The following is a 115,343-nucleotide window of genomic DNA, read 5'->3' as shown; positions in this document are numbered from 1 at the left end:
GATACTACGGTTAATCAATTATTGGTTTCGGAGTATACGGCAAAGCGCTTGCAGCTTAAAGTTGGTGATGGGTTCTTGATGCATTTTATTACAAATCCGCCAAAGCGGAGAAAATTTCAGGTTGTTGGGATCTATACCGTGGGGATCGAGAACATTGATAAAGGCTTTGTATTAGGCAATATTAACGTCATAAGAAGCGTAAATAACTGGGCCCCAGATCAAATGGGAGGGATGGAAGTGCGGATAAGGGATTTTACTCAATTGAAGACTGTATCGGATGATATTTATGCCAATCTGGAATTAAAACTAAGATCGCGTTCTGTTCAAGAAAGTACACCAGAGATTTTTACCTGGCTTTCTTTGCTCGATGTAAATACTAAAGTGCTGTTGGTACTGATGATGATCGTTGGAGTAATTAATATGATTACTGCTCTTCTGATTATGATATTAGAAAAAACCACAATGATTGGCCTCTTAAAATCAATGGGTATTTCTGACTTTAGTGTAATGCAGATCTTCCTGTACAATGCAGTTTACCTAGTAGGGATTGGATTGATTTTAGGTAATTTACTTGGATTAGGCGTCTACTATCTCCAAGATAAAACACATCTCCTTAAGCTAAACCAAACAAATTATTACCTCGATTATGTGCCTATGGAAGTACATTTGGTTGATGTACTGATGTTAAATATAACCACAATCATTGTTTGCCTTTTTGTACTGCTCATTCCTTCTTTATTGGTAAGTAGGATTAGTCCGCTAAAAGCGATTAGGTTCAAGTAATTAGCTAATTATTCAATAAGCTAATTAGCTAATGTTGATCATTCGATGGTAATCCAATTCGCCTGCTCTAAACCTGCAAAAGCCGTGCGTGTGGGTAAATTTAAGTAAGGATAGGTTACTTTCGAGAGGTATAATCCAGTAGGATGTGCCGGTTCTAACATTGCGGGGGTTACCCTTGAAATCAACATCGCTTCAAATTCAGCTACGCTCATGTTTCCGCTCCCTATTTTTAGCAGTTTTCCGGTAATAATTCTGATCATTTTACCTAAAAAACGATTTGATGCAATGTGGAAACGAATTTGATCGCCCTTTTTTGTGCTGTATAATTGCGCCTCCATAACATTGCAAATGGTATGCTCATTTTTATCGGGAGTGGTACAAAAAGCTCTATAATCTTTATATTTAGGCAATAAGTCTACCGCTTTTTTCATTTCGTTCAAATCAAGATCCGCAATTTCGTAATACGAGCTGAGCTGGTTCAGAAATGGATCTTTATGAGTGTGGATGTAATAATCGTACCTACGTTGCACAGCATCAAAGCGGGCATGCGGCTTTCCTTCCAAAGGGATGATATCAAAAATCGCTATGCTATGCGGCAAGAGCTTGTTAAGCCTAAATTTGAGGTCGAAATCCCAAGCATGGTCTATGTCTGCATGAAAAAAGAACTGACTTGCATTTACTCCTGCATCGGTTCTTCCACAGCCATTAATAGTTATTGGGTTTTTAAAAACCTGCGAGAGCTTACTTTCGATCACTTCCTGTACACTATAAACTTTTGGCTGTCTTTGCCAACCACTAAAGCTATGGCCATAGTAGGCGATGTGGAAGAAGTACCTCATGGGATAAAGATAGGGCTTTAACTTTAGTGTAAAAACAAGTTTCTACTTCGTGATCAAGAGCAGAGTGCTGGGGCAATCTTTATCATTATTAATGCCCACACAGCAATCAGACTTTTTTCATGATTTATTGGTTTTTGAATTTTAAAGATTGGACAAACGAAACGAAAGTTTTGCTATCCTCAGCATTATCTTTATCACCAACATAGTCTACTAGGAACATGTAATACCCACTCGGAATAATTAAAATCTTTTTTGTAACCTCTAAATTCCTATTACCACCTTTAATGGTATAATTTCCAGAAAAATAGTAGGATGGAATACTATCCACCAAAATTTGTTGTGTCTGTTCAGCTACGGTAAAGTCTGGAAAGAGCTTCCTTAACCTATCAATATATAAGCTTAGGTAATTTTTGTATTTGACAAAAGATTCCTGTTTTTTACTACTAACACCAATATTTAATGTGCTATTTACCCCATCATATGTGTTTGTTTCATATTTCTGGAGTCCAGCAATTAAAATATAAGCAAAGGTTGATTATACCATTTCTATCCACCCTTTTTTGCGTGTTAGGATCGGTTTTTATATCAAATGGTTTAAATTCTCTGGTTATCCAGCTTTGCGGACTAGTAAAACTAATTCCGTATGCCGTATCCAAATACACCTTTTGCGCCCATCCATTTGCCGAAAGCCCTACTATACAAATGATCAAAAAACTATATCTCTTCATTAATTCCCAATTTTTATAGATTGAACCAATGATTCGAAGGTCTTAAGGTCATCCACATTATCTTTCTCAGAAAGATAGTCCACTTCAAAAAGATACTTGCCATAGGGAATGTAGATCATCATTTTAGTAGCCCCAAAAATGTCATCACTGCCTTTTATGGTATAATGTCCTGAGAAATAATAAGACGTGATATTGCTCACCAGTACCTGTTGTGGATTATCTAATATGACAAAGTCGGGAAAAAGTTGTTTTAAACCATTCGTCATTTGGTACAGATCATCTTCGTATTGAATTTGTGATTTCTGGAAATTATTACTCACGCTAATCCTTATTGTTCCATTCACCCCACTGTAGGTATTTACTTCGTGTTTATAATACCAAGCAAGCAGTTTGTAGATATAGGGAGTTTTAACGCCTTTTATAATTACTTCTTCCTTACTTGGCTTGGCTTTTTTCTTATCGGGCTTAAATTGTTTCGCTATCCAATTTGGTGGCTGTATAAAACTGATGCCAAATACGGTGTCTACATAAATTTTTTGCGCATTGGCATTAATAGAAAATCCAATTAATAGACCAATGAATAAAAATCTTAACCTCTTCATTATCTATTCATTTTAGCGAGTTTCTTCAGTCCCAAGCAGCAACCATAATGCAAACCATCATGCGATACAATAAACGTTACCGCATCTTTTATACTGCTTAGTTCCAAACCGGGATAGGTAGAAATGGTGTAAGGGCTAAAATTATCAAATTTAGGGGTTTGTAAATCCAGCTCGAGCTGATCGATCGTGCTTAAAAGGTAACCTTTCATTTTAGTGATCTCTTCTTCACTAAGGTATTTTTCTGGTTTTGATCCGTTCTTATAAACGTCTACCAATTCGTCTTCAATCAAGAGCTTATTTCCCGAAAGTCTGTAGCATAAAAGCTGTTGACTAACCACGATATGACCGATCTGCCATGCCAAATTATTGTTAAAACCCGTGGGGATATGGTTCATCTCAGCGATGCTTAATTCTTGTACTAAAGTTAGTAATTTGTTTCTTGATGCCTTAATTACGGCTATTAGTTTTTCCATTGTATATACGCCTCGCGGATGATTACACCGATTTTTTAATGATTACACCGATTTGATGCAAATTGTAAACTGTTAATTTCCTAAGTTAATTACTCCACAAATCCAAACTTTAGTCTCCACGCTCCCAACTGAAAACTGATAACTGAAAATTGTCAACCGCCCTATTTCCTTCCCAACCACATCAACCCATCAATTATCATTTTATTTTGTATTTCGTTCTCAAAGGTTTGGGAGAGTGATGTAGTAAATTTATTGTATTTATGTTCATAATCCATATCGTTATGGCCCATATTCACATAGATCATTCTGTACTTTTTATTGGTCCAAACTACAGGATAATATCCGCTGTGCCAAATTTCATAGGTTTTTGGCCCAGTACCAAGAGGGAAGCTGGTAGAATCTATAGCAAGCAATACCGTGATATCGGGGTTTTTCGTGAGGTCCTTTTCCCATCTATACCATTCATTAGGCTGTGATTTGAAGGTTTCTGGAAGTTTTTTAGTTGCCGGATGATTTTTATTTACCCTTAATATGGCAGATGTTGGTCGCCATGTATTACTGCCGTATTGCCCTGAACCTAAAAACTCATCGTGGTACCAGTCCCAGTTCTGTGGAAATGCGGATGGTGATAATGCGAATGCAGCAAAATGAAAACCCATCCACGCACCTCCATTTTTCATATAAGTTTCGAATGCTGCTCTTTGTTCTGGAACTTCAGGGCGGGTATCCAAAAATAGTACCACTTGGTATTTAGCTAAAAAAGCAGCATTTAAGTTGCTCCAATTGGCAGTGGAGTCGTAGCTAAAGCCATATTTTTCAGCCATTTTTGGAAAAAATTTATTGGCTTCATGTACATAGCTCACATGTGCCTGATCATTTTTTCCGGTGTAAAAGGCGATTACCTTAAACTTCGGTGTTTTTTGAGCCATAGCACAGCTGATGCTAACTAGACTAAAAACAACTAAAATCAGAATCTTTTTTAGGGTATTCATGAAGAGATATTTTAAAGGTTAAATCAAACGCTCATCGCTTCGCGCCCACCGACAATCGCTTTGCGCTTAACGCCCAATGCTAATCGCTTTGCGCTTATTTCGCATTCTTCACATAAGTGTCCAACCAAGTATTCATTTCCCACAGCATGTGCAGCAAGTTTTCCTTTCCACGATAACCATGCGCTTCGTAGGGTAGGTATACAAACCGTGTGGTACCTCCAAAACCTTTTATGGCATTAAATAACCGTTCGCTGTTAATCGGAAAAGTGCCTGGGTTATCATCCATCTCACCATGAATTAACAATAAAGGTGTTTTAATCTTGTTGGCATAACTAAATGGGCTCATTTCATAATATAACTGAGGTGCATCCCAATAGGTGCGATCTTCGTTTTGAAACCCAAAAGGAGTTAGAGTTCTATTGTAGGCACCACTTCTGGCGATACCTGCTTTGAACAAGTTGGTATGGGCCAATAAATTAGCTGTCATAAATGCACCATAGCTATGTCCACCCACTGCCATCCGGTTTCTATCGCCAACACCCATGCTGCTCAATTTGTTTATCGCAGCTTCTGCATTTAACTGCAGCTGTTCTACAAATGTATCGTTAGGTTTTTTATCTCCAATTGCTACGATTGGCATTTCGGCATTGTCTAAAACCGCGTATCCCTGAGTTACAAAAAATAAGGGTCCACCTGAACTTATAGTGGTGAATTTATCTTGAGAGCCTCTAATTTGGGCGGCATCAGCTGCAGAGTTAAATTCGCGTGGGTACGCCCAGATCAATACGGGAAGCGAACCATCTTTTTCCTTATTATATCCTTTAGGAAGATATAGGTCGCCGGTAAGATCAATTCCATCAGCTCGTTTATAAGAGATTTTTTGTTTGCTTACCCCTTCTAACTGGGTATAAGGATTGGTGAAGTGAGTAAGCTGAACATCGGCTATCCTTAGCATCAAATTCTTAATAAAGTAGTTTGGTACAGCGGTTTGGCTTTCCCTGCGAGTTAATAAGGTTAATTTTTGCGGATCCAACACATCGGTAACCACTTCAAAACTTCCTTCTTGGCTCCTCCATAAAATTTCGGATTTTTTAGTATTGAGGTCAAATTTTGCCAAGAAAGGTAGATCGCCTTTGGCAGAAGCCCCGGTAGGATTGTTTAATAAAAGTTTAGTACCATTATCGGTTGTTAAGATTACCTGTCGACCGAATTTATTTTTTTCGGTTATCGGAAACCCTGGATTGTTGTACGCATCATTTGTACTTAATTCATAAAGTGTTTCTAATGCACCTGTAGTAGGATTGAAACGGCTTAATCTTGAGGTTTGTTTAGTTCTTGAATTTTCTCTAACCAACGCTAAAGTGGCATCGCCCCAACTGGTTCCGCTATAACGCATTTTGGTCTTGAAAAGTTCTTTCGGAGTACCATTAAAAGGGGCCGACAATTCTACTACGGCATCATGATATGGTACATTTTTTTTAATGAGACCGCTATCCAATGGGTTGGCCCAAACCAGGGTTGCCGCTTCATCATCCCGCCAATCAAAACCTCTTGGCACATTTTGCACGTTATCATTACCAGATGGCCTCACTTCGGTTGAGGGCAGGTCGGCCAACATTTTAACTACTTTTCCCGTCCTGTCGGTAATGTTTATCACCGATGGGAAACCTCCTGCTGATACCAAATAAGAGAATGGTTTTTTAATGGTACGCACCATCATATAATTTTTATCAGGCGATAAGCTTACACCGCTATAAATTGCGGGCTTCCCAATTAAAGTTTCCACTCCGTTTTTATTTTGCACTAGTTGGGATGTAGCAAAAAACTCGAACAACTGCTCATCAAATGGCGATTTGATCAAATCCTGTAATGTTGCATTGGGTGCTGCCTTCCCTAAATTTTGTTGAACAGTTGGCCCTTTGGGCATCAATGGGCGGGTAGGCGCTAAATTAGCAGCTTTTGTAATGGTTCTATAAAGAACGGTATTTTCATCAACCCATGTTGCGCCTCCATTACCCATTATGGCGTTAAGTGGCTGTTTGTTCATCTTGGTAGCCTTTCCTGTTGCAACATCGATTATATAGAGATCCACCTTGGTTTGAGAAGTATGAGTAATGGAAATTTTGGTTTCATTGGGGCTCCAATTTACATTTCCGCCATATAACGGACTAGGCAAACCGGTAACCGCAACAGTTTTGCCTGTTTTAATATTTTTTAAGCTAAAACTATTGATAAAAGTTTGGCGGCTAGGAGAATAATTGTTTGGATTTATGCGCATCCCCGCAATGCGGTATTCGGGCATCGCTAACTCTTCTACCGAAGGATACGAATTTCTTTCGCTTAGTAACATCCATTGGGCTTTACTATCGATGCTTACACTTGGCGTTGGTTTAGCAAGGAGAAGATCGGCAATCGCCTTTGGAGGCATTTGATAATTTATTGCGTCTTGGGCAAAAGTGCCAAAGCTTAAAGCAAGAAAGAATAGGTTTAGGATAATTTTTTTCATTGTAATTCTGTAAGGTTCCTTAGGGCTAACTTACGGATATTTGAAATAAATTATCACATGTATCAAAAATTTGATAGTGATTCTGCTTTATCTAATTTTAGAAACTGAGAGTACCGGCATCGGATTAACTTTAGCGGTTGGAGGTGGATTTACCTCATATATATTGTCCATGTGAATTAAGTACTGTGATCCATTTAGCTTAATTATCGCTTCCTTGTCATCGCATATTTCAAAACACAATTGAACGGTCTGTTCATTTCTTCTATCATTAAATTTAAGTTTAACATAAGAAATGCCAGATGTAATGCAGAAGAAATTAGGAGGACAGCGGTGATCTACAAATTCAATTAGCGTAACTGTGGCTCCAGTACCATTTTCAGGCATAGCTATAGTTTCGTTTAATTTAACCTTATAAATTCCTGATAAATCAGAATCGGAATCCTTTTCACAAGAGAGCAATAAAAAAGAGAATAAAAAGATTAAAATAATGGGGGCAACTTGTTTTTTCATGGCTTTATAATTTAATTTCAATTCCTATTGCTTATAGATTTTATGGCGCTAGGAGAGATAGTTTATTTTTTCACTTTTCTATTTTTTTAGTTGGATTGCCGAAACTAAACTTAAGATTTAAACCAGCAGAATTGATCTTTAAATTTTTCTCGCCCATATAGCCAATAACTGGTTTAAAATAAGGCTCGAAAATGAGGTTATTTGATTTTCCGATACGTTGATTTATGCCAATGGCGAAAATGGCGCTATTTGCAAGGTTAAATCCTTTGAATTTGCTTTTTTCTGTCTCTTCGCGATCAAATTTAGAGTTGCTCAACAAAGAAGAAGCAGTGATAATGGTATAGGTAAAGTCATACTTTTGCGCAAAGTAAGAATTTGAGTTTAGACCGGTTGAGATGTAGAGATTTTGCTTCCTTGTAGGATAGAATTTCAAAGAAATCGGTAAATCTAAACTTAATAATTGTGCATTGAGCTGAACATTGGATACCACTCCTGATTGGAGGAGATATGCCGAGCCCGGGTTAACAATGCTATAGCTGTTTGGTGCAGCAGATAGATCAGCCTGTAGCTTTTTTGAGCCCGAATTTGGCGTATAGTTTTGGTAAGAAATCTTATTTTGGCTAACTCCTGCCCCTACGCTCAGGTATAGACTCTTAGAAATTTTGACATTAGCATTTAAACCAAAGCCTGCATTTACTTTTATGTCATTATCATCATAATAATTTAAAAATGTGCCCGTAAAAACTTCGTATGAATTTTTAAAGTTCCTATTCTTTTTATCTTTTTGCTTAACCTTTGCAGCAGCTATTTTTGATTGTTCGTTTAAAAATTCTTCTGTGGTTTTTTTAGGTTGAAGAGGAACAGCTGGTTCTTTCTCTATGATTTTTGCCACCTGCACATCCTTTTCTGCACTGAGGGCAGAATCCATTTTAGTACCATCCAGCTTAACTTGGGCGGCGGGGTTAGTGATTTGCTGATTGCCAGATAACTGTTGGTTAAGCGTAGGGACTTCTATTTTTGTGATGATGCTAAGATTTGGTTTAATCTGAACCTTGTTTAACTGTGGATTAATCTTCAGACTTTCAATTTCTGTTAGAACAATGGCATTTGGAGCTTTAGTGATGGGTAGTGGGAGGGGTAGCTGACTTTCATTTTTGTTTAAGAAAAGGTTTTGGTTAGGCAATCCTTTATTTTCTAGTAGATTAAGTTTCCCGTTAACGATCAGTGGACTAGTTTGTATGATTGATTGTTCTTGAGTTTGGGCTTTTATATTTTCTGAGCTTTTTTGAGTAGCAACTTGGTGATCTATAATTACCTTGCCCTTTTTAGCTGTGCTTTCAGGCTGTACAACAGATTTTTCAATAATAGGCTTAGGCGCTTGCTGCTGCTCTACAATAGATTGGCTGATTTCTGGTTGAGGTGCAGGTTTTTCGAAGAACCATAACCCACCAATAAGCATTAAGCTTGCCGCAATTCCTATAAACCAATAAAGCGGAAACTTTCTGCTCGGTTCTTCTGGATATTTGGTACGAAGCATAGCCCATCCGATATCACTTTGCCCGTCGTCAAAATGATCGAAAACTGTTCTAATCTGTAAACTTAATTCTTCATCTAGATCCATCATCTTTTATAAATTGAATGCGTGATTAATAATTGTTGCAAAATTTGCTTCGCCCTGCTTAGATAAGTCCGAGAAGAACTTTCTGGAATATTTAGTAGGCTTGCAATTTCCTTATGTGTGTAACCGTCTATTTCGTATAGATTAAAAACCAAATGTTGAAGCTCATTTAAATTTTTCATCAGGCCCAAAATATCCTTAACCGATAGTTTCTCTATTCCAGAAACATAAGTGGTTTGAGGGTTGGTATCGGTAAGTTCAATAGCTTGATTAAATCGCATATTTTTTCGCTTATAATCGAGAGAGGTGTTAACCAGAATTTTTCTGAACCAAGCCTTAAAATCAGCATCTTGCTTAAACGTGTGTATAGCCTTGAAGACCTTAATAAACGAATCGTTTACGGCCTCCAGCGCATCATCCCTGTTAATAAGGTATCTCAAACAAACACCCATGGCATATCCATAAAACAGCTTATACAGCTGCTCTTGAGAAGGTAAGTGTGTTTTTTTGCACCTGTTGATCAGTTCGGATACTTCCGTTGTCTGTTGCGGCATCTATATAATTCGTTTTTTCATTCTTTAAGTATACGTCTTAACCTATATTGATAGGTATTTATAAAATCGCCGGGCTGTGGTACATATTTTGTTAAAATTAAACTGTCGCCTAAAGCCTCAAAAGTGTACGATCCGTTTAACAACAGTTCAGCATCAAAATTTGGCGGCCAAGTATTTTTGTCCTCGAAAGTAACAGTTTTTTTATCGTTCAGTGTAAAAACACCACTCCCTAATTTCACTCCTTTATAAACCTCGAAATTTCTGTTGTTTAGGGTGATTTCTGATCTACTGGTTTCTGTTTTGTTTTGATAAGTGGCCTTAAAAGTGCCAATGTAGGGGCCCTGGAAATCCATGGCATTGTTTGGTTTCTCGCAAGCAGCGCATAGCATAACCAGCGCTGAAATGTAAATTAGTTTCTTCATATAAGGGATTTTTAATCCTATACGTTGGCCATACCTCCAACGCTACATTAAAAATGAAAAAATATTGGTTTAAGGGAATGGCGTTGCCTATCTAGCTAGACAAAAATGTATTTTTTCTTTCCAGAACATTTATCTCAATTTTAAAATTTAAATGTGTCTATCGGTTTGACAATCTGATTGCCAATGTGTTAATTGTTCTTTCCCAGACTTTGTCGATCCCGTATTGAAAAAAATTATTTTCGGCATTTAAAGGTATTTATTTCGAGAATATCATAATAAATGTGGTAAATCACTTTGACAAACCCGTGTGGGTTAATTGCCTGTGCAGTTAACCTTTTTATTTTGTGTAAATTTGACCCATTATCCATTAACATAGATTTAAAAGTGTCTTTAGAGCAATTAAAATTAAGTAAGCCCCTAGTTTCTGCAATGACCGCTGCAGGTTATTTAAGTCCGAAAGAAATCCAGGCCAAAACCATGACCAGAATTTTAGGCGGACAAGATATTATTGCTATCGGTCCAGAAGGAAGCGGAAAAACAACAACCTATGTTTTGGGCGTGCTGATGAGGCTTAAATATGGCTTTGAAGAAGCTCCAAGAGCACTCATATTAGTGCCAACCAAAGAGAGGGTTTTAGAGGTAATTGAGCAGTTCGAATTGTTAAATAGAAATGAAACCATCCGGATTGTGGGTATCCACGCAGATGGAAGCATGGAAACACAGATAAACGAAATTACCGATGGTGTTGATATTGTTGTGGCGGTACCTTCTAGAGCTAGGGCGGTGTACCTGAAATTAGGACTTAACACAAATAAAATTCAACTTTTTGTTGTTGATGATGCTGCTGAAATGGTAAAATTAGGGATGCAATTGCCGATTGTGGAATTAGCCAACAGTATTCAAAAATGTCAACATCTAATATTTACAGATGTGCTTCATGATCGATTAAACACTATGATTGCGCCATTTATGAAGTTGCCGTTTACAATAGAAGTTGAAGATCTTGGCGAAACTGAAACTGCAACGCATACCCAACTTTTATATCACGTTCCCAATTTCAGAACCAAATTAAACTTATTAAATCTCTTACTTAAAGATACTGAAGTATTTGATAAGGTAGTGGTTTTTGTAAATACCCGTTTAACTGCTCAAACCCTTGCAAAAGACCTATTTGATGGCAAGGCCGATGATGTATTTGTATTTAAGCCCTTGTTTTTTGATGAAGCTGGGTTTGATGACATTGAGGATTTTAAAGCGATTAGCGAAGCTCGGGTATTAATTGTAGCCAATGAAGGATTAAATGCAATGAATTTGGACAACATTCCCTTTATTTTCCATTTCGAACTTCCGGTTCAAAAAGAGACCTACCTCAATAGAATAATTAAACAGGGTGATGAAGATGTTGTTGCCATTACGTTTACAACAGATCTGGAACTTCCGCAGGTGCGTAAAATTGAACAGGCAATCGGAAAGAAAATAGAAGTTGCTGATCTGCCAGAAGATTTGCTGATTGAAGAAGTTACCAAAGCATCATTGCAAAAAAGTAAACTACTTAAGGAACAGGAAGACGAAGAATCTTTCCGCGATGCTGCATTCCATAAGCGCAAGGATAGCAATTCAAAAACCTCAAATTTCGGAATAGGGCAGAAAGCGATCATGAATAAGAAAAAGAAACATTAATCAGCTAATTATTGATTAATACTGCTTTCTTTTCCATTTTTTCCGCATAGGCACTTGGGAAAATGGCATGTTTGTTTTTCGCCATTTTTTCCATAAGTTCTTTAATGTGTTCCTGAACCTTTATCGGTAAGGTGTAAAATGCAGCATCCACCTGTGTTTTTCTCAACCCATCAGTTAAACTATTTTGATGCCTTAGTGCAACTTTTTGGCCCTTATAATAAATTAATAGTTTAGCACGACCATCTTCATAGCCATTGCTGCCAAAAGTTCCGTAAACGATGATGGGATCAATTAAGCCATCATTATCTAGATCATTAAATTCGCAATATTTTGTCCAGAACCAAATCGAGCTCTCTTTCTCAACCCCTTTTTCAGTGGGTAGTCTAAAATCATTTATCTCCCATTTTTTAAGCGCAATGCCTTTATCTACTTTGAAGTTGAATGCTTTTATGGTGTAGTTAACAGTATCTTTTTCCTTGTTAATCGTATCGGCGCTTTCTGTTAATGCAACATAGTAAGTTCCGCTCTTGTCCGAATAGGTGTAGGCCCTAAAAATTGGGAAATTGATCAGGTTTTTTTTCTTGAAGGTGGACGTAAAAAATCCTTCTGTTTCTTCTTTTGTTAGCTTACTGCTACTAGATGAGCTAGTTTGTGCATTAGCGCTTATGACCATGATACCCAGCAAAAAAATAACCACGATTTTTTTCATGCCCAAATATAATAACAACGTGCAATTAATGGGTGATTTTTTTGAAAAGGTACTGGTTAAGCTATAGCAGGCTAATTCTCGTCCTTCAACGCATTGATATCTTTGATCAACTGCATAATCTCCAAATCCAAAGTCCCATTATATATTCCACGGATTCGTTTGTTTTTATCAATAAGCAAGAAATGTTCGGTATGCAAGAAATTGGTACTGTCTTTGGTAAAACCTAAATCTTCTTCGGCAAAATAAGATTGGCGGGCTAGCTTATAGATTTCGGCCCTACTTCCCGTTAATAAATGCCAATTTGGATTGGTGATTTGATATCGTTCTGCGTATTTCTTTAAAATCTCTACACTATCTAACCATGGAGTAACGCTGTAAGAGAGTAGGACTACGTTTTTATCCTCGTTAAATACGGAATCAATCTTTTTCATATTACTGGTCATTATTGGACAAATGCTGCCACAACTCGTAAAAAAGAAATCTGCCACGTGGATTTTTCCTTCTATTGTAGTTTGTGTAATGGTTTTTCCCTCCTGGTTTTTAAAAGCAAAATTTGCAATTTGGTGAGGTACCAGTTTAGGCAATTGCTGGGTATCACTTACAAATAACGGAGTAAAATTTGGCGTGTTATAATAAGGTAGTTTCTCTTGCTCAGTCTTGCCATTACAAGACAAAATCATGCTACTAATGCTTAATAAACACGCTATCCGCAACATTAATGCAGTTTTTTGTGCCCAATAATCCATATCTTCTGTTGTTTTTGATAACATAGTTTGCACGTATTTTTCCATTGATCCAATACATTTTTTGAGAGCCGCTTTCATATCCCTTTTCGTAATGAAATTCTTTAAATAAGGCGCCAGTTTCATACCATTCTTTGTTTACACCATTAAATTCATCGTTATCAAATTCATATGTAAATTTTAATTTACCATTTGGCCACCATGCTTTATGTACGCTTACTTTTTTCCCTGCACTATAATATCTTTCTTCTGCCAGGATATGGTTAGGATACCATTTTTTGATAAGGCCTTCTTCAAGTCCGGCGTAATAGGGTTTTACAACAGCAGTGTCTCCGCTCGGATACAGTAAGTATTGGTATCCAGAAAATGGTTTTTGCTGATAATAAACGGTATCCTGATGATATCGAAAATTAGCATCGTTTACATCTTTAAAAAACAAGGGCACTGTTTCTACTGTCTTTTGCTCGTGTAGAGCGAATTTATCCTTATAAAATACCACAAGGAACAACGCAAATGCTGCAATGAAATAGAGTTTAGCCGTAGTGCTCATTTAATAGCTTACTGTACCTGAAGTTCCATAAAAGCCCGCTCCATTTAAGTAAGGGGCATCGGTAGAAAAATGATAATGGTAAATCCCCGCAGGATAATCAGCTGTAACGCTGGTATGACCATGGTAAGCATCTAAGCTCGCAGTAGCAACAGTGGTGCCATTTTCTTTTGGACCGTACACAGGGAAACCATCTAAGAGAAATCCCATCAGTGCATCGGAACCTTTTGTGGCGGTTAATTTAATTGGTTCTACATGATAATGGTATCTTGAGCCTGGGTCTGGGTGGCCATAACCCTGATCAAAACTTACGATTTCGCCCCCTAGAGCAGCACCACCACCTGCATATTGATTGTATAAAGGAACCCCGTTTATTGCCACTCCGATGGGACCCATAGGCGTACTGGCATGCGTAGTGGCAACAACAGGATTTAAAGGAATTTTAAATGTATAGGCTGTTGAAACCATGCTATTAGGATTCTTCGAAAAGGTATTCCCTCCAAAAGTTATCCCATTAAATGCTTCGTACAACGCATTATTGGTTGCATAATAAGCACTTTTATGATCAGGAAGTCCGTTGCTCTTAATTGTTATATAACTTCCATCTGAGGTAATGCTCGAAGCACCGTATATTTTCTTATAAACATCAGGAACCCCGCTACCAACGCTTGTAATTATCACGGGATTGGTTACCGTTGGCTCAGTTGTAGAGCCAGATTTTTTGCAGGCTAACATAATGATTACCAGTAGCAAGGTAATGAACGAGTTTAAGCAAATAGATTTCATGATCAGCGAGTTAATTAGTGGATTTAAGTTTAAGATTGGGTTTTAATGATTAGACGATCTATCTTCTTTAAATCCTTCGCTTAACCGAAAAATAATTACGGATGTGGCTGTGGCCTTGCCTCTTGCTCATTTGGAGGTGGCGCCATCCCGGGCTCTCTACCCAAAGGTGGACGGTTAGGAGGCCCCGGACCATGATGAGGCATCGCCATCAATTCGGTTACCTGATTAATGATAGCATCAAATTTCTTTTTTTGTTCATCATTACACATTCCCCTTACCTTTTCAAAGTGATGAAGTGTAATAAGATCTAATTGCTCTGTATAGGTACTAATTACCTTTGCAGCTGCTAATTTGGAACTATCACTCAAATCGGGTTTGGATAATAAGCTAAAGAAATTATCCTTTGCATCTTTAAGCTTATCGCGTATCGGGCGGATGGCTTCTTGGTGCTGTTGTGCCAATGCCATAAACTGCTCTTCTTGAGCCTTAGTAAAATGGAGTTCGTGGATAATAAACTTAGCTGGACCGCCCATTGATTGTGGGGGGCGGCTTTTTTTGTCGACCCAAAAAACCACAATCGAAGCAAGATTGACCACTAGCAATAACGCTACTACCAGCGTAAACCATTTTTTATATGCAATCTGTTCCATTTTTTTTTAATAAGATGAAATATGTTGATCATACGCACTGGCAAAGCTTTCTATCGAAGAAGTTTCTGCCACTTTTATAGATTTGTTTTGTTGTATTAATATGAACGCGTTTGCCAGTAAAAAAAGCAATAAAGTACTGATCATCCACATTGGTTTTAGTGGGAAGTTCCAAGTAGACTGGGCCTGTTCATTTTCTAAACGAGTAATTAATCGATTATAGAAAAAGTCTTTCGGTTCAGCAGCCTTTATTCCCGCTAAGCTTTCTAGATACAGATCTATTATAGGTTCATTTTCCATTGGCTTAATCATTTTTATACTGCTGTAATTTTTTCTGTAAATTGTGTTTTGCTCTAGAGATCAGCGATTCTATGGCTTTGATACTTTGTTCCATGATATCGCAAGCCTCCTCATATTTTAATCCCTGAACTTTAATTAAAGTAAAGGCAATTTTTTGTTTCTCAGGAAGTTCATTTATTGCTTTAAAAAGTATAGCTGCTCTTTCCTTATTTTCTAGCGCGATACCCGGGTGATAAAAAGCTTCTTTCTTAGGCTTCCCATCATTTGGCATCCACCAAGGCATTATCCCTTGTAATCTTTGTCTATTTTTTCTTTGCCTTAGCTTATCCAATGCTTTTCTTACCGAAATTTTATACAACCAAGTTACCAATGAACTATCCCCTTTAAATTGGGCTATGGAATGGTAAACCTGGATAAAAACTTCTTGTGCGGTATCATCAGCTTCAGCTTCGTTCTGTAAAATGTTTATAATTGTATTGTACACACGGGTGCGATGCGAATCTACCAGATAGCGATAGGCCGTTTCACTTCTCTCCCTTAATTGATGGATTAATTCGTTTTCTTCCAATACCTAGTAATCTTTAGACGATCAGGATTCTAGAATCCTTCGCTCTTAAAGATTATTATTCTAACGAATTCTGGTATGGGTTTATCGGCGAATGGGCTAGTTGTATCGATAAACTTGTGACAGTTAGTTCACTACTGGTTGTAATTAGGCTGGATCAAATCCCATAAATTACCATATAAATCTGCAAAGACAGCAACCTTGCCGTACTTTTCTAGTCTTGGAGGTCTCACTATTTTAATCTGATTCTGAACTAAATTTTGAAAATCACGGTCAAAATCAGCGGTATATAAAAATAAAAAGACCCTTCCCCCGGTTTGGTTACCTATCCTGCTCTGCTGCTCTTTGGTTTTGGCCTTCGCCAATAGGATCTTCGTGGCATTTAAATCTTTGGAGCCAATCAATACCCAACGTTTATCCTGGTCAATTACCGTATCCTCATGGAGGATAAAATTCAGTTTTTTGGTGAAAAAATCAATTGCTTCATCGTAATCCTTAACGATCAATGAAATATGTGCGATCATTATATTAATTATTGATTAAACTTTTTTGTTAATTTTCATCTTATTTTCTATCCAATCATGAAAATAAATGATCAGCGCAATTGATAGGTGATACACAGCCAGGACTTCACTTATTAAACCATTTTTATCGATTGCATGTAAATTGGCTATTCCATTAAAAATGTGGTAGCCGGCCAAAAGAAAAAGAGCAAATTTTGATTTTCCGGAAACGAAAGCAATAACAAGCAACAGTGCTATTAATCTCGCAAGTTGATAAGGCAGTCTTTGTGCTCCAACAGCATTGAAGACTAAGGTTATTAAGATAAGCTCCACAACTAAGTTAAAAATGATAGCGATGTAGAGTACCGGTCTTTCTTTCATAGTAGTAATTTCTCCATTAGCTAATCCCCAAATCACCCAATTAGCCGATTACAATTTCTTAGCTTCATTCCAATACACATCCATCTCTGCTAGGGTCATATCCTGTAACGCTTTTCCGTTTTCTTTTGCCTTACTTTCTAAGAATTGGAAACGTTTAATGAATTTCTTATTGGTTTTTTCTAATGCATTTTCTGGATTGATATCTATAAATCGGGCATAATTAACCAACGAGAAAAGGAGGTCCCCGAATTCGTTCTCTGCTTTTTCTTTATCAATAGCTATGTTTTCTGCAATATTAAATTCGGCTTTAAACTCTTGCAATTCTTCTTCAACCTTTGCCCAAACCTGTTCTTTCTCATCCCAATCAAAACCAACACCTCTGGCTTTTTCTTGGATTCTGCTGGCTTTAACCAACGCAGGCAATGATGCTGGTACCCCACCTAAAACCGATTTATTTCCTTCCTTCAACTTCAACTGTTCCCAATTTCGCTTTACATCTTCTTCATTGTTTACCTCCACATCACCGTAAACGTGAGGGTGACGGTGGATTAGCTTGTCGCAAACACTGTTCAGCACGTCTGTAATAGTAAAATCATTGGTTTCGCTCCCAATTCTTGCATAAAAAACCAGGTGCATCATTAAATCTCCCAGTTCTTTTTTTATTTCAGGCAGATCCCCCTCCAAAATTGCGTCCGAAAGCTCATAGGTTTCTTCGATGGTGAGATGCCTTAGCGTTTCCATGGTTTGTTTTTTATCCCATGGGCATTGGGTGCGGAGCGTATCTAACACCGTTAATAATCTTAAAAACGCGGTATCGGGTGTGGTAGTTGCAGGAGGTGGAATAGTTGAAGGCATATTATTTAATGATGTTAAAAGCAATAAGCATAGTGGTAATAAAAAGAACGATAAGACCGCTTAAAAACAGTATATCCGCAATACGTTCCAATCGGAAAGCCCGATTAGTTTTGTTGCGCATAGCGAGAAAAGAAAGCAAGCAACTGCTCATAAAAATAATAATTGCAAGGGCCGCACCTTCATCAATATATGATGATTCTCTAAGGTTTGAAATTTTAACGGAGGTTAAAACAATAAAGCAAAATCCTAATAAATTAGCAGATGTATTTAAAATATGTGGTGCCCTGTTCTCTCGTTCGTTACTCATTTTATTCAGCATCTTCCAGTTGGATTTTTTTGGTAATTCTATAAATTCTCCGTTTTCTTGGTGGTTTATGTCCCTCGCCTAGTAAAATGCCCCAAGGCTCTAAACCATCAACTCTTTCGAAAATTATTTTCAACATCGCTAAATAGGGGATACATAAAAACATACCCGAGATTCCCCAGACCATTTCGCCGATAATGATACCTATAAAAGCGAAAAGTGCATTAATTTTAACTTTTGAACCAACAACTAAAGGCATTAAAATATTTCCATCGATGGTATGGATTCCCACAAAAACCAAGATTACTAAAAGAGCTTTAGCCGCACCTGCCGTGGCAAAGGTTATAAGTGTACTTAGCAACAATGCGGTAGAAATCCCCAAGTAGGGGATGATGTTAAAAATGCCAGCTATTAACCCTAATAAAATAGCATATTTAACTCCCAAAATGGATAAGGTGATCATCATCAAAAGGGAAACGATCAGCATCTGCAAAAAGAGTCCGGTAATGTATTTTTTAATGATCCGCTGAATTTCCCTGGTAATATCTGACACTCTGGCTTTGTGTTCTTCGGCAAAAACAGTAGTTAAAAAGCGATATAAAATTCTCCGATAATTGAGGATGAAAAAAGTGAATAATAAGGTGAATGCCAAAAATAACAGTGTTGATGATACCGTAAGAAAGGTACTCGCTATGAGAACAGCGCTCGTTGCCAAAGAATTCTCTAGACTATCTGAAATATATGTTTTTTGCTTATCGATATTGATATGAAAGGTAGTGGCTACCCAATTTTGAATATCATGAAAAGCGGTTGTTACCTGTTTAACTAATAGTGGCCAGTCATTCAATAATTCTGTTAATTGATTTCCCAAAAAATAAAGGATGATATAAATTACTGCTATCATGCAAACTACCGCGACAATAGACGATATACTCCGTTTAAATCTTAATTTTTGCTCTAAATAGTTGGAGAAGGGGAGCAATAAAAAAGCCATCAATAAAGAGAAGAGCAATGGGGCAAATAAGCTTTTGCCTAAAATGGCCAAATAACCTATCATGATAATGGATAATAGGACCAATGCCAACTTGGCTACAAAAGGCAAGGAAATTTCTCTCATTGTAATTTTAATTAATGGTATAGTTTAACTTATTTAAAGATAACGGATTATTAGCTAATTGGCTAATTAGCTAATTTTTGACGCCCTTAATCATTTCGCGTTTTCCCGCTGCACCTGGTAGTTTTTCTATGTTTAGTCCGCAGCTTTTAAGCGCTCTTTTTAAATTCCCGGTTATGGCATAACTTACAAAGACACCGCCAACTTTAAGGAAACTACAAGCATGCGCTATCATTTCATCAGTCCACATTTCTGGTTGATGCCTAACTGAAAAAGCATCAAAATAGAGCAGGTCAAATTGTTTATCAGTCGTAAAACTGGCCAAAGTAGTAGGCATAATTTGCAGGTTGCATTGCGCTGATAACGCTTGCTCGCTTAATAGTGACTTTTCATAGCCATCGATAAAATTTTTCCAGATAGAACGGGGTACAAAATCTTGATACCCTGTGGTTTCGATCACATCCAATGGGAGAGGAAAAGCTTCTACACCCATATAATTTATAGGAACATTTAGCTCATTGGATTTTTCGTAGCTAAGAACGAAATTTAAACCTGTACCAAATCCTATTTCTAGGATACGAACTATGCTCGTTCCATTTTTATCGATTACGTATTTTAGTCCCGCATCAACAAAAACATGCCTGCTCTCTTGTAACGCACCATTTGTTGAATGATAATATTCTCCCACAGATTGGTTAAATAAAGTGTTTGATCCATCTGCGGTTGGTGTAAGGATGTTCATTTTGTAAAAATACGAAATCTATCGCTTTAACATCCTAACTTTATCCCGAAGTGATGTCTTTGGCAACAAGTCCGGCTAGCTCCGAAGCAGTTCCTATAGGATTATCGGGTAACCTTTAAACATTACAACCTTTAAACATACACCAATGGATATAGAAACTTTTAGAGAATTTTGTTTGGCCTTGCCTGGCACCACCGAGGGCATGAAGTGGGAGCATCTCTGCTTTATGGTAGAAGAGAAAATCTTTGTAATTATCGCAATAGACGATGGAAATAGTTTTTCTACTAAATGTACCCCCGAAGAATTTGATGAGCTTATAGCGAGAGATGGAATTAAACAAGCGTCTCACATGGCCAAAAAACAATGGGTTCAGATTGATAATCTGGAGATTTTGACGGATTCTGAATTAAAGAAAAGAGTGGAAACTTCGAGGAAATTGGTTTTGTCCAAGCTTCCGAAAAAGGTACAGGAAAGGTATAATGAATAAAATTAAAAAGTTAGCCACAGATTAAAAATGATTAGTTTTTTGAAATAAATATAAAAGGGTCGTTTTTTGAAATTACATGAAATACCCTAAAATCCTTTTTAATCTGTGGCTAATAATTTAATGCAGTAGGTAAATAGTCTTGCGTTTGGCGCATGGCGTTTCCAAAAGTTTTATTAAAAAACCACAGATGCGCAGATTTTGCCACCGTGAACTGCTCAAAAGGTAATCTGTGTAGATGTGGCTAATAATTTAATGCAATCAAATTATAATAGAACTTAATTAACTTGTAGTTACGAGGCTAGCTTGATAAGCTAACAAGTCTCTTTTTGCCTCGAAGTAATGTTTCAATAAAACATCTTGAAAATTTCTTAAGCTAACGAACAATATTTCTAATGCTGCATCATTATATTCATTACTGAACTCCCAAAAATAGGTGTGTTTTTCACCTACATATTGCTGTAAATTTTTTCTCACTTCATCTGTTATTAAATTTTCATAAGTGGCATCAGTTAGCATTGCAGTGATTTTTTCTTTTAATTTAATCTCTTTAGGCTCTAGGTTTAAGAGATTTGCTTTAATCGTAGCAAAAGGTGTAGTAACATGTATAAATTCAAGGCTGGTTGCAACATCATTATAACAGTTGATGTTATCCTCGAATGCCTCGTCTAATGAGGCCAAGTATTTATATTTTTCAATCCATACCGCCTCTTTCTTGGCTTTTTTTGCGATATAATTGAAATAGTTTAAAACTTCGACGTCATTTTTTGCTATTCTATCCTTGATTTCCTTTAATTCATTATCTAATTGATCAATTAATTGCCCACATGCCTCAATCGTATATTTTTTTCCATCGTAATCAAATGTTTTAATGTTATGGCCCCCTTCAGCAAGTTGTTTAAGAATTTCGATATCATTAACTATACTCGAGGATTGATAAATTAAATCCATGATTGAATCACTAAAGAGTTTATTGATGTGCAGGTCGTCAAACACTAAGGTATTATCGATATCACTTTCGACTTTGTAAATTGGATTTTTATCGTCAAAATATCCCCTATAAACCTTTGGGAAAGAGTTTTTAGCACTCTCGGCCATAAATTCTGCCATAAACTCTTCAGTAGAAATTAACTGTTCTTCGGCCTTATATCCTGCGGTAGAAAAAATTAATTTCGTCATTGCTGATTTAATTGAGGGCAAATCATCAAACAAATCGATTGCAATTCGGTGATCAATAGATACTGTTGGTATGCTAAGTTGCTTAAGTGCTGCTACCCGATCTTTAGTGCTTGGATGTGAAGACCATTGATCCTTAATTAAAAGTTTTGATTTGTTATATTTTGACAAATGCTCAATAGGTACATGGGGCAGTTGATTTTCTATTTGTAATTCTACTTCTTTAGCGAAAAAATTCATTACACAATGTTGTTGTGGATATAGATCTGTAGTTTTAACTGCACTTTCAATTTTATTGTTGTAAAACGAGAGCACTTTATCAAGTGAGAAATTTGCCAGATCGAGCCTTAATAATGAACTTATTAAAGGTTCTGAACCAGCCACATTGGCCGCAACTTCATCTGCATGGTATTCCATTTCTCTAGATAATGCCATGTAATTAAGATTGAGAATGGCATAAATTTTCTTTAAGATCCATTGGATCCCTGAAACAATAGCCAATGCCAGGCGTACAAAAAGTGTAATGATACCATGAATATTGGCTAGTTTGCTAATAAGGTTTTCGAACGAACTGTTATCATACAATATGTTGTAAATGATCTGATTTACATTGTAAACATAACTACCGACCTTCATGGTGCGTTGAGAAAAATGACCAAATTCGTGCGCTAAAATTGCTTTAAATTCCGTTACCGATACACTGTTAACCAGACCCATTCCTATTTGAAGATTTTTTTTGATCGGTAAAAACATGCTCCAAAAATTGCTGTCATAAAATACCGACGCATTTACATCTGAAGAAAGATATACTTTTTTGGGAAAGTCGGTTTGAACTTGCAGCACAGTTTCATCAATAAAGCCAAATAACTGAGGTTGATCTTTACGTTGAATTTCCATCAGGTGAGACCGATCAATCTTATGGGAAGTAAACATAAATTTGATTAGGAAAAACAAAATGAGAAAGCCAATAGAGATGATGCCTAATCCAGCAATGAGCGTGTAAAATGATGGACGGGCCGTAATGATGAAAATGCCTACATATCCACAAAGTGCGGTTAGAGCAATGGCCAACACGAATAAGATGAAATAGATAACGATAAATAGAATAATTGCCAAAATAGATCTTTTGGCCATTTTTTTGAAATTAGGCGATACTTTAGTGAGAGCGGTAGACATAAATGAGAGTGTAACTATTGGTACTATAAAACTATTATTCTGGTTCTTGATTTCCAAATCGAAAAGCAAAAAAAAAGCGCCTAGTTAAAGGCGCTTTTTTTTACCAAAGTCTAATTCTATCCTCTGGTTTTTTATATAATTTATCCCCAGGCTTCACATCAAAGGCCTGATACCACGCATCCATGTTAACAGGTGCACCAATAGTTCTATACGGACCAGGAGAATGTGGGTCGGTTTTAATCAGCTGTGCTGCGTTTTCAGGTAAGATATTACCTCTCCATACTTGTGCCCATGACAAAAAGAAACGTTGATCTGGAGTAAATCCATCAATTTTTTCATTGCTCTGTCCCTGCTTGGTCATTTTAAACGCAGTATAAGCCGCATTTAATCCACCAAGATCTCCAATGTTTTCTCCCATGGTTAATTTGCCCAATACATGGATCGTATCTACTACGGTATATGAGCTAAACTGATCTCCCAAGGCTTTTGTTTTTTCGTTAAACTTAGCTCTGTCTTCATCTGTCCACCAGTTTTTAAGATTACCGTCTTTGTCGTACTGACTTCCTGTATCATCAAATCCATGACTCATCTCGTGTCCGATAACTGCACCAATGCCACCATAGTTTATCGCATCATCAGCATTTGGATCAAAAAACGGAAATTGTAAAATTCCTGCTGGAAACACAATTTCGTTCATTGTAGGGCTGTAAGAGGCATTTACTGTTGGAGGTGTCATTCCGAAACGGGTACGATCTACTGGTTTACCTAATCTTCCGATCATTTCTTTGTATCTCCAAACATCCGCATTGCGTAGGTTTTGGAAATAAGAGTTTCTACTAATTTCTAGACCGTTATAGGTTTGCCATTTAGTGGTATAGCCTACTTTTGGTGTAAATGCATGGAGCTTTTCTAGTGCTTTTTTCTTGGTAGCTTCACTCATCCATTCTAAACCGTTTATTCTAATTTCGAATGCTTTACGTAGGTTTACAATCATTTGATCCATGCGCTCTTTTGCTTCCGGTTTAAAATATTTTGCTACGTACAGCTGTCCTAATAATTCTCCGATAGTGCCATCAGTTAAACTGCTCATGCGTTGCCAACGAGGGGTGGCAACTTTTTGCCCGGTTTGAGCCTGTGTAAAAGCGAAACTTGCATTTACAAATGGAGAGCTTAAGCTACTAGCAGCCCCTCTTAACACATTCCATTCCAAGTAACTTTTCCAATCTGCCAAACTTACGGTGTTCAGCATTCCGTCTAACGATTTGAAAAATGAAAGAGAATTTACCAGAACGGTATCCTGTCCTACAACTCCCATTTTTGGCATTAAGGCAGTCCAATTGATATTTGGTGTTACCTGGTTAAATTCTGCAACGGTTAATTTGTTGTAAGTTTTGTATTGATCACGCATTTCGATACGGCTCATCTGGGCTTCAGCAAGTGCTTTTTCTACATCAAAAACGGTTTGCGCTTTTAGTTCAGCTTCTGCTTGGCTATATCCGATCAAGGTAAAAAGCTTAACCATATACACACTGTAAGCCGCTCTGATTTTTTTACTTTGTGGATCGTCTCTTAAATAGTAATCCCGATCGCCTAAACTTGTTCCGCCTTGCGAAATGTTAACCAGGTATTTGGTTACGTTTTTTCTATCCTGGCCAACCCCAAATCCAAACATACCCCCACCTACTCCCGAAGTGCGCATGTAAGCAATATGATCCAATAAAGCTGGAACACTGTTTATTTCTTTGATTTTTGCCAAATCGGCTTTAATAGGAATATATCCCAGTTTTTCGATAGCAAGACTATCCATTGCTGCCGCATAAAAATCGCCCACACGTCTGGTAACGGTACCTGGTGCAGCACTTTTATCGGCTGCTGATTGTTCTACTAGGCTTCTTACCGCTTGGATATTAAACTCGCGAAGTTCGTTAAATGTTCCCCATCTTGTTTCTTTAGCAGGAACCGGATTGTTTTTAACCCATGTTCCGCTGGCATAACGGTAAAAATCATCACCTGGTTTTACACTAAGATCCATGTTAGCAGGATCTATATATTTTCTAGGCACACTCTGCGCATAGCTAGAAAAACTTCCCGTTGCGAGCCCGAGAATGACAAAGTAATTTGTAAGTTGTTTCAGTTTCATACTTTAAAGAAAATTAAAGATGAAAAATAGGAATTAGCTATTAAACTAAAGCAAGGTTAATAGAAATATTACTTATTAAACCAATAATAGATTTTACTTAAGCCAATTTTGCGAAAAATATCGCCATTAAATAGTGCCAGTCTGAACGATTTCATGTTTTGCATGTTTTATAGCTATTTAACATAATTTAACACCTTTTATTGTGCAAGCATCAAAAAATGATTAGTAAATAAATTAAAAATTATGTTTTGCCTCGTTGCATCAGAACGTTAACGGTTTTCGTTTAAGCATGCAATTTAACCATCAAGAAATTTAGATAGTTAAGATTAAATGGCCTTGGCCTTAACTTCTTAATGGTTCACCTTTTATGCATGGAGAACACGAACTCCCAACTCTAACTACCAACTCACTTCGCGTTCTTGGCGCCCTTTGCGGTTATTTCGCCAACTGAAAACTACCAACGGGACTTTCTCCTTTCACCTTTATTCGCTATTTTTGTGCTTTTCCAAATCCTAAATGAGTACAGCTACAACATATAATCCTGCCGAAACCGAAGATAAATGGTACAGTTACTGGCTTAGTAAGAAATTTTTTCATTCTGAGCCCGACGAGCGCGAGCCTTACACCATTGTAATTCCGCCACCTAACGTTACTGGAGTGTTGCATATGGGGCATATGCTTAACAATACCATTCAGGATGTACTGATCCGCAAAGCTCGTATGCAAGGAAAAAATGCATGTTGGGTACCTGGTACAGACCATGCTTCTATTGCAACAGAAGCAAAGGTGGTAGCCATGTTAAAAGAACGTGGAATTAATAAAAAAGACATTTCACGCGAAGAATTCTTAAAATATGCCTGGGAGTGGAAGGAGAAATACGGAGGCATCATTCTAGAACAATTAAAAAAATTGGGGGCTAGCTGCGATTGGGACCGTACCCGATTTACCATGGAAGATGATCTATCTGAAGCGGTAATCGATAGCTTCATCCATCTATATAAAAAAGGAAATATCTACCGTGGCATTCGCATGGTAAACTGGGATCCGAGCGCAAAATCAGCGGTTTCTGATGAAGAGGTAATCCGTAAAGAGGTAAACTCTAAGTTGTACTATGTTAAATATGCTATAAAAGGCATGGAGCATGGGGCGGAGAGCCACACTCCCAACTCCCAACTCTCAACTCTCAACTCTCTTACCATCGCCACCACTCGCCCAGAAACCATCATGGCGGATAGTGCGATCTGTATTAATCCCAACGATGAACGTTACTTTCATCTGCATGGAAAGAAAGTGTATGTGCCCTTAATCAATCGTGAAATCCCTATCATCCAAGATGAATATGTAACCATGGATTTTGGTACAGGTTGCTTAAAAGTTACCCCCGCCCACGACCTCAATGATTATGAACTGGGCATCAAACACCAACTTCCGGTAATCGACATTTTAAATGATGATGGAACCTTAAACGATAAGGCAGAAATACTGATTGGTGAAGACCGTTTCATCGCGCGAAAAAAAATAGCCAAAATGCTTGAAGAGGCTGGGCATTTAGAAAAAGTGGAGGATTATAAATCGCAAGTAGGTTATTCTGAGCGTACAGATGCAGTAATCGAACCCAAACTTTCCCTTCAATGGTTTTCTAAAATGGACGAGTTAGCAAAACCAGCATTGGCTGATGTATTGAATGGAGAAGTTAAATTAATTCCAGAGAAATTTATCAATACGTATCGCCACTGGATGGAAAACGTAAAAGATTGGTGCATAAGTAGGCAATTGTGGTGGGGACAACGCATTCCGGCCTGGTATTTCCAACATGAAGAACCCGTTGTGGCTAAAACCAAAGGAGAGGCAATTGAAGAACTCATTAACCGCCACCCTGATCGAAGTAAGCTTTCAGAAGAGGAAAAAGCAGGATTTAGAGCACAATGTGGACAATTTATTACTCAGGATGAAGATGTAATGGATACGTGGTTTTCGTCGTGGTTATGGCCAATTTCTGTTTTCGATGGCTTTAAAAATCCAGATAATAAGGATATTAATTATTACTATCCAACCAATGATCTAGTTACTGCCCCAGAAATTCTATTCTTTTGGGTAGCACGAATGATCATGGCCGGACATGAATTTAGAGGACAAAAACCGTTTACCAATGTTTACCTTACCGGAATCGTACGTGATAAACTGGGAAGAAAAATGTCAAAATCTTTGGGCAACTCCCCTGATCCCATTGGGCTGATCGAAAAATATGGCGCAGACGGGGTACGTGTAGGTATGTTAATGTCTTCGCCCGCTGGAAACGATTTGATGTTTGATGAAGCGTATTGCGAGCAGGGCAGAAATTTTGCCAATAAGATTTGGAATGCTTTCCGTTTGGTTAAAGGATGGGAAGTAGATGATAATTTAGCCAACCCCAACACGCAGGCGATTACGTGGTTCGATAACAGGTTTAACGAGGCATTGGCTCAGATCGAAGCTAATTTTAAGCAATACCGATTGTCTGAGGCGTTAATGGATACCTATAAATTGGTTTGGGACGATTTCTGCGCATGGTATTTAGAAATGGTAAAACCCCAATACCAACATCCAATAGATGCCGAAACGAAAAAAATAAGCATCCAGTATTTTGAGCAGATTTTACGATTGCTACATCCATTTATGCCCTTTATTACAGAAGAACTCTATCATGATGAGCTATTTGGAGAGAGAACCGAAATGGATTGCTGTATTGTAGCTTCATACCCTACAATTGGAAAAGCCGATACCAAGCTTTTAAACGAAGCGGAACAGATCAAAAATATTGTTTCTGAGATCAGGAATGTAAGAAATACGCGTCAAATTTCTCTAAAAGACTCCTTGCCTTTAGCCATTAAAATAAATTCTGATCTGGATTTCGAAAAATGGACCAACATCATTTTTAAACTGGCAAACATCAGTGAAGTGGAATTGGTTAATGATAAAATTGCCGGTGCTGCAAGCTTTATGGTAGGTAAGGATGAATTTTTTATCCTCCTAAATGAAAATATCGATCTTGACGCCGAAAGAGAACGCTTAACCAAAGAATTAGAATACCTGCAAGGATTTTTAAAATCTGTGGATACAAAATTGAGCAACGAACGCTTTGTTCAAAACGCAAAGCCAGAAATTATTGCCAACGAAAGAAATAAAAAGGCAGATGCTGAATCCAAAATCAAGATTATTACTGAGAGCTTAGAAGTGTTGGAGGGATAATGTGTAGACGGATAAAATGAACGAATTTTTTTAAAAAAAAGCGTCAGTCTTAGTTTATGAAGATTAATATTAGCGCCTAAAGCCCATCCTGCGGCCTAAAAGCAATTGACGTATTATTCCGTCCCGATAGCTATCGGGATAGCATTCACAGCCCTGATCTTTGGTTCTTTCCATCAAGGGAAAGGACGAAGCGCTCCCCGCGCAGGGGAAAAATGAACTATCTGTTTAAGTGTTTTTGTTACGAATTATTCACTTCTATTATGATGACCACAAAAGATTAATTTTTCTACATTAGGAGTACAACTTCACATGAAAATTTCAACACTATTTTTAATTGCTATTCTGTTTTTTTCTGCCTGCCAAAGCGAGCATAAGCAAACTCCTATTGCTCCAACTACTAAGAATCCGATGTTGATTACTTGTGATGGAGTGGGCGAACTGAATATTAACGATACCTATGCTGAGGTGCTTGGCAAAGCTGGAAAATCGAATGTCACCACTGATTCTGTACTAGTTGATGGTAAATTCTATAACATGTATTGTACAACCGTTTGGAAAGGTACTCCTAGAGAAATTACGATCAATTGGCAAGAAAGCAAACAGCCGTATAAAATCATCCAGAACTTTACCATAGATAATCCACATTCAACGTATGTTTTACAAAACGGAATAAGAATAGGCAGTAAACTAGCTGCAATCAATAAGTTAAATGGTAGGCCCCTAAGCTTGTACGGATTTGGCAGTAAAGATCGGGGGACGGTAGTAAGCTTCAACGGAGGAAACTTAGATGAACAAATGCCCTGTGTAAGACCAGTTTTCGGGATGGTGATAAATGCAAACGATTTTCAGAATGCAGAGCAGGCAGCTTCCGAGACCGGAATCTTACCGTCGGACCATATGTCTTTACAAAAAGTAAACCCAATTATTGTTAAATTGATTATTAATTCAAAACGTTAACGATGAAAAAAATATTCTTATATATCTCGGTAGCTTTATTATCCTGCGGAAATGAAGAACCAAAAGGTGCTAATTCAACTATTTATACTGAAAAACAAGTAAGTGATTTCATAGCCGCCTATCCTTCGTGGACTAGTGCCAATGCTGATATTACGGAGAAATTTAAACATAGAATGATTAACTTAAGTAATGAAGCTGATTTTTTAAAAGGGATGCCATTTAAACTGAAAGAGATTAAAGATTCTGTTTTTAGTGGACAATCGGTTAAAATCGCCGTGTTTAAAACCTACATCGACCCCACACGGAACGATAAATCGCTATTAAATGATCTTGACCTTCAGATTTCTGGACTCGTTTCTGACGAGCAGATAAGTAAGTTAACAATTGATCAAAAATATTACATCTCCGGCACCATGTACAAGCAGGGCAAACGCGCCACTGTTAATTTGGTTGATGCTGAGCATACAAAAACTTACCTCTTAGGAAATTACGCTTTTCAGATCACTGGATTTACTCCATTTCATAAGTAAAAAAGTTACCCAAGCTTCTGTTATTTGTAATTAAAAAGCCTTATTATTGAGTTAGGTTAATCGTTAATAAAAAGTGCCGCGTTTGGCGTTTAGCGTCTCTAACGTTCAACGCCTATCGCCCCACGCTCAACTCAAATTGCAATATGGACAATCCAAGAAGAACATTTATCAAACAATCAGCGCTGCTTGCTGCCGCAACTTACGCCGGTACACTCAGTTCGAGTGCAAAAAGCTACAATCGTATTATCGGAGCAAATGATCGGGTAAGGGTAGGAGTTGCTGCATTTTCTGATCGTTTTAGGGAAACTTTATTGCCAAGTTTCCAAAACCATTACAAAGAATTAAACTTTGATATTGTTGCACTTTCAGATCTTTGGAGCTATCGTAGAGACTTGGGTATCGCACATTTGAAAGATAAAATGGGCCACGACATTAAGGCCTGTAGAAATAATGATGAGCTGTATGCCACCAAAGATCTAGACGCTGTTATCATAAGCACAGCTGATTTTCAGCATGCGCTACACGCGATCGATGCAGTGAAAGCAGGCTGCGATGCGTATGTAGAAAAGCCATTTGCCGAAACCATGGCTGATGCTCGGGCGGCTTTTAAAGCGATAAAAGAAAGTAAAAAAATTGTTCAGATCGGTTCTCAACGAAGAAGCGGAGAGAATTATGCCACTGCGGCAAATTATATTCAAGAAGGTAAATTCGGTGCAATAACAGCAGTTGATTTGGTTTGGAACGTAAACCAGCCCGGTAGATGGAGAAGACCCGAACTGGTTGCTAAATTGAAAGAAGCAGATATCGATTGGAAACGGTTTCTGTTAAATCGCCCTGCAGATACCTTTGATCCCAGAAAATACCTCGAGTATCGCTTATTCTGGCCTTATTCATCGGGCATGCCCGGACAATGGATGTCGCACCAGATTGATACGGTTCATTGGTTTTCCAAATTGAGCCATCCACGGAGCGTAGTGGCAAACGGAGGTATTTACACCTGGAAAGATGGTCGTAAAAATTGGGATTCTATGGTAGCCGTATTTGATTATGGGCAACCCGATATGAGCGATGGTTTTCAGGTAACCTTTACCTCAAGAATGCAAAATAGTGTGGGAGATGTAGGTGAGGTATATTATTCAAATGGTGGGGAGCTAAACTTAATTACCAATAAAGTGTCGCCAAAGGGAGGTTTAAGAGAAAAAGAAGCCTCTGCAATGGGTATGAAAGCTAATCTGCTAAAAGAATTTGATCTTTCTAAAACAGAGATAAAAGTAGCTAGCGGAGCAAGCACTGGCGGCGATCCATTAACATCAGCGCACATGCGTAACTGGATGGAATGTGTACGCAGCAGACAAACCCCCAATGCACCAGTTGAAGCAGGGTATAGCCACTCCATCGCAAATATCATGACCAACGCCGCCGTACGTACTGGCGCAAAAGCAACGTTCGACGAAAAAACCCAAGAAGTGATGGCCAACGGAAAGGTCTTCAAATATTAAAGCGTAGAGCTAGAGCATGGAGCGTTAAGTCAGCTTAAACCTTACAAAATTCATTAACTCAATCATTACCTAATTACATGTTTCTAACATTCAAAAAGCTAAGTTTCTTGGTCCTCACTTTCATCATTGCTATTTCATCGGCCTATGCCCAAAAAAAAGCATTATTTGATGGTAAAACCCTGAAAGGCTGGAAAGCAGTAGCTGGAAAAGCACCATATACCATAGAAAATGGGATGATAATTGGCACCATGACAAAGAATTCGCCAAACTCATTTCTCATTACCGAAAAAGAATACGGCAATTTTATTTTGGAGTTGGACGTAAAATTAGAAGGTGCCGAAACCAATTCTGGGATCCAGACCAGAAGCCATTATGATCCGGCAGGAAATAAGGGCAGCGGAATGGTTTACGGGAGGCAAATAGAAATAGATCCCACACCGCGAGCATGGACTGGAGGCATATATGATGAAGCAAGGCGACTATGGCTTTATCCCCTGGAATTACATCCTAGCGTAAAACCATTGTATAAAGCAGAAAAATTTAACCATTATAAAATAGAATGCATTGGCAATGAAACCAAAACTTGGGTTAACGGAATCCCGGTAGCTTATGTAATCGATACCTTGGATAAAACGGGTTTTATTGGTCTACAAGTTCATGGAATTGGTAACAAAACCGCACTTGAAGGAAAAAAAGTTTATTTTAAAAATATTATTATCCAAACCGAGAACTTAAAAGCTCAGCCTTTTCCGAAATCTATTTATGTGGTAAACCTAACACCAAATTCATTATCCGCCCAAGAAAAAGCCAATGGCTATAAGCTCTTATTTGATGGAAAAAGCACTAATGGATGGGTTGGAGCTTATAAAAACGCCTTTCCGACGAAGGGATGGGAGCTAAAAGACGGAATTCTAAGTGTTTTGCCTAGTAATGGATCAGAATCAACCAATGGAGGGGATATTGTAACCAAAGAGCAATTTGCTGCGTTCGACCTTTCTTTTGAGTTTAAATTAACTGAAGGGGCTAATAGCGGGGTCAAATATTTTGTGACTCTAACTGAGCAGAATGAAGGCTCGGCCATCGGACTTGAATATCAGGTGTTGGATGATGAAAAACACCCTGATGCAAAATTAGGTAGAGATGGAAACCGAACATTAGCCTCCCTTTATGATCTGATGACCTCCAATAAGATATTAGGTTGTTTAAGGCCGATTGGAACTTGGAATAGGGGAAGGATAATTGTTTATCCGAACAATAAAGTAGAGCATTATTTAAATGGGATCAAGGTATTGGAATATCAACGTGGAGATGAAGAATTTAGGAAATTGGTAGCAATTAGCAAATACAAGAAATGGCCTAATTTTGGAGAAGCGGCAAAAGGGCACCTTTTGTTACAAGATCATGGGAATAGTGTGAGTTATAGATCCATAAAAATCAAAACATTATAATGCACCGTCGTTCCTTTGTTAAAAAATCAGCTTTGCTCGGCACTAGCCTTTTAATGGCTGATGGCCTATTGGCAGCTACAGCTCAAAGACCTATTCAAATTGCCATGATCGGTTGTGGTGATAGAGGTAATGGGGTCTTATCCGTAATCATGAAAATGCCCGAGCAATTTACTATTGTGGCTTATTGTGATGTGCTCGACTTTAGGTTAGAAGCAACCAAAAAGTATGTTCCAGCCACTGCCACGGCACAAAAAGACTATCGCAAGGTACTGGATAACAAAAATATAGAAGCAGTATTTATCGCTACTCCCTTGAGCGAACATTTTCACATCGCAAAAGATGCAGTGCTTGCTGGCAAACATGTGTATGTAGAAAAAACCATGACCTATAACATCGCCCAAGCCTTAGCGCTGCGGAAATTGGTAACTCAATATCCAAAACAGGTGTTTCAGGTAGGGTACCAATACCGGTATTCACCTTTATACTTTAAGGTGAAAGAAATGATCCAAAGTGGTTACATTGGGAAGGTTTCTCAAATTGATTGCCGTTGGGATAGGAACGGAAATTGGCGCAGACCAGTACCTGATCCAAGTCTCGAACGCCAAATTAATTGGCGGATGTATAAAGAATATTCTGGCGGATTAGCGGCAGAACTGCTATCCCACCAGATAGATTTTATCAATTGGGCATTCGAAACCCAACCCGATGAGATTTTCGGTACAGGAGGCATCGATATCTTTAAGGATGGAAGAGAAACCTATGATAATATCCAGGCTACTTTACGCTATAAAAATGCAGGTATGATTGGCAATTTCGGCGCAACCTGTGGCAATGCCCATGATGGCTACTTGTTTAAAATTAAAGGGACAAAAGGAAGTGTAACCCTGTTGCCAGATACTGGGATTTTTTATCCAGAAAAAGAACGAGCCAAAGAACTGGGAATCGTGGATGGTGTAACTGGCGCAACCAAAATCGTAGTGAATACCGATGGAGGCATCCCGATTTTAAATCAGCCAACCCTAGATGGAACCATTTATGCACTAAACGAATTTTATAAATCAATAGTTGAAGGTAAAACACCTGTATCAAATATCAATACGGGCACCCAGGCCGCCATTTGTGTAGGAATGTGCAATGAAGCTATTTACACGGGCCAACGTCAGTTTTGGAAAAAGGAATACAGTTAAGTTTAGAGGGACGCAAAAAAATCACCACCTCAGAGCATGTTGAAAATGTAGCGCCCGCAACCTAGGTGCATTAGGTGGTGAAAAAATTAACCACTGGTGAAACTTAAAGATCCTTATAAAATGGCAACTCCTCTACAAACGAGAACTTCGCATTTTCATGATCAATCTTTGCGTAATAGTGTTGCAAACCATTGGTAACAGCCAGCCATGGGGCCTTATAAACCGAATTATATCGCGCAGCCTGATCAAAGGTAGCTTGGGTGATAGCAACCGAGGGAGCTTTACATTCGATCACCATTATTTTTTCGCCAAAATTGGTATACACTAAAATATCGCTTCTCTTTCGGGTTTGGTTTAAACTTAGTCCACCTTCAATTTTTAATAAACTAGCTGGAAATTTTTTTTCGTTGATCAAATACCGAACGAAATGCTGCCGCACCCATTCCTCAGGGGTTAGCACCAGATGCTTCTTCCTGATCTCGTCGAAAATGAGATACAGGCCATCCCTCTGGGTGATTTTGAAAGGATGAGTAGGTAGATTTAAGGGAGTGGGATTAAACATTTAGCGGGCGAATAGCGTTTGGCGTTAAGCGAGAGTTTATTTTCAAAGTTAATATTTGTGGATAAACTCCTGCAAAAAATCGTAATTCGTAGATCGGTAAATCGTAATTTTACGGTAATGAGTGCTGTAGACATTATCAGAGATTTAAAAGCAAGAAGATTTAAACCTCTTTATTTATTGCAAGGCGAAGAGCCTTATTACATTGATCAAGTAGTTGATTACATGGAAAACCACGTGCTGAACGATGGCGAAAGAGGCTTTAACCAAACGGTACTGTATGGCAAAGATACCGACATGGGTACTATTTTAAATGCCGCAAAGCGATACCCAATGATGTCTGAGTACCAGTTGATTATTGTAAAGGAAGCTCAAGATCTGAAATGGGCAAAAGAAACCGAAGGTACGGGAAAAGAAGCTGAAGTAATACTTAACTATTTCGAGAAACCTTTGCCTAGCACAATTCTGGTGTTAGCGTATAAGTATGCAAATTTCGATAAGCGTAAAAAAATTTACAAGGCAATTAATAAAAATGGTGTAGTGTTCCAATCAGATCCGGTACGGGATTATAAATTGATGCCATGGATCGAAGAGCATATCAAAGAAAAAGGGTATAAAATTGCCCCACAGGCGGCTGCATTAATGGCCGAATACTTAGGAACAGACCTATCAAAAATTGCCAACGAAGTTGAAAAATTATGTCTAAACATAAGTAGGGATAAAACAATCCAAACCGATGATATCCAAAAAAATATTGGCATCAGCAAAGAATACAATGTATTTGAACTACAGAAGGCGCTCGCAACACGAAATATATTTAAGTGCAACCAAATTGTAAATTACTTTGCCGATAATCCAAAGGCAAACCCTATGGTGATGGTAATGGCCAATTTGAACGTCTATTTCACTAAAATACTAAAGTATCATTACCTACCAAACAAAAATGATGCAGCTAAAGAACTGGGTGTAAGTCCTTACTTTATTAAAGATTATGAAATGGCCGCACGTACATTTACCGATGCCAAAATATTTGGTATCATCAGCCTCCTGCGAGAGTACGACCTTAAAAGCAAGGGTTTGGATAGTACCGGGAATACCACAGATGGGGAGCTTTTAAAGGAAATGCTTTTTAAAATGATGCACTAGAGTGAATGTAAGATGGAGTAGGGAAGATGGGTGAAGGAGGCTCACTAGCACTCCACGTAAAATTGGCTCAGCGTTAATCGGAGTAATCTTATAAATTGTTGTAATCATCCGCGGAGCGAAAAGGTAGTCGAAAAGTCGGAAACTTGAACTAGTAGAGTAAGTAATACAAATCGGTGCAATCTCTCCATCGGTGTAATCACCCGCGAAGCGAATCGTTGTAATCATCCGCTACGCGAAAATAACCAGTTAACCAATTAAACAATGCTTAAAGGCCTCAGAACGATCGTCTACCATGTAAAGGATCTAACACTAGCTAAAGAATGGTATGCCAATGTGTTTGGTATTACACCTTATTTCGACCAACCATTTTATGTGGGTTATAACGTAGGTGGTTTTGAGCTAGGTCTCGATCCGGATCCAACCAATTTTACCGATGGAAACCATAGTGTTACCTATTGGGGAGTTGAAGATATTGATGCTTGCTTTAAAAAAATAAAAGAATTAAACGTTCAAATCCATGAAGCGCCTAAAAATGTTGGCGGTGCAATTTGGGTAGGCAGTATTTACGATCCCTTTGGTAACGTGATTGGAATGATCGAAAATCCGGAGTTCGCCTCCTAAATATAAGATGTGACATGGAAGATGGAGGAGGGAAGATGGAAGATGGAGGAGGGAAGATGGAAGATGTAAGATGGAAGATGGGAGAGGGAAAATGGAAGGGAGATTGTACACTTCCAATTACACTCAGGGTGCTCTATTTCGCGATAGAAAACTGGTGTTGAGGTTATTTCGATGCTGCAGACAATAAGCCCAGCGTGACGATCGTCATAGCGCCAATAAGCGAGACACCTCCAATTAAAAAATAATGCCCTGTAGTACGTCTACTTTTTGTTTTGTAATAGGCATTGGTCCGATACGCATCAACATATGCGGAATCTCTTAAGAGCGAGGGATTGCTCACATTCAATTCACTGGGCTTAAAATAATCAGAGTAACTGGTATACTTATACTTTCTAAAAGTACTGAGCTCTGGATTTTTAAGCTTAAATAATTTTTTGACGTCTTTTTTAGCGATTGTTATTACAGAATCTTTGTGGATGCTTTGTGCCATTAGGCTCGTTGAAATGCAAAAGATAAGTAGAATGCTCAGTATCAGTGATTTTATCATAAATAAAAATATTATTTTACGATTATAAGTTCAGAATTATAGGTGTTTTTTTTATCCGTATTTAAATAACTTGTGGTGAAATAAGAGTTGCTAGTAGTTTTGGTAATCTTTACGATCATCGTGGCATCTTTAGGCATATCAGGGTTTTTCTTCCGCGTGATTAAATCAGGGGTCAACGTGTAGGTGCAGTCATCAATCCACTTCACAGTAAAGGATAAGGTAGGTGTTTTGGAGCCATTTACAAATTCGTCCTGCACATTTCCTTGGCGTTTTATTATCGCCGTATTGCTTTTCCCGTGCTTGCCTGGCAAACCCGCATACTTCATTTTAAATGTACCATTTCTAAATCTTTTGCAATCCGGGATTTGTGCTTCTACTAGGGCGAAACAGGAAATAAATGCAATACAAACCATTAATTTTTTCATCTCTCCTTAGTTTATCAATTTTATAAGCTCGATTTCCATAGTTTCCTTATTGAAATTAGTCGACATTGATAAAACATTAATTTTTTGGTCGTTTTACAATCCTTATCGAAAAAGAGCGTTAGCTAAATTAATTTAATTCCGTTAATTTTTTTTATAATCGCTATAAAATATTCTTTTAGAAAATTTCATATTTTTGAACCAACAAATATAACTCCATGAATCATTGGCTAGTCAAGTCAGAACCATTTAAATACAGTTGGGAACAATTTAATAAAGAAGGGCGTACCCATTGGGATGGTGTCCGTAATTATCAGGCTCGCAATAATCTGAGAGAAATGAAGGAGGGCGACCTGGTGCTGTGGTACCATAGTAACGAGGGCAAAAATGTGGTAGGTATTGCTAAGGTTGTTAAAGAAGCCTATCAAGACCCCACCACTAGTGATCCTAATTGGGTGGTGGTAGATTTAGAGCCCGTTCAATCTTTAGATAATTCTGTTACTTTAGAGCAGATTAAAGCCGAGCCTAGTTTAAAAGATATTGGGTTGGTAAGACAGGGCAGATTGTCTGTGGTAGGAATAAAGGCAGCCGAATTTGACAAGATTTTGGAGATGGGCAGCAAATGAAATTTTTAGTCTTGTTTTTCTTTTCCCTTTTTTCCTTTAATCAAGTTAAAGCCCAACTTGATGTGGAAGTGAAAGTAACCTCAACTAGATACGCTCCGGTTGTTGGTCAATTGAAGAAAGTATCTTCAGAAGGGATTGCGGTTGAGGATTATTTCGGAAACTACCTCATTTACAAGCCTAACGAAATTAAGAAGGTCAAGATAAGAAAACGAGGAATAACCATTCTTGAAGGTTTAGGTGGCGGATCGCTGGGGGGATTAGCGATTGGGGGTGCTCTTGCGGCTCTAGATAAGGAAGGAAGGGCGGATAATGAGATGTTGAAAATAACAGCATTGTTAACCGGAGTGGGGGCGGTTGGAGGTACGCTAGTTGGTGTGATTTCGCAAATAGTAAACACAAAATATACGCTGATTGTAAATGAAGAGGAAGATAATTTCAAGAAAGGTTATAAAAACCTGGAGAAGTATGTAAATACTTCGGTGAGAGAGCATGTGAATTAGGTTTATTTATTTTATTTTTTGCTGAGTTTCTCTACCAGTTGGAGTCTCCAGATGCCGAAGAATAATAAGTAAGATTAAACCACCTAGAAATACATAATGAATATATTAGCTGGGTATGAATTTTAACCATCTTAGACATCTAAGAACAGCTAAGCTTTCTGCACCAATTAGGCTCTGAAAGATATCCCCATTACGCTATCTCTTTGCGGAGTAGAATTAGAGGCAAAAGAAACATTTCAAAATCTGCGCATCTGTGGCAATAAAAATCTCCTTCAATCTGTGGCTAAAATTTTGCTATCAGCTGGTGTCTCCACCTGGCGAAGAAAATCTGCCCATTTGATGTTAAATCGGTAAACAAAAAAGGCGCCCCTTATGAAGAGCGCCTTTAAGATTAATAGGGATGATTAATCTTTCTTCGAATCCAAAGCGGCTTCAATGCGATCAGACAAATCCATTAAATGATATTTGCTCAGCACATCAGTTTGTGAAGCTGCGGCAGATTTAATGTCGTTATTCAACTCTTTCAGTTCACCTTTTACTACCGAAAGCACATCACTCTGTGACGCTCTTAAACCTGGCGAAGGGTTACCTCCACCGGTTTGTACCGGTAATTGGGATGCAGGTGCTGGTTTTAAGATTGAAATCAAACCGTCAACGTATGCTTTCTGTAAATTACGACGATATACATCAATAGACTGATTACCTTTCAATTCAGTAAAAATAGATGCGTTTAGATCATTAAATAGATCAGTTACTTTATAGGCTGTTGCCCCATCAGATGCTTCTGCAGCTATCAGATTATTTAAGGTATTGGTACTTGTTATGCGGTATAAGGTAAAAGCCTGCAACCTTGAAACAATATCTAAGGGGTTTTGATCTATATTATCTAAAATCTGTTGGTTTAACAACCATTTAGGCGTAGTAAAAAGTTGTCTGTTTAAGAAATCCATCGCTTCTTTTTGTGTTGCTGCGGGCGTACGCTCATAAACTGGACCTGATTGTTCAACCGTTTTAGGGTTTTCATATATACCACCAATATTCTTGGCCACATGTCCCATATATCGTCCAAACTGCGAGGTAAGCTGATTGTACATATTCGCTAAATTTCTATATCCTTCATTTTCTTCTTTTGTCCATACAGGCAAGCTGGCCAAGATCATTTTTAGATTTTTGATACCATACTCACTTGCTAACATGGCATTATCGCCCAAATCTTCATTTTGCGAATGAGGATCATCGGGATTTAATTCGGTTCCGAACCATAGGCGTCTGTTCTTTGCCGATTCTATCGCCATCTTATTCAGCCTTGCAACTTCTTCTCCTGGTGTACGGGTATCGTCAAAATATTTGTAGCCCCATTCGATGGCCCATTTATCATAATCTCCAATCCGTGGATATAGTCCTTTTTTACCAATATTATCTTCGGGCTGCGCCACATAATTGAAACGGGCATAATCCATAATCGATGGGGTATGTCCATTTTCTTCCACCCATTTTTTGTTTCTTAGATTTTCTACGGGAACAGTAGAACTGGATCCATAATTATGCATTAGGCCTAATGTATGTCCAACTTCATGTGAAGAGACGAAACGGATCAGATCACCCATCAGTTCATCACTAAATACCATGTTGCGTGCTCTAGGATCAACTGCGGCAGTTTGGATCATATACCAATCGTGCACTAATTTCTGCACGTTATGAAACCAATTGATATGGCTTTCCATGATCTCTCCACTTCGGGGATCAGAAATACTCGGGCCACTAGCGTTCGCTATTTCAGAAGGTTTATAAACAATGGCCGAGTGGCGTGCATCATCAATGCTCCATGTCGAATCCTGTGCAAAGGTGGGTGCTTCTTTGGCAACAATTGCATTCTTAAAACCTGCTTTTTCAAAGGCCTTCGCCCAATCATCAACTCCTGCTTTTAAGTAAGGGATCCATTTCTTTGGCGTAGCCGGATCGATATAATAAACGATCTGTTTTTTAGGCTCCACCAGTTCGCCCCTTTTATATTTTGCCATATCTTCAGGCTTCGGCTCTAATCTCCAACGTTTGATCAATGCTATTTCTTTAACTCCTTGAGGATTTAAATCAAAATCAGTATAACCTACATTGAAATAGCCAATTCTTGGATCAGTGTAACGGCCTTTCATGGGTATTTTGGGCAAAATTACTAAGGATGTATTCAATTCTAAGGTTGCAGCACCAGAAGCACCTCCTGAGGCAGTTGGAAGACCGGGAACTCCAAATCCAGAAGGCAATAAGGTATATGTTTTAACCGTACTGATTTCTACATTCAACGGAAAGCTTCTCACGTTTTGGATATAGCTGCGATCAGGCAGTTGTGCGCCTAATTTTAAGCGTGCTTTTGCTGTAGGTTCTCCGAAATAAAAGATATCATTATCGCTGTTTATATAATCCGTAACATCAATTACACTTCCTTTTTTATCGGTGGCATAAGCGGCTATATTAAATGCGGCGGCGATAGGTTGGATGCTCGAATTTTTTAAGGATTGATACATCGAAGTGGTGCTATCTGGACTAAAAGTCTTAAAGCTCACCTTCCGCATAAAAATCCGGTTGTTCGGGCCCTTTTCGAAGCGGATTACCGTACTTCCAATTACATCACCGGCATAACCTTGAGAGGCACGAACGTCTGTTCCAGATTTGGAAATGCGACTAACTACTAAAATATCCCTTCCTAAGGTTGTATCGGCAATTTCGAAATAAAATTTATCTTCTAATTTGTGGGTAGTGATCATACCTTTTCGCGTAAGTGCTTTATCGGTAATCACGGTATTATAGGGTTTTGGAGTAGCCCTAGAAGTTACACCTGGTATTCCTACCCTTTTAGTGGTATCTGTAGTTCCTCCGGTAACCGGTCTAACTTGAGCTTGTGCCATACTTATTGCACCAACTGCCAATAGGAGGGTCAGTAATTTGTTTTTCATAATTATTGGTTAATCTTTAAGATTTTACTTAATATAGGTTTTAAGTTGTTCTAACAGGTTTTCGCCCCTTAAGTTTTTTGCTACGATCAAACCATCAGGATTGACAAGTATATTTTGGGGTACCGAATTGATGCCATACATTAATGCGACTTCATTTTTCCAATATTTGAGGTCGCTCACATGGATCCATGGCATACCGTCGGTTTTTATAGCTTCGAGCCATTGCTCTTTGCCTGCATCCAGGGATACGCTCACGATTTCAAAGTTTTTATCTTTAAGAGCCATATATGCTTTAACTACGTTTGGATTTTCTGCCCGGCAGGGGATACACCAGCTTGCCCAAAAATCAACCAACACATATTTGCCCCTTAATGATGAAAGTTTGAAAGGTTTACCGTTCTGATCATTTTGGGTAAAATCCGTGGCTTTAGATCCCGCTTGGCGTCTTTTGCCAATTTCCAGCTTTTCTAGCGTACGTTTTCCCAATGGGGATGATTGTAATGCAGCAGAAAAGCGATAGAATGTAGGTTCAACTTTCGCCGATTCAAATTTACTGTCTAGCACATACATATTATAGGTGTACAGCCCCATAAAAGAATTTAAATGATTCTCCGCAAATTTTACGTGAATATCTTTGATTGCAACCACTAATTTTTGAATACTGTCTCCCGCTTTTTTACGTTCCTCCGCTGATCTTTCATAAACTCCTTCCTTCGATTTTTTTCCAAATTCATTTTGAAGCCGCTGGATCGAATTGATCAGTGGTTTAACCATAGCTTCCTGTTCAAGGTTTTCTCTATCAGCTACTGATCCGCTAATCGCTGCATCTTTGATAGTTTCGTTTCCATTAATAGCAATCTTAGCATTTTCTATGAAAAATCCTTGATAATCTCCTTTATTTTTAGACCCTGCGGCAGTACTCCTCAAGGCGATGATGGCCTGTTGAGGCTCATCTACGCTTCCAGTGAGCTGGAATTTTCCATCCTTAACTTCTGTTGAATCGACCTCTTTCCAGGCCCCATTTTTGATTAGGGCGAGGTAAGCTTTAGTTGGTTCCTTAACCCCAGTAATTTTTCCGGAGAGTGTATAGCCTTTTTGGGCCGCCGCCATAAATGGGAGCAGCAAGATCAATAATAATAATGTATTTTTCATCTATATATGTTGAGTTTTTATAGCAATTAGCTTTTTTATTTAATGTATGATGCAATTTTTTTATTCACATCTTCTCCCCTTAGGTCTTTTGCAATCACTTTTCCATCGGGATCAATCAGTACATTTTGTGGAATGGCCGTGATTCCGAATCTTACAGCCACTTCTGTTTTGAAACCTTTCACATCACTTACCTGTGTCCAGGGCAGTTTGTCGGTTTCAACAGCCTTTAGCCAAGCCGCCTTCGTCTCGTCAAGAGAAACTCCTACAATTTCAAAGTTCCTATCTTTTAACTCAGCATACGCCTTTAACAAGAACGGATTTTCTGCCCTGCATGGTACACACCAACTTGCCCAGAAATCAACCAATACATATTTGCCTTTTAATGAAGAAAGTTTAAATTCAGTGCCATTTTTATCAGGCAGGGTAAAGTCGATCGATTTTCCAATGGCAAATTGTTTCGCTTTTAGATACCTCTCGGTTACTTTCTTGCCGTTAAAACTTGATAGTACTCGTTTACTTAGCCTACTATAAATAGGATCAAACTTAACCACATCAATTACTGTCATTTTGTTATCCTTGATCAGATCTAGGGCTACATACGAATCTGGATGATTAAGAATAAAGGAATCCAAGGCAGCTTCTATTTTAGCATAAACCGGTCGGGCCTCTGCCTGGATTTTTTGTATCATCACCGTATCTTTCGGCTTTGCATAATATACTTTTGCAAACCTTGCTGATATATCTTTGAACTGAGCAAGTAATGCCTGAGTTTTGCCAGTATACTCTAGATATTCGCTCTGTACTTTTGTTCCTGTAATAGAAGCGGTGCTGATACTATCCTTCCCTGCTATTTTATAATTCCCTTTTTCTAAATAGAAATCTGTATAATCTGGATGTTGGTCTCTAACCTTAGGATTTCTTTTTACATCCATCAGGTTTAGATACGCCTTGTTACCAAAGGCGGTTATGCCATTGATTTCAAATTTACCGTCTTTTACCAAAGCACTATCTTTCGCAGATTTACCCTCCGCGTTAATATAGGTTAATAATATTATTTTTTCGGCACCTGCTTGGGGAATGTTCCCTTCGATTTTGAATTTATCCTGCGCCATGCCAACGCTCGCTATCAGGCAAAAGACAACGGCGATTATATATTTAGTGTTCATTTTAGGTTATCTAAGTATGGAGTTTAATTATTATTAACCAGCTCTGGATTTTCGGCCATTATTTTTGGCGAAAACTTGAATACCCAACGCTCTGGTTTTAGGGTATAGGTTTCTGATACTACTCCAGCAGCGTTAAAAACTCTGTGCTGATAGTTAGGAGTGCTAAACAATGGATCAACAGACAACCTGCGCATATCGAACCAACGATAACCTTGCATTGCAAATTCGCGCACCCGCTCTTCCAATATGAATTGGATCAATGGGATTTTTGAAGCTGCTATTGCCGAAGGCACTGGTGCTTTTGCGGCAGGCATACGGTTTTGGCGTAAAGTCTGTACATCTGTAACAGCGCCAGGGAGATCATTAAGTCTTGCTTTAACTTCAGCTCGCAATAGATAGAGGTCTGATAATTTTATAGACAATGGACTATTTGTGGTTCCTCCGCCTGTTCTCTTGATTAGCCTTACCGAATTTGGGAACGTAATTGACGTATAATTGGTTGCAGCTAAGCGAAGATCGGCCGGATCAAATAACGCAGTTGCCTCGGGCGTAAGCCAAAATATTCTGGAACCTGTACTGGTTGGTGCACTGGTAGTACCTTTGGAGTATAAAATTTCAAAGTCGGAGATAACGGTAGGAAACCCTGGAAACGCTGTATTGTAATTATAAAGCGAAACAGTTACTGCAGCGCCCGGTCCGGTAACACTACTTATCGATTCGTTTAGCATCGGTAGGGCTTCAGTATACCTGCCCATAAAAACGTACACCTTTGCTAAAATGCCTTTTGCGGTAGCTTTGCACATTCTAGCTCTCCAAAATACTCCAGTATTAGATAAATTCGGAATAGCGGTGTTAAGATCTGATAAAATAAGGTCATAAATTTCCTGTACGCTTACCCTCTTAAATTCTGTGCGATTAATATCAGCCTCTGTAATTAATGGAAATCCAAGATCAGTACTTGCCGTAGCTGGATTATAGGGCTTTCCGAAAAGATTAATCAATATGAAATAGGTCCATGCACGTGATGCCAATGCTTCTGCCTGAATTGATTTTTTTTGAGCCTCAGTACCTCCTGTAGATTCCAACACCTCGTTAATTACCTTATTGTAAATATACAAGGCCTTTAAAGGTGCTAGTGTTTCAGTTGCATTTTCTTCTACAGTATAAAAATCTCCCTCATATTTAAAAGTTTGCTTGTCTTTAAAACCTGCTGCGGTCCAATTCGGCTCTATAGCCGACATTTCATCCCCTAAATTAATGGATCCCTCTGGGTTAGTATTGATAAGGTCGAGGTTGTTCATTAATAGGTCGTAGTCGGAAGTTTTTCCTGCAATGATTTTACCTTTGGGTAAAATTTCTAAGAACGATTTTTTGCACGAGCCCATTACAGTTACCAAAAAAGCAACCAATATGAATTTTATTGTATAATTATATGTCTTTTTCATCTGTTTTATCTTTTTGATGGTTAAAGTGAAATATTGGCACCAATTGTAAACGTTTTCTGATTGGTAGGTGCAACCAGGTCCTGAAATTCTGGATCGATACCATACTTGTTTTTAGTCCACAACATGAAGTTAGATAACTGTGCCCTAAAGGTGATGCCTCTCGCTTTTACCTTATCGGTTAAAAACTTTGGAACGTCGTAAAACAAAGTAACATCACGCATCTTCACAAATGACGCGCTTACTACATTTACATCTCCTTGTACATAGTAATTATTTTCTACTAAACCATTATTCGGACTGGCATTGTATAAATAAGGCGGGATATCGGTAAAAGCCTCATCACCTGGAACTTTCCATCGGTTTAAAAAGTCTACAGAAACATTTCTGCGGAACTGGCCACCAAAAGGAATATTGCTCCTTTGTCTTCTCATCACATGCCCTAAATTATAGATCATATTTGCCGAAAGAGTAAAGTTCTTGTAGGTAAAATTATTGGATAAGCCTCCATTATACACAGGTTGCGTTGTACCCATATACAAGATATCATCAGGTTTGGTGATTGTTCTGTTTTTAGAGATCGAACCATCCGCCAGATATACCTGTGGTGCACCTGTGTTGTCCAATCCTGCATATTTGTAAGCAAACAAAGTATAAGCCGGATAGCCTAGTTTTAAACCTGCAACTACCTGTGTAGCTCCAGTTAAAGCTGGCGTTAGCGTAGAGATATTGATCATTTTGCTTTTGTTATAGGCAAAGATCCAATTGGTAGACCAGCTGAAGTTTCTACTTCTGATATTGTCTGAGCGTAGGCTTACTTCAATTCCCTTGTTGTTTATGTCGCCTTGATTACCGGTTACACCTGTTGGAAATCCTGTAAAACTATTAGGAAAAATAATTCCCAAAAGATCCGTAGTTTTTTTATTGTAAAGATCTATGCTTGCCGACAAGCGATTTTTCAATACAGAGAAATCCAATCCAATATTGGTTGTAGCGGTACGCTCCCAAGATAGATCTGGGTTACCAGGTGTTACCACTCTAGACCCTATTCCGCCAGGGAAAAATGCACTAGCTACACCTTGTATAATATCTTCCGATGCGGCAATACCCACTTCAGGAGAGTTTCCGGTTATACCATAGGTGAGGCGTAATCCTAAGTCTTGAACCCAGGTTACAGGTTTCATAAACGATTCGTTGCTTATGTTCCATTTTCCACCAACACTATAAATAGGTTTGTTTTGTGCCGATTTATCTTTACCAAACAGGTTGCTCTGATCATTACGCCAGCTTAAATTTAAGGTGTATTTACGATCGTAAGTATAACCTAGATTGGCATAATAAGAAGTATAACGGGTAGTGGTTTCATTGGTACTAAAAGCGTCGTTTGTAAACGTACTGGCTACACCACTTAAATTTGGGAGTACCGTATTTAACAGTGCAGCACCGATACCCGTAACGTCAACAGCGGATGAAGTAAGCAAAATTTCATCAAAGCCTCTTACTCTTGTAGTAGTAGCAGTAGAGAATTGTTCCTGTGCTTCTTGGCCAGCCAAAACAGTTAATGCATGTTTGTTTTTAGTAATATCGTAGATCAATTGATGCCTGATATCCCATTTTGTTTGGTCGCCCATCAAATTGGTTAATCTACCACCAACAAGCCCAGAAGTAGGCATATAATATTTTGGTACTACCGTAGGATCTGCAGCAACAGCATAGGTTGCCACTTCTTTACGGACCACATAACTCTGTGGACTTTCAAAGTCTCTCTTCTTATTTTTACCTTTGATATATCCGTAGGTACCTTCAAAACGTAAACCTTTGATGATATGTAATTTAAAGCCAGTGTTTAAACGGGCCAACAAGCCATCCGCTTGCGTATTTCCATATTCAAATTCGTTTAGCGGGTTGTAATCAAGACTTACGCGGGCACGTGCCGATGCATTGGCCAATACGTCATTTGAATAACCCGTCATGAAAGGAATGGAAAGGTTATTGTTATTCGCATCCCTGAACATCTGGTAGGGAGCAAAGTAGTAGTCTACATCTGGATTTCTTTTTAACGAACTTTTATTATTCGTAATATCGGTTAAGAGATGGAAGCTTAAGAATTTGGTTGCATTAAAATCTTGGCGAACATTGATCTTAAAATTGTTATTTTTTTCTCCTGGCGTAGTGCTTACCGTATTGGTATAGCTAGCCGATCCATAAAATGAATATTTATCACCACCACCAGTCAAAGAAACTGTGTGGTTACTAAGCATGGCATCCCTATAAAATAAATCTTTGATCTCCGCGCGGTTATCTGTCCCGGCAAAAGTTTCTAACTGGGCTTGACTTGGATTAAGCCCATTGTTATAATAAAGATATTCTAAAGGTGTAATACCGCCCCCTGTTACCAGATTTAATGTAGCAAAAGGATATTGGGCAAAATAATTTGCGGTAAAGAGTTCTTTTGCAGTCTCCACAAATTGACGAGAACTTAGGAGATTAGCATAATTTAAATCTGGCTTTCCCTGGAAATTAGTGAAACCATTATAGTTAACCCGTAGCTTACTTCCAAATTTTCCTCTTTTTGTAGTGATTACGATTACACCATTTGCTGCACGTGCTCCCCATATTGAAGCCGCAGTTGCATCTTTCAAAACCGTGATACTTTCTACATCTTGTGGATTGATGTTAAGAATAATATCTGGAATGTTATCGTTAGGAGTAGTAATTGGCACCGCTAGCCCATCAACCACATATAAAGGCTGTGCTGTGGTTCCCGTGCCCGTTGTTCCGCCAGTGGTAGAGATACCGCGAATTAATAATTGGCTCCTGTTTGGTGCATTGTTTACCACTAAACCTGGTACCTGTCCATCTAAGCTCTGTAAGATATTCATGGAAGTGGTACGATTGGAAACCACATTCATGTCAACCGTAGAGAAAGATCCTGCGCTCCGTTCTTTAGATATAGTCTGATAACCATTGCTTACTACATTTACCTCCGACAAATCTCCCACAAAGAGTTGCATCTTAATGCTTCCCAAATCTTTAGCGGCTTTAATTTCTATAGGTTTATAGCCGATAAATGTAATTTGGATAATGGCATCCTCAGCCACATTTTTTAAGCTAAAATTACCATCTTGATCTGATGAAGTGCGATTATTTGTGCCTTTAACCTGAACAGATGCGCCAGGAATGGGAGATCCGTTTTCGTCTAGCAATTTACCTTTAACATCAATTGCTAAAAATTTCTCGATCAGTCTTTCTAGATATGATTTTTCCTTTGGTTTAATAATAATATTGTTGTTATCTAAAATGTAGGTCATATCAGTGCTGCTTAAAATAGATTCCAACACCTGTTCTAAAGGGGTATTGATAAAATTAGCACTGATTTTAGCCGAGGTTTTAAAATTGGTGCTTTCTACCAACACATTGTAATTGGTTTGCTTCCTTATTTCCCGTAAAACAGTTTCGATCGAAACGTTTTTTTCTACAAGATTTAGTCTCTGCCCAAAAGAGGCGGCGCTAACCTGCATCAACGAAACTAATAATATGAAGGTTGTTAATTTCATCATAAGTAGCAATTTGGAGATGTAGCTGTTTGGCTTACATTTAAATTTAGTATAGCTTATGTACATATAGTCATCGGGTTGTTTGCAGACAATCTTTCTTGCGGCGATGAATACACGCTCTATATTGCTTTAATGAGCAATATTTGCTAAGTTTGAAAGTCTGTTTTGGCGCGTGCATTAGTTTTTATAGGACACTTGCACCACCAGGTTAATGAAAAATTGATTATCAAATTTTTTCTGTTACAGATTTTATAAGGGCTTCGATTGCAGTCGAAGTCCTTTTTTTATCTATAGAGTTGCTTGGGCACTCATGGGATCTCTTTTTTTTCTTTCATAATTGTTTAGGTTGTTGGTGAATAAATGGTCCCAAAGGGATGCCTGTGGCATTGGTTACCCATTGGAGGGATAATTATTTTTTCTGGCTAACGTTAATTTGTCGGCCATTGATTTCAAAGCTAACTGCCCCTGTATTTTGCAAGAGCTTTAGCAATTGCGAAACATTGTCGAATCTACTTACCGATCCGAAAAAGGTTTTTCGTTTAAGGGCCTCGTTTTTATATAGTACTTCTACATTATACCATCTCGATACCATTTTCATGATATTTTCCAAGGTCTCATTGTTAAACATGAAGTAGCCATTTTTCCAGGCCACAACATCTTCAACCACTACATTTTTGATATCCAGGCTTGTACCCGAAACTATCGCCTGTTCGCCCGGCTTTAAGAGATTTGAGCTATGGGATTTAAGATTTGATATTTTTACGCTGCCTTCTAATAAGGTGGTTTTAACGGTTGGTTCGTTGGTATAACTATTGATATTAAAGGTGGTCCCCAAAACCTCTACACTTTGCTGATCAGCATCTACAATAAAAGGATGGTGTTTATCTTTCGCTACCTCAAAATAGGCCTCTCCAATTAATGCCACTTCTCTTGTAGTAGTTTTAGTAAAGCTGGTAGGGTATTTAAGTGATGATTCGGCATTTAAAAACACCATTGTTCCGTCTTGTAACCGAACCTGGGTTTGTTCTCCGCGGGTTGTACTTAAGGTATTGTAACCTAAAGGCCCATCTTCATCCCCGATAATTTCATAGATAAGCATACCATCTTTGGTTTTCGTGATTTTTACACCAGATTGTGTGGCTATATTTCCTGCTAATGCATCTTTGATTAAAATCTTTTTTCCATTGGCCAAGGTAAGCGTAGCGCCATTTTTGCCAGGGGCGATGTCGTTATGCATGGCCAACTCCCCATTTTGAGGCTTGAGATTAGCGGTATAGAAGTAGGTGCTTATCCCTAGTATCGCCAGGAGAACTGCAGCAGCCATCGCTAAACGGGGCCATAATTTCTTGCTACGGGTATCAAATTGGGGCTGCTTTTTTATTTCATGTAAAATTCTATCGTAACCCGGTATTTCTATTTGATCTATTTCTTCGCTCGATAGCTCATCCCAGTTTTGATCCAGTATTTCATTCAGTATGTGTTCGAAACGCTGATCGTGCAGTATTTCTGTAAATTCGGCCCTTTCTTGCGGGGATGCCGTTTGTTGTTGATAAGCCTTGAAGAGATGGATGATTCTTTCTTTGTTCATAATGTTAATCAGATAATTTAATCTTGTTCATACACTAAATTATCCCCTTTCTTATATAGACACACTCCTCCCTATAAGAAAGGTAATGAGATATCAAAAAAAATAAAAAATAGGTTTTAATTGGTCAATGGACGACGGACCATGGACCATTGGACGATGGACGATGGTCAATGGACGATGGACCATGCACGCAGACAGAGCCTACAGACCTATCCATTGACTATCGACCATTAACTATCGACTTTTTAGTTGAAAAGTTTGAAAATGATAAGCAGTGCGATCACATCATTGTGTTTTTGCAAATAGGCACGCAAAAATCGTAAGGCAAGTTTCATATGTGTAGCTACCGTTGAAGGAGCAAGGTTTAATTTTTCTGCTACTTCTTCGTATTTTAGTCCCTGCTCGCGGCAAAGGGTGTAAACTTCACGCTGTTGAGGAGGAAGCAGAGCTATAGCATCATTTAGGATGTTACGTGTATCATTTAGCATGATGAGCTCTTCAGTTTCATTATGCTCTTCATCCCAATCCAAACGCATGCGCTGATCAGCTCTGCTTTCTATTTCTTGCCTGCGCAATACATTTAGCGAGATATTTCGGGATGAGGTTCGGAGATACCCTTCGAGATTGTTAATTTTCTCAAGTTCAGGTCCCATCTTCCAAATTTTTAGCATCACTTCTTGGACAACTTCTTCGGCCAACAATGCCGAACGAAGTGTTTTAAATGCAAAAAGGTAAACTTTTTTAGTGTAGGTACGATAAATGATATCAAATGCATGGGCTTCCCCTTTCGCCACTCTTTTGAGTAGCTCCCGATCATCAATTAGGGGGGAAGAAATCATGAGCAAATCGTTTGAAAAGCAAATATACGGAAAAGCAGTCTTAAGTCCTTAGTCTAAAGTTGGTAGGTCGCAAATGCTCAACGCCTATCGGTATCCGCCTATCGCCCGAACGCTACTCCTTAAAAAACAATGCCTTCAGTTCATTTGCATCACTAGGCTCCATCTTGCCGGCCAAGATTAAGCGTAGTTGACGGCGACGTAAGGCTCCATCGAACAATTCTATTTCATCAACGGTTTCTGGCTTAATCTCTGGCACAGGAATAGTTCTTCCACTTTGATCAACCGCTACAAAAGTGTAATAGGCCTCGTTTGATTTTGCTCTAGTACCCGATGGAATGTTCTCTGCCCATACATCCAAGCGTACTTCTACCGAGGTATGAAACGCACGTGTAACCTTAGCTTCAATGGTAATTACATCACCAAGTTTAATTGCATGCTTAAAAGAAACATTATCAACCGATGCGGTTACCACTATTCTATTGCAATGTTTTTGCGCAGAAATAGCTGCGGCTATATCCATCCAATGCAGCAAACGGCCCCCCATTAAATTATTTAAGGTATTGGTATCGTTAGGCAATACTAATTCGTTCATCACGGTAAACGAATTTTTTGGACTTTTAGCTTTAGTACTCATAGTGGCGCAAAAGTAATGAAAAAGTGGACAAAAGCGTAATTAAAAGCAGGGAGCATAGGGCATGAGGCATAGAGGCCTCCACTCGTAACTCCCAACTCCACGCTCCATGCCCCAAGCTCCCCGCCCAAAACAAAAACCTCCTTTCACGGTTTATACTTCATGCAAAATCAAACGCTCATCCAATATTTTCACTGGTATTACAATGAAGAATATCAACTGTGGGTTAAAACGGCCAAGGAAGCCGCAAACCTAGCCGAATTAGGCATTACCATGGTTTGGCTTCCTCCAGCGTATAAGGGAAGCAATGGCGGATATTCTGTCGGCTATGATACCTATGATTTGTTTGACCTTGGAGAATTTGACCAGAAAAACAGCATAAGTACTAAATATGGAAGTAAAGACGAGTACCATAAAGCTATAGATGCACTTCATGATAACAACATTGGCGTATTGGCCGATTGTGTTTTTAACCACAAAGCAGGTGGCGATGAAGTGGAAGAAATAAAAGTGAGGAAGGTAAACGAAGAGAACCGGAATGAATTTATTTCTGATGAAATCGATGTTAGGGCCTGGACAAAATTTACTTTCCCCGGTAGGGCCGGAGCATATTCTGAATTTATATGGGACCATCGTTGTTTTAGCGGAGTAGATTATGCCGAAGACCAGGAAGGAACAGCAATATATGCTATTCAGAACGAATACGGTGAGGGTTGGGAAAATGTTCCTTCCAATGAATTGGGTAATTACGATTACCTGATGTTTAATGACATCGATTTTCGGAATCCAAGTGTGGTAGCAGAACTGAAATATTGGGGTAAATGGTATTATGATACCTGTAAAATAGATGGATTTAGGTTAGATGCAGTTAAACATATTTCGCCGGAGTTTATTAAGGGGTGGATAGACGAAATGAAAAAAACTTGTGATCGGGATTTCTTCATCATTTCTGAAAATTGGAATATCGAAAGCGCAGATGAGCTCGTAAATTACATTGATATCACAGCGGGAAGCACCCAGCTTTTTGATTCGTTGTTGCACCATAACTTTTTCCTAGCATCGCAAGGCGGAAAAGAATATGATCTGAATACGATTTTTGATCAAACTTTAGTTCAGGTTAAACCAGAAATGGCGATTACCTTCGTAGATAACCATGATTCGCAACCGCTTCAGGCCCTAGAATCATATATCGATTTCTGGTTTCGTCCCTTAGCATACGCCATGATTTTACTTAGAATTCAAGGAACTCCCTGCGTGTTTTATACCGATATATATGGAGCTTCTTACACAGATCAAGGACAGGACGTTGAATTGCATCCCTTGCAAGAATTGCCAACAATGTTAAAAATAAGACAAGATTTGGCCTACGGCGCGCAAAGAGATTATCTTGATCATAATAATTGTATTGGGTGGACTAGGGAAGGAGATGAAGAACATCCAAATGCAGGAATTGCAGTGGTAATGAGCAATGGCGATGAAGGATTTAAGGAGATGGAAATGGGCAAGTCATTCGCCGGAAAAACCTTTACCGATGCCATAGGTAAACGTGCAGAAGAAGTTATTATCGACGAAAACGGATATGGAAAGTTTTTCTGTAACGCCGGGAGTGTATCGTTGTGGGTTTTGAATTAATCCCATTAAAGTTAAAACTCCCGAACTTGTCAGCCTGAGGCACTCGAAGGCATCAATAAATAATAGAAATAACTCAAATGCTAGCCTCTAAGACGGGATTCCTTTTGGCATTCAAGACTTCAGGATTGACATCGAGTGTCTTTTTTATTTCCCTGCCGTATACTAGCCAATCTAACAATCTCTTCCCAATTTTCTGCAAACAATGCTTCCTTCTTTTTTCTGCTCCATCCCTTTACTTGTTTCTCAAAGGAAATCGCATCGTTAATATTTGTAAAATGAGCAACATACTTAAGCGTTATTGGTCTCCTAAAAAAAGTGTAAGCCTTTACTTCAGTTCCATGCTGATGATCATATAATCTTCCTTCAATATCACTAGTAACTCCTGTGTAATAGGTGTTATCTGAACAAAGTAAAATATATACGTAGTAGTTGTGGAATAATGCCATTTTGTAATACTGAAAATAGCGGATGATGACTCTAAATTAAGAATAGTTGAAATACTTCAAACCATAATCAAAAAAAATGTCGGACTTAGATACTCAAACACATCGGAAATTCATCTTAGGAATTAACCTTCAAGAATCATACTGCCTTCGAGAACCTCAGGCTGACATACAAAGGAGTACTTTAAACAATTGAACTAATTACCTTCTCAAAACACTATTACTTACCGAGGTAAAACCTATCAGTTCGTCCCACCTTCCCCCTGGTTTGCGGTAATACACCAGCACCTGGTAGCTATTTTCGGTTTCGAAGAAAGAACCTGAAAAAATGGTGTCATTAAATTTTCCAAGCTCATCAATCCATACATATTTAAAATCGTAAAGTCCTTGCTTTAATTTAAGGGTACTGTAGAATTTCTTTCTGTTTGGCTCATATATCAAACGGTTTTCTTCATTAAGTGTATAATTATTAAAGCGGCCCACTACATAACCCGCACCATTTGCCGTGGGGGGTGTAGCATCTAACGTAAAAAGCACATTGGCATAATCGCTATCGGTGATATTATCCCTCCCATCTTGGTTACGGATAAAAAAGCTGCCGTTTTCATCAAATTGGGTACTGTATTTTGCATTCCCATTGGCCAGATCAGGGAATAAAATTACGGTGTTAGTGGTGTCTTTATAGAGCTCCTGCACATGTTCTGCTCTGTATCTAAAATTTCTAAAATCAAATTTAAGAAATTCATTTCCTCCCCAAAAATCATTGGTAGACACATCGTTATAAACCAAAGAACCCGGTCTGATAAAAGCGGGTTTGGTATTAATAATTGCCGTTTGTGGAATACCGTTTTGCATCACAACGGCCTTTACTGTTAAATAAGGGTTTTGCAGCTGAATTTGGTGGAAAATCGTAAAATTAACCTTCTGCTTGCTCATTCGGTATTGAACTTCATTACTGGGAACCACTTCTGCACCTACATTTACGATGTTCTCAACCACATAAAAGCGCTGCGTAATGATCACTTTCTGCGGATCATTTTTTTCGTAAACCGTAAGGAGATAGTTGCCCGCGATTTTTGGTCTAACCTGATCGTTTGGTAGCGTTAGCTGATAATGCGTAAACTTTTGTAAAGTATTGAAGGAGAATTTGGTGTTAAAAATGATATCTTCTCTAAACGATTCTACATAATCCAATTGATTGATGCGCGATGATTTCCAATCATACGTACAATGCTCAATGCTATAGCTGTAGTTCTTATTACCTGCTTTAAGGTCGTCGAATGCAAAAGTAATGGTTTCGCCACTGCGCAGGGCGATAATTGGAAACGACTGCTCTTTTTTACTGTTATAACATTCTACGGTTTTTATGTTGGATTGGTAAACCTTGTTATCATAAATCGCTAAAGGATGTTGTGCCACACCAGTATTAGCAGTAAACAATAGAAGAAACGGTATTATTTTTTTCACAGCTAAAGTTATTTGATCGAATAAATTAATTTCTATAAGAGTTAGCCACAGATTAGAGGGTTTAAATTTCTGATTTAAAAAGGCAATTTTCAAGCTGCACCAATCTTTTTAATCTGTGGCTAAAAATTATTTTATCTAAAAATCTGACATCTCTAGGCTAATCAACCTAATAACTGTAATTTGTTTATGCTTCCAGTTCCATGATTTCTGAAGCCAGTTCTTCCCAGGTTTTCTGAGCATGATCCAATAAAGCTTTTTCAGCAAGGTACTTTTTATTGGCTTCATCAAGCTTATGCTGACTTGAAAAAACTTCTTCCTTAGCCAATTCTGCTTCCGCGTCTTTTACCGCCTGTTCAAAAACAGTAATTTCTTCTTCAGTTCTTTTTAGTTTATCATTCAGCTTTTTAAGCTGCTGTTGGGCATTTGCCGGAGCAGGTTCTTCTACTTTTTTCTTTTCTTCTACCGCTGGTTTAACCGGAATTGGTTTTGGCAAAGGAATTACCCTCTTGCTATTCCATTCTTCAAATTCGGCATAAGTACCTGGATATTCCTTTATTTTTTCTTCTTCAATAAACCATATTTTGTTAGCTACGTTATCTAAGAAATAACGATCATGGGATACAGAGATAAATGTACCTTCATATTGCTGCAAAGCTTGGATCAGAATATTAACCGATTGGATATCCAAGTGGTTGGTAGGCTCATCTAGGATTAAGAAATTAGAATCTGTGGTTAATGATTTTGCTAATGCAACTCTTGATTTTTCTCCTCCAGATAATACTTTAATCTTTTTGAAAACATCATCACCTGTAAATAGGAAACAGCCTAAAATTGATCTTAGCTCTGTGTCGGTATGTTTGGGGGCAAATGCCTGAAGTTCTTCTAAAATGGTATTTCCAAGATGAAGCGATTCTAACTGATGCTGTGCAAAGAAAGTGGTGGTTACATTATGCCCGGTTTCGCAAGATCCCTTGAACTTTTCTGTACCTGCAATCATTCTCAACAATGTTGATTTACCTTTTCCATTAGCGCCAATCAAGGCAATTTTGTCGCCTTTTTCTATCAGTGCTTCTGCATCATTTAAAATTTCGATGTTCGGATAACTTTTCGAGGCATGCTCAATCCGTATCACGTGGCGCCCTGATGGTTTAGAGAACTTGAAACTGAAATTTACAGTGGGATTATCATCATCAACATCTTCAACGCGGTCCATTTTATCGAGTGCCTTCATCCGCGATTGCGCCATCTTAGCCTTACTGGCTTTGGCCTTAAAACGTTCAATTAAGCGCTCTTCCTGTTTGATTTTGGCTTGTTGATTTTTAAACTCGCCTTTTTGGATCTCTCCTCGCAGAGCTTTTTCTTCTAGGTAAAACGAATAATTACCAGCATAAACCGTTAATTTTCCTTTACGGGATTCAACGGTTTTACGTACAATTTTATCCAGGAAGTACCTATCGTGAGAAACAATTACAATAGCACCTTCAAAGCTTCCTAAATAAGTTTCTAACCATTTAATGGAAGGTAAATCCATGTGGTTGGTAGGCTCATCCAATAACAGGATATCAGGAGTTTGCAATAAAATTTTTGCTAACATTACCCTCATCCTCCATCCTCCAGAGAAGGTGTTTAATGGACGGTGCTGATCGTCTGTACTAAAGCCTAGACCTGCTAAAATTTCGTTAGCGCGGTACTCTATGCTGTATCCATCCAAAGCTTCAAACTCCTGTTGTTTATCGCTCAGTTTGTTCAGTACCTCTTCACTATAGTCGGTTTCTATTTGTTTTAACAGTTCTTCGATCTCATCATGCAGCTGGTTTTGGCGTTCAAACGCTTCCATAGCTACGTGCAAAATACTGTAGTGCGAATCGTACGACAATAAATCTTGGTTGAGGTAACCAATTTTTAGGTCTTTTGCCATCGAAATGCTACCAGAAGATGGAGCATATTCGCCAACAATAATTTTTAATAAGGTAGACTTACCCGTGCCATTAGCACCAATAAGGCCAACTCTATCACCTGGTTTTATATGCCAGTTCGCTTCATCGTACAAGGCACGCGAGCCAATTAAGAAGGTTAAATCGTTTATAGAAATCATTTCGATGCAAAAATAGCAAATTTTAAGGGCGCTTTCAAGCATATAAGTGTAAAAAGAGTTGCGCGTCTGGCGCTGAGCGTTAAGCGATACCATTGGCCCAACGCAAGACGCCAAACGCTCAACTCCAAACTGCTTTTCCTTTCTTGCTTCACTTTACTTATCTTCGCACCATGTATCGCCTGATCAAACCTGTCTTTTTTAAGTTCGACCCTGAAAACGTGCATCACTTTGTGGTAAAAAGGCTAAAATGGTTTCATGATTACTTTCCTTTTGGCAAAACGATTCTCCGGAGCAGTTATGATATTCATTTAAAAGGACTGGAACGGACGGTATTTGGCATCAAGTTTAAAAATCCTGTAGGTTTAGCTGCGGGTTTTGATAAAAACGCAGAATATGTGGAAGCATTGAGCAATTTAGGGTTTGGGTTTATTGAGGTAGGAACAGTAACGCCTTTACCACAGCCAGGGAATGAAAAGCCAAGGATGTTTAGGCTCCAGGATGATGAAGCTATCATTAATCGAATGGGATTTAACAATAAGGGGGTTGATGTAATGGCCGAACGCCTTCGCTTGTTAAAAGAAAAAGAACCAACTATCGTTGTTGGTGGTAATATCGGGAAAAATAAAAATACACCCAATGAAGAAGCGGTTAACGATTATATCAAATGTTTCGATTGTTTATTTGATGTGGTAGATTACTTTGTAGTAAATGTAAGTTCGCCCAATACACCTGGGTTAAGGGCCCTACAAGAAAAAGAACCGCTTAAAACATTACTGAGCACTCTTCAGCAACGCAATCTGAAAAATAACGTAGCCAGACCAATACTGCTTAAAATTGCTCCTGATTTAACTAATGAGCAATTAGATGATATTGTTGAAATTGTAAAGGAAACGGGTATCGCTGGGGTAATTGCAACAAATACAACTACAGACAGAAATGGTCTCTATACCGAAGAAAAGCTAAAGGAAGAAATGGGCGGCTTAAGTGGTAAACCGCTTACCCAAAGGTCAACTGAGGTTATCCGTTACTTATCCGAAAAATCAAACAAATCATTCCCTATTATTGGCGTAGGAGGGATCCATTGCCCACAAGATGCAAAGGATAAAATCGAAGCCGGTGCATCGCTTGTGCAGCTTTATACGGGTTTTATCTACGAAGGGCCAGGCTTGGTGAAACAAATTTGTAAAGCACTGGTTAATTAGTTTTGAAGGAGTGAATTTGAATGATGGGAGAGTTAAATCATTTACATTATTACTTAATTCAATCATTTCTTTTTAGGCTTCGCCCGATTTTTTTCTACCCTAAATTTCGTAATTCTACTAATGAGATCTAAAGGCATGGGCTTATCCAATGGAAACTGTACCGATCCTTTCGCGCCTTTATAAAGTGAAAGCTCCTCTTTAAAGGCTTCGATGCCTTGTGGAGCGGGGTATAGACCGATATGGTTTTTGTAACCTGCAAAATGGATCAAGTTGCCATTTAGTTCAAAGGTTGGCATTCCGTAGCTGATTTTTTCTTTTGCATCGGGGGCTGCTTTTTGAATGGTTGTCCTAATCTGTTGCAACTGTTCCTGTACCTCTACGGGAAATTGAACGATGTAAGAGTCGATGTCTTTAAAGCTATTCATGGTCAGTTTTGTTGGATGTTAATAAAGAGGTTTAATTGGTTGATGTTATGAATTTAAAATTAAAACAGCCACAGATTAAAAAGGATTAAAGCGGCTAACTCTTTTTTAATCTGTCCCAAAGGGATGCCTTTGGGCATGGCTAGCAAATTTCAAACCCGTAACTAGGGCGTACTTGAGACGCTTTCTTTATTCATAGCTAAGCTCCAATTGATCCCTATCAATGAAATTAGGTTTTTGCCCTTACCAAAATTTCTTCCAAAGGCGCCGGTTAATACTACTTTTTCGGAGATTTTGTACTTGATAAGGCCACTGGACCTATGCGTATCAGCCAAATCGTTTTTCCGACTAATGTATTCATAGGCAAAAGAAAGTGTTTTAAATTCAAATTCCAATTTATAAAGAAATGAAATCAGTATAATCACCCCCGGATTCAAGATGTAGGCTAAATTTTTAACCATATAAGACATATAAGTCAAGCAATGCCTTATATGTCCTTATATTTCTTATATGGTTTAATTAACGCTAAGACTTATTAAACATATAAGGAATATAAGCCGCAGATGCGCGGATTTTAAAGAAATGAAATCAGTATAATCACCGCCGGATTCAAGATGTCGGCTAAATTTTTAACCATATAAGATATGTAAGTCAAGCATGCCTTATATGTCCTTATATTTCTTATATGGTTTAATTAACGCTAAGACTTATTAAACATATAAGGAATATAAGCCGCAGATGCGCGGATTTTTAAAGAAATGAAATCAGTATAATCACCGCCGGACTCAAGATATCGGCTAAATTTTTAACCATATAAGATATGTAAGTCAAGCATGCCTTATATGTCCTTATATTTCTTATATGGTTTAATCAATGCTAATACTTATTAGAAAGTAAAATCTGCCATCTGCGGCCTTAAAATCAGTTAACCAATTAACCAATTAACCAGTTAACCAATTAACCCTACTAACCAGCACTTTATTTTTCAGGCTCCAAATAGCCTTTAAGTGCGGTATGCAAGAAATGGTTCCAACCGCCTTTAAAGCTTTCCCTTTGGAAATTAGGTCCGTTTTCTTCTAAAGTATGTACATTTTCGTGGGTTAATCGTAGCAAGGTTTGTTCACCTTTATCAAACAGCTCCCATCTTACGGTAGAATTTCCAGGGTAATTATCGTAACGCCACGTATAGGCAATTTTCTCTCCTTCAACCAGTTCGGTGATTTCACACAGGTGCAAGTATTGTGGTCCTTCATCAGGCCCTCCTAGAAAATCGAATTTGAAGCCTATCTCGGGCCTGAATTCTCGCAGGTTAAAATACCAATTTTTTAGTTCATCATTGCTAGTTAGTGCGCTCCATACCTTAGCAATTGGCGCATTATAGGTTCTTTCAATTACAAGTGGATCTGTATTCATGTTTTTTATTAGTTAATGTGATGATTTGATAATAGCTTCCCGATAGCTATCGGGATTACACATTCACAAATTAGCTAATTCTTTTATTTTTGGCGCTAAAGGCTATAGTTTTTTCTAATCGAGAAATCCGTGTGGCTTCCTGTTTGGCGCTCATTACCCAATTGATCATAACTTTTTGGTAGGAGGGTGCCTGATTGATAAAAAAATTCCAAGCCAATTTATTTACTTTGAATTTCTTTTCGAAAACTGGACTTAATTTCCTTGTTTCGTTTTCATAAGCATAGATCTTTGATTTCTGATCAGTTCGATATTCAAAAGCTTTCAGTCCGGCAGGAAGCATCAATCCCCGTTGGGTTAATTCTTCTACTTTTTTGATGTTTACAGCACTCCAGATACTCGTGGGTCTTCTGGGTGTAAAACGAATGGTGTAACTCTCTTCGTTAAGCGATTTACGCACTCCATCAATCCACCCAAAACAAAGCGCTTCATCCACAGATTGTGGCCACAATATACTGGGTTTTCCACTATCAACTTTGTAAAACCCTACAAGAAGCTCTTTTTCAGTTTCGTAATTTTCGGTTAACCAGGCCCTGAAATCACTTTGTTTCTCGAAAAATTTAGGTTCCATGTAAATTAGCTTATGACTAATTAGCAGATTAGCTAATTAGTTTTAGTAAAGATATACTTCCCAGGTCCTTGTTTCAAAATCATTTGTTTTTCGGCTGGTTTAAATTCTAACATAATCCCTGCCGGGGTAAATTCAAAGAGATCCTTTCCTGTTGCCTCCATCGGGATAGACGCCTGTCCGGTAGCTTGAGAAACTAATACATTTCCTTTCTTACTAATCGTAATTTTCATCGGGAAATTTGGTGCAGCGTATTCACCTAGATACTGGTCCAGCTCTTCGGTTGATAAGGTAAGAGTTGTAAAGGACGGCAAATTAAACGACCGTCCATAGTATGCACTCAAACCAGCGGTGAGAATTTTAATATTCTCATATGAATTAGCGTTTGTAATGAGAGAGATACTTAATTTATCTTCTGGAAAATAATATAACATTGAAGAAAAGCTATCTATACTTCCATTATGCCCAAACCCCTTTTTGTCGCCTTCAAAAAGAAACTGTCGCAAGCCAAAACCATAATTATCTTTTATTGACGTCATTTGGGCCAGGCTTTGAGCGGAGACAATTTTGCCTGCAAAAAGAGCTGCAATAAAAATGTTAAGATCTGTGGGATTTGATACTACTGCACCGGCTCCTGCTGGTATAGACATATCGGTTTCGGTTTGTTTCTTCCAACCATCCCTCTGAAGATAAGAGAAAGCTTCATAGCTTTGTGAGTTAATCTTATTTCCCGAATAGGTATTTAACAATCCTAATGGCTTAATTATTTTGACATTTAAGATTTCTTTTAAGGGCATTTTATAGATATCCTCTAAAATATAGCCTAATAAAACATAATTCGAATTGCTATAGGCGGCTTTACTATCGGGCTCGAAATCACTGGGGTATGAGCTAATCATGGTTACCATTTGGGCACTTGTTTTGGGCTGCGTATAATAGCTCATATAATCGGTGCTATTGGTAAAGTTATAAATGCCACTGTGGTGATTAAGCATCATTGCAATTGTTATTTTCTCGGCATTTTTAACAGTGGGAAAATAGTTCGACTGCTTATCGTTCAATGTAATCTTACCCTCTTCAATGGCCTTAAAAATTAACGTAGCAGTAAATGTTTTCGAAATAGAACCAATCCTGTACTTTGATGCAGGGCTTGCTTTCGTGTTATTTTCTACATCAGCAAAACCAATAGCTTTAGCATAGTTAACTTTCCCATCTATCGAAATGGCAAAACTTCCCATCCATTTATTGTTTTTCTCGAGCGCAAGGAACACACTATCAAGCTTCGCCTTATTAAATTGTTGTGCCGAGACGGTTGATCCAGCTAGTGCAATTATCAGTAAAAGGATTATTCTTTTCATGTTATGGGTTTGTTGTAAATATAAGAAACGGAGTGGGTAGTCTATAGTCGATAGTCAATGGTCGATAGTCCATGGTCTGGATGTTCAAGCCGATTGTCTATTGACCATCGACCCAGTTTAACTTCCCTCTAAAGCTTAACTCTAACGCACAAAAAAGCATCCCAAAATTAATTGAGATGCTTTTTAATGTGTATAAAGAAGAGTAAAAAGCCTAAGCTTTAGCTGTTAATTGAGCTAAAACTGCATTGTTCTTAGCCAATTGATCTGTTTTAGATTGTTTAGAACGGCTTCCCAATTCGATATTTGTAGCTAATTTTAGCGTATTTACTTCTTGACGAGAAACTGTTTTATTGTATCTGTCTTTTCTTTTTAATCTTGTTACTGCCATGATAATGAGCTTTATTTTCTTTAATTAGTATAAAATCTGGAGGTCGAGAGCGGATTCGAACCGCTGTACAAGGTTTTGCAGACCTCTGCCTAGCCACTCGGCCACTCGACCTTTTAAATCCAAGGTTGTCCCATAGGATGCCTACCCTTTCCTTACGGGGCACAAAAATAACAATAATAAGTTACTATGCAAAGCCGAATGTTTAATATTTCATTTTATTTAATCCCTCTGGTTAATTCGCTACAAAATATAGCAGCCGATACAGCAACATTTAAGGATTCGGCATTGCCGATTTTAGGGATGGTTACAGGAGTAGTAATCTTTTCCCTCAATGCATCACTGATGCCATGCCCTTCATTTCCCAACAAAATTAGACCTTCTTTCCCCCATGGGTTGTTATAAATATCATGGCCATCTAGCAATGCCCCGAAGACAGGTAAAGCAGCAGTAGTTAAAAAGGGGCCGAGGGCAGTGTATATCACATTAACGCGGCATAATGAACCCATAGTTGCCTGTACAGTTTTTGGGTTATAAAGCTCTACTGTATTTTCGGAACAGATGATATTCTTTATACCGAACCAATCAGCAGTGCGTATAATGGTGCCAAAATTCCCAGGATCCTGGATGTCATCAAGCACTAATGAAAACGAATGTTTCAAACTATTGGTGTCTATTTTTTGTTGAAGAGGAATATGAACCAACGCTAATACACCCTGTGGGGTTTGTAAAGTGCTTATCTTTGTTAACTCGACACTGGTTACTTCGAATAACCTTATATTTGTAGTGTTTTTAGGGAGAGATGAAATATAGGGAGCCGTATAGTAGATGCTATTGATCTGATATTTTGAATTTATGAATTCTGTGATAGATTTTATACCTTCAATTATAAAAAATCCACTTTCTTTGCGGTACTTCTTTTGATGTAAAGATTTTATAAAACTGATTTGAGATTTTGAAAGCATACAGGTATAACTATAAACAACAGGTACAAACGCTTACAATATTACTATTTATTCTTGTTTTTGTAGCAGGGTGTTCTTCAACAAAGTATATTCAGGACTATCAATCGATTGTAAAAAAAGTTAAAATCGACAGCATCAATAAACAGTTTGAAGAGCAGGCCTACAACTACGTCCAAAAAGATATTCGTCCATCAGGCGGTCTAGGTTTAAATGTTTTGATCTATAACATCTTTAACACCAAGAATGGTAAGTACAAAACAAGCAATATTAAGCCATTGGGCTCTCCTCCGCCTATTTTAGATAGCACATTAGTAGAAATCTCAAGAAACCAGATCGAAAAATACCTTAAAAGTAAAGGCTTTTTTAAAGCTAAGGTTATATCAGAAATAAAAATAGAGGATAAAAAAGCAGAGGTGAGGTTCATAGCGGATCAGGGCCCTGCTTTTATGGTAAATAAAGTTACCTATGAAATCCAGAATGATATTGTTAAATCGTTATATCTTTCGAACAAAGTAAATTTTACCCATTTACGTGAGGGAATGCAATATGATGAAGATTCGTTAGTTTATGAGCGGGAACAGATCTATCAACTGATGCGCCAAAATGGATATCGTGATTTCGAACGTCCTTACGTAAGATACACGCCTGATTCCAATCAGAATAATAGTAAGGTTTCTGTAAACCTAATTATTGATAATCCCCTTGATGGAACAAAACATCGGGTTTATACCATCGACTCCACCAGTATCCTCATTGCACCAAGCTCTGATGGCTTTACTGATCTTAAACTTGTAGAAGATTCGTTAACATCCAAGAAATATTTTAGGGGAATCCGCTTTGTAGATATGTCTAACCGATTTAGGAGAAATCCAATTACGCGGTATGATTTTATCAAACAGGGAGAAATTTATGATATCAGGAAGGAAACGTTAACCTACGACCGACTATACGAACTTAACGTATTCAAAAACGTTAAAATAGAATATACCAAAGCCAAAGATAGCAGCGCCAAACTAAATCCTGTAATATTGCTCATCCCGCAAAAGCGAAGAAGTAATAGGATTGAGGGTGAAGTACCTTTTAATGCTGGTACAGTAGGATTTACAGTTAGCAATACCTATACCGATAATAATTTTTTAAAAGGGGCAGAAAAGTTCCAGTTTCAGGTAAAGGGCGGACTGCAATCACGGGCCGGTAAAGGTTATTCGTTTTTTAGAGATATCTACCAACGCGATTTTTCAATTAGTGCAAGTTTAAGTGTACCGCGATTAATGGTTCCATTTGGCATCCCTATGATGGGTAAAAATGGAATGCCAAGCACTACTTTTGCTACCAGTTACCTCTATGCACTACAACAGGGTAGACTTGTGCGAAGGATTTTTATCAATTCGATCAGTTACGATTGGGTAGAAACAAAGTCGAAACTGCACTCCTTTACACCACTCAACTTCGAGTACCGTTTTGGAAGCATTTTGATTGATACCACAGATAAAAGTGATATCCAGAAATTTAGGGCTGATAGCATTACCCTAGCAACCAATTCGTACAACATAAAGCTGTTGGGCCGCAAAGATTTTACGCTCGGAATGAAGTATGCCTATTCGTTAAATGCTGATAAACTACTCCAAAACAGGTCGTTCGTTTACTTTAGAGGAAATATAGACATTGCTGGAAATTTATTGCAATTGGCCACTAGTGTTTTTGGCGATAAGCACGATCCTCAAAATGGGGATTTTGGAACAATATTAGGCTTGCCTTTTAACCAATATGTAAGACCAGAGGTCGATGTTAGATGGTATAGAAATCTAGGTAATGATAAAATGTTTATTGCCAGGATTAATGGTGGGGTAGGTTATGCCTATGGAAACTCTGTAGCTATTCCCTTCGAAAAATTATTCTATGCAGGGGGCTCAAGTGGGGTGAGAGCTTGGCAGGCCAGAACATTAGGTCCTGGAAATTACAATAGAGATGTAATTACAAGCGTTGAGGCGCGTAAAGCGTCGTATGGCATTGATCAGCTGGGCCAAATGCGCATAGAATCAAATTTAGAATACCGTTTTATGTTGGTTAATAAATTGTTTGGCGGAAAATTAAGAGGCGCCTCATTTGTTGATATGGGAAATGTGTGGAACATTTCGCCAGGAAATCCACAGCCAGAAACATATTTTAATCTTAAGAAACTTGGTCAACAAATTGCGATCGGAACCGGATTTGGTTTCAGGTACGATGTTCAGTTTTTCGTGTTCAGATTTGATGTAGGACTTAAAATTAAAGATCCCCAATTTTCAGGTTCAGAACAATGGGTTATTGCGAAATACCTGAAAGGAGCAAAAGATTTCAAAACCAATTATGAAATTAGGCACTCGCCTGATACCTATAGGTTTATGCAGTATAATTTTGGGATAGGGATGCCTTTCTAGCATAGGGCATAGTGCATAGGGCATGGAGCTTGGAGCTTGGGGCATGGGGCTGGGAGTTGGGAGTCCGGAAGTCCGAATCCCGATAGCTACCGGGACCGAAAGCCCGAAAGAAATTTAGACATATTAGACATATAAAGTTAAACTAAAATCCCTGCACTGCCTGCCGGCATGGGTGTAATCTAATAAATCTGTGTAATCACCTAAATCGGTGTAATCAACCGCGCAGCGTAAGTTCGTTAAACTAGATTTTTAAGATAATCTAAAGTAGTTTCAAAAAACGTCGAAATATTCAATCCATTGCTGTAACTAAAGATTAAAAAGATGACAAAGAGGATGATAGCAATGTAAATAAATCGCTTAAAGGCAAATGCCAAAATGATAATTACCAATGGGATAATGATCATTAACATCCGGCTAATGGTAAAAGGATTTAGGTTCCCTTCTTTCTTATACACATACAATAATTTGCTATGTGTACCTTGATCATTTTGGTGTTTGATATAAACAAAAGTAGATTTATCAATTGCCAGTGGAAGAATGGCAACCCCATCATTAAATGTTAACGATTGTGTAAAGCCACTCACGCTAAAAGTATAGGTTCCGTTGATTTTTTCTAATGGATTATCTAAAGAATCGGCAGCGATAATAGCTAGTTTGCTATTTTTTAGTAAACTCTCCTTAACCAAGAAGTTATTGATATCCGTGTTCTGTGCCAAACAATCGTTAGCCACAACTAGTGCCAATAGTAAAAATATGTATCTCATTCTATAGATCTTTTATTATAAATTAGGTATCCCAAATGTAACAATACACCGTTTCTTTTTACAGGATCATCATATAAATTATAGCTGAAACTAATCGGACCAACAGGTGTGTGATAAACTAGTCCGGCGGTACCAGCATAGTGCCATTCGCTAAAAGTCCTTTTATATTGAATATCCTGGAGTCCTACTTTCTTAAATTCTTGGAAAGGTAAGAATAGATAGCCTTCTAAACGAAAATCTAAATTCCTTTTCACATGAAATACGTTTTTCAAACCTGCTGCACCATAACTGGTAGCCCTAAAATTTTCTAAAAACAATGATTTACTGTCTTGAATGGGATAAAATGCAGGAGCAGCTAACAATGTTGCGTAGTAGTTAAAAAATCTTGGCTGGTTAGAAATCACAGCTTCGGCTAAATAACCTATGGAGTAATTTTTGGAGTGAAAGAAGTAATGCTCATCACTTACTTTGATATGCCCCCATTCCCTAAACCTACGTTCGATAGCAAGTAGATTGGCAAATGCAACTACATCCCGATAGGTGTTTCCCGGTGAATAGTTTTCTTTCCCAGTAGAGAAATTCACACTTAATAAAAAACTATGCCCACGATCTGCATATTGTTTACGGTTCAATGAGTTCTTTTCGAATAATAGACTAGCCCTTAAACCATTGAAAACGGTTCTATCTAATACATCGCCAACCGCAAAATCATTATTAGGACTGTAGCTATCGTTATTGTTAATAAAAGCTGCGCTTAATGTGATCCTAGCATTTTTATTCAGTGGCATTCCAAGTTTGATATCGATCTTTCTATCTGCTTGTTCAATATAGGTAGGATGTGGGTTTTCGATAAAGATCTGACTTGTATTGTAAAAATTCCAGTGATTATAGGTGAGTTCTCCAGCCAAAAATAAGGGTAAACCCGAAGGATAATCTATACGGCCAGCTAATTGAACCGATTCATAAAATCTGCCTGAGTAGAAATTTGCGCCAAAAGTATAGGCTTTTCGATTAAGGTAATTGTACTGTAGCCCCAAATACACATTACTTATTGGCCTTGAAGAAATATTGCCGCCAAAATCTATTTTAAAACTCTTTTTAGGTTGCGCTACAATTTCAAAATCATAACTATCCGTTTCGGGGTGATAGGATATTTTAGGGTAAATGGTTTCGAAGGTTTCATCTGCTACCAATTTATAGTAGCCCCTTTTAATATCTGCAAGATTAAAGGTGGTCTTATCGCTTTTAAAAAGGCGCTCGATATATTTTTTTTGTTGGGTGTTAACTCCAGAAACGGTTACATTGCTAAACACAAGATCCGGTTTACGATCATTAAATGCCTTTCGTTTTTCTACTAGCTCTTCGGCGCTCACCCGTCGGGCTATAGCTTGTTTAATATGGGGCATATCAGCAATGGTAGCATCATAGCCCCGTTTTATCAGCTCAGCTACTGGTGTGAAATTAGTGACACTATAATCGGCCAAATCCGGCTGGATGTACACTCCGTTTGCTCCAACTAAGGTAGAATCAGATTTTGAAAGAAACATGTATACCAAGAAACGGTTCATCAAGCGGTCGTCGTTTTTCGGGTATTCGTTAAAGATTTTGGAGGAGACATTCGCTCCAATAATAAAATCCGGCTTAAACTCATCCCTCATCACATCCGCAGGAAAATTATTATACAATCCGCCATCAAAAACATATTTATTATCAAGTTTAATTGGGCGATATACCAGGGGAACGGTCATGGTAGCCCGTACACCTTCGGCAAGGCTTCCATTTTTAACGGTGATGCTCTTCTGAGAAAGCACATCAGAAGCCATGCATCTAAAAGGGACAAAAAGTTGATCAAAATTATCCTTTGAAATGGCCGATGCTTGCGAAAACAACTCTAAAAGCGCAAAATTAAGTGGGATATCATTAACAAGGTTAGATCTAAAATTTAACCTTAAACTGGTGTCAATAGATAGCTTTGCGGTAATTATAGAGGAGTTTGCGCTATTTTTTTGAAAGTAAAAACTATAATCGCTTTTGTATTTACCTCCAACCCAATCCTGAAAGTCAGTACTCAATGCAATCTTTTCTATCTGTGCCGGAGAATAGCCCGCAGCATACATGGCACCCACAATGCCTCCCATAGAAGTTCCGGTAATGTAGTCTATCGGAATATTATTTTCTTCTAAGGCCTTTAATGTGCCAATATGAGCTAATCCTTTAGCACCACCTCCGCTCAATACCAATCCCACCTTTTGCGCTTTTACATGTAGCGAAAAAAGCAATAAAAATAAAACGAAGATCTCTTTAGTATACCTCACCCTATAAAAATATCGTTTTCTTTTGAAATTAGTTTAAAATAAAAATGGAATAAGTTAAATAAGACGCAAAGCTGACCCATGCAATATAGGGCACAAATAACCATCCCGCAACTTTATCAATCCGGTAAAACAGTAGGGCATTAACAATAAGAACAACAAGAAAAATGCAAATTTCTACTAACGCCTTTCCAATCTGATGTTGATAAAAAAAGAAGTAAGACCACATCAGATTTAAGAAAAGCTGAAGCAAATAAACAACTACTGCCCAAACGTATCCAGTAACATGCTTTCTTCTCTTCCAAACCAGATATGCGGCAACCCCCATCATGATAAAAAGCGAAGTCCAGACTGGGGCAAAAACCCCATCGGGTGGGGTAAATGAGGGTTTATTAATCGTCTTATACCAGGTGCCCACAGATTCTCTAGTTAACAGGCCACCAATTGCACCTATAGAGAGCGAAATTAATAACGAGAGGAGAAGAGGTAAAAATTTAATTTTTTTGCTTCTAATGGACATAAACCAAAATTAATGATAGTATAACAATATATGTGTCGAATTGTTGACTGCACATAGGTTAACGCAACGAAGAAATCTGTGCATCTGTAGCGGCATAATGAGATAGGAAAGGTGAGATTTTTGCCAAAGGCATCCCTTTGTGAAGATTAAGACAGGATGCCTAGCGTTTAACGTTGGGAAGAAATCTGTGCACTTGTGGCAACAATGATCCGCTCCAAAGGAGTCTCCTTGGGACAAAGGAGGCAAAGGGCGAAAAGAAGTTGTAGCACCTTTGCGTACATCTTTTCTTTGGTGTTATATGAACATGAAATTGTTAATACTACCTACCTAATCAAACATTTTTCATTTTATAGAGTTTTACTCTTATCTTTCGTCAGATAATTTAAACGGCTTTAATAATCATTTTTAACGTTATAAATTAAATTCCGAAGAATTTACGATCAACTGATATGAATTATAAACACTTACAAGAGGAAGTAAAAAAACATGTATTGGATTACTTTGCTAATCACAAAGATCCAAAGTTGGTTTATCATAATTTACAGCACACACAGGACGTGGTTAAGGCAACCATGCAGATTGCAAATCATTATCAACTAAGTGATAAGGATTTTTTTATTGTAACAACTGGAGCATGGTTTCATGATACTGGATATTTTGAAGATCTACAAAACCACGAACAGAAAGGAGCAGAGTTAGCTATACAATTCCTAAAGAAAAAAGAAGTTCCAGCTGATGTTAGAGATGCTGTAATGCAGGTTATTTACGCCACAAAAATGCCACAAAGACCTACCAATCAATTAGAAAATATCTTATGTGATGGGGATCTTTTTCATTTGGGCACCTCTGATTTTAGCAAAAAAAGAAAGTTGATGCATAAAGAGATCGAGGCCCTCCATGGTCAGAGCTTTACTAAAAATGAATGGCGGAAAAAGGATATCGATTTTTTGGAAAATCAACAATACCATACCGATTATTGCAGTTTATTGCTTAACGATCAAAAAGCAGAAAACATTGAAAAACTAAAAAGTAAATTAAAGGACTCGTATGAGGATGAGGTCGAAAACTTAGATATTCAGGTCGAAGCTGTAGTGAAACCAGAGAAACAAGAAAAATTATTGAAGAAAAAAGACAAAGAGCGGCCAGATAAAGGGATTGAAACCATGTTTAGGATCACCTCTTCCAATAATCAGCGTTTAAGTGATATGGCCGATAATAAGGCCCAATTGCTTATCACTGTAAATTCGATCATTTTGTCTTTAATTGTGAGTTTGGTGCTCAGAAGGCTAGAAGATAATGCATTTCTCATTCTTCCTACATTTATTTTATTAATGGTGGCGCTATCCTGTATCATTTTTTCGATTTTAGCCACCCGCCCTTCTATCCCTGATGGGTTCTTTACCGACAATGATCTGGAAAGAAAAAAAGTGAATCTGCTGTTTTTTGGTAATTTCTATAAAATGGCATTAAATGATTATTCGAAAGGAATGATCAAGGTAATGAACGATAAGGAGTTTTTATACGGCACTTTGATTACGGATGTATATTCTCAGGGAGTAGTGTTGGGGCGCAAATATAAACTGATCAGGATTGCATACAACATTTTCATGTTTGGCTTAATTGCTGCGGTTTTGGCCTACATAGGATCCTACATCGCCTATGGCAAATTAGACTAAAATGCTTGAACATGTTCTAAAACCCCAATTTTTTGACCGAGATTTAAGTTGGCTTTCTTTTAACGAACGCGTGCTACAGGAAGCGGGCAGGGCCGATGTTCCCCTCCTTGAGCAGATTAGATTTCTATCCATCTATTCGTCAAATCTCGATGAGTTTTATCGGGTGCGTATGCCGGTACTATTAGCGTTGGCAAAATTAAGCGAAAAAGAAAAGAATAATATTTCGATACCTGATGACCTTTTAGATAGGGCCAATCAACTTATTATAGGTCAGCTCGAGACTTATGGAGAAATTTTAAAAAGTAATATCATCCCTGCTCTTCATGAACAAAAAATCAACTTTATTTATGGAAGCGAGATACCAGTTGCGTTGCATCAGGAGGTAAGTACCTATTTTTTGTCCCAAGTGTTAGCTTTTTTACAGCCTATCAACCTTGCCAAAACGCGTTCTTCATTTTTCCCCAACAACAACGAACTTTATTTTTTAATCAACTTAATGCATCATGGCAAGCCTCAAACCATTATTCTAAATATTCCATCCAACAGTTTGGCCAGGTTTTATAAGATTGAAAGCCATAACGAAACCTATGTTTTGTTTTTAGATGATATCATTAGAAATAACCTGAATTTGCTGTTTAAAGATTCAGAGATAACAGGTTGTTTCAGTTTTAAAATTACCAGAACTGCAGAGATAGACCTAAAAGATGAATATGCGGGCAACTTGGCCCAACAAATTGAGAAGCAGTTGCAAAAACGCGATTTTGGTTTAGCTACAAGATTTCTGTATCAACCAGGGATACCTGAAGAAACAATGGTGCTACTTGCCAAGAAATTAAATCTTCAAAACGCGAATCTGGTTGCGGGCGGCAGGTACCACAATTTAAAGGACCTATTTACTTTTCCTATCAACGATCCTGCACTATCCAATCCTTCATGGCCAAAAGTTACCTATCCACCCTTTGTTGAGCGTATCTCCTTATATGAACAGATTTTACAAAAAGATATACTCATAAATCCTCCTTACGAAGCTTATGATAGTGTTTTAAGGTTTTTTAATGAGGCGGCAACAGACCCTCAGGTAGAAGAGATATACGTTACACTTTATCGCGTAGCCAATGATTCGAAAATTGTAAATGCCCTGATCAGCGCTGCAAAGAATAAGAAAAAGGTATTTGTTCTGGTAGAACTCAAAGCTCGGTTTGATGAGGCAAATAACATCAAATGGGCAAAGAAGATGAAAGCTGCGGGTGTAGAAATCAGTTATAGTGTTACTGCACTTAAAGTACATGCTAAGATTGCACTCGTTAAGCGAAAAGTTGATCTGCGGATTAGTTATACGGGGCTTTTTGCTACAGGAAATTTTAATGAAACAACAGCTAGCTTTTATACCGACCATATTTTAATGACCGCCCATCAGGGGATGTTACGTGAAATGGAACTGGTATTTATCTTTTTGGCAAAACGTATTAAGCCAACCAATGCCGAACTGATTAGGTTTGATTACCTTTTAGTTGCCCAATTTAACCTCCAACAACGTTTTGTTTCACTTATCGAACGTGAAATTAAAAATGCAGAACAAGGAAAACCAGCGTCAATAACCATTAAACTTAACAACCTTGAAGAAAAAGTATTAATTACGCAGCTTTATCAAGCATCAAATGCTGGAGTTCATATCGAATTAATTGTGAGAGGCATTTGTAGGTTGATCCCGGGTGTTAAAGGAATGAGCGAAAATATCAGGATCAGAAGAATAGTTGATCGTTATTTAGAACATGGCAGGATATTTGTCTTTCACAATGGCGGTAAGGAGGAAATTTATTTGGGTTCGGCAGATTGGATGAATAGAAATATTTACCGACGGATTGAGGTATGTTTCCCTATTTTAGACGAAGACATCAAAAAAGAAATTAAGGCGATGTTAAAACTTCAGCTCGAAGATAATGTTAAGTCAGTGATGCTTAATGATAAATTGATGAATGTTCCAGTTGCGAATACTCGGGAACCGGTACAATCTCAATATCGTATTTATGAATTACTAAAGAATAAATCTAATGGTAAAAAACTTAAGAAATAAAACAAGAAATAATCGTGCGCCGCTTTTTATGGTGTGTGGTTTAGTTATAACGCTAATTGGACTATCCTGTGTTGATAAAAAGCCTAAAGGCCCTGCAAGCCCTCCAGGATATGACATTAACAAACCTAAAAAATACATTATGCCAGATATTTTACAGGAAATTTCTGGATTTGCTTTTAATAAAGGAGATAGCACAATAGTGTATGCCCAACAGGATGAAGATGGAAGTTTATTTAAATTTCCTCTTGGTACAAAGGATAAAACTATGACAAAATTTGCCGAAAAAGGCGATTATGAAGACGTTAGTATTCTGAACGAGAGAGCAATTTTATTAAAAAGCAATGGTCATTTTTATTCGTTTTTATTAAGTGAAATGAATAAACCTGAAGCGGCAAATGTGAAACTTACCAAAGATGTGTTGCCCAAAGGGGAGTATGAGGGCATGTATGGGGATGAGGCAACTGGAAACATTTATGTGCTTTGTAAGTCGTGCAAACAAGATAAGAATACCAAAAATGTAAGTGGTTACATCTTAACCCTTCAAAATGATGGAACCTTAAAAAATAAAGGAACATTTGTTGTTGATGTAAGTAAAATTGATCAATTAACAGGAAAGAAAAAGGACGTTTTTCATCCTTCAGCGTTTGCCATTAACCCTTTAACCAAAGAATGGTATATTGTATCGTCTGTAAATAAGGTTTTGGTAGTAACTGATTCTAAATGGAAAATTAAAGGAGCTTATCACTTAAGTGCAAATATTTATAACCAACCAGAGGGTATAGCATTCGATAAACAAGGTAACCTCTATATTTCCAACGAAGGAAGTGAAACCCAGGCAGGGAATATATTAAGATTCGAATATAAAAAACCATAATTCATTAATAGCCCAATAATAAAATATCTACGATGTTAAAAAAGCTCCTATTTGTTGTCTGTTTAGTTGTGTCACTCGCTGTCCATGCCCAAGATTCTGTAAAGTATAGGGTAATTTTAATAGGTGATGCAGGCGAGATGAATGCAGGACAAATGGCATCCTTAAAAAATGCGGCTAAACATGTAATTAAAGGAAAAACTTCCACTGTATATTTGGGTGATAACGTGTATCCGGTAGGCTTTGCAATACCAGGATATGGCAATAGGGTAGAAACCGCTAACATTTTACAGTCGCAGTTCCAGCCCATGCGTGAGGCAGGATCAGCCGTTTATTTTGTGCCAGGTAACCATGATTGGGATAAATCAGGACCTAATGGTTTGGCTAAAATTAAAGCGCAAAGTGAATATTTAGATACCTTTCATGATCCGCTATTGAAGATGGTTCCCTCCAATGGATGTCCAGACCCAGTGGCGATTAAGCTTACAGATAAATTAACCATTATTGCGTGGGATAGCGAATGGTGGCTTTTTCCTTATAACAAAGCCAATCCCGCTGCAGATTGCGATTGCCAAACTAAAGAACAAGTGATCGCTAGAATGGAGAATCTAATGGAGCAGAATAAGGACAAGGTTATCATTTTAGCAGCCCATCATCCCTTTGCAAGCTATGGCTCGCATGGCGGATACTTTACGTGGAGAAATCATTTGTTGCCACTTACATTACTAAATAAAAACCTAGTTATTCCCTTGCCTATTATCGGTTCCGTCTATCCCTTGTTACGCTCTACTTTGCTTAGTCCAGAAGATTTAAACCATCCTGTTTATAAAGACATGATGAAAAGTGTAAATACGGTTTTTGGCAATAAAGCAAACGTGATTTATGCCGCTGGACATGAACATGGGCTCCAGTTTATTAAAAATGAAAAGTTTACCCAGATTGTTAGTGGGGCCGGGTCAAAAATGACCCCCAATAAAAAGGGTAAGTACTCCTTGTTTCAAGAAATGAGCCAAGGTTATGTAATTGCAGATCAATTGATAAACAATGATATGCGTTATGAATATTATGTGTATATAGATAGCGGAGTTAAAAAGGTGTACACGTATAATCAACCTTATAAAGAATTAGTAGAAAAGGAAAAAAATACGTTCAAAGTAATCAAAACCGATAGTATTACGATCAAAATCCATCCTTCTTATGATAGCGTTGGGAAATTTCACCGCTACTTGTTTGGCGAAAACTACAGAAAGGATTACGCTATGGATACCAAGGTTCCGGTGTTGAGGATTTCAGAAATTAAAGGTGGCTTAACGCCTACTCAATTGGGTGGTGGAAATCAATCGCGATCGCTTAGGTTAAAGGATAAAAGCGGAAAAGAATGGGTGCTTAGGAGCGTTGAAAAATATCCAGAAGTATTGCTACCCCAGGGCCTGAAAGAAACTTTCGCAAAAGATATCATTAAAGACAACATGTCTGCCCAACATCCCTTTGGGGCATTGGTAGTACCTACATTGGCCATAGCGGTAGATGTGCCACACAGCACGCCTATTATTGGTTGGGTGTCGCCCGACGTAAATCTTGGCGAATATTCATCGGCCTTTGCCAACACACTCTGTTTATTGGAAGAAAGAGAACCCATTGGCGATTCGGATAACACTTCCAAAATGTTCAAAAAACTGGATGATGATAACGACAATACCTATGATGGTGCATTATTGTTAAGAGCAAGAGCCTTGGATGTAATGGTGGGAGATTGGGATAGGCACGAAGACCAGTGGAGATGGAAGCCAGAAAAAACCGAAAAAGGAGCAAAATATTTGGCGGTACCTAGAGATCGAGATCAGGTTTTCTATAGCTCTGATGGTTTAATCCAACGTTATGCCCAAAGTGCCTCATTATTACCAATGATGCAGGGTTACGAGCGGAAAATCAAAAACATCGATTGGTTTTTGTGGGAAGGACGAGCAATGAACAGTAGATTAATGTCTCAATTTACAGAAGCGGAGTGGGATAAAGTTATCTTAGATTTTTGTGCTAAATTAACGGACGATGTACTTGAAAAAGCCCTCAAGCACTTACCAGAGCCAAATTATTCTTTAAGGCATGATCAGTTCTTACAACAGATGAAAGAGAGAAGAGCTGCATTACCAAAATTAATGAACGATTATTATCATTTCTTTAACAGGATTGTAGATATCCAAACAAGCGATAAAAATGAACGTGTAGTAATTACAGATTCTGCTGATCAGTATTTAAAAGTTCAGATCAATAAAATTTCAAAAGAAGGTAATATTAAAGAAGAGATTTTTAGCCGCAATTTCGATCCTAAAATCACAAAAGAAATTAGGCTTTACGTTAAAGATGGAAATGATAGCGTATTTATGGATAATAAAACATCCAAAATCAAAATTCGGATTATCGCAGGTGCAGGAAAGAAAGTATACGATGTGCCTAATGCTACCAGAAATGTTCCAGTTTTTGGCAGGGAAAATGGTAATTCTACGTTTAAAGGCGATGATGAGAATAAGCTGAGCAAGAGATTATCAGTTGATACCGCAAATGTAGGGTTCCTAAATAAAGACATGTACAGCCGTTCAAGTTTAAATGCAGCCGTTGGATTTAATAATGATGATGGCGTGCTCTTTGGATTAAATTACAAGGTTACCAATCCGGGCTTTAGGAAACAACCCTATGGCAACTCACAATATTTTTCTTTCTTACACTCGTTTGCTACTACCGCCTTTAGGTTTAATTATAGGGGAGATTGGTTAAACTTATTGGGCAAGGCGGATTTTACCCTTAGTGCAGATGCTTTTGCACCAGATAATACTCAAAATTTCTTTGGTGTTGGTAACGAAACAAAATTTGAGCAGGGCATAAAATACTATCGTGCAAGATTTAATATTTACCAAATTGAGCCTGCTTTGAGATGGCGGCGACCTAAATCTACGTTTAGTATTGGTACCCACTTTCAATTTTATAAGTATGATAATGAGGACAATACAGGTAGAATTACCACCAATTTGTCACAATTGCACTCTTATGATAGTCTAACTATAACTCAGAATAAATTATATGGTGGTATTGTAGTTAACTTTGTAAATAATACCCGAGATAATGAAATTCTACCAACTTTAGGAAGTTATGTAGATTTTAAATGGTCTGCTTATAAAAGTTTAAGTAAATATGCCAATTCTTTTGGGCAGTTTACAGCTAACATCGCAGTTTATAAAAACTTGGATGGAAGAGCAAATTTAGTATTTGCAGATCGTTTTGGAGGTGGTATTACAGTGGGTAAACCTGCGTTCTATCAAAATTTATTTTTAGGCGGACAAGGAAATTTATTGGGATACCGTCAGTTTAGATTTGCTGGTAAGCATAGTTTTTACAACAATGCAGAGCTAAGGATTAAACTCGGTGATTTTGTGAGCTATGTGTTGCCGGGACAGGTAGGTTTAATGGGATTTTATGATGTTGGGCGGGTTTGGAACAGCAACGAAAAATCAGACGTATGGCACCATGGTACTGGAGGGGGCCTATATTTTTCTCCTGCATCGCTTGCCATATTTAGGTTTGTAATGGGGCACTCAACCGAAGGATGGTATCCTTATGCATCGATGAACTTTAGATTTTAATACGTGAAGAGAAAGAAATGAATACCAGTATAATTCAGATAAATAAGAACGAAATTATTAACTGCCAAGTAGAATCTACCTTGTCTTTTAGGCCATTAATTGCCTATTTAAAAGGAAGATTAATTACTGAACAAACCTTGAAAGCAGAATTTTATCGTTTTTTATTAGAAAAAATCGAGCGTGAAGATACCTTAAGAAGTGATATTGAAGTTGAAGGCCTGGCAAAATATAAAGATACCCTAGAACTTATTTTTACCATTTTAACCCCTTTAATGGCAAATGAGAAAGATCTTTTTTGGGCACTGAGTACACCAGTTCCTGATAAAATTTTCTTTAGTACGGATGCATTCTTTGACATTCTTTCTCTACATACTGAACAAAAACGACTAAATAAGGGCGTTAACGAAGAATCGAAAGAAAAACAACAGCTACAATTTATTTATAGAATGATTTTAAATCGATTCTATAACTATACCACCATACTTAAAGACGAAATTCTATACGCTTATACCAATCCCGATACCCATTTAACGCAATATTATAACATTAATGCAGATACGCAATTTGTAGACATTCATTATGATGGGGAATTGCCCGAGCTAAATTTCGAGCTTATTGCTACACAAATGCAAGAAGGTACCGAAATTGAACTTTTGCAAGAACTTATTCCACTTAATAAATTCAAGTTTGACGGTTTTACGGTCATATCGTTAAGTGATGTTACGCTGCCACATGCCATCGAGGGAATTAGGAGTGCTCTGGTTAACCATACCTACGAAAATGAGGCCTACGAACATGTAATACAGGCATTGAAGACCTTAGCTGGAGATGGACATATTGAATTTGGTCTCCTACCATTTTTGATGGTAAACAATAAATTTGTTTTTGATAACGCCCAAAATTCTCAAAGTATCTTGCTTGATAGTGGCAAGAAATATGATCTCGAAGAGGAGACATTCTTTGCCCTCGTAGAGGAATATAAAAACAATCCACGCCCGGTACTTTTCAATAATTTAACCGACGAGAAAATTGAAAAATTTCCGTTTTTAGATGTGTTGCGAAAAAATGGTGTCCTTTCTTATTCATTTTTGCCAATTTATTATAATAATATGTTGGCAGGGATTATGGAAATCTATTCGAAACAGGATCTGGAAGTTGATGAAAAGGTTTTGTCAAGGTTACATTCGGCCTTGCCACTGTTGGGCCAGTTATTGCAATATAGAATAGAGGAATTTAATTTTAAAATGGATGAAGTTTTAAAAGATAAGTTTACAGCCTTGCAACCCTCGGTACAGTGGAAATTTAATCAGGTTGTTTGGGAATACATTAAAAAAGGCAAAGGCAAAAGGAAGAACCAAGAGATCGAAACGGTTACTTTTAAAGGGTTATATCCACTATTTGGTGCGATAGACATCCGAAATTCTACCACAGAGCGTAATTATGCACTTAATGAAGATTTAAAAATTCAACTTGCGAGATTAAGCGAGGCTTTGATCGAACTTAAGAAAATTATACCCTTGGATCTAATCGATAAAATCTTATTTAATTGTAAGGATTGGATTAAAAAAGTTGATGGTCTGATCAATTCTAGTGAAGAAGCTCTATTGAATGAATTTTTAGAAACAGAGGTTTATCCGATGTTAAAGCATATTGAAAAAGGCCATCCAGAATCAAAATCGATTATAGCTGAATATTTTGGTCACATAAGTATCGAGAATGGGAGTGCTTTCGAAAATAGACGTACGCTAGAAACTTCGATGCAGTTTATAAACACAGCCGTTAGCGAATACTTAGAGGATGCCCAGCAAACGCTCCAAGCCTCTTATCCATGTTATTTTGCGAAATTTAGAACTGATGGAGTGGAGTACGATATATACATCGGTCAGGATATTGCCCCAGATATTCCGTTTGATCTCCTTTATCTAAAAAATATCCGCCTTTGGCAACTTACCGCAATGGTTGAAGTAGCGCGATTAACCAATAGTTTGGTAAGTCAGATGCCACGAGCTTTATTAACCACGCAAATGATCTTTATTCATTCTAATGCGATTGATATCAGTTTTAGAAATGATGAAAGAAGATTTGATGTAGAAGGGGCGTACAATATTAGGTATGAAGTGGTAAAGAAACGAATTGATAAAGTTCATGTTAAAGGAACCGAAGAGCGTTTAACCCAACCTGGGAAAATTGCATTGGTATATTTTAATGCCTATGAAGCTTCAGAATATTTAGAATACATTAAATATTTACAAGAACAAGGATTTTTGCAAGACGACTTGGAGATGCTCGAACTAGAAGAGTTGCAAGGCGTAAGCGGATTAAAAGCATTGAGAATAGGAGTGAACTATCTTTCTTGTGATTTTTTTGATGAGCAATGGATGAAGCTTAAAAAAACAATCAAGCAGAACCCATTTAAGAAAGCTGCGCAAGAGAACTAGGCGATAAGCGCTGAGCGAAGGTGTGAGGTTAACTCAAGTTTTTTTGCATTTTTGGCGCTTCGCGGATGTTTTCACAGATGCATGAAGATTTCAGCGATTATCTCCATTACGATGATTAGTTTAAGCTTCGACAAGCACAGATAGAAATACTAGGAGGATTAAATAGTTTGTTAGCCTAGTAAATGTTTAATTTTCGTACTTAACTTTTCAGCTTTACATTCATGGGTAATAGCACTTCAAAGCTTGTTCCTTTACCGGGGATGGAATTAATGTGAAGGGAGCCTTTTAGTAAATCAACCAAGTTTTTTACCATTGCTAGGCCAAATCCGTATCCTTTTTCGCCCGTGGTGCCTTTTGAGGTATTAGCTGTTCCCATTAAGATGTTTGCTATCGCTTCTTCATCCATTCCAACACCCGTATCGCGCACATTCATTTTTAAAAAACGGGAATTTTCCTCCCCAATCAAATCAAGATTTACGGTTACACGACCCTCATCTTCAGTAAATTTAATTGCATTTGATATAAGATTTCCCGCAATCTGTAAAAGCTTGTCTTTTGAGATAGTTAGCTTGCCGTTGGCTGGATTTAGATTAATGGTAAGTTCTATTTGTTTGTTAACTGCCTGAGGTTCGTACAGCTTCTCTAATCTATCCTTAAAAATAATAAGGTTAAACTCTTCCTGTTTAAACTGATTGGGCCCATCTTTCGAATTCAAAATTTCATCGGCCAAATCAATTACCGATTGACTACTTTTATGGATTAGATCTACCATTTCTAAAATTTCATCCATAGTATTGGCATTGCCCTGTTCTTTTATGATCGATGAGAGGCCTATTATTCCAGAAAGGGGGCCTCTAATGTCGTGCGCAACTTTATGCTGATTTTCTTTAACGGCACTAAGTTCGTTTTTAAGATCTTGAAGTAATTTTATCGTATTTAATCTAACTATGATTTCGTTAGCGATGAGCTTTAAAAGCTCGATTTTTTCGGGATTTAATTTTTTCCTTTCTGAATCCATCACACACAGCGCGCCTAAATTATACCCTTGATTTGTTTTTAATGGGATACCGAAATAATAGCGCAGATTGAGTGGATTTTTAACGAAATCTTTATTCAAAAAACGCTCGTCTTTCGAGAGATCAGGCACTTCAAAATGGTCGTCTTCTAAGATCGTATACTGACAAACCGTATCTTCACGAGGTGTTTGATCCACCTCTAAACCATAGTTTGATATGGTCCACTGCGTATAGGAATCGATCAGATTTATAAGTGATATATCTGTACCAGCAATTTTAGCTGCTAAATAAATGAGATCTTTAAAGTTATTTTCGAGGTTGGAGTAGTCAATGTCAAATGACGAAAGATTCATTAATCTTTCCATCTCATTGGCTGGGATAGGAGGAGTAAACTGCACGTTATAAAAAAAGTTTTGAGCAAAGGTTAGTTTATGTGAACATACGAAGTTAGGAATAAAAAAGTTTGCCCGAAAAGATTGACTAAATAATTAATTATACAGAAAAGCGAATATCGCGAGTGTTAGTGTAAATATTCCGAATCCCAGAGTTAAGTAAAAAGTACGTCGGTCATCTTTTTTTAACATCAAATAAACCGAATGCACATCTATAGCTTCAACGGATTCTGTATTGGATATATACATTTGTTTTGCCTTCTCATATTCTTTCTGCTCGTATAACCCATAAAAAGCATACTTAAAAGTTTTAAAATCTAAACCTAAAAGTTGATTGTGGTTCCACTCAAGATTACAGTTTAAACATTTTGCCAGCACATCCTTTCTGTCTTTATAACCTCCATAAATTAAGCCCAATCCACCGAACAACCAAAGGCCGATTGTTGCTTTCTGATTATCGAATCCTCTCTGCGTCGCTTCTGTGTTTTCAGAACCACAATTCGGGCATCTTAATTTATCTGCTGACATTTTAAAATAGATTTAGCATCTTAAAGATAACAAATAGTTCATGAATTGACTAGAAACGAGCTATTTAAACAATCAAGACCAAACAACCTTTCCATCTTCGATAGTTTCTATCTATATTTGCAACCTTGCTTTCGTAGTTCAATGGATAGAATGTCAGATTCCGGTTCTGATGATGGGGGTTCGAATCCCTTCGAGAGCACAATTATTAAGTCTGCATCGTTATTCTATTAACGCAAAGATTGCAAAGTAGACGCGGAGAACGCAAAAACAGGTGGAATTGCTGAGGGCTCAAATGGTCTTCGACAGGCTCAGACTGACAACTTGGGGACTCAACTTAGGTGTCTAAGGTGGTGAAAATTAACCGCAAAGGTCGCGAAGGCGCCAAGCCTTAATTCCTTAAATGGTTAACTGCCTTAGCTGTTCTTAGATGTCTGAGATGGTGAAAAAAATTAACGCAAAGATCGCAAAGTATTGCGCAGAGAACGCAAAGTTTTATTATGGTTAATATAATAGATGGTTCTAGGTGTTACTTAGGTTTCTAAGGCGTCTAAGGTGGTGAAAGGGCTCAAATGGTCTTCGACAGGCTCAGACTGACAACTTGGGGACTCAACTTAGGTGTCTAAGGCATCTAAGGTGGTGAAAATTAACCGCAAAGGTCGCGAAGGCGCCAAGCCTTAATTCCTTAAATGGTTGATATTCTTAGCTGTTCTAAGATGTCTAAGATGGTGAAAAAATTGCGCAGAGTAATCGGAATCATGCAATGACAGTTTTGAATTGTGGAGGGCTCAAATGGTCTTCGACAGGCTCAGACTGACAACTTGGGGATCAAACTTAGGCGTCTAAGGTGGTGAAAATTAACCGCAAAGGTTGCGAAGGCGCCAAGCCTTAATTCCTTAAATGGTTAACTGCCTTAGCTGTTCTTAGATGTCTGAGATGGTGAAAAAAATTAACGCAAAGATCGCAAAGTATTGCGCAGAGAACGCAAAGTCTTATTATGGTTAATATAATAGATGGTTCTAGGTGTTACTTAGGTTTCTAAGGCGTCTAAGGTGGTGAAAGGGCTCAAATGGTCTTCGACAGGCTCAGACTGACAACTTGGGGACTCAACTTAGGTGTCTAAGGCATCTAAGGTGGTGAAAAAATAACCGCAAAGGACGCAAAGCCTTAACTTCTTAATGGTTAATATTCTTAGCTGTTCTAAGATGTCTAAGATGGTGAAAAAATGGCGCAGAGTAATCGGAATCATGCAATGACAGTTTTGAATTGTCGAGGGCTCAAATGGTCTTCGACAGGCTCAGACTGACAACTTGGGGACTCAACTTAGGTGTCTAAGGATCTAAGGTGGTGAAAAAATAACCGCAAAGGACGCAAAGCCTTAACTTCCTTAATGGTTAATATTCTTAGCTGTTCTAAGATGTCTAAGATGGTGAAAAAATGGCGCAGAGTAATCGGAATCATGCAATGACAGTTTTGAATTGTCGAGGGCTCAAATGGTCTTCGACAGGCTCAGACTGACAACTTGGGGACTCAACTTAGGTGTCTAAGGCGTCTAAGGTGGTGAAAAAATAACCGCAAAGGTCGGAAAGGTTGCAAATCCTTAACTTCCTTAATGGTTAATAAGATTAGATGTCTAACCTGCCTGCCGGCAGGCAGGGATGGTGAAAAAATAACCGCCATGCCTCTTTATCAAACTAGCTTTAAATCTAGCTGTTCTAAGGCGCCTTAGGTGGTGAATTGTATATTACACATTAAATCTAAAATGCATGATATCCCCATCTTCAACAATATAAGTTTTACCTTCTACGCCCAGTTTTCCAGCTTCTTTACATGCTGCTTCAGACCCTAAGGTTACAAAGTCATTGTATTTGATTACTTCGGCTCTAATAAAACCTTTTTCGAAATCAGTATGGATTACACCGGCAGCCTGAGGTGCGCTAAAACCTTTGGTTATTGTCCATGCTCTAACTTCTTGTACGCCAGCCGTAAAATAGGTGTACAAATCTAATAAGCGATAAGCTGCCCTAATTAATTTATTTACTCCAGATTCCGTTAATCCTAGATCGGCTAAAAATTCTTGGCGTTCTTCATAGTTGTCTAATTCTGCGATTTCGGACTCTATTTTAGCAGAAATTACAAGTACTTCTGCTTTTTCATCAGCTACGCTCGCTTTTACCAGATCAACATAGGTATTACCAGTAATTACAGAGGCCTCATCAACATTACAAACATACATTACGGGTTTTTGGGTAAGTAGGCCTAATTCTTCGATAAAATCAAAGTCGTCTTTTTCTAGAGGAGCGGTGCGGGCAGACTTACCGGCTTCAAGATGAGGTTTAACTACGTTTAAAATATCAAACGTCCTTTTGGCTTCTTTATCAGTTTTAGCCATTTTCTCTACCTTCTGGATGCGCTTGCTCACCGTATCCAAATCTTTCAACTGCAATTCCGTATCAATAATTTCTTTATCTCGGATTGGATCTACTGAGCCATCAACGTGGATAACATTTCCGTCATCAAAACAGCGCAATACATGGATAATAGCGCTTGTTGCCCTTATGTTTCCTAAAAATTGATTGCCCAGTCCCTCGCCCTTTGAGGCACCTTTAACCAAACCTGCAATATCTACAATCTCGATTGTATTGGGTTGTACTTTATTAGGCTTAACTAGTTCTGCCAGTTTCGTTAAGCGATCATCAGGTACCGTGATTACCCCAATATTAGGCTCTATAGTACAAAAAGGGAAATTTGCAGCCTGCGCTTTTGCGTTTGATAAACAGTTAAATAAGGTTGATTTACCCACATTTGGTAAGCCAACTATACCACATTGTAATGCCATGGTTGTAGTTTTATGTGTATTTTGAATTCTTTATCTGCGTAGAGCAAAGAGCGTCGTGCCCCCCAATCTTCCAACTCCAAGCTGCAAGCTCATTTTAAGGTCGCAAAGATATTAATTTTTATGCCCCTTTCTTTAAGAATTTGCGAAATGTGCAATATAATGGTATGTTTATAGCTGTTTTAATACTTAATTGGCAAATGGAAGAAGAAATTGGAGAAATACAGGAACACCCCGTTTTAGTAGTAACGGAAGAAATGCGGAGTTATATGTATGACATGGCAAAATGGGCTGGCTTTTTAGCAGTAGTAGGTTTTGTTTTTTCGGGAATTGCGATCATAGGCGCATTTACCATCGGGCCCGCAATAGAGAAAGACCCCAATACGGCAAGGGCTTTTGGAGATTTAGGTGCATTAAGTAGTATCGTGATCACCGTTGTTTACCTTGTTTATGCCTTCATTTTATTCTATCCCAGCTTATTAATGTTTAAATATTCCAGCAAGGCTAAATACGGCATTCTGTATGGCGAGCAATCTAGTTTGGATGAGGCATTTGCCAAGTTGAAATCTCTGTTTAAATTTTGGGGAATTATAACCATTGTTTTCCTTGGGTTGTTTATTGTAACGCTTATTTCAATGGTAATGGGTAGAATAGCAACCTAACTGGTGAAAAAATAACCGCAAAGATCGCGAAGGACGCCAAGTCAGGCAAGGTTATAGTTAGTCCTTAATGTGTCACCGAAGGGGTCAAAAGTCTTCGACTACTCTCAGACTGACAATTAGAGAAGAGCGCTTAGGTGTCTTAGGTGGTGAAAAATTAACCGCAGAGGTCGCGAAGAACGCAAAGTACGGAGAGAACGCAAAGCCTTATATGGTTCAAAATATTCTTAGGTGTCTAAGGTGCCTAAGGTGGTGAAAATTAACGCAAAGTAACCCCTATAAAAAAAGCCTCTTGATTCGAAAATCGAGAGGCTTTTTTAATATCCAGGGATTTACTTAAAAAGTAAAATCGTCGTTTCCAGTTTTTGGAGTGTGGTTATATTCTGCATTTTCAGAATATTCGTAGCGTTTTTCTACTACATCCTGATGAGATTTGATATACTCAACCGTTTCTGTTAAGCCCTCTGTAAATTTTTCAAAGTCTTCTTTATATAAGAAAATCTTATGTTTTACAAATACACCATCCTCTAATCTTTTCTTGCTTTCTGTTAGGGTTAGGTAATAATCGCCTGAACGCGTAGCTTTTACATCAAAAAAATAAGTACGCTTTCCTGCTCTTACTTTCTTAGAAAAAACCTCTTCTCTCTCTTTGTTGTCAAAATCTCCCATTGTCGTGTATTGTATTAGTTTAAGGTTGGGGTAAATATAAAGCAATAATTATTAAACTTCAAAATAGAAAGTTCGCTAATTTGTTTAAAATTGCAAATATTCAAGATTAGTCCCGTTAATCTAACTCTTAACTGATACCTGCCAACCGCTAACTGCTAATTTTCAACTGTTTCCTCTTCCAACAACTGATTAGTATAGAGCTCTGCATACACCCTGTTATTTGCCAATAACTGCTGATGGGTGCCTTGTTCAATTATTCTACCTTCATCCAAAACAATAATTTTATCAGCGTTTTTTATGGTCGAAATCCTGTGGGCAATTATAATGCTGGTTTTTCCCTTCATTATTTTACCAAGGTTTTGTAGGATTTCTTCTTCAGTCTTGGTGTCTACCGCCGAAAGGCAATCGTCGAATATCAATAGTTTTGGTTCTTTAATTAACGCTCTTGCAATAGATACGCGTTGTTTTTGGCCTCCAGAAAGTGTAATTCCACGCTCTCCGAGCATGGTTTCAAATTTTAGATCAAAATCTACAATATTCTCATAAACTGCGGCATTTTTCGCGGCATCTTCCACCTGACCAGGTTTTATCTCACTTAATCCAAAGGCGATGTTGTTTTTTATGGTATCCGAAAAGAGAAATACTTCTTGGGGCACAAATCCGATCTGATTTCGATAATTGTTTAGATTGAGGTTCCTCAATTCGATCCCGTCTATCACAATTTTCCCAGAATCCGTATCATACATTCTCATCAAAAGATTCGCTAAAGTTGATTTGCCTGATCCCGTTCTTCCGATTATTGCTAAAAATTCTCCTTTTTCTATTTCAAAACTTAATTCTTTTAACGCTTCAATTCCTGTATCAGGATAGGTGAAGCTTACATTTTTGAAACTTATTTTTCCTTCAAATACCCCATCATCGGCCTTGCCCGAAACAATATCTGGCTGCAACTGTAAAAATTCATTAATTCTTTTTTGTGAAGCTGCGGCCCGTTGAATTAAGGTGGTTACCCAGCCTAACATCGTTACCGGAAAAGTTAATAAATTGATATAGATGATAAACTCTGCGATATTACCAGGGGTGATGGTACCTTCAATTACCTGTTTTCCGCCAATATAAACCGTTAAAATTGTACTTAATCCAACCAGAAGCAACATCGTAGGGAAAAATAACGCTTGCACCCTTACCAAATTCATGGATTTATTTTTATAGGCGATGCTTTCTGTCGCAAAAACCGCCTGGGCCTGTTCTTCACGTACATACGATTTAATTACGCGAATACCCGAAAATCTTTCCTGTACAAAGCTCGATAACCTCGAAAGCTGATCTTGGATCCGTTCGCTTTTATGATTGATAATGGTATTTACGTAATATACAATAACTACTAAAAAGGGGAGCGGAAGTAATGCGAAAAATGCTAAGGTGCTATTTACAGAGAACATAAAAAAGATAGCTGTAAAAAAGAGTACAAAAGTATTTGTGGTATACATTATAGCAGGCCCAACATACATTCTAACCCTATTTACATCTTCTGTAGCACGATTCATGAGATCTCCTGTATTATTACGTCGATAAAAACCAAGACTTAGTTTCTGATAATGTGCATAAATCTCATTCTTCATATCAAATTCGATGTGCCTAGACATGAGGATAATGGTTTGACGCATAAAGAACAAGAATATCCCCCTCAACATATAAACAATTAGGATTACAGCGGCAAAAAAGAGCAGATTATAACTAAAAATAGAATAGATGATGTCTTGCCGATCGAAACCATCAAATAATTGATAGATAGTAATATTTTCAGTTATCAAGTTAAAGGCATGACCAACCACTTGAGCAGGAATAACTTGGAATACATTGGAAATAATTACAAAAATTATCCCTGGAATAATTCGCCACTTATATTTATAGAAGTATTTATTTAAAAACTGAAGGTCTTTCATGAATGGTAAAGTTAGCCAAAAGAGTCCATAGTCCATAGTCGATAGTCCATGGTCGATAGTCCATGGTCGATAGTCGATAGTCTCGGGTCGATAGTCCATAGTCCATGGATTGGATGGTTAGCCATCACTTCCATTGTCTATCGTCTATCGTCTATGGTCTATCGTGCAGAAAGTTTATTTTAAAGTAAAAAAATGGTTTTTTTATCTTAATTTTGTGGCATCAATTCAACGCATTCGTATGTCTGGTAATAGTTCTATCATCACTTCAGTTCTTGATCAATTAAGTTCAACAGGCCATAAAAAGGTGGTTTTTTGTAATGACCCTGATACCGGATTGAAAGCTATTATTGCCATTCACGATACTACATTAGGGCCAGCATTGGGTGGAACACGAATGTGGAACTACAATTCTGAGGCCGAAGCACTAGAAGATGTTCTGCGTTTATCAAGAGGGATGACCTACAAGGCCGCAATTACCGGCTTAAATTTAGGTGGCGGAAGTGCCGTGATCATTGGGGACTCTAGAAAAATTAAAACAGAAGCCCTAATGCGAAGTTATGGTCGTTTTATCAAAAACCTAAATGGCGAATTTATTACTGCCGAAGATATGGGCACCTCTACCAGGGACATGGAGTTTATCCGCATGGAAACGGCTCATGTAACTGGCGTACCTGAGTCAATAGGAGGGGCGGGTAATCCAGCTCCAATTACAGCAAAGGGCGTATTTTTAGGCATTAAAGCTTGTGTTAAAGAAGTTTTTGGCACCGATATGCTAGCGGGTAAATCTGTGGTTGTGCAAGGGATTGGCAATGTAGGCGAGCATTTAGTAGAATTGTTACGACAAGAAAATGTGGAGGTGTATATCAGCGATATCAATCAGGATCGTTTACAGGAAATTGCCCGTAAGTACAAAGCAAAGCCGATTGATGCAGATAAAATATTTACTATAGATGCCGATATCTATGCGCCGTGTGCATTAGGAGCAACAGTAAATGATAAAACGATTAAAAATATGAAATTCGCGATTATCGCAGGTTCTGCAAATAATCAACTGGCGGATGAGCAAGTACACGGACAGTTATTGTTGGATAAAGGAATTTTATATGCTCCAGATTATCTGATCAATGCCGGGGGGTTAATTAACTGCTATTCTGAATTAACCGGTTTTGGTAAAAAAAGGACCATGCAATTAACTGAGCATATTTATGAAGCTACACGGAAAGTAATCAAATTATCAAAAACAGAAAAAATACCAACAAATTTAGCCGCGGCACGCATAGCGGAAAAAAGAATTAGCGACATAAAAAAAATCAAATCATCCTATTAATTATAACCGGTAAACTTACCACTCGTTCTTACATTCATGTTAAATAGAAGGCACCTCAGAATTAAAGCTTTGCAAAATATTTTTGCTTGGCACATGACAGATAAAAAAGATACGCTAAGCAGTCAGAAAACTTTAATGCAAAGTATAGACAGTGTTTACGAAATGTATATTCGTATGCTAGCGCTGTTGGTTGATGTTACCGAGTACACTGCAAATGACGCAATCGAAAGAGCAAATAAACACTTGCCTACTGCCGAAGATTTAAGTCCGAACCAAAAATTATTGCACAATAAATTTGCTGTTGTACTGAAACAAAATCCCGCATATGTGGCTGCAGTTAATAAATACCAGGTTAATTGGCATGCCGATCCAGAACTTGTAAAAACCATCTTCAATAAGCTGAAAGATTCGAAAGAATATGCTGCTTATTTGGAAGAAAAGGATGAAACTCTTGAAAGTTCAAAAGAGATCATCAAATTTATCTTCCGCAAAATCCTGCTTAAAAACCTAAATATCGTTCAAGCATTTGAAGATAGATTTATCAATTGGTCGGTTGATCGTGAAGTGATGCAGGGCATGATTGCCAAAACATTAAAAAACTTTACCTCAGAAGATCCTTTCAAAAATAGCTTAACACCCATCAGTGCAGATTGGGACGAGGATAGCAAATTTGTGAAGGATCTGTTTGTTCATACCTTAAAAAATGACAATGCCTATCAAGAGTTGATCGCCGAACGCACAAAAAACTGGGAATCGGAGAGAATTGCCTTAATGGATACAATTTTAATGAAAATGGCCATTTGCGAGTTGATGAATTTTCCCTCTATCCCTGTTAAGGTAACCATCAACGAATATCTGGAACTTTCTAAAGATTACAGTACCCCGAAAAGTAATTCGTTTATAAACGGTATCTTAGATAAAATTTTAAGCGACCTTAAAAGAACAAATAGTATTAAGAAAATAGGCAGAGGCCTTATTGAAGAATAAATAAAACTGTTAGGCGTTAAGCGTATGGCGTTTTGAACGCATAACGACTACGCTTTACGCAAGAACATAGAAAATGAAAAAGATATTAATTATAACATTGGCTGTACTCACATTTGCAGCATGCACACAAAATCAATCTAAAACCGATGAAAAGGTAGCCGCAGTAACCGGCGGAGTGTTAGCCGAAGATGCACCGAAAGTTAAATTCGAAAAGACAATCTATGACTTTGGTGTAATTACACAGGGTGAAAAAGTTCATTTTGATTTCAAATTTAAAAATACAGGTAAAACACCTTTGATCATCACCAATGCAACTGCAACATGTGGATGTACTGTTCCCGAATTTCCCGTTGCTCCAGTTAAACCTGGGGAAGAAGGAATTATTAAAGTAATATTTAATAGCGAAGGTAAATCAGGAATGCAAGATAAAATAGTAACGATTACTTCCAATGCTAATCCTGAAGCAGAAAAACTGCATCTTGTGGGCGAGGTGAAGGAGAAGCAGTAGAGAGAGTCGATAGTCCATAGTCGATAGTCTATAGTCTGGGCGCTTATGCATCACGGCCATCGACCATGGTCCATCAGCTATCGACCATATAAAAGTTCACATTAACAATAAACATAAAATGACATCAACAGTATTATTACAGGGATTGAGCGGCAACACAATGAACATTGGGTTCCTAGTGGCAATTATGGTCGTGTTCTATTTTTTCATGATCAGACCTCAGGTAAAAAAAGCCAAAGACCACAAAAAATTAGTAGAAGCACTTAAAATAGGGGATAAAATCGTAACCACGGCAGGGATCCATGGTAAAATCATTGGATCAAACGACACTACTTTTTTAATTGAAGTAGAGGGTGGATCAAAAATCCGTTTCGATAAATCTGCTGTTTCTTTAGAAGCTACAAAAGCTGCTACTAATCCAGCAAAAGCATAACTAAAGGTTTATAGGAAAGCCGTTCTTCCGTTATTGCGGGAGCACGGCTTTTTTTTGTAATTTTACATCATGCCAATTATCAAATTAAGCAAGGTAGAACGTAAGAGATTTGTAGTGCTCACCATTTGTTTATTGGGTGCCATCGCTACTTGGCTATTTATCGCATTGGATAATAAATATCCCTATACGGTTAAAACACAACTAATTTATAAAGACGAACCCCAAAGAAAGGCATTTAAAGCCTTGCAACCTGATATCGTTGATCTTAAAATAGAGGGAACGGGATGGCAGCTTTTATTTTCGAGGCTCCACATCAACCCCCAAACCATAATGGTTAGCTTGGCAAAGCTGAATACCCATAATTACATCGTTTTTTCCGAACAATTATCAGAAGTTAACAGGCAATTAGAATCGTCGCAAAAGGTTATCTCCATTAACCCCGATACCCTTTATTTCGATTTTTCCAAAAGATCTACCAAGCGTGTTCCATTGAAATTGATATCAAAACTTAGTTTTCGAAAGCAACATGAAGTTTCGAGCAGAATTCAATTAACCCCTGCATACGTAAATATCTCCGGACCACAAGAGGAGCTCTCTAAAATTACGTTTTGGGAAACAGATACGTTAAAACTGGCTGATCTGCAACAACCTACTTCTACCAGGATTTCAATTAAGCAAAATCTTTCTAATAATGTAAGTATTTATCCTACTAGTGTAGGGGTAAAGATCCCTGTAGACGAGTTTACAGAAAAAACAATTGAAGTTCCGTTAAAGATTATTAATAATTCTGATTTTTACGACCTTAAACTTTATCCTAAAAAGGTAGCTGTAACTTTTTTGGTTGCCCTATCTAGCTATCAGGAGCTTGACGAGGACTTTATTGAAGCCGTTGTTGATGTAAACGAATGGAAACAATTGGGCCATCATAAGTTTACCGTGAAGATTAGCCGTTTTCCTCCCTACTGCAAATTAATAAGTGTGATACCGAACAAAATTAACTTTATCATCGAAAAATAAAATGTTAAAAGTAGGAATAACGGGTGGGATTGGGAGTGGAAAAACCACGGTATGCAGGGTATTTGAAACCCTTGGCATTCCCGTTTTTTATGCGGATACCGCTGCTAAACAACTAATGATCACTGATCCTATCTTAATAGACGGAGTTAAAACCACATTCGGTACGGCAAGTTATAGTCCTGAAGGGATGTTGAACAATAAGCATATCGCAACTATTGTTTTCGAGAATAAAACCGAACTCGAAAAATTAAATGCCCTGGTTCATCCGGCCGTTTTTAGGGCATTTGATGTTTGGGTACAATCCGTTGCCCCAACCGTGCCCTACATCCTTAAAGAAGCGGCTTTATTATTTGAAAGTGGTTCCTACCAGATGTGCGATAAAAATATTTTGGTAAGGTCTTCTCAAACCCTAAAATTACACAGAGTGATGCAGCGGGATGACGTAACTGAAGCGCAGGTGTTGGCCAGAATGGATAAACAGTTTACAGACGAACAAAAGGCAAAAATGGCTGATTATTTTATCGAGAATACAGAAAATGAGTCGGTGATTGCACAAGTGTTAGCCTTACACCATCAGTTTTTACGCCTTTAATTGCGCCAGATATACATGTCAGATTTAAAAGAAATTAGTGCAGATTTTATTGTTCAAACTAAAATCGGATTGTTTTGTAGGTATGGGGATTTCTATTTAGATCCGAAAGAGCCGATGGTTAACGCGGTAATTTCTCATGCGCATGGCGACCACGCAGTTGGGGGCAATCAGCATGTTTACTGTACCGAGGCTACCGCCACTTTCATGAGGCACAGGTATAAAAAATTTGCTGCTGCTGAATTTCAAATCAAGCCTTATCACCAACCATTTAGTCTAAACGGAGTCGAAATAACGTTTTATCCTGCGGGGCATATTTTAGGTTCGGCGCTGGTACTGATGAAATATAATGGGGTAAGTTATCTTTATACGGGCGATTATAAGTTGGAAGAAGACTCTACTTGTGAGCCTATCGAATTGGTAAAGGCCGATGTACTTATTACTGAAACTACCTTTGCAAATCCTGCAACCGAACATCCTATAGCAGTTGAGGAGATCAAAAAATTAAACGAGGTAACATCAAATATAATGCTAGGCGCTTATGCTTTAGGGAAAAGTCAAAGGCTAATTGCCATGATCAATCAGCATTGCCCACAAAAGAGGATTTTGGTACACCATAGCATTATGCCCTTTGTTAAAATTTACGAACAGTATGGTGTTGAATTGGGTAAATATGAGGTCTATGATAGGAAGGTGATGAAAAATAATCAATTAGACCTGATTTATATTGTACCCCCTATGGTTTTTAATAGTTATATCAAAGCTATCAATGTGGTTAGAATATTTGTCACAGGGTGGAAGCATTTACAGCATAACAATGCGGTTCAAGTGTATATTTCTGATCATGTGGATTGGAAAGCAATCCTAAAAACAATTGAGAACGTATCGCCCAAAGAAGTGTGGACAACCCATGGGAGTGGAACGCAATTGCAAAATTACTTTGGGTCTAATTTGGTCGTTAAATTGCTTAATTAATGGTAGAAGGGATTGATTATTATTTCAATAAACAGGGTCTAATGGTATTTACGGCGGCCTATCATCTAAAAAGAGGATACTGCTGTAAAAACAAGTGCAAACATTGTCCGTGGAATTATGGGAAAGAAAATGGTCAAGATGCCCCGAATCTAACCATTAAACCTCTCAACGAGAATGACGCAAATAAAGAAGGAACTTAAAGTTTCAAAATTTGATAATATATTTCAACAAGCATTAATCAATGTAATATTTACCTGCCATTGGAGCAGCCAACGAGTTAAAGACATTTTGTTGCCTTATGATATTACGCAACAACAATACAATGTGCTCAGTATTTTAAGAAGGCAATATCCCAGTCCATCTACAATTAATCATATCAAGGCTCGCATCTTAGATAAAAGTAGTGACACTTCAAGAATTGTAGATCGCTTGATATCTAAGTCGTATGCCGAAAAAACGCCTAATTCATACGATAAACGAGCTGTAGACATCATTATTGCAGAAAGAGGACTAGCCTTACTTAGAAAATTGGATAAAGAGGTTGATTTTTCGGCACTAGTGGCACCAAACCTTAATGAAGAAGAGGCAGAACAATTGAATGTCTTGTTGGATAAGATGAGGGGATAGGGGTGGGAGTCCGGGAGTCCGGGAGTCCGGGAGTCCGGGAGTCCGGGAGTCCGAAATAATTTAACCCATCAAGTTACTGAAAATCGGTGTAATCTTTTAATCTGTGTAATCATCCGCGAAGCGAAAAATCCGGGAGTCCGATAACTTAACCCATCAAGTTACTGAAAATCAGTGTAATCTTATAATCTGTGTAATCATCCGCGAAGCGAAATCGGTGTAATCAACCGCGAAGCGAAAAATCCGGGAGTCCGGGAGTCCGATAACTTAACCCATCAAGTTACTGAAAATCAGTGTAATCTTATAATCTGTGTAATCATCCGCGAAGCGAAATCTGTGTAATCATCTTCCTAATGCCCTGCCGTATAAAACCCTACCAAAGCTACCCCAATTCCGAGGAGAACAGCTAACATCTTTCGTTTGTTGATGATGTGATCTGCACTTGATTCAAATAAAATAGTGGTAGAGATATGCAGAAAAATCCCAATTACTATTCCCATCACTTTGTTAAAATAAGGTTCCATGCCACTAATGCTGCCATTACTTAAGCTAATGCTAAAATAATAACCTACTGGGGCCATAATCGCAAAAATACTGATGTAAAATACCACACCTTTAGATTTAAAGTGGTTTTGAACCAATATACTTGCTAACGCGAATGCTGCAGGGATATGATGTAGGGCAATGCCAAAAATTAATTCGTTGTTTTGGTCTTTTGCTAGTGGCATTCCTTCTAAAAAAGCATGCAAACATAAGCTGATCATAATCCCCCACGGAAACGCATGTCCATCATGATGTTTATGGATATGGCCATGTTCAACACCCTCAGAAAATTGCTCTAAGAATACTTGAAAAAGGAACCCGATAAGAATAAAAATACCAATCTGACCTTTATCGCTTCCGCTATAGGCATCAGGGATGAGGTGCAAAACCGTAATGGCAAATAAATACGCTCCACTAAATGAAAGAATAAGTTTAAGCAGTTGGGCTTTATCATTCTTAACTAAAAAAATGGATAATCCGCCTAAAAAAGCACAAAAAAACAATACTAGTAACTTCCAGATTTCCATTACTCTTTAACGGGTATTTTTTTATAAAGATAAAAAGTAAACAAACCAATACAAATGCCCAATAGTGCCCCGAAGATCGTATCCAAAGGATAATGGACACCAACATAAATCTGCGCAAAACTGATCATAAATGCCCAGCCTAAACCTAAAGGTAAAATAGGCTTCCATTGTTTGTAAAATAAACAGATTAAAAAAATTGCAATGGCAAAATGATTAGTTGCATGAGAAGAAGGAAAACTATACCCACTTCCACAGGGCACCCTATGGATTATCTTATTGGCTAAACTTATTTCATTACAGGGTCTAATCCTCCCCACCGTAGGTTTAATTATTCTTGAAGCTATTAAATCGCCCATGGCAAAAGTTATTAACAGCATCCCAATAATATAATATCCTCTTTTCTTAAACTGTTTGATACAGAAAGCAACTATAAAAATATAAAGTGGTGCCCAAAAAAAACGATTTCTTAGCAAAGGCATTACCGCATCAAAAAAATCATTGCTCAATCCGCGATGAATTTTTAGGAATAGGTCGGCATCAAATTGCTGCAACTCTGTGATCATGCCTTTTTACAAACAAGGATTAAACGGTCTGATTTAATTTCATCAAAGGGTTGTAAAGCGTAATTTCCAAAAGTTTCAACTATTGCCAATCCACTTTTCTGTAACATCCGTTCAAAATCTGCCAGAAAAAATGCCTGTACACGCTCTTCAAACGCGTACACCTTTAATCTATGCTCAAAATTGATATGCTTTATAATCTTACCTTCAGACACAAATTTATGTAAATGAAATTCAATCCCATCCACGCTTTTGGTTTCCTGATTGGTAAGATTTTTAATAATTTTTTGGGTATTAAAATAATCGATAATCAACGTTCCGTCATGCTTTAAGCCCTTTCTAAAGGCCTTTAATGCATTTACATGGTCTTTCTCGGTGTCGAAATATCCAAAACTCGTGAATAAATTTAAAGAAATGTCGAAGTAATTGATGTAGGATAGCTTTCGCATATCATGAACATAAAAATGTAGATTTTTTTGCTCAAACTGCTGCGCATATTTGATACTCTGTTCTGATAAATCGATTCCGGTAACATCGTATCCCTTTTTGTTAAGATAAATGGCATGTCGGCCTCTGCCACAAGCGATATCTAAAATCCTGCTATTTACGGATGGTTTGAGGTAGGCAGATAGGTTGTCGATTAGAAATTCTGCCTCTTCATCGTTTCGCTGACTATAAAGAATATGATAATAAGGAGAATTGAACCAATATTGAAACCATTTTCTCTGCATTACGATGATCTGTTTACGTTTAGTGATGAGCAAATATAGCATTATGAGATGGAAATGTAAGATGGAAAATGGAATACGGGAAATGGGAAATGGAAAATGGATGTTCGGCGACTGATTCATCTCAGGCCCTTCGCTCCATGCCCCACGCTCAATACGTATCTAGGCTTTCCTCTTTACTCTGTATGCTTTCTGCTTTGCTCAACTTTTTTTCTTATTTTTGCTAAAATTTATAAAACTTGACTTTAATAAAATCTATATCCGGAATAAGGGGTACCATTGGGGGAAAATCTGGTGATGGGTTAACTCCAATCGACATTGTAAAATTTACTGCTGCCTACGGCTCATGGGTAATCAACAAAACACAGAATAAAAAGATTGTTCTCGGTCGCGATGCCCGTATTTCTGGTGAAATGGTGAATCATTTAGTAATTGGCACATTGCAGGGTTTGGGTATCGAAGTAATTGATCTTGGCCTTTCCACAACACCTACGGTTGAAATCGCAGTCCCGATGGAGCAAGCTGGTGGGGGGATAATTTTAACGGCAAGCCATAACCCAAAACAGTGGAATGCCTTAAAACTCCTTAACGAAAAAGGGGAATTTATTAGCGATGCTGATGGTAAAGAAGTTCTTGATATAGCAGAAAATGCTGATTTTTCTTTTGCGGACGTAAATGAGCTTGGCAAGGTAACCGCCAATGATTCGTACCTCCAAAAGCACATTGATGTTATTTTAGCACTTCCATTGGTAGATGTTGAGGCCATTAAAAAAGCAAATTTTAAAATTGCGATCGATTGTGTAAATTCTAGCGGGGGTATTTTCGTGCCTGCATTGCTTCAAGCTTTAGGGGTCGAAACCGTATTTGAACTTTACTGTACGCCAAACGGAGAATTTCCGCACAACCCTGAACCTTTACCTGAGAATTTAACAGAGATAGCAAAGGTTGTACAGTCAAAAAGGGCCGACTTAGGCATTGTGGTTGATCCTGATGTAGATCGTCTATGTTTTGTAAATGAAGATGGGACCATGTTTGGAGAAGAATATACATTAGTGGCAGTGGCCGATTATATTTTGAAGAACACTCCCGGTAATTCAGTCTCAAACCTATCTTCAACCCGTGCATTAAGAGATGTTACCGAAAAAGCAGGAGGTCAATACCATGCTGCGGCTGTTGGTGAGGTTAATGTGGTAAACCAAATGAAAGCTACCAATGCCATTATTGGTGGCGAAGGAAATGGCGGTATCATTTATCCAGAACTGCACTACGGAAGAGATGCCTTGGTTGGAATAGCTTTGTTTTTGTCGCACTTAGCAAAAGCTGGCACTACAATTTCTGTGCTTAGGAGTACTTATCCAGCGTACTTTATCTCTAAAAACAAGATTACGCTTACCCCAGAAATGGATATTGATGCGTTGTTGGTTAAAGTGCATGAAAAATATAAAGCGGAGAAATGTAGCACAATCGATGGCCTTAAAATCGATTTTGAAAACCAATGGGTACACTTACGCCGCTCAAATACCGAACCGATCATAAGAATATATAGCGAAGCTGAAAATGAAACCATCGCTGAAAATCTAGCGAATAAGATCATTTCAGACATTAAAGAAATATTAAAACTTAATTAACTCAATCCTTGAAATCACTTCAATCGGTGAAATCAATTTAATCGGTGAAATCAATTTTTTATGAAAAGAGTTTATTTAGATAATGCCGCAACCACACCTTTAGATCCCGCTGTTATCGATGAAATGACAAATGTGATGCAGAATTTCTATGGAAATCCATCTGCAATCCATGCGTTAGGGAGAGAAGTAAGAACATTGGTTGAAAAGGCTAGGAAAACAGTTTCTGGATTGTTAAATGCGTCTCCATCTGAGATTTTTTTCACCTCTGGTGGCACCGAAGCTGATAACACCGCCATTCGTTGTGGTATTGCTGCTTACGGTATTAAACACGCCATCACTTCCAAAATAGAACACCATGCCGTAGAGCACACTTTAGGGATGATGCTTAAAGAAGGTGTAATTGATAAGCTAAGTTTTGTTAATATAGACGAAAAGGGTGGGATAGATTATGATCATTTAGAAGAACTGCTTCAAAATAATGAACGTTCGTTTGTATCATTAATGCATGCAAATAACGAGCTCGGAACGCTCACTGACATGGAAAAAGTTGGAGATCTTTGCGAAAAGTATAACGCTATTTACCATGCTGATACCGTTCAAACCATGGGACATTACACACATGATGTACGTAAATTAAAGGCTCATTTTATAGTTTGTGCTGCGCATAAATTGCATGGACCAAAAGGAGTAGGGTTCTTATATGTGAATAGCAATATAAAAATTTCACCAATGATCTATGGAGGAGCACAAGAACGCAACATGCGTGGCGGTACCGAAAATGTATACGGAATTGTTGGCCTGTCTAAAGCTTTAGAAATTGCTTATGCTGAAATGGATGAGCACCACAATTATATTCAAGGTTTAAAAGATTATCTTAAAGAACAATTAATTGCCGAAATACCAGGCATTGCCTTCAATGGTGAAACAGATCCAACAAAAAGTTTATACACGGTATTAAATGTTTCTTTTCCGGAAATGGATATGGCGGATATGTTGCTTTTCAACTTGGATATTAATGGAATTTGTGCATCTGGTGGAAGCGCCTGTTCTTCAGGATCAAACATAGGCTCGCATGTGCTGAATGGCATTAAAGCTGATCCAAACCGCCCCTCTGTGCGTTTTTCATTTAGTAAATACACTACCAAAGAAGAGTTGGATTATGTGATCGAAAAAGTGAAAATGGTGGTTAAACAGAGTGCATTGGCGTAAGGAAGTCCTAAGTCTGTAGTCTGCATTTCGAAGTCTTGAGTTGGTTTACAGCAACTTAAAAAGCTGAATGATAAACTAAAAAGAACTGAAGAAAAGATTAGTGTTTTTCTTGTAGCTTTGCGTTCTTTGCGAAATTCTTCGCATCCTTTGCGTTAAGATAAACGGCCCACTACAAATTATATAAGGCAGGCTTTAATGGCTTATCCTTATTTGTTTGTCCAAGTTTCATGAAATATTTTTCAAAATAGTGATACACATAATAACTGGCTATAAGGGTAAGAGTAACTGCCAAGATCATGCTTACTCTTTCAGGCACATAGAAGATGTGTCTTCTGAAAATTCCCGATGCCATTCCTACAAATTTCCAAATTATAGGGTGAAGCAGATACACTGAATAGCTAGCCTCACCTAATAATGTCAGGGGCTTGTGTATTAAAACGGGCAATTTTAAAGTCAGCTTGTAGAAGCAGATACAGATTACGAAACAACAAGTTGTAAAAATCAATCGGTTTATTCCTGTTACCAAGCTAATTGCACTGCCGGAGGTGGGGTAAAAAATAAATAATGCGATTCCAGATAGTAATAACGTAATTATGATTGCGCTATTGATTTTGATGTCTTGAAGAAAGAAACCAATTAAAAATCCGCCAAGGAAAAGAAAAACCTGATTTAGTGGATTTACATAATTTGCCCATTGTTCACTCAATGTTAAACTTGGACTTAGCGCAACCAATGGAAAGTATAGATAAAGGGCGAAAATAGCTAAAGACAATGCTATCATTAATGGTTTAAACCTTTTGATAAATAGCATAAAAAATGGGAAAAACACGTAAAAGACTAATTCATTTCCTATTGACCATGCTCCAAGCGCGAAGGATTTGTCCCATTTTACGAATCCAAAAATTCCTGAAAGATTGAGAAACAAATCTGTAAAGTCAGGCATTTTTCTCGAAAGCATGATAGACACAATCGTTACCAACCACAGTAAGGGAAATATTCTAAAGGCTCGTTTTTTGAAAAAAGAAAGAACGTCATCCTTTGAGGGTTTCATTTTGTGATAATATACATGATAAAGCGTAAGACCGCTTAATACATAAAAGATAGATACCCCGTAGAGGCCTAGTCTGGCCATAAAAGTATCTGAGGAAAAATTACCTAAAGTCCAAGTCAGGTAATGATAAATCATTATCCCAAATGCTGATAAACCCCTTAAATAGTCAAGATTGTAAAGTCTTTTCATGATAGTTGTTTTCTGATGCTTGCACTAATAATCTGCAACCCATTGCCCGCCGCTCGTGCTCGATAAAGGTATAAAAGGACTCCAACCAATGCAAACAAATAAACTATCGAGTTGTTATATCCTTACCTTAAAAAAACAAGATCATGGAAAATAACAATGAAAAAGACCGTAAAGTAGTTAAAGATGCTTCGGTAACCGATACAGAGCAAGATACCCCTAGACACGAGGAAAACATTGAAAAAAGTTCTTCTTCGAAAGTAACCAGCAACTTCGAGAAAAGTCACGGGCGTACTAACAATTCTCTTGGTGCTGGCCACGAACCAGGAACCACACCAGGAACAGGGATTTAGTCTATAGACCATAGTCGATAGTCCATAGTCTATGGACTATCGACAAAATTGCTTAACTTCATTTATTATGAAAAGAAGACAGTTTATCCAAACTTCGGCATTGGCCATGGCGGCTCTTGCCTTTTATAAAAGTGATCTATTTGCTAACCCTAGTTTGGCAAGAGCTTATCAGTTTAAGTCACTTCGTAATGACGTTGGTGTATTTACCGAACAAGGTGGTACGATTGGATGGTTAAACTCACAAAATGGATTTGTAGTGGTAGATTCCCAATTCCCCACTACAGCGCCACATGTGATTGATGAATTGAAAAAATTAGGCGATAAGCCCTTTAAATATTTATTAAATACCCACCACCACGGTGATCATACAGCGGGTAACATTGCGTTTAAAGGTTTAGCAGAACATGTTGTAGCCCATCAAAATTCATTGGTAAATCAGAAACTTGCGGCCGAAAAGGCCAAAAATGAAGCAAATCAGCTTTTCCCTGACGTTACTTTTGGCAAAGGTTGGAAAGCGCCAGTGGGCAAAGAAAAAATAAGTTCGTACTATTATGGTTCTGGTCACACCAATGGTGATGTAGTATACCATTTCGAAAATGCAAATATTGTACATGTAGGCGACTTGGTATTTAACCGCCGATATCCTTACATTGATAAAGAAAATGGAGCCCATATTGGCAATTGGATTACCGCTCTAGATAAAATCCAGAACCAATTTGACAGTGATACTTTATTTATTTGGGGGCATGCCTTAGATCCTGAAAAAATAACCGGAAATAAGGATGATATTAAAGCTTTTCAAAACTACCTACAATCTTTGCTCACCTTTGTAGCAGCTGAAATTAAAGCTGGAAAAACCAAAGAAGAGTTCTTAAAAGCTACAAGTATTCCCGGTGCGCCCGAATGGCAAGGCGAGGGGATCGCACGGAGTTTAACTGCTGCCTATCAGGAATTAACTGTAGGGTAGTCACAAGTCCTAGGTCCTAAGTCGTAAGTCCAGAGTCAGTTTAACGTTAAACAAACTCAGGACTTAGGACTAATGACCCACGACTAATTTATAACCTTTCTATATTAAAATTTCTGCTCTATTTTATTGGTATTTAATAGATTGCCAATAGTGAATGGGATATATTTGCATAGTAAATCAAACTCATGGATGATTTTTTAGCAGCTCGTTCGCAGATGGCTCTCTCTTTGGGCTTCCACATTATATATGCCTGTATCGGCATGGTGATGCCTTTTTTTATGGCCGTATCCCACTATAAATGGCTTAAAACCAACAACGAAGTTTATAAAAATATAACAAAAGCATGGAGCAAGGGAGTAGCGATTTTCTTTGCTACTGGGGCGGTTTCGGGTACTATGCTATCTTTTGAACTGGGCTTGTTATGGCCAAAGTTTATGGAGCATGCCGGACCAATTTTCGGTATGCCCTTTTCCTTAGAAGGTACTGCGTTTTTTATTGAGGCTATTGCATTAGGATTTTTTCTTTATGGATGGAATAAACTCAACAAATGGTTTCATTGGTTTACGGGTATGGTTGTAGGCCTGAGTGGACTGGCATCAGGAATTTTAGTGGTTGCTGCAAATGCGTGGATGAATAGTCCGGCGGGATTTGATTTTGTGAATGGTCAATACCTTAACATCGATCCCATTGCGGCCATGTTTAACAAAGCTTGGTTTGCCCAAGCGCTTCACATGTGCCTGGCTGCATTTACTGCCACGGGTTTTGCAGTTGCTGGAGTACATGCGTTAATGATCATCAAGAAAAAGAACATCGATTTTCACTATAAAGCTTTTAAGATTGCTGTTGTATTTGCCACAATTGGAGCAATTTTACAGCCAATCAGTGGTGATATTTCGGCCAAAGATGTAGCCAAAAGGCAGCCCGCAAAACTTGCGGCAATGGAAGCACTTTACCATACCCAAAAGCCAGCACCATTATTGATCGGTGGTATCGTTAACGAAAAAAATAAGACAGTAAAAGGGGCAATAGAAGTCCCGGGAGCGCTCAGCTTTTTAGCGCATGGAAATTTCAAGGCTGAAGTAAAGGGCTTGGATAAAATTCCCGTAAACGAACAGCCACCCGTGGCCATAACCCATTATGCCTTCCAACTAATGGTAGGTATAGGAAGTTTGCTGGTGCTGATTTCGATTCTCTACCTAATGCTATTACTTCGAAAAAAGTCAATTATAAATCGGAAGTGGATCCTAAAATTATTTGTTTTTGCCATTCCGCTAGGTTATATCGCGTTAGAAGCGGGTTGGGTAGTAACGGAAGTAGGCCGGCAGCCATGGATTATTTATGGCATAATGAAAACAAAAGATGCCGTAACACCAATGCCCGGAATTGCCTGGTCTTTTTACTTATTCTCAGCTATTTATGCTTCTTTAAATGTAATCGTTGTCTTTTTGCTTTACCGACAGATTAAGATGGTGCCTAAATTGTATACCCAGCAACCTACTCATACAACTTAAGATGGATTACATAATCATCGCTTTTTTATGCCTTGCCATATTGCTCTACTTTTTGCTGGGCGGTGCCGATTTTGGTGCTGGAATTATCGAGCTATTTACCTCCAATAAAAACAGAAATAAAACACGCCAAACGATGTATCATGCAATTGGGCCGGTTTGGGAAGCCAACCATATGTGGCTAATTATTACCATCGTAATATTGTTTGTAGCTTTCCCAAAAATCTATAGTACGATGTCTATTTATTTGCATATTCCCCTAGCTATTATGCTTATTGGAATTATAGCGAGGGGAACTGCTTTTGTATTTAGGCATTACGATGCTGTTAAAGACAAGATGCAGGAAGTTTATAATAAGATTTTTATTTATTCAAGCTTTATTACCCCCTTATTCTTAGGCATCATTGCAGGAAGTGTACTCTCTGGGAAAATTGATCCACGAGCAACTGATTTTGTTAGCGCTTACATTCTAAGTTGGTTCAATTACTTTTCAATTGCAGTTGGTTTGTTTACAGTGGCATTGTGTGGCTTTTTGGCAGCCATTTATCTAATAGGAGAAAGCAAAGCTGAAGAAGATAAAAAAAGGTTTATCAAAAAGGCAGAATTTATGAATATAGCTGCGGTAGGATGTGGGCTGCTTGTTTTTATGGCCTCTAAAATAGACCAAATTCCATTAACTACCTGGGTTTTCAAAAATGATGTCGCATTATCAGCCGTTGTTTTAGCGAGTTTGTCACTCGTTTTACTGTGGTACCTTTTGCTAAAGGGAAAGACAAAAGTGCTTAGAATTTTAGCTGGATTTCAGGTTACAATGATTTTGGTTGCCATTAGCTATGCTCACTTTCCAAATTTTATCCGATTAAAAAATGGAGATACCCTTTCCCTTTTTGAAAGTATCGCGCCTATTAAAACAGTAAACAGCCTAGGCTGGGCACTGGTATTGGGAAGCGTTCTCATTTTACCTTTTTTGGGATATCTCTTTTACAAGTTTCAGCAGAAGGAAGAATAACTTCAGCTAGTTCTTAGCGTTTTAAAAGAAAGTAGCGTTACTTGTGTTTAATGCTTTGAAATTTAGATGCGATTACTTTTTGCAATTTACTAAAAATCAGAGCATGCCCTTGTGCACTTAAATGGTGATAATCATTGATTATTCCATCTTTCGGAAAATCGTCATTACTGATAAATTCTAAATTTTCTGCTAAAATAGCGTTGTATATTTCAATATTTTTTGAAATTCCAGGTACAATAGCCTCGTATTCGGCACATGCCGGAATTATTCCAATGCCTACCACAGGAATTCCGTCGAATTTATTTTTGATTTCGATTAACGCCTCCTTAAAACGGCTTGGTTTTGTGTAGGTCAACTTTCTATGTTTTCTTAGGAATTTGGTAAATGGAAGTATTAGCGGTAATAAGTGCAATTTTTTAAACAAGACCAATTCGAATTCGCTTAGGGCCCGGGGAGCGCAATCAACAATACCACATTGTAAAATTACTAACAAAGGCTCTGCATAGGCATAATAGGTGCATAACTTGTTTAGCATTGGTAATGTAGCAGCACCAATGCCAACATGGATGAATTCCATTTCTGGATTAGCACGTTTCAAAAAACTCACATAAGTTTCTTCATATTTGATTGCCCCCCCCTCATGGGGCCTAGGCAATGATAATGAATCAGTTATGATTAATACTTTAAATTTGCTATTAATATCCACCTAATTGTTTGAATTTTCTGTTTGGTTAACCAATCGGATTTTAAAATTGTACTAGCTTAAAATCTTTCTATAAATATCTTTACTAGTTTTAATTTGTTCTGCTAAACTAACTAATCTAATATTTTTTTCTGGAGAAAGGAATGCCTCAACCTGTTTATATAATCCTGGTTTAAATTGTTTGTCCAAAGTATCATCCAACGGATGCTCATCTAAAGCAAGACTTCCTTTCAATTGTATACTAAGTCCTTCTAATGGCTTCAAATAAATCCTTCTATTTTGGGTCAATAATTCTATCGCCCACCTCCCAGCACTTTCCCAATTTGATAGGTAGGAAAACAATACATCCTTCTGTGTAATTCCAGCACCGGCAAAATTAGACTTTTCATGCCAAGACAGTGTTCCAGTTTTTGAATAGGCATTCCAATTTACAGGTTTGCCGGACATAAAAAATGCCAAATCAACAACATGGGATGAATTTAAGAAAAACCAGTTCTCTTTGACCCCAGGCGCTTTAGTAGCCGGTCCAATTTTATGCGACCATTCAGTAAATTCAAAATGCATAGACAATAGTCCGCCATCCTCTTCGATTAGTTTTTCTGCCATGAGAACGGATGCATAAAATCTCCTATTATAGCCTACAAATACGTGATCAGCTATAGATGCTAATCTAGCCTCCTGAGTTATTAGTTCTTCAATGCTTAATGCTGCAGGCTTTTCGATTAAAATATGGGTAACCCCAGCGTCTAACAATAGTATTAAGGCAGACATTAACACTTCGGTTCCGGTAGCAATGATGGCTACAGTATCTTGATCTAATGTGTTTTGGGCGAGAAATGGAGATAGCCCTCCCAAAATTGGTGTTACTCCTGTTTGTTGTTTAAAATTTTCTGCTGAAGCCGGACCTCTACCTATTGCCGTAAAAGTTTTGTTCATGGCTTTCAATACATCAGCATACGCTATAGCCATTGGACCGGCTCCAATTAATAATATTTTTTCCATTAGGTTATTGGGCAGCTTTTAGCGTTTAAACCAGTTATTTGATTATACTTTTTTAAAAGTGCGGTAATGAAGGGCACATGGGCAGAACTAGCTTCTTCATAAGTTGGCAGATCACATTGCTGTGCAGTAAAGAGTGAACTTGCGAGTTTTGTGCTAAGTGTGCTTTGATATTCCATGTCAAACGTTGTTTCGCTTCTTTTAAATCCATTTTCTTTAGATAAACGCGTGATATGGCTTATGGATCCTTCTTGTATCAACCAACGATTTGAAGAAGAAGATATAGCTATTGTTGTAGGAGTGGATTCCCCTCGGAAAGAGCTGATGGTGAAATAATGGTTGTTTTTTAGGTTTCCCTTTAGTGTCCCCGTAAATTCAATAAAATTTTGCCGTTTACTTTCTAAAATATGGTCGTCTAGCCAGTCTGTATCCAAATTTTCTAAAACCGAATCCGTCAAAAAAGAAAAAAGGTCGATATAATGGAGACCGTTGCAACCCAATCCTAAATTTCCGGCAGTTACGTGAAAGGTTAGTGGTTCATTACTTTCCTGTATAATCTTTCTTATTTCCTGGTAGGATTTAAACATCCTCCTAGGATGGTTTACCCAAGTTTTAGTGCCTTTTTGTTGTATTAATTTTGATACCCTTTCGTACGCTTCCGGTTGCTGAAATAAAACTTTTTCTAATATTAGATAGGTAACAGTATATTCTTCCAACAATTTGGTCGTTAGCTGCTCCCGGATAGTAGAATTTGTTGCAATGATTGATAGATCAAATTTTGTAGGTAATGATACCCAGTCAGTTAAATAAATAACCTCATGCAGATGATCAATCTCGTCTGCTCTTTGCTTGGTAGTAGATAGAGATGATGTAGATGGATCAACTACATATATGATTTGCTTCTGATGTAACTTAAGTAAACCCTGCAAATGCCGGCTTCCTAACTGCCCTGCTCCTATAAGTAAAATTGTCATATTATATTGCTCTCAACCACGAGGATTATTTTTACCAGTTATGTTTCCGCTTATTTACCAAATGGTAAACCACTGTAATGGAAGATGTTTTTTGGAACTCCTATTATTTTTAAGAGTCTCTTGTATTTGCGATAAAGATAAGCTTTTGAGAGGATTTTCCTAGATTTTTAAATTACAGCTGTGTAACAAAATAAGCAATAAATGCAATTATTAATGTAAGCTTAGAACTTATACCTTCCTATTTTATCATCCGCTTTAAGGTATTCGGCCAGGGCGGCAGAACCATACCAATTCATAATTTCAGCGTCCAAGAGCTTGGCTTTGTAAGCAGGATCAGTAGCTAAAATTTCCTTGGCCTCGTCTATAGATTTAGTATTTAAAATAAAAATGCCACGGTAGGTTTTGTCATTTTTGCCTAATGGACCAGCTACCACAAGCTTATTCATTTTTACGAGTTTGCCCATGTTGGCCATATGACCAGCAAAAGCGCTATCAGTTTCGGCTTTGGTGGCTGACGTGTTTGATCCAGTTTTAAGAATCACCAAAACATACATTTTCATCCCATATTCATCAGCGCCATGCTGTTTAGCCAAAGCTTCATCATAATTTGGATTTACTTTTTTATCCTGGGCATTTGAGGTAATAGTTAATGCTAAAATAACTAAAATAAAAAATAGTTTTTTCATAATGAACTAATGGACTAATGACTGATAAACTGTTAAACTAATTAAGATTCTTCTCAGCCAGCCATTTATAGAGTTCAGCTTTTAAGGCTTCTCCCATTTTTTTCTGATTGTCTGGATTTTCTAGAAATGCTTTACTTGGACCATTGTCGCCAATTTCTAACAAGACCCTATATTTTGCGGTATTTACGTTTTCATCAAGACTATAAAATGCCCTTTTATCGGTGGTTTTACATTTATAATCATTTCTGCCCGTAGAACTATCCAAATATACGCCACGGTTATCCAAATCTGTAACGGCACTGATGGCTACAATTAAACGGGCAGCTAACTTTTTATTTTCAGCCTCATACTGATCACCTTCGTGGATATATCCCCAAATCGCATGTCGTTTACTGCCTCCATTATTGTGCACAGCGATAAATACATCAGGATTTAGTTTATTCGATTCTTGGATTTCATAAGCATAACCAGAAATCATTCCATCTATCACTGCAGAAGTGTGCTCGATTATGGTATTGCTGCCTACATTTGAATGGTGCAAATTCGGTTTATCCAAACTCCACACCTTAAATTCGTTTAATCGTGGCTTAGCTGCAATAGCGGCTTCCACAATTGCATTACAGGTTTCAGCTTCACTAAAATCAATACCTGTATCTGTTTGATGTGATGGTTGCCAAACTACAACGCCCTTGGGTCTGGAGGTCCATTTTGGTTTCGGAACGGTAAAGCTTGTGAACAGAATTAAGCTGAGAATTAAAATTATGCCCTTATTCATGAATGAAAAATTTGTTCCTTAAAGATAGTAGGAATTAGCTAATTAGCTAATTAATTCTTCATCATTTTCAAGAAACTCGACAGCTTAGCTTTCATCTGTCGTCTATCTACGATGAAGTCTAAAAACCCGTGTTCTAATACGAATTCTGAAGTTTGAAATCCTTTAGGTAAGTCTTTTTTAATGGTTTCTTTAATTACTCGAGGGCCGGCAAAGCCGATCAGCGCTCCTGGTTCTGCAATGTTAATATCGCCCAACATGGCGTATGATGCCGTTACTCCCCCGGTTGTAGGGTCGGTTAGTAAAGAAATGTAAGGGATTTTTGCCTGACTTAACAAAGCGAGTTTAGCTGATGTTTTGGCCATTTGCATCAATGAAAATGCAGCTTCCATCATTCTGGCACCCCCAGATTTAGAAATCATTAAAAAAGGCACTTTGTTTTTTATACTGTAATCGATGGAGCGCGCAATTTTTTCGCCTACTACAGATCCCATTGATCCACCGATAAAGGCAAAATCCATACAGGCAACCATCAGTTCTTCTCCACCAACTTTTCCGTGGGCAGCTCTGATCGCGTCTTTAAGTCCTGTTTTAGCTGTAGTTTCTACAATCCTATCTGTGTATGGTTTGCTGTCTGTAAAGTGTAGTGGGTCTCCAGAGGTAAGGTTCCCGAAAAGTTCGGTAAATTCGTTATTGTCAAAAAGAACCTGAAAATATTCTTTTGATCCTATTCTTAAATGGTAATCACAATAGTGGCAAACATACTTGTTTTCGATTAAGTCTGCGCTATGTAATGCTTTTTTACAGTTCGGACACTTGTTCCACAACCCATCTGGTGCCTCTTTCTTTTCTTCGGTTGTAGTGCTAATCCCTTTTTTCTCTCTTTTAAACCAAGCCATATTACTTTTAAAAATGCGAGTACAAAGAAACGAAAAAAATATTAAGAAAAGCAAAGCGCATGGCGCGTAGCGATTAGAGTTCTCGCCCTATGCGCTATGCTCCTCGCCAAACCGAAAAAAACTCCTCTATTTTCCGAAAATTTTTATAACTTCGACACATACAAAATCGATATAAAATGAGTTTAAAAGGCTATAAAGGCGTAATTTACGGAGCAGCGGTTCAGGAATTATTTGAACAGGCTAAAAAACATCAATTCGCTTTACCAGCGGTAAATGTAACGGGTACAAATACCATTAATGCGGTTATGGAAACTGCAAAAGCAGTTAATTCTCCTGTTATGATCCAGTTATCAAATGGTGGAGCACAATTTTATGCAGGTAAAACTTTAAATAACGATAACCTGAATGCCTGCATTTTAGGCGCGGTGTCGGCAGCAAAGCATGTTCATTTGTTGGCAGAACACTATGGTGTTGCCGTGGTTTTACATACAGATCATGCCGCTAAAAAGCTCTTGCCTTGGATTGATGGACTTTTAACACATGGCGAAAAATTCTTTGCAGAAACTGGAAAACCACTCTTTTCATCACATATGTTGGATCTTTCTGAAGAACCTATCGAAGAAAACATGGAGATTTGTGTGCAATACCTAGAGCGAATGAGCAAAATGGGAATGACCATAGAAATTGAACTAGGTGTAACAGGAGGAGAAGAAGATGGTGTAGACAACAGTGATGTAGATAGCTCTAAGTTATATACCCAACCTTCGGAAGTAGCTTTCGCTTATGAAGAATTGAGTAAAGTGAGTGATCGATTTACCATTGCCGCCGCTTTCGGAAATGTGCATGGAGTTTATAAACCTGGGAATGTTAAATTACAGCCGATAATTCTTAAAAACTCTCAAGACTACCTAAAGGAGAAGTTTAACTTAAGTGCAGAAAAACCCATTAATTTTGTATTTCACGGTGGTTCAGGATCTTCACAAGAGGAGATTAGAGAAGCAATTTCTTACGGCGCCATTAAAATGAATATCGATACTGATATGCAATGGGCATTTTGGGAAGGCATTTTAGCTTACTACAAAAAAAATGAGGCTTATTTGCAAGGTCAGATTGGTAACCCAGAGGGTGAAGATAAACCAAATAAGAAATATTACGATCCTCGCGTTTGGTTACGCAAAGGCGAAGAAGAATTTGTGAAACGTTTAACAGTTGCTTTTGAAGATTTGAATTGTATCAACGCGAACGATAAACTTTAGTTGCAGTAGACGGAGGGCGATAATGCCAATGAGCTGTTTTGGATGCTTTATGCAAAAGAAAACATTCTCTTAACTAAACTGTTTAAAGATGAGGAGCGTAACAAGAGAACTTGTTACGTTTTTTGTATATTAATATTTTAAATAGTTTATAGTAACCGTATAACCCATTTATGAAAAATAAAAATAAGAAGAATAGCTTCTTCGAAAGATTTGCCAATGCAGCAACTAAGTTTACTGGAAGTTCGCCTGCTTTTTTAGGTGCCGCGGGAGTGATAGTGCTGTGGGCAGCTTGCGGGCCCTTGTTCGATTATTCTGAGACTTGGCAATTGGTAATTAATACTGGAACCACAATTATTACCTTTTTAATGGTTTTCTTAATTCAAAAAGCGCAAAATAAAGACGGCAAGGCCATTCAACTGAAACTTAACGAATTAATTGCCGCCAATACCAGGGCAAGTAACCGAATGGTGGATATTGAAGATTTAACTGAAGAAGAACTAGATCAATTACATAAGTTTTACGTTAAGCTTTCAGATCTGGCAGAAAAAGAAGACGATATCCATTGCTCGCACTCGATAGATGCTGCAGAAGAAAACAATGTAACGAAAACGAAAAAGAAATTAACTGCAAAAAAAAGAAATACAAATGGAGACGTTGCACGTACAAAAAGCAATAACTAAGAGCGAACTCGATAAAGTTTTCGCTATCCGTAAAATTGTGTTTGTTGAAGAACAGAATTGTCCACCAGAACTAGAATGGGAAAACGAAGATGTTTCTACCCATTTTTTAGCACTCTCAGATCACAATCCCTGTGGGGCCTGTAGGTGGCGTAAAACAGAAAGCGGTTATAAGCTAGAACGTTTTGCCGTGCTGAAAGAGTTTCGAGGGCAAGGGGTAGGAAGGGCCCTAATTGCAACCGTGCTAGACGATTTACCCCCTGATGCACATTATATCTACCTAAATTCGCAATTGGATGCTATGAGTCTGTACGCCAAGTTTGGATTTGTAGCCGAAGGAGAGCAGTTTGAGGAAGCCGGAATCCAACATTTTAAAATGGTAAAACGGAACTGAGTGCAATAAGAGATTAGAATGAGTACCAATGTGATGTCAAACGTTCTCTGCGCTTTACAGTTTTGCCCCATACATACGCTATCCGCCGAAAGCTCAGCGCTCTACCGCAGTTAAGCTAATGTAATTAGTCTTCATTCTTTTTAGATCTCAATAATCCAATAATTCTTTCGATTAATAGGCTGTAAAACATTGAATTAATCCCTAATCCGAAAAAGAAAAAACTTTTTCCAAAATAATTAGCGAAAAAAGTGTGTGTAGGGAAACGAAAAATAGGGAAGAGCCTGGCCAAGGTAACCGCCCAAAAGTCTGCATCTCCACTTCCCTCATCAATTGTAAAAGTAGCCGTAAAAGACATAAGGCTAAAAAGAAGGAAAATAAGAGTTGTAATAATAAAAATGGTGAAATTGAAGGGATGGATTTTCATTTATTACATTTTATTAAGCATTTACGAAGGTATTAAAACTTCGTAAATCTAATTTAGCGTGGCTTGCACAATTTTTTCAATGTCAAATTTCTTCATCTGCATAAACGCTTGGGCCGCTTTACCTGCTTTGCTTGGGTCTGTCATAAGTTTGCCTAAAATATTAGGGATTACTTGCCATGAAACCCCAAATTTATCCTTTAGCCATCCGCACATGCTCTCTTGTCCATTTTCAGTCAACTTTTTCCAGTAGTAGTCTATTTCTTCCTGCGTTTCGCAATGTATGGTTAAAGAAATGCCTTCTGTAAAGACAAAATTGTGGGGATGGGCACTATCCATAAACATAAATTTCTGCTTATTATAGGCTACTTGTGCATGTTTTACTTTTCCCTCTTCATCTGGAGTTTCATTGGCTCCGTAACGAAGGATCCCATCTATTTTTGGATCTTTAAAAATGGCAGAATAAAATTCTATAGCTTCTTCAGCACGCCCGTATTGATTACCAACAAATAATAAAAATGGAGTGATTTTTTGTCCAACATCCCCAAAATTCCCCAAAGAAAATTGCCAAGAAATACCGAATTTATCGCTTATCCATCCGTATCTATCACTAAAATCATATTTATCTAAAGGCATTAAAATTTTAGCGTCTTCTGAAAATGCTTCCCAGAGCATATCTATTTCTTCAACCGTTTCACAGATGTAAAAGAAGGAGATAGAGGGATTAGGTTGATACATTGGTCCACCATCAAGAAGGGTAATATACTGTCCAGCAATTGCTATTTCGCTTACGATGGACGATTGTGCTACAATCTTAGCATTTTTAAACTTTGAGCAGTAAAATGCTGCTGCTTCTTTGGCCTGGTTGTTAAACCATAGGCAGGGGGTGATTTGTTCTTTCATTTTTTCAACTTTTGCGTTCAGTTGTAAAATTATGGTGTGCCATGCCTGTTTCATTGGATGAAACCGACATTATTTGTTCTTTTTTTCCAGCCCAAATTGCAAATAATCATTTGGGGTGGTATTGGTAAATTCTTTAAATGACCGAATATAATGACTTTGGTCAAAATAGCCATTGGTATAAGCAACATCGGTTAATTTTTCGAAATCATTGCCTTTTAATTGGAAAAAAGCGAGATGGAACTGACAGATTCGCCTATATTGATTAGCGGTGACGCCAATGTATTTTTTGAAAATCCGTTGAAATGTTCTTTCTGTTAAATTCAATTCTATTAATAATTTGGAAAGTATTTCTCCGCTAGGATCAAGCATCATTTGGTCTGTGGCATATCGGATCACTTCACATTCTCTTTTGTTTGCCTCAAATTGACTTAAAATAAAATGATTGAGGATATCGATTTTAGCTGAAGTTGATTTAGCATTAATTAATTGCCTATATATTGTTATTGTTTTTTGAGCATTCCATAATTTAAGTTCAATTGGGTTTTTTAGTTCCTTAGCCGAAAGTTTAAAAATTGGGCCTAGTACAAAAGGTTTAAAGAAAAAACCAATCAAAGTAGTATGGTGTTCTACCGTTAAGTCTTCTGCAGGAATTTGTTTACCGAATAGCGTAAAAGTAAGCTGATTATTTGTTGTAAGTTGATATAGTAAAGCAGGCATCCCATTGGTGAATAGTGGTACACTTGAAACCGCAGGTCCAGAAACAGGCTCTATAGCGACTATGGATTGTACATAATCTATTAGGCGTGGATTCGGTTTATGATATTCGTATTTCATCATATACCATCAATTTTTTGTGCCTATGAATACCGTATGAATATCTTTTTCCTCCTCTGATTTTGGGTACTCAATTTTAAATAATTTAATTTCTTCAAAATGATTGTCTATTAATATGGCTTTTAGCTGATCTAATTCATAGTAATAAAAATAGCTCCTATCGCCAGTGCTACCCACCTGAAAGCCCGATTTGTTAGGATTTCCTTCTACAAAGCTGAGATAGATCAACCCGTTTCCCTGCAGTAATAAAGAAGCATCGGAAATGACTTTCTCGCAGTCGGCCGGCGACAAATAGGGTAAGATAAACCCACAGATTATAGCATCAAACTTAGTTTCAAGTTTATGGATTTCTCTACTATCCATTACATCAAAACTAGCGGTAGGGTTATGCCTTCTTGCAATTGTTATCATATTGGGGGCAGTATCTATCCCATAAATTTCAAAATCCGGGCGTTTGTTGAGCAAGTACTTGGTAATGTTTCCAGGGCCGCAACCAATTTCTAGTAATGATGCCTGGGTAGGTAAAGAATCACAAATAAAATCATACGTTTCATTATAAAGATCTAGGTCCATAAACTTTTCTTCATATAATGAAGCAACTTTGTTCCAAGTTTCGAAGGTTTCTTTATAATGTTCGTGCTCCATATCCGTTGGCCTATTTTTCAAGCCCTCTATTAAAACCTAATTTGATGTATTCTTTTTCTCTCTGGTTTGGTTGTCGACCCTTGAACTCAGTCCAAAATTCAAGAGCATCCTCAAGGCTATTTGTACCTAAATCAAAATTTGCACGGCCCCAATTGTATAATGCAACCCCAATTTGAGTTGAAAAAACGCCCGGTTTGATTTGGATACCATCCATTT

111 protein-coding genes and 2 tRNA genes (2 of these 113 only partly in view) are annotated in these 115,343 nt (G+C 37.9%); 42 read left to right on the top strand and 71 right to left on the bottom strand.

Translation table 11 applies throughout. The annotated features are described in order from the left end of the window. Nucleotides 1–783, top strand: partial view of an ABC transporter permease gene (locus AC6H0V_RS09390; protein WP_497559932.1) — the 3' portion only. The gene continues 432 nt to the left of window position 1, outside the view; only the last 783 of its 1,215 coding nucleotides appear in the window; its start codon lies beyond the left edge, outside the window; it ends in the stop codon at nucleotides 781–783. Between the two features lie 38 nt (nucleotides 784–821). Here AC6H0V_RS09390 and truA read toward each other — a convergent pair whose 3' ends face one another. The 11 genes from truA to AC6H0V_RS09335 form a co-directional block, all read right to left on the bottom strand. Beyond that, nucleotides 822–1,622, bottom strand: a complete 801-nt coding sequence (truA, locus tag AC6H0V_RS09385; RefSeq protein WP_497559931.1) for a tRNA pseudouridine(38-40) synthase TruA — start codon at nucleotides 1,620–1,622, stop codon at nucleotides 822–824. Nucleotides 1,623–1,746: 124 nt separating this feature from the next. Next, the gene (locus AC6H0V_RS09380; RefSeq protein WP_497559930.1) at nucleotides 1,747–1,950 is read right to left on the bottom strand and encodes a hypothetical protein; all 204 of its coding nucleotides are present in this window, start codon (nucleotides 1,948–1,950) and stop codon (nucleotides 1,747–1,749) included. A 163-nt stretch (nucleotides 1,951–2,113) separates the two neighbouring features. Then, nucleotides 2,114–2,350 carry a hypothetical protein gene (locus tag AC6H0V_RS09375; protein ID WP_497559929.1) on the bottom strand — a complete coding sequence of 79 codons (237 nt, stop codon included), beginning with the start codon at nucleotides 2,348–2,350 and terminating at the stop codon, nucleotides 2,114–2,116. Continuing rightward, on the bottom strand, nucleotides 2,350–2,952 hold the full coding sequence (locus AC6H0V_RS09370; RefSeq protein ID WP_497559928.1) for a hypothetical protein: 603 nt from the start codon (nucleotides 2,950–2,952) through the stop codon (nucleotides 2,350–2,352). Before AC6H0V_RS09370 ends, AC6H0V_RS09375 begins: the two co-directional genes overlap by 1 nt. Beyond that, nucleotides 2,952–3,425: a DinB family protein gene (locus tag AC6H0V_RS09365; protein ID WP_497559927.1), complete on the bottom strand. Its 474-nt coding sequence runs from the start codon at nucleotides 3,423–3,425 to the stop codon at nucleotides 2,952–2,954. Before AC6H0V_RS09365 ends, AC6H0V_RS09370 begins: the two co-directional genes overlap by 1 nt. Before the next feature lie 161 nt (nucleotides 3,426–3,586). Beyond that, nucleotides 3,587–4,417, bottom strand: a complete 831-nt coding sequence (locus tag AC6H0V_RS09360) for a ThuA domain-containing protein (RefSeq protein ID WP_497559926.1) — start codon at nucleotides 4,415–4,417, stop codon at nucleotides 3,587–3,589. Nucleotides 4,418–4,511: 94 nt separating this feature from the next. Next, nucleotides 4,512–6,923, bottom strand: a complete 2,412-nt coding sequence (locus AC6H0V_RS09355) for an alpha/beta hydrolase family protein (RefSeq protein WP_497559925.1) — start codon at nucleotides 6,921–6,923, stop codon at nucleotides 4,512–4,514. 87 nt (nucleotides 6,924–7,010) lie between these two features. Then, a complete protein-coding gene (locus AC6H0V_RS09350) occupies nucleotides 7,011–7,433 on the bottom strand; it encodes a hypothetical protein (protein WP_497559924.1) in 423 nt (140 codons plus the stop codon). Between the two features lie 70 nt (nucleotides 7,434–7,503). Then, a complete protein-coding gene (locus tag AC6H0V_RS09345; protein ID WP_497559923.1) occupies nucleotides 7,504–9,057 on the bottom strand; it encodes a hypothetical protein in 1,554 nt (517 codons plus the stop codon). After that, nucleotides 9,054–9,605, bottom strand: a complete 552-nt coding sequence (locus tag AC6H0V_RS09340; RefSeq protein WP_497559922.1) for an RNA polymerase sigma factor — start codon at nucleotides 9,603–9,605, stop codon at nucleotides 9,054–9,056. Before AC6H0V_RS09340 ends, AC6H0V_RS09345 begins: the two co-directional genes overlap by 4 nt. Nucleotides 9,606–9,622: 17 nt before the next feature. Continuing rightward, a complete protein-coding gene (locus AC6H0V_RS09335; RefSeq protein ID WP_497559921.1) occupies nucleotides 9,623–10,027 on the bottom strand; it encodes a hypothetical protein in 405 nt (134 codons plus the stop codon). Nucleotides 10,028–10,369: 342 nt separating this feature from the next. Here AC6H0V_RS09335 and AC6H0V_RS09330 point away from each other — a divergent pair, with 342 nt between their 5' ends. Then, a complete protein-coding gene (locus tag AC6H0V_RS09330; RefSeq protein WP_497559920.1) occupies nucleotides 10,370–11,707 on the top strand; it encodes a DEAD/DEAH box helicase in 1,338 nt (445 codons plus the stop codon). Nucleotides 11,708–11,711: 4 nt separating this feature from the next. Here AC6H0V_RS09330 and AC6H0V_RS09325 read toward each other — a convergent pair whose 3' ends face one another. From AC6H0V_RS09325 to mnmC2, 13 genes are all read right to left on the bottom strand, one after another. Then, nucleotides 11,712–12,416: a M949_RS01915 family surface polysaccharide biosynthesis protein gene (locus tag AC6H0V_RS09325; RefSeq protein ID WP_497559919.1), complete on the bottom strand. Its 705-nt coding sequence runs from the start codon at nucleotides 12,414–12,416 to the stop codon at nucleotides 11,712–11,714. A gap of 71 nt (nucleotides 12,417–12,487) precedes the next feature. Beyond that, a complete protein-coding gene (locus AC6H0V_RS09320; RefSeq protein WP_497559918.1) occupies nucleotides 12,488–13,096 on the bottom strand; it encodes an SCO family protein in 609 nt (202 codons plus the stop codon). Nucleotides 13,097–13,100: 4 nt separating this feature from the next. Beyond that, nucleotides 13,101–13,709, bottom strand: coding sequence for a toxin-antitoxin system YwqK family antitoxin (locus tag AC6H0V_RS09315; RefSeq protein WP_497559917.1), 609 nt, complete (start codon nucleotides 13,707–13,709; stop codon nucleotides 13,101–13,103). Continuing rightward, nucleotides 13,710–14,492, bottom strand: a complete 783-nt coding sequence (locus AC6H0V_RS09310) for a YHYH protein (RefSeq protein WP_497559916.1) — start codon at nucleotides 14,490–14,492, stop codon at nucleotides 13,710–13,712. Nucleotides 14,493–14,587: 95 nt separating this feature from the next. Continuing rightward, nucleotides 14,588–15,142, bottom strand: coding sequence for a Spy/CpxP family protein refolding chaperone (locus tag AC6H0V_RS09305; protein WP_497559915.1), 555 nt, complete (start codon nucleotides 15,140–15,142; stop codon nucleotides 14,588–14,590). Between the two features lie 6 nt (nucleotides 15,143–15,148). Then, nucleotides 15,149–15,439 carry a hypothetical protein gene (locus tag AC6H0V_RS09300; RefSeq protein ID WP_497559914.1) on the bottom strand — a complete coding sequence of 97 codons (291 nt, stop codon included), beginning with the start codon at nucleotides 15,437–15,439 and terminating at the stop codon, nucleotides 15,149–15,151. A 4-nt stretch (nucleotides 15,440–15,443) separates the two neighbouring features. Continuing rightward, nucleotides 15,444–16,007, bottom strand: a complete 564-nt coding sequence (locus tag AC6H0V_RS09295; RefSeq protein WP_497559913.1) for an RNA polymerase sigma factor — start codon at nucleotides 16,005–16,007, stop codon at nucleotides 15,444–15,446. A gap of 131 nt (nucleotides 16,008–16,138) precedes the next feature. After that, on the bottom strand, nucleotides 16,139–16,528 hold the full coding sequence (locus AC6H0V_RS09290) for a VOC family protein (RefSeq protein ID WP_497559912.1): 390 nt from the start codon (nucleotides 16,526–16,528) through the stop codon (nucleotides 16,139–16,141). 15 nt (nucleotides 16,529–16,543) lie between these two features. Then, nucleotides 16,544–16,888, bottom strand: a complete 345-nt coding sequence (locus tag AC6H0V_RS09285; RefSeq protein ID WP_497559911.1) for a hypothetical protein — start codon at nucleotides 16,886–16,888, stop codon at nucleotides 16,544–16,546. Between the two features lie 48 nt (nucleotides 16,889–16,936). After that, nucleotides 16,937–17,743: a nucleoside triphosphate pyrophosphohydrolase gene (mazG, locus tag AC6H0V_RS09280; protein WP_497559910.1), complete on the bottom strand. Its 807-nt coding sequence runs from the start codon at nucleotides 17,741–17,743 to the stop codon at nucleotides 16,937–16,939. A gap of 1 nt (nucleotide 17,744) precedes the next feature. Further along, nucleotides 17,745–18,050 (bottom strand): hypothetical protein, encoded by a 306-nt coding sequence (locus tag AC6H0V_RS09275; RefSeq protein WP_497559909.1) that lies wholly within the window; start codon nucleotides 18,048–18,050, stop codon nucleotides 17,745–17,747. Between the two features lies 1 nt (nucleotide 18,051). After that, complete coding sequence (locus AC6H0V_RS09270) at nucleotides 18,052–19,164, bottom strand: AI-2E family transporter (protein ID WP_497559908.1); 1,113 nt, start codon at nucleotides 19,162–19,164, stop codon at nucleotides 18,052–18,054. Between the two features lie 70 nt (nucleotides 19,165–19,234). Beyond that, entirely contained in the window at nucleotides 19,235–19,903 is a 669-nt protein-coding gene (mnmC2, locus tag AC6H0V_RS09265) for a tRNA (5-methylaminomethyl-2-thiouridine)(34)-methyltransferase MnmC2 (RefSeq protein WP_497559907.1), read from the bottom strand. A 145-nt stretch (nucleotides 19,904–20,048) separates the two neighbouring features. Between mnmC2 and AC6H0V_RS09260 the strand changes: the two genes are divergently transcribed. Further along, complete coding sequence (locus AC6H0V_RS09260) at nucleotides 20,049–20,390, top strand: MmcQ/YjbR family DNA-binding protein (RefSeq protein WP_497559906.1); 342 nt, start codon at nucleotides 20,049–20,051, stop codon at nucleotides 20,388–20,390. A gap of 279 nt (nucleotides 20,391–20,669) precedes the next feature. Here the strand turns inward: AC6H0V_RS09260 and AC6H0V_RS09255 are convergent, their stop codons facing one another. After that, nucleotides 20,670–22,739: a M48 family metalloprotease gene (locus tag AC6H0V_RS09255; RefSeq protein WP_497559905.1), complete on the bottom strand. Its 2,070-nt coding sequence runs from the start codon at nucleotides 22,737–22,739 to the stop codon at nucleotides 20,670–20,672. Between the two features lie 100 nt (nucleotides 22,740–22,839). Then, entirely contained in the window at nucleotides 22,840–24,879 is a 2,040-nt protein-coding gene (locus tag AC6H0V_RS09250) for a M13 family metallopeptidase (protein WP_497559904.1), read from the bottom strand. Between the two features lie 516 nt (nucleotides 24,880–25,395). On the opposite strand from AC6H0V_RS09250, the gene AC6H0V_RS09245 reads away from it, so the two are divergent. The 6 genes from AC6H0V_RS09245 to AC6H0V_RS09220 all read left to right on the top strand — a co-directional run bounded on the left by AC6H0V_RS09245 (nucleotide 25,396) and on the right by AC6H0V_RS09220 (nucleotide 33,728). Next, nucleotides 25,396–28,107, top strand: coding sequence for a valine--tRNA ligase (locus AC6H0V_RS09245; protein ID WP_497559903.1), 2,712 nt, complete (start codon nucleotides 25,396–25,398; stop codon nucleotides 28,105–28,107). Between the two features lie 309 nt (nucleotides 28,108–28,416). After that, complete coding sequence (locus AC6H0V_RS09240) at nucleotides 28,417–29,064, top strand: hypothetical protein (protein ID WP_497559902.1); 648 nt, start codon at nucleotides 28,417–28,419, stop codon at nucleotides 29,062–29,064. Between the two features lie 2 nt (nucleotides 29,065–29,066). Beyond that, nucleotides 29,067–29,594 carry a hypothetical protein gene (locus AC6H0V_RS09235; RefSeq protein WP_497559901.1) on the top strand — a complete coding sequence of 176 codons (528 nt, stop codon included), beginning with the start codon at nucleotides 29,067–29,069 and terminating at the stop codon, nucleotides 29,592–29,594. Nucleotides 29,595–29,737: 143 nt separating this feature from the next. Then, on the top strand, nucleotides 29,738–31,093 hold the full coding sequence (locus tag AC6H0V_RS09230) for a Gfo/Idh/MocA family protein (RefSeq protein WP_497559900.1): 1,356 nt from the start codon (nucleotides 29,738–29,740) through the stop codon (nucleotides 31,091–31,093). 77 nt (nucleotides 31,094–31,170) lie between these two features. Continuing rightward, entirely contained in the window at nucleotides 31,171–32,541 is a 1,371-nt protein-coding gene (locus AC6H0V_RS09225; protein ID WP_497559899.1) for a 3-keto-disaccharide hydrolase, read from the top strand. Beyond that, entirely contained in the window at nucleotides 32,541–33,728 is a 1,188-nt protein-coding gene (locus AC6H0V_RS09220; RefSeq protein WP_497559898.1) for a Gfo/Idh/MocA family protein, read from the top strand. Before AC6H0V_RS09225 ends, AC6H0V_RS09220 begins: the two co-directional genes overlap by 1 nt. 103 nt (nucleotides 33,729–33,831) lie before the next feature. On the opposite strand, the gene AC6H0V_RS09215 is transcribed toward AC6H0V_RS09220, so the two are convergent. Next, nucleotides 33,832–34,290, bottom strand: a complete 459-nt coding sequence (locus AC6H0V_RS09215; RefSeq protein WP_497559897.1) for a type I restriction enzyme HsdR N-terminal domain-containing protein — start codon at nucleotides 34,288–34,290, stop codon at nucleotides 33,832–33,834. A gap of 117 nt (nucleotides 34,291–34,407) precedes the next feature. On the opposite strand from AC6H0V_RS09215, the gene holA reads away from it, so the two are divergent. The 3 genes from holA (at nucleotide 34,408) to AC6H0V_RS09200 (ending at nucleotide 36,215) form a co-directional block, all read left to right on the top strand. After that, nucleotides 34,408–35,433 carry a DNA polymerase III subunit delta gene (gene holA / locus AC6H0V_RS09210; RefSeq protein ID WP_497563372.1) on the top strand — a complete coding sequence of 342 codons (1,026 nt, stop codon included), beginning with the start codon at nucleotides 34,408–34,410 and terminating at the stop codon, nucleotides 35,431–35,433. 261 nt (nucleotides 35,434–35,694) lie between these two features. Next, nucleotides 35,695–36,054, top strand: coding sequence for a VOC family protein (locus tag AC6H0V_RS09205; protein ID WP_497559896.1), 360 nt, complete (start codon nucleotides 35,695–35,697; stop codon nucleotides 36,052–36,054). A 14-nt stretch (nucleotides 36,055–36,068) separates the two neighbouring features. Beyond that, the gene (locus tag AC6H0V_RS09200) at nucleotides 36,069–36,215 is read left to right on the top strand and encodes a hypothetical protein (protein ID WP_497559895.1); all 147 of its coding nucleotides are present in this window, start codon (nucleotides 36,069–36,071) and stop codon (nucleotides 36,213–36,215) included. A 2-nt stretch (nucleotides 36,216–36,217) separates the two neighbouring features. On the opposite strand, the gene AC6H0V_RS09195 is transcribed toward AC6H0V_RS09200, so the two are convergent. Next, nucleotides 36,218–36,544, bottom strand: a complete 327-nt coding sequence (locus AC6H0V_RS09195) for a hypothetical protein (RefSeq protein WP_497559894.1) — start codon at nucleotides 36,542–36,544, stop codon at nucleotides 36,218–36,220. Between the two features lie 68 nt (nucleotides 36,545–36,612). Further along, nucleotides 36,613–37,026 carry a hypothetical protein gene (locus AC6H0V_RS09190; RefSeq protein ID WP_497559893.1) on the bottom strand — a complete coding sequence of 138 codons (414 nt, stop codon included), beginning with the start codon at nucleotides 37,024–37,026 and terminating at the stop codon, nucleotides 36,613–36,615. Nucleotides 37,027–37,241: 215 nt separating this feature from the next. Here AC6H0V_RS09190 and AC6H0V_RS09185 point away from each other — a divergent pair, with 215 nt between their 5' ends. After that, a complete protein-coding gene (locus AC6H0V_RS09185) occupies nucleotides 37,242–37,649 on the top strand; it encodes an EVE domain-containing protein (protein WP_497559892.1) in 408 nt (135 codons plus the stop codon). Next, entirely contained in the window at nucleotides 37,646–38,149 is a 504-nt protein-coding gene (locus tag AC6H0V_RS09180) for a hypothetical protein (RefSeq protein WP_497559891.1), read from the top strand. The genes AC6H0V_RS09185 and AC6H0V_RS09180 overlap by 4 nt, the downstream gene beginning before the upstream one ends. Before the next feature lie 404 nt (nucleotides 38,150–38,553). Here AC6H0V_RS09180 and AC6H0V_RS09175 read toward each other — a convergent pair whose 3' ends face one another. The 8 genes from AC6H0V_RS09175 to AC6H0V_RS09140 all read right to left on the bottom strand — a co-directional run bounded on the left by AC6H0V_RS09175 (nucleotide 38,554) and on the right by AC6H0V_RS09140 (nucleotide 51,478). Further along, the gene (locus AC6H0V_RS09175; protein ID WP_497559890.1) at nucleotides 38,554–41,100 is read right to left on the bottom strand and encodes a zinc-dependent metalloprotease; all 2,547 of its coding nucleotides are present in this window, start codon (nucleotides 41,098–41,100) and stop codon (nucleotides 38,554–38,556) included. Between the two features lie 24 nt (nucleotides 41,101–41,124). Next, nucleotides 41,125–42,252 carry a redoxin domain-containing protein gene (locus tag AC6H0V_RS09170; RefSeq protein ID WP_497559889.1) on the bottom strand — a complete coding sequence of 376 codons (1,128 nt, stop codon included), beginning with the start codon at nucleotides 42,250–42,252 and terminating at the stop codon, nucleotides 41,125–41,127. 35 nt (nucleotides 42,253–42,287) lie between these two features. After that, nucleotides 42,288–43,418: a redoxin domain-containing protein gene (locus tag AC6H0V_RS09165; RefSeq protein WP_497559888.1), complete on the bottom strand. Its 1,131-nt coding sequence runs from the start codon at nucleotides 43,416–43,418 to the stop codon at nucleotides 42,288–42,290. A gap of 23 nt (nucleotides 43,419–43,441) precedes the next feature. Next, complete coding sequence (locus tag AC6H0V_RS09160) at nucleotides 43,442–44,863, bottom strand: RagB/SusD family nutrient uptake outer membrane protein (protein ID WP_497559887.1); 1,422 nt, start codon at nucleotides 44,861–44,863, stop codon at nucleotides 43,442–43,444. Nucleotides 44,864–44,883: 20 nt separating this feature from the next. Beyond that, nucleotides 44,884–48,420 carry a SusC/RagA family TonB-linked outer membrane protein gene (locus tag AC6H0V_RS09155; protein WP_497559886.1) on the bottom strand — a complete coding sequence of 1,179 codons (3,537 nt, stop codon included), beginning with the start codon at nucleotides 48,418–48,420 and terminating at the stop codon, nucleotides 44,884–44,886. Between the two features lie 406 nt (nucleotides 48,421–48,826). Next, entirely contained in the window at nucleotides 48,827–50,005 is a 1,179-nt protein-coding gene (locus tag AC6H0V_RS09150; RefSeq protein WP_497559885.1) for a FecR family protein, read from the bottom strand. A 245-nt stretch (nucleotides 50,006–50,250) separates the two neighbouring features. Further along, the gene (locus tag AC6H0V_RS09145) at nucleotides 50,251–50,844 is read right to left on the bottom strand and encodes an RNA polymerase sigma-70 factor (protein ID WP_497559884.1); all 594 of its coding nucleotides are present in this window, start codon (nucleotides 50,842–50,844) and stop codon (nucleotides 50,251–50,253) included. Between the two features lie 112 nt (nucleotides 50,845–50,956). Next, nucleotides 50,957–51,478 (bottom strand): acyl-CoA thioesterase, encoded by a 522-nt coding sequence (locus AC6H0V_RS09140; RefSeq protein ID WP_497559883.1) that lies wholly within the window; start codon nucleotides 51,476–51,478, stop codon nucleotides 50,957–50,959. 159 nt (nucleotides 51,479–51,637) lie between these two features. Here AC6H0V_RS09140 and AC6H0V_RS09135 point away from each other — a divergent pair, with 159 nt between their 5' ends. Continuing rightward, nucleotides 51,638–53,107, top strand: a complete 1,470-nt coding sequence (locus AC6H0V_RS09135) for an alpha-amylase (RefSeq protein WP_497559882.1) — start codon at nucleotides 51,638–51,640, stop codon at nucleotides 53,105–53,107. Nucleotides 53,108–53,226: 119 nt separating this feature from the next. On the opposite strand, the gene AC6H0V_RS09130 is transcribed toward AC6H0V_RS09135, so the two are convergent. The 3 genes from AC6H0V_RS09130 to AC6H0V_RS09120 all read right to left on the bottom strand — a co-directional run bounded on the left by AC6H0V_RS09130 (nucleotide 53,227) and on the right by AC6H0V_RS09120 (nucleotide 57,112). Beyond that, nucleotides 53,227–53,553, bottom strand: coding sequence for a GIY-YIG nuclease family protein (locus AC6H0V_RS09130; RefSeq protein WP_497559881.1), 327 nt, complete (start codon nucleotides 53,551–53,553; stop codon nucleotides 53,227–53,229). Nucleotides 53,554–53,751: 198 nt separating this feature from the next. Then, nucleotides 53,752–55,017 carry a type IX secretion system plug protein gene (locus AC6H0V_RS09125; protein WP_497559880.1) on the bottom strand — a complete coding sequence of 422 codons (1,266 nt, stop codon included), beginning with the start codon at nucleotides 55,015–55,017 and terminating at the stop codon, nucleotides 53,752–53,754. 184 nt (nucleotides 55,018–55,201) lie between these two features. After that, the gene (locus tag AC6H0V_RS09120; RefSeq protein WP_497559879.1) at nucleotides 55,202–57,112 is read right to left on the bottom strand and encodes an ATP-binding cassette domain-containing protein; all 1,911 of its coding nucleotides are present in this window, start codon (nucleotides 57,110–57,112) and stop codon (nucleotides 55,202–55,204) included. 170 nt (nucleotides 57,113–57,282) lie between these two features. Between AC6H0V_RS09120 and AC6H0V_RS09115 the strand changes: the two genes are divergently transcribed. Next, nucleotides 57,283–58,314: a quinone-dependent dihydroorotate dehydrogenase gene (locus AC6H0V_RS09115; protein ID WP_497559878.1), complete on the top strand. Its 1,032-nt coding sequence runs from the start codon at nucleotides 57,283–57,285 to the stop codon at nucleotides 58,312–58,314. Nucleotides 58,315–58,376: 62 nt separating this feature from the next. Here AC6H0V_RS09115 and AC6H0V_RS09110 read toward each other — a convergent pair whose 3' ends face one another. From AC6H0V_RS09110 to AC6H0V_RS09075, 8 genes are all read right to left on the bottom strand, one after another. Then, on the bottom strand, nucleotides 58,377–58,739 hold the full coding sequence (locus tag AC6H0V_RS09110; RefSeq protein WP_497559877.1) for an iron chaperone: 363 nt from the start codon (nucleotides 58,737–58,739) through the stop codon (nucleotides 58,377–58,379). Nucleotides 58,740–58,900: 161 nt separating this feature from the next. Further along, on the bottom strand, nucleotides 58,901–59,197 hold the full coding sequence (locus tag AC6H0V_RS09105; protein ID WP_497559876.1) for a hypothetical protein: 297 nt from the start codon (nucleotides 59,195–59,197) through the stop codon (nucleotides 58,901–58,903). A gap of 517 nt (nucleotides 59,198–59,714) precedes the next feature. After that, entirely contained in the window at nucleotides 59,715–60,149 is a 435-nt protein-coding gene (locus AC6H0V_RS09100) for an SRPBCC family protein (protein WP_497559875.1), read from the bottom strand. Between the two features lie 70 nt (nucleotides 60,150–60,219). Then, nucleotides 60,220–60,777, bottom strand: coding sequence for a YdeI/OmpD-associated family protein (locus AC6H0V_RS09095; protein ID WP_497559874.1), 558 nt, complete (start codon nucleotides 60,775–60,777; stop codon nucleotides 60,220–60,222). Nucleotides 60,778–60,809: 32 nt separating this feature from the next. Then, complete coding sequence (locus AC6H0V_RS09090; protein ID WP_497559873.1) at nucleotides 60,810–62,132, bottom strand: serine hydrolase domain-containing protein; 1,323 nt, start codon at nucleotides 62,130–62,132, stop codon at nucleotides 60,810–60,812. A gap of 211 nt (nucleotides 62,133–62,343) precedes the next feature. Then, nucleotides 62,344–62,520: a spore protein gene (locus tag AC6H0V_RS09085; protein WP_497559872.1), complete on the bottom strand. Its 177-nt coding sequence runs from the start codon at nucleotides 62,518–62,520 to the stop codon at nucleotides 62,344–62,346. A 37-nt stretch (nucleotides 62,521–62,557) separates the two neighbouring features. After that, a tRNA-Cys gene (locus AC6H0V_RS09080) sits at nucleotides 62,558–62,631 on the bottom strand. A gap of 104 nt (nucleotides 62,632–62,735) precedes the next feature. Then, a complete protein-coding gene (locus AC6H0V_RS09075) occupies nucleotides 62,736–63,482 on the bottom strand; it encodes a TrmH family RNA methyltransferase (protein ID WP_497559871.1) in 747 nt (248 codons plus the stop codon). Between AC6H0V_RS09075 and tamL the strand changes: the two genes are divergently transcribed. Then, complete coding sequence (gene tamL / locus AC6H0V_RS09070) at nucleotides 63,473–65,902, top strand: translocation and assembly module lipoprotein TamL (protein WP_497559870.1); 2,430 nt, start codon at nucleotides 63,473–63,475, stop codon at nucleotides 65,900–65,902. The two genes, AC6H0V_RS09075 and tamL, sit on opposite strands and share 10 nt — an antisense overlap. A gap of 236 nt (nucleotides 65,903–66,138) precedes the next feature. Here the strand turns inward: tamL and AC6H0V_RS09065 are convergent, their stop codons facing one another. Genes AC6H0V_RS09065 through AC6H0V_RS09055 form a run of 3 tightly spaced genes read right to left on the bottom strand, consistent with a single transcriptional unit; the run spans nucleotide 66,139 to nucleotide 69,498 of the window. Then, complete coding sequence (locus AC6H0V_RS09065; RefSeq protein WP_497559869.1) at nucleotides 66,139–66,666, bottom strand: hypothetical protein; 528 nt, start codon at nucleotides 66,664–66,666, stop codon at nucleotides 66,139–66,141. Beyond that, nucleotides 66,663–68,981: a patatin-like phospholipase family protein gene (locus AC6H0V_RS09060; RefSeq protein WP_497559868.1), complete on the bottom strand. Its 2,319-nt coding sequence runs from the start codon at nucleotides 68,979–68,981 to the stop codon at nucleotides 66,663–66,665. Before AC6H0V_RS09060 ends, AC6H0V_RS09065 begins: the two co-directional genes overlap by 4 nt. 28 nt (nucleotides 68,982–69,009) lie before the next feature. Further along, entirely contained in the window at nucleotides 69,010–69,498 is a 489-nt protein-coding gene (locus tag AC6H0V_RS09055; RefSeq protein WP_497559867.1) for a TspO/MBR family protein, read from the bottom strand. A 449-nt stretch (nucleotides 69,499–69,947) separates the two neighbouring features. Here AC6H0V_RS09055 and AC6H0V_RS09050 point away from each other — a divergent pair, with 449 nt between their 5' ends. The 5 genes from AC6H0V_RS09050 to AC6H0V_RS09030 are packed head-to-tail and all read left to right on the top strand — an operon-like array spanning nucleotide 69,948 to nucleotide 80,192. Further along, the gene (locus AC6H0V_RS09050) at nucleotides 69,948–71,174 is read left to right on the top strand and encodes a Pycsar system effector family protein (protein WP_497559866.1); all 1,227 of its coding nucleotides are present in this window, start codon (nucleotides 69,948–69,950) and stop codon (nucleotides 71,172–71,174) included. Between the two features lies 1 nt (nucleotide 71,175). Next, complete coding sequence (gene ppk1 / locus AC6H0V_RS09045; protein ID WP_497559865.1) at nucleotides 71,176–73,248, top strand: polyphosphate kinase 1; 2,073 nt, start codon at nucleotides 71,176–71,178, stop codon at nucleotides 73,246–73,248. Then, nucleotides 73,226–74,122, top strand: coding sequence for an SdiA-regulated domain-containing protein (locus AC6H0V_RS09040; protein ID WP_497559864.1), 897 nt, complete (start codon nucleotides 73,226–73,228; stop codon nucleotides 74,120–74,122). Before ppk1 ends, AC6H0V_RS09040 begins: the two co-directional genes overlap by 23 nt. A 32-nt stretch (nucleotides 74,123–74,154) precedes the next feature. Further along, nucleotides 74,155–77,754: a BamA/TamA family outer membrane protein gene (locus tag AC6H0V_RS09035; protein ID WP_497559863.1), complete on the top strand. Its 3,600-nt coding sequence runs from the start codon at nucleotides 74,155–74,157 to the stop codon at nucleotides 77,752–77,754. A 17-nt stretch (nucleotides 77,755–77,771) separates the two neighbouring features. Next, nucleotides 77,772–80,192: a GAF domain-containing protein gene (locus AC6H0V_RS09030; RefSeq protein ID WP_497559862.1), complete on the top strand. Its 2,421-nt coding sequence runs from the start codon at nucleotides 77,772–77,774 to the stop codon at nucleotides 80,190–80,192. A 199-nt stretch (nucleotides 80,193–80,391) separates the two neighbouring features. Here the strand turns inward: AC6H0V_RS09030 and AC6H0V_RS09025 are convergent, their stop codons facing one another. Both AC6H0V_RS09025 and AC6H0V_RS09020 read right to left on the bottom strand, forming a co-directional pair. Then, a complete protein-coding gene (locus tag AC6H0V_RS09025) occupies nucleotides 80,392–81,573 on the bottom strand; it encodes a GAF domain-containing sensor histidine kinase (RefSeq protein ID WP_497559861.1) in 1,182 nt (393 codons plus the stop codon). Between the two features lie 123 nt (nucleotides 81,574–81,696). Continuing rightward, complete coding sequence (locus AC6H0V_RS09020; RefSeq protein WP_497559860.1) at nucleotides 81,697–82,128, bottom strand: hypothetical protein; 432 nt, start codon at nucleotides 82,126–82,128, stop codon at nucleotides 81,697–81,699. Nucleotides 82,129–82,255: 127 nt separating this feature from the next. Between AC6H0V_RS09020 and AC6H0V_RS09015 the strand changes: the two genes are divergently transcribed. Then, nucleotides 82,256–82,327: transfer RNA gene (locus tag AC6H0V_RS09015), tRNA-Arg, on the top strand. Nucleotides 82,328–83,869: 1,542 nt separating this feature from the next. On the opposite strand, the gene ychF is transcribed toward AC6H0V_RS09015, so the two are convergent. Then, the gene (gene ychF / locus AC6H0V_RS09010) at nucleotides 83,870–84,964 is read right to left on the bottom strand and encodes a redox-regulated ATPase YchF (RefSeq protein WP_497559859.1); all 1,095 of its coding nucleotides are present in this window, start codon (nucleotides 84,962–84,964) and stop codon (nucleotides 83,870–83,872) included. A 197-nt stretch (nucleotides 84,965–85,161) separates the two neighbouring features. Here ychF and AC6H0V_RS09005 point away from each other — a divergent pair, with 197 nt between their 5' ends. Beyond that, the gene (locus AC6H0V_RS09005) at nucleotides 85,162–85,623 is read left to right on the top strand and encodes a hypothetical protein (RefSeq protein WP_497559858.1); all 462 of its coding nucleotides are present in this window, start codon (nucleotides 85,162–85,164) and stop codon (nucleotides 85,621–85,623) included. A 333-nt stretch (nucleotides 85,624–85,956) separates the two neighbouring features. Here AC6H0V_RS09005 and AC6H0V_RS09000 read toward each other — a convergent pair whose 3' ends face one another. Continuing rightward, nucleotides 85,957–86,289, bottom strand: a complete 333-nt coding sequence (locus AC6H0V_RS09000) for a DUF3276 family protein (protein WP_497559857.1) — start codon at nucleotides 86,287–86,289, stop codon at nucleotides 85,957–85,959. 155 nt (nucleotides 86,290–86,444) lie between these two features. Further along, on the bottom strand, nucleotides 86,445–88,235 hold the full coding sequence (locus AC6H0V_RS08995; RefSeq protein ID WP_497563371.1) for an ABC transporter ATP-binding protein: 1,791 nt from the start codon (nucleotides 88,233–88,235) through the stop codon (nucleotides 86,445–86,447). Between the two features lie 238 nt (nucleotides 88,236–88,473). On the opposite strand from AC6H0V_RS08995, the gene AC6H0V_RS08990 reads away from it, so the two are divergent. From AC6H0V_RS08990 to AC6H0V_RS08950, 9 genes are all read left to right on the top strand, one after another. Beyond that, nucleotides 88,474–89,562, top strand: coding sequence for a Glu/Leu/Phe/Val family dehydrogenase (locus tag AC6H0V_RS08990; protein ID WP_497559856.1), 1,089 nt, complete (start codon nucleotides 88,474–88,476; stop codon nucleotides 89,560–89,562). Nucleotides 89,563–89,655: 93 nt separating this feature from the next. Continuing rightward, nucleotides 89,656–90,549, top strand: a complete 894-nt coding sequence (gene nusB, locus AC6H0V_RS08985) for a transcription antitermination factor NusB (protein ID WP_497559855.1) — start codon at nucleotides 89,656–89,658, stop codon at nucleotides 90,547–90,549. Nucleotides 90,550–90,622: 73 nt separating this feature from the next. After that, nucleotides 90,623–91,057, top strand: coding sequence for a DUF1573 domain-containing protein (locus AC6H0V_RS08980; RefSeq protein ID WP_497559854.1), 435 nt, complete (start codon nucleotides 90,623–90,625; stop codon nucleotides 91,055–91,057). Nucleotides 91,058–91,175: 118 nt separating this feature from the next. Further along, entirely contained in the window at nucleotides 91,176–91,490 is a 315-nt protein-coding gene (gene yajC, locus AC6H0V_RS08975) for a preprotein translocase subunit YajC (RefSeq protein WP_497559853.1), read from the top strand. Nucleotides 91,491–91,559: 69 nt separating this feature from the next. Next, on the top strand, nucleotides 91,560–92,507 hold the full coding sequence (locus AC6H0V_RS08970; RefSeq protein WP_497559852.1) for a CdaR family protein: 948 nt from the start codon (nucleotides 91,560–91,562) through the stop codon (nucleotides 92,505–92,507). A gap of 1 nt (nucleotide 92,508) precedes the next feature. Then, a complete protein-coding gene (coaE, locus tag AC6H0V_RS08965; protein ID WP_497559851.1) occupies nucleotides 92,509–93,099 on the top strand; it encodes a dephospho-CoA kinase in 591 nt (196 codons plus the stop codon). A 15-nt stretch (nucleotides 93,100–93,114) separates the two neighbouring features. Next, a complete protein-coding gene (locus AC6H0V_RS08960) occupies nucleotides 93,115–94,071 on the top strand; it encodes an exonuclease (protein ID WP_497559850.1) in 957 nt (318 codons plus the stop codon). After that, nucleotides 94,071–94,271: a C1orf53 family protein gene (locus AC6H0V_RS08955; protein ID WP_497559849.1), complete on the top strand. Its 201-nt coding sequence runs from the start codon at nucleotides 94,071–94,073 to the stop codon at nucleotides 94,269–94,271. Before AC6H0V_RS08960 ends, AC6H0V_RS08955 begins: the two co-directional genes overlap by 1 nt. Further along, nucleotides 94,246–94,698: a MarR family winged helix-turn-helix transcriptional regulator gene (locus AC6H0V_RS08950; protein WP_497559848.1), complete on the top strand. Its 453-nt coding sequence runs from the start codon at nucleotides 94,246–94,248 to the stop codon at nucleotides 94,696–94,698. Before AC6H0V_RS08955 ends, AC6H0V_RS08950 begins: the two co-directional genes overlap by 26 nt. Nucleotides 94,699–95,045: 347 nt before the next feature. Here AC6H0V_RS08950 and AC6H0V_RS08945 read toward each other — a convergent pair whose 3' ends face one another. From AC6H0V_RS08945 to AC6H0V_RS08935, 3 genes are read right to left on the bottom strand one after another with little or no spacing between them, the layout of a single operon-like run. Beyond that, nucleotides 95,046–95,765: a ZIP family metal transporter gene (locus AC6H0V_RS08945; RefSeq protein WP_497559847.1), complete on the bottom strand. Its 720-nt coding sequence runs from the start codon at nucleotides 95,763–95,765 to the stop codon at nucleotides 95,046–95,048. Then, nucleotides 95,765–96,328 (bottom strand): phosphatase PAP2 family protein, encoded by a 564-nt coding sequence (locus AC6H0V_RS08940; protein ID WP_497559846.1) that lies wholly within the window; start codon nucleotides 96,326–96,328, stop codon nucleotides 95,765–95,767. Before AC6H0V_RS08940 ends, AC6H0V_RS08945 begins: the two co-directional genes overlap by 1 nt. Next, the gene (locus AC6H0V_RS08935) at nucleotides 96,325–97,056 is read right to left on the bottom strand and encodes a class I SAM-dependent methyltransferase (protein ID WP_497563370.1); all 732 of its coding nucleotides are present in this window, start codon (nucleotides 97,054–97,056) and stop codon (nucleotides 96,325–96,327) included. The genes AC6H0V_RS08940 and AC6H0V_RS08935 overlap by 4 nt, the downstream gene beginning before the upstream one ends. 236 nt (nucleotides 97,057–97,292) lie before the next feature. Between AC6H0V_RS08935 and glmM the strand changes: the two genes are divergently transcribed. Together glmM and AC6H0V_RS08925 are read left to right on the top strand one after the other, a co-directional pair. Next, entirely contained in the window at nucleotides 97,293–98,681 is a 1,389-nt protein-coding gene (gene glmM, locus AC6H0V_RS08930) for a phosphoglucosamine mutase (RefSeq protein ID WP_497559845.1), read from the top strand. Between the two features lie 60 nt (nucleotides 98,682–98,741). Then, nucleotides 98,742–99,890, top strand: coding sequence for a cysteine desulfurase family protein (locus AC6H0V_RS08925; protein WP_497559844.1), 1,149 nt, complete (start codon nucleotides 98,742–98,744; stop codon nucleotides 99,888–99,890). Nucleotides 99,891–100,059: 169 nt separating this feature from the next. Here AC6H0V_RS08925 and AC6H0V_RS08920 read toward each other — a convergent pair whose 3' ends face one another. Further along, a complete protein-coding gene (locus AC6H0V_RS08920; RefSeq protein ID WP_497559843.1) occupies nucleotides 100,060–101,130 on the bottom strand; it encodes an acyltransferase family protein in 1,071 nt (356 codons plus the stop codon). Between the two features lie 143 nt (nucleotides 101,131–101,273). Between AC6H0V_RS08920 and AC6H0V_RS08915 the strand changes: the two genes are divergently transcribed. The 4 genes from AC6H0V_RS08915 (at nucleotide 101,274) to AC6H0V_RS08900 (ending at nucleotide 104,964) form a co-directional block, all read left to right on the top strand. Next, entirely contained in the window at nucleotides 101,274–101,480 is a 207-nt protein-coding gene (locus AC6H0V_RS08915) for a hypothetical protein (protein ID WP_497559842.1), read from the top strand. 67 nt (nucleotides 101,481–101,547) lie between these two features. After that, nucleotides 101,548–102,447 (top strand): MBL fold metallo-hydrolase, encoded by a 900-nt coding sequence (locus tag AC6H0V_RS08910; protein ID WP_497559841.1) that lies wholly within the window; start codon nucleotides 101,548–101,550, stop codon nucleotides 102,445–102,447. Between the two features lie 185 nt (nucleotides 102,448–102,632). Then, entirely contained in the window at nucleotides 102,633–103,958 is a 1,326-nt protein-coding gene (locus tag AC6H0V_RS08905; protein ID WP_497559840.1) for a cytochrome ubiquinol oxidase subunit I, read from the top strand. 1 nt (nucleotide 103,959) lies between these two features. Then, on the top strand, nucleotides 103,960–104,964 hold the full coding sequence (locus tag AC6H0V_RS08900; protein WP_497559839.1) for a cytochrome d ubiquinol oxidase subunit II: 1,005 nt from the start codon (nucleotides 103,960–103,962) through the stop codon (nucleotides 104,962–104,964). 37 nt (nucleotides 104,965–105,001) lie between these two features. Here AC6H0V_RS08900 and AC6H0V_RS08895 read toward each other — a convergent pair whose 3' ends face one another. From AC6H0V_RS08895 to accD, 6 genes are all read right to left on the bottom strand, one after another. Next, the gene (locus tag AC6H0V_RS08895) at nucleotides 105,002–105,670 is read right to left on the bottom strand and encodes an SGNH/GDSL hydrolase family protein (RefSeq protein WP_497559838.1); all 669 of its coding nucleotides are present in this window, start codon (nucleotides 105,668–105,670) and stop codon (nucleotides 105,002–105,004) included. 51 nt (nucleotides 105,671–105,721) lie between these two features. Further along, nucleotides 105,722–106,669 (bottom strand): Gfo/Idh/MocA family protein, encoded by a 948-nt coding sequence (locus AC6H0V_RS08890; RefSeq protein ID WP_497559837.1) that lies wholly within the window; start codon nucleotides 106,667–106,669, stop codon nucleotides 105,722–105,724. After that, nucleotides 106,669–107,640, bottom strand: a complete 972-nt coding sequence (locus tag AC6H0V_RS08885; protein ID WP_497559836.1) for a Gfo/Idh/MocA family oxidoreductase — start codon at nucleotides 107,638–107,640, stop codon at nucleotides 106,669–106,671. The genes AC6H0V_RS08890 and AC6H0V_RS08885 overlap by 1 nt, the downstream gene beginning before the upstream one ends. Nucleotides 107,641–107,861: 221 nt before the next feature. Beyond that, entirely contained in the window at nucleotides 107,862–108,326 is a 465-nt protein-coding gene (locus AC6H0V_RS08880) for a YciI family protein (RefSeq protein ID WP_497559835.1), read from the bottom strand. A 37-nt stretch (nucleotides 108,327–108,363) separates the two neighbouring features. Beyond that, nucleotides 108,364–109,101, bottom strand: a complete 738-nt coding sequence (locus tag AC6H0V_RS08875) for an N-acetylmuramoyl-L-alanine amidase (RefSeq protein ID WP_497559834.1) — start codon at nucleotides 109,099–109,101, stop codon at nucleotides 108,364–108,366. 50 nt (nucleotides 109,102–109,151) lie between these two features. Next, complete coding sequence (accD, locus tag AC6H0V_RS08870; protein ID WP_497559833.1) at nucleotides 109,152–109,997, bottom strand: acetyl-CoA carboxylase, carboxyltransferase subunit beta; 846 nt, start codon at nucleotides 109,995–109,997, stop codon at nucleotides 109,152–109,154. 176 nt (nucleotides 109,998–110,173) lie between these two features. On the opposite strand from accD, the gene fbaA reads away from it, so the two are divergent. The 3 genes from fbaA to AC6H0V_RS08855 all read left to right on the top strand — a co-directional run bounded on the left by fbaA (nucleotide 110,174) and on the right by AC6H0V_RS08855 (nucleotide 112,324). Continuing rightward, nucleotides 110,174–111,253 carry a class II fructose-bisphosphate aldolase gene (fbaA, locus tag AC6H0V_RS08865; protein WP_497559832.1) on the top strand — a complete coding sequence of 360 codons (1,080 nt, stop codon included), beginning with the start codon at nucleotides 110,174–110,176 and terminating at the stop codon, nucleotides 111,251–111,253. Between the two features lie 170 nt (nucleotides 111,254–111,423). Then, on the top strand, nucleotides 111,424–111,933 hold the full coding sequence (locus AC6H0V_RS08860) for a low affinity iron permease family protein (protein ID WP_497559831.1): 510 nt from the start codon (nucleotides 111,424–111,426) through the stop codon (nucleotides 111,931–111,933). Next, entirely contained in the window at nucleotides 111,899–112,324 is a 426-nt protein-coding gene (locus tag AC6H0V_RS08855) for a GNAT family N-acetyltransferase (RefSeq protein WP_497559830.1), read from the top strand. Before AC6H0V_RS08860 ends, AC6H0V_RS08855 begins: the two co-directional genes overlap by 35 nt. 124 nt (nucleotides 112,325–112,448) lie before the next feature. On the opposite strand, the gene AC6H0V_RS08850 is transcribed toward AC6H0V_RS08855, so the two are convergent. From AC6H0V_RS08850 to AC6H0V_RS08830, 5 genes are all read right to left on the bottom strand, one after another. After that, nucleotides 112,449–112,748 (bottom strand): hypothetical protein, encoded by a 300-nt coding sequence (locus tag AC6H0V_RS08850; protein ID WP_497559829.1) that lies wholly within the window; start codon nucleotides 112,746–112,748, stop codon nucleotides 112,449–112,451. Nucleotides 112,749–112,796: 48 nt separating this feature from the next. After that, nucleotides 112,797–113,648 (bottom strand): VOC family protein, encoded by an 852-nt coding sequence (locus AC6H0V_RS08845; RefSeq protein ID WP_497559828.1) that lies wholly within the window; start codon nucleotides 113,646–113,648, stop codon nucleotides 112,797–112,799. Nucleotides 113,649–113,717: 69 nt separating this feature from the next. Then, nucleotides 113,718–114,485: a helix-turn-helix domain-containing protein gene (locus AC6H0V_RS08840; protein WP_497559827.1), complete on the bottom strand. Its 768-nt coding sequence runs from the start codon at nucleotides 114,483–114,485 to the stop codon at nucleotides 113,718–113,720. Nucleotides 114,486–114,491: 6 nt separating this feature from the next. Next, nucleotides 114,492–115,148, bottom strand: a complete 657-nt coding sequence (locus tag AC6H0V_RS08835) for a class I SAM-dependent DNA methyltransferase (RefSeq protein WP_497559826.1) — start codon at nucleotides 115,146–115,148, stop codon at nucleotides 114,492–114,494. Continuing rightward, on the bottom strand, nucleotides 115,138–115,343 hold the 3' end of the coding sequence (locus AC6H0V_RS08830; RefSeq protein ID WP_497559825.1) for a hypothetical protein. It continues 655 nt past the right edge of the window; the window shows 206 of its 861 coding nt (coding positions 656–861); its start codon lies beyond the right edge, outside the window — the gene reads right to left on this strand; it ends in the stop codon at nucleotides 115,138–115,140. Before AC6H0V_RS08830 ends, AC6H0V_RS08835 begins: the two co-directional genes overlap by 11 nt.

This window comes from Pedobacter sp. NO84, assembly GCF_059703915.1.
The sequence above is the reverse complement of the archived record's forward strand: the minus strand, read 5'-3'. Positions and strand labels throughout refer to the sequence as shown.

Excerpts from the sequence above, each read along its gene's own strand:
- truA (WP_497559931.1), bottom strand. The coding sequence starts at position 1,622 with ATGAGGTACTTCTTCCACATCGCCTACTATGGCCATAGCTTTAGTGGT.
- AC6H0V_RS09375 (WP_497559929.1), bottom strand. The coding sequence starts at position 2,350 with ATGAAGAGATATAGTTTTTTGATCATTTGTATAGTAGGGCTTTCGGCA.
- AC6H0V_RS09370 (WP_497559928.1), bottom strand. The coding sequence starts at position 2,952 with ATGAAGAGGTTAAGATTTTTATTCATTGGTCTATTAATTGGATTTTCT.
- AC6H0V_RS09365 (WP_497559927.1), bottom strand. The coding sequence starts at position 3,425 with ATGGAAAAACTAATAGCCGTAATTAAGGCATCAAGAAACAAATTACTA.
- AC6H0V_RS09360 (WP_497559926.1), bottom strand. The coding sequence starts at position 4,417 with ATGAATACCCTAAAAAAGATTCTGATTTTAGTTGTTTTTAGTCTAGTT.
- AC6H0V_RS09355 (WP_497559925.1), bottom strand. The coding sequence starts at position 6,923 with ATGAAAAAAATTATCCTAAACCTATTCTTTCTTGCTTTAAGCTTTGGC.
- AC6H0V_RS09350 (WP_497559924.1), bottom strand. The coding sequence starts at position 7,433 with ATGAAAAAACAAGTTGCCCCCATTATTTTAATCTTTTTATTCTCTTTT.
- AC6H0V_RS09345 (WP_497559923.1), bottom strand. The coding sequence starts at position 9,057 with ATGATGGATCTAGATGAAGAATTAAGTTTACAGATTAGAACAGTTTTC.
- AC6H0V_RS09340 (WP_497559922.1), bottom strand. The coding sequence starts at position 9,605 with ATGCCGCAACAGACAACGGAAGTATCCGAACTGATCAACAGGTGCAAA.
- AC6H0V_RS09335 (WP_497559921.1), bottom strand. The coding sequence starts at position 10,027 with ATGAAGAAACTAATTTACATTTCAGCGCTGGTTATGCTATGCGCTGCT.
- AC6H0V_RS09325 (WP_497559919.1), bottom strand. The coding sequence starts at position 12,416 with ATGAAAAAAATCGTGGTTATTTTTTTGCTGGGTATCATGGTCATAAGC.
- AC6H0V_RS09320 (WP_497559918.1), bottom strand. The coding sequence starts at position 13,096 with ATGATTTTGTCTTGTAATGGCAAGACTGAGCAAGAGAAACTACCTTAT.
- AC6H0V_RS09315 (WP_497559917.1), bottom strand. The coding sequence starts at position 13,709 with ATGAGCACTACGGCTAAACTCTATTTCATTGCAGCATTTGCGTTGTTC.
- AC6H0V_RS09310 (WP_497559916.1), bottom strand. The coding sequence starts at position 14,492 with ATGAAATCTATTTGCTTAAACTCGTTCATTACCTTGCTACTGGTAATC.
- AC6H0V_RS09305 (WP_497559915.1), bottom strand. The coding sequence starts at position 15,142 with ATGGAACAGATTGCATATAAAAAATGGTTTACGCTGGTAGTAGCGTTA.
- AC6H0V_RS09300 (WP_497559914.1), bottom strand. The coding sequence starts at position 15,439 with ATGGAAAATGAACCTATAATAGATCTGTATCTAGAAAGCTTAGCGGGA.
- AC6H0V_RS09290 (WP_497559912.1), bottom strand. The coding sequence starts at position 16,528 with ATGATCGCACATATTTCATTGATCGTTAAGGATTACGATGAAGCAATT.
- AC6H0V_RS09285 (WP_497559911.1), bottom strand. The coding sequence starts at position 16,888 with ATGAAAGAAAGACCGGTACTCTACATCGCTATCATTTTTAACTTAGTT.
- mazG (WP_497559910.1), bottom strand. The coding sequence starts at position 17,743 with ATGCCTTCAACTATTCCACCTCCTGCAACTACCACACCCGATACCGCG.
- AC6H0V_RS09275 (WP_497559909.1), bottom strand. The coding sequence starts at position 18,050 with ATGAGTAACGAACGAGAGAACAGGGCACCACATATTTTAAATACATCT.
- AC6H0V_RS09270 (WP_497559908.1), bottom strand. The coding sequence starts at position 19,164 with ATGAGAGAAATTTCCTTGCCTTTTGTAGCCAAGTTGGCATTGGTCCTA.
- mnmC2 (WP_497559907.1), bottom strand. The coding sequence starts at position 19,903 with ATGAACATCCTTACACCAACCGCAGATGGATCAAACACTTTATTTAAC.
- AC6H0V_RS09260 (WP_497559906.1), top strand. The coding sequence starts at position 20,049 with ATGGATATAGAAACTTTTAGAGAATTTTGTTTGGCCTTGCCTGGCACC.
- AC6H0V_RS09255 (WP_497559905.1), bottom strand. The coding sequence starts at position 22,739 with ATGTCTACCGCTCTCACTAAAGTATCGCCTAATTTCAAAAAAATGGCC.
- AC6H0V_RS09250 (WP_497559904.1), bottom strand. The coding sequence starts at position 24,879 with ATGAAACTGAAACAACTTACAAATTACTTTGTCATTCTCGGGCTCGCA.
- AC6H0V_RS09245 (WP_497559903.1), top strand. The coding sequence starts at position 25,396 with ATGAGTACAGCTACAACATATAATCCTGCCGAAACCGAAGATAAATGG.
- AC6H0V_RS09240 (WP_497559902.1), top strand. The coding sequence starts at position 28,417 with ATGAAAATTTCAACACTATTTTTAATTGCTATTCTGTTTTTTTCTGCC.
- AC6H0V_RS09235 (WP_497559901.1), top strand. The coding sequence starts at position 29,067 with ATGAAAAAAATATTCTTATATATCTCGGTAGCTTTATTATCCTGCGGA.
- AC6H0V_RS09230 (WP_497559900.1), top strand. The coding sequence starts at position 29,738 with ATGGACAATCCAAGAAGAACATTTATCAAACAATCAGCGCTGCTTGCT.
- AC6H0V_RS09225 (WP_497559899.1), top strand. The coding sequence starts at position 31,171 with ATGTTTCTAACATTCAAAAAGCTAAGTTTCTTGGTCCTCACTTTCATC.
- AC6H0V_RS09220 (WP_497559898.1), top strand. The coding sequence starts at position 32,541 with ATGCACCGTCGTTCCTTTGTTAAAAAATCAGCTTTGCTCGGCACTAGC.
- AC6H0V_RS09215 (WP_497559897.1), bottom strand. The coding sequence starts at position 34,290 with ATGTTTAATCCCACTCCCTTAAATCTACCTACTCATCCTTTCAAAATC.
- holA (WP_497563372.1), top strand. The coding sequence starts at position 34,408 with ATGAGTGCTGTAGACATTATCAGAGATTTAAAAGCAAGAAGATTTAAA.
- AC6H0V_RS09205 (WP_497559896.1), top strand. The coding sequence starts at position 35,695 with ATGCTTAAAGGCCTCAGAACGATCGTCTACCATGTAAAGGATCTAACA.
- AC6H0V_RS09200 (WP_497559895.1), top strand. The coding sequence starts at position 36,069 with ATGGAAGATGGAGGAGGGAAGATGGAAGATGGAGGAGGGAAGATGGAA.
- AC6H0V_RS09195 (WP_497559894.1), bottom strand. The coding sequence starts at position 36,544 with ATGGCACAAAGCATCCACAAAGATTCTGTAATAACAATCGCTAAAAAA.
- AC6H0V_RS09190 (WP_497559893.1), bottom strand. The coding sequence starts at position 37,026 with ATGAAAAAATTAATGGTTTGTATTGCATTTATTTCCTGTTTCGCCCTA.
- AC6H0V_RS09185 (WP_497559892.1), top strand. The coding sequence starts at position 37,242 with ATGAATCATTGGCTAGTCAAGTCAGAACCATTTAAATACAGTTGGGAA.
- AC6H0V_RS09180 (WP_497559891.1), top strand. The coding sequence starts at position 37,646 with ATGAAATTTTTAGTCTTGTTTTTCTTTTCCCTTTTTTCCTTTAATCAA.
- AC6H0V_RS09175 (WP_497559890.1), bottom strand. The coding sequence starts at position 41,100 with ATGAAAAACAAATTACTGACCCTCCTATTGGCAGTTGGTGCAATAAGT.
- AC6H0V_RS09170 (WP_497559889.1), bottom strand. The coding sequence starts at position 42,252 with ATGAAAAATACATTATTATTATTGATCTTGCTGCTCCCATTTATGGCG.
- AC6H0V_RS09165 (WP_497559888.1), bottom strand. The coding sequence starts at position 43,418 with ATGAACACTAAATATATAATCGCCGTTGTCTTTTGCCTGATAGCGAGC.
- AC6H0V_RS09160 (WP_497559887.1), bottom strand. The coding sequence starts at position 44,863 with ATGAAAAAGACATATAATTATACAATAAAATTCATATTGGTTGCTTTT.
- AC6H0V_RS09155 (WP_497559886.1), bottom strand. The coding sequence starts at position 48,420 with ATGATGAAATTAACAACCTTCATATTATTAGTTTCGTTGATGCAGGTT.
- AC6H0V_RS09150 (WP_497559885.1), bottom strand. The coding sequence starts at position 50,005 with ATGAACAAAGAAAGAATCATCCATCTCTTCAAGGCTTATCAACAACAA.
- AC6H0V_RS09145 (WP_497559884.1), bottom strand. The coding sequence starts at position 50,844 with ATGATTTCTTCCCCCCTAATTGATGATCGGGAGCTACTCAAAAGAGTG.
- AC6H0V_RS09140 (WP_497559883.1), bottom strand. The coding sequence starts at position 51,478 with ATGAGTACTAAAGCTAAAAGTCCAAAAAATTCGTTTACCGTGATGAAC.
- AC6H0V_RS09135 (WP_497559882.1), top strand. The coding sequence starts at position 51,638 with ATGCAAAATCAAACGCTCATCCAATATTTTCACTGGTATTACAATGAA.
- AC6H0V_RS09130 (WP_497559881.1), bottom strand. The coding sequence starts at position 53,553 with ATGGCATTATTCCACAACTACTACGTATATATTTTACTTTGTTCAGAT.
- AC6H0V_RS09120 (WP_497559879.1), bottom strand. The coding sequence starts at position 57,112 with ATGATTTCTATAAACGATTTAACCTTCTTAATTGGCTCGCGTGCCTTG.
- AC6H0V_RS09115 (WP_497559878.1), top strand. The coding sequence starts at position 57,283 with ATGTATCGCCTGATCAAACCTGTCTTTTTTAAGTTCGACCCTGAAAAC.
- AC6H0V_RS09110 (WP_497559877.1), bottom strand. The coding sequence starts at position 58,739 with ATGAATAGCTTTAAAGACATCGACTCTTACATCGTTCAATTTCCCGTA.
- AC6H0V_RS09105 (WP_497559876.1), bottom strand. The coding sequence starts at position 59,197 with ATGGTTAAAAATTTAGCCTACATCTTGAATCCGGGGGTGATTATACTG.
- AC6H0V_RS09100 (WP_497559875.1), bottom strand. The coding sequence starts at position 60,149 with ATGAATACAGATCCACTTGTAATTGAAAGAACCTATAATGCGCCAATT.
- AC6H0V_RS09095 (WP_497559874.1), bottom strand. The coding sequence starts at position 60,777 with ATGGAACCTAAATTTTTCGAGAAACAAAGTGATTTCAGGGCCTGGTTA.
- AC6H0V_RS09090 (WP_497559873.1), bottom strand. The coding sequence starts at position 62,132 with ATGAAAAGAATAATCCTTTTACTGATAATTGCACTAGCTGGATCAACC.
- AC6H0V_RS09085 (WP_497559872.1), bottom strand. The coding sequence starts at position 62,520 with ATGGCAGTAACAAGATTAAAAAGAAAAGACAGATACAATAAAACAGTT.
- AC6H0V_RS09075 (WP_497559871.1), bottom strand. The coding sequence starts at position 63,482 with ATGCTTTCAAAATCTCAAATCAGTTTTATAAAATCTTTACATCAAAAG.
- AC6H0V_RS09065 (WP_497559869.1), bottom strand. The coding sequence starts at position 66,666 with ATGAGATACATATTTTTACTATTGGCACTAGTTGTGGCTAACGATTGT.
- AC6H0V_RS09055 (WP_497559867.1), bottom strand. The coding sequence starts at position 69,498 with ATGTCCATTAGAAGCAAAAAAATTAAATTTTTACCTCTTCTCCTCTCG.
- AC6H0V_RS09050 (WP_497559866.1), top strand. The coding sequence starts at position 69,948 with ATGAATTATAAACACTTACAAGAGGAAGTAAAAAAACATGTATTGGAT.
- ppk1 (WP_497559865.1), top strand. The coding sequence starts at position 71,176 with ATGCTTGAACATGTTCTAAAACCCCAATTTTTTGACCGAGATTTAAGT.
- AC6H0V_RS09040 (WP_497559864.1), top strand. The coding sequence starts at position 73,226 with ATGGTAAAAAACTTAAGAAATAAAACAAGAAATAATCGTGCGCCGCTT.
- AC6H0V_RS09035 (WP_497559863.1), top strand. The coding sequence starts at position 74,155 with ATGTTAAAAAAGCTCCTATTTGTTGTCTGTTTAGTTGTGTCACTCGCT.
- AC6H0V_RS09030 (WP_497559862.1), top strand. The coding sequence starts at position 77,772 with ATGAATACCAGTATAATTCAGATAAATAAGAACGAAATTATTAACTGC.
- AC6H0V_RS09025 (WP_497559861.1), bottom strand. The coding sequence starts at position 81,573 with ATGGAAAGATTAATGAATCTTTCGTCATTTGACATTGACTACTCCAAC.
- AC6H0V_RS09020 (WP_497559860.1), bottom strand. The coding sequence starts at position 82,128 with ATGTCAGCAGATAAATTAAGATGCCCGAATTGTGGTTCTGAAAACACA.
- ychF (WP_497559859.1), bottom strand. The coding sequence starts at position 84,964 with ATGGCATTACAATGTGGTATAGTTGGCTTACCAAATGTGGGTAAATCA.
- AC6H0V_RS09005 (WP_497559858.1), top strand. The coding sequence starts at position 85,162 with ATGGAAGAAGAAATTGGAGAAATACAGGAACACCCCGTTTTAGTAGTA.
- AC6H0V_RS09000 (WP_497559857.1), bottom strand. The coding sequence starts at position 86,289 with ATGGGAGATTTTGACAACAAAGAGAGAGAAGAGGTTTTTTCTAAGAAA.
- AC6H0V_RS08995 (WP_497563371.1), bottom strand. The coding sequence starts at position 88,235 with ATGAAAGACCTTCAGTTTTTAAATAAATACTTCTATAAATATAAGTGG.
- AC6H0V_RS08990 (WP_497559856.1), top strand. The coding sequence starts at position 88,474 with ATGTCTGGTAATAGTTCTATCATCACTTCAGTTCTTGATCAATTAAGT.
- nusB (WP_497559855.1), top strand. The coding sequence starts at position 89,656 with ATGACAGATAAAAAAGATACGCTAAGCAGTCAGAAAACTTTAATGCAA.
- AC6H0V_RS08980 (WP_497559854.1), top strand. The coding sequence starts at position 90,623 with ATGAAAAAGATATTAATTATAACATTGGCTGTACTCACATTTGCAGCA.
- yajC (WP_497559853.1), top strand. The coding sequence starts at position 91,176 with ATGACATCAACAGTATTATTACAGGGATTGAGCGGCAACACAATGAAC.
- AC6H0V_RS08970 (WP_497559852.1), top strand. The coding sequence starts at position 91,560 with ATGCCAATTATCAAATTAAGCAAGGTAGAACGTAAGAGATTTGTAGTG.
- coaE (WP_497559851.1), top strand. The coding sequence starts at position 92,509 with ATGTTAAAAGTAGGAATAACGGGTGGGATTGGGAGTGGAAAAACCACG.
- AC6H0V_RS08960 (WP_497559850.1), top strand. The coding sequence starts at position 93,115 with ATGTCAGATTTAAAAGAAATTAGTGCAGATTTTATTGTTCAAACTAAA.
- AC6H0V_RS08955 (WP_497559849.1), top strand. The coding sequence starts at position 94,071 with ATGGTAGAAGGGATTGATTATTATTTCAATAAACAGGGTCTAATGGTA.
- AC6H0V_RS08950 (WP_497559848.1), top strand. The coding sequence starts at position 94,246 with ATGACGCAAATAAAGAAGGAACTTAAAGTTTCAAAATTTGATAATATA.
- AC6H0V_RS08945 (WP_497559847.1), bottom strand. The coding sequence starts at position 95,765 with ATGGAAATCTGGAAGTTACTAGTATTGTTTTTTTGTGCTTTTTTAGGC.
- AC6H0V_RS08940 (WP_497559846.1), bottom strand. The coding sequence starts at position 96,328 with ATGATCACAGAGTTGCAGCAATTTGATGCCGACCTATTCCTAAAAATT.
- AC6H0V_RS08935 (WP_497563370.1), bottom strand. The coding sequence starts at position 97,056 with ATGCAGAGAAAATGGTTTCAATATTGGTTCAATTCTCCTTATTATCAT.
- AC6H0V_RS08925 (WP_497559844.1), top strand. The coding sequence starts at position 98,742 with ATGAAAAGAGTTTATTTAGATAATGCCGCAACCACACCTTTAGATCCC.
- AC6H0V_RS08920 (WP_497559843.1), bottom strand. The coding sequence starts at position 101,130 with ATGAAAAGACTTTACAATCTTGACTATTTAAGGGGTTTATCAGCATTT.
- AC6H0V_RS08915 (WP_497559842.1), top strand. The coding sequence starts at position 101,274 with ATGGAAAATAACAATGAAAAAGACCGTAAAGTAGTTAAAGATGCTTCG.
- AC6H0V_RS08910 (WP_497559841.1), top strand. The coding sequence starts at position 101,548 with ATGAAAAGAAGACAGTTTATCCAAACTTCGGCATTGGCCATGGCGGCT.
- AC6H0V_RS08905 (WP_497559840.1), top strand. The coding sequence starts at position 102,633 with ATGGATGATTTTTTAGCAGCTCGTTCGCAGATGGCTCTCTCTTTGGGC.
- AC6H0V_RS08900 (WP_497559839.1), top strand. The coding sequence starts at position 103,960 with ATGGATTACATAATCATCGCTTTTTTATGCCTTGCCATATTGCTCTAC.
- AC6H0V_RS08890 (WP_497559837.1), bottom strand. The coding sequence starts at position 106,669 with ATGGAAAAAATATTATTAATTGGAGCCGGTCCAATGGCTATAGCGTAT.
- AC6H0V_RS08885 (WP_497559836.1), bottom strand. The coding sequence starts at position 107,640 with ATGACAATTTTACTTATAGGAGCAGGGCAGTTAGGAAGCCGGCATTTG.
- AC6H0V_RS08880 (WP_497559835.1), bottom strand. The coding sequence starts at position 108,326 with ATGAAAAAACTATTTTTTATTTTAGTTATTTTAGCATTAACTATTACC.
- AC6H0V_RS08875 (WP_497559834.1), bottom strand. The coding sequence starts at position 109,101 with ATGAATAAGGGCATAATTTTAATTCTCAGCTTAATTCTGTTCACAAGC.
- accD (WP_497559833.1), bottom strand. The coding sequence starts at position 109,997 with ATGGCTTGGTTTAAAAGAGAGAAAAAAGGGATTAGCACTACAACCGAA.
- fbaA (WP_497559832.1), top strand. The coding sequence starts at position 110,174 with ATGAGTTTAAAAGGCTATAAAGGCGTAATTTACGGAGCAGCGGTTCAG.
- AC6H0V_RS08860 (WP_497559831.1), top strand. The coding sequence starts at position 111,424 with ATGAAAAATAAAAATAAGAAGAATAGCTTCTTCGAAAGATTTGCCAAT.
- AC6H0V_RS08855 (WP_497559830.1), top strand. The coding sequence starts at position 111,899 with ATGGAGACGTTGCACGTACAAAAAGCAATAACTAAGAGCGAACTCGAT.
- AC6H0V_RS08850 (WP_497559829.1), bottom strand. The coding sequence starts at position 112,748 with ATGAAAATCCATCCCTTCAATTTCACCATTTTTATTATTACAACTCTT.
- AC6H0V_RS08845 (WP_497559828.1), bottom strand. The coding sequence starts at position 113,648 with ATGAAAGAACAAATCACCCCCTGCCTATGGTTTAACAACCAGGCCAAA.
- AC6H0V_RS08840 (WP_497559827.1), bottom strand. The coding sequence starts at position 114,485 with ATGATGAAATACGAATATCATAAACCGAATCCACGCCTAATAGATTAT.